The sequence below is a fragment of the Lactobacillus kullabergensis genome, assembly GCF_003151025.1.
GTDB classification, from domain to species: Bacteria; Bacillota; Bacilli; order Lactobacillales; family Lactobacillaceae; genus Lactobacillus; species Lactobacillus kullabergensis.
The window spans coordinates 420,172-535,514 of the sequence record NZ_CP029477.1 but is presented as its reverse complement, the minus strand read 5'-3'; the positions used below and the strand labels follow the sequence as shown (position 1 = coordinate 535,514).

Annotated in this window: 107 protein-coding genes, 30 tRNA genes, 3 rRNA genes, 2 pseudogenes and 1 riboswitch (1 of these 143 running past the window's edge); of the genes and pseudogenes, 20 read left to right on the top strand and 122 right to left on the bottom strand. The window is 36.8% G+C overall.

The genetic code is table 11. The features are described from left to right. Positions 1–43: 43 nt before the first annotated feature. From DKL58_RS02730 to DKL58_RS02705, 6 genes are all read right to left on the bottom strand, one after another. Positions 44–724 (bottom strand): MarR family winged helix-turn-helix transcriptional regulator, encoded by a 681-nt coding sequence (locus DKL58_RS02730; protein ID WP_109586003.1) that lies wholly within the window; start codon positions 722–724, stop codon positions 44–46. A gap of 110 nt (positions 725–834) precedes the next feature. After that, positions 835–1,290, bottom strand: coding sequence for a SprT family protein (locus DKL58_RS02725; protein ID WP_109586991.1), 456 nt, complete (start codon positions 1,288–1,290; stop codon positions 835–837). A 1-nt stretch (position 1,291) separates the two neighbouring features. Then, on the bottom strand, positions 1,292–1,990 hold the full coding sequence (locus DKL58_RS02720) for a glycosyltransferase family 32 protein (RefSeq protein ID WP_109586002.1): 699 nt from the start codon (positions 1,988–1,990) through the stop codon (positions 1,292–1,294). A gap of 3 nt (positions 1,991–1,993) precedes the next feature. Continuing rightward, on the bottom strand, positions 1,994–3,424 hold the full coding sequence (locus DKL58_RS02715) for an oligosaccharide flippase family protein (protein ID WP_109586001.1): 1,431 nt from the start codon (positions 3,422–3,424) through the stop codon (positions 1,994–1,996). Next, the gene (locus DKL58_RS02710; RefSeq protein ID WP_109586000.1) at positions 3,421–4,569 is read right to left on the bottom strand and encodes a CDP-glycerol glycerophosphotransferase family protein; all 1,149 of its coding nucleotides are present in this window, start codon (positions 4,567–4,569) and stop codon (positions 3,421–3,423) included. Before DKL58_RS02710 ends, DKL58_RS02715 begins: the two co-directional genes overlap by 4 nt. 446 nt (positions 4,570–5,015) lie before the next feature. Beyond that, entirely contained in the window at positions 5,016–5,864 is an 849-nt protein-coding gene (locus DKL58_RS02705) for an aldo/keto reductase (protein WP_109585999.1), read from the bottom strand. A gap of 289 nt (positions 5,865–6,153) precedes the next feature. Between DKL58_RS02705 and DKL58_RS02700 the strand changes: the two genes are divergently transcribed. Together DKL58_RS02700 and DKL58_RS02695 are read left to right on the top strand one after the other, a co-directional pair. Then, the gene (locus DKL58_RS02700) at positions 6,154–6,894 is read left to right on the top strand and encodes a CPBP family intramembrane glutamic endopeptidase (RefSeq protein WP_109585998.1); all 741 of its coding nucleotides are present in this window, start codon (positions 6,154–6,156) and stop codon (positions 6,892–6,894) included. A 327-nt stretch (positions 6,895–7,221) separates the two neighbouring features. After that, on the top strand, positions 7,222–7,806 hold the full coding sequence (locus DKL58_RS02695; RefSeq protein WP_109585997.1) for a TetR/AcrR family transcriptional regulator: 585 nt from the start codon (positions 7,222–7,224) through the stop codon (positions 7,804–7,806). Between the two features lie 66 nt (positions 7,807–7,872). Here DKL58_RS02695 and DKL58_RS02690 read toward each other — a convergent pair whose 3' ends face one another. The 13 genes from DKL58_RS02690 to DKL58_RS02630 form a co-directional block, all read right to left on the bottom strand. Beyond that, positions 7,873–8,631, bottom strand: a complete 759-nt coding sequence (locus DKL58_RS02690) for a GntR family transcriptional regulator (RefSeq protein WP_046331781.1) — start codon at positions 8,629–8,631, stop codon at positions 7,873–7,875. Between the two features lie 294 nt (positions 8,632–8,925). Then, a complete protein-coding gene (locus DKL58_RS02685; RefSeq protein ID WP_045927709.1) occupies positions 8,926–9,459 on the bottom strand; it encodes a ClbS/DfsB family four-helix bundle protein in 534 nt (177 codons plus the stop codon). 62 nt (positions 9,460–9,521) lie between these two features. Beyond that, positions 9,522–10,424 (bottom strand): ATP-binding cassette domain-containing protein, encoded by a 903-nt coding sequence (locus DKL58_RS02680; RefSeq protein ID WP_109585996.1) that lies wholly within the window; start codon positions 10,422–10,424, stop codon positions 9,522–9,524. Between the two features lie 3 nt (positions 10,425–10,427). Continuing rightward, positions 10,428–11,495, bottom strand: coding sequence for an ABC transporter ATP-binding protein (locus tag DKL58_RS02675; RefSeq protein ID WP_239386436.1), 1,068 nt, complete (start codon positions 11,493–11,495; stop codon positions 10,428–10,430). 5 nt (positions 11,496–11,500) lie between these two features. Beyond that, positions 11,501–12,409, bottom strand: a complete 909-nt coding sequence (locus DKL58_RS02670; RefSeq protein WP_034977189.1) for an ABC transporter permease — start codon at positions 12,407–12,409, stop codon at positions 11,501–11,503. 2 nt (positions 12,410–12,411) lie between these two features. Next, positions 12,412–13,344 (bottom strand): ABC transporter permease, encoded by a 933-nt coding sequence (locus tag DKL58_RS02665; protein ID WP_109585994.1) that lies wholly within the window; start codon positions 13,342–13,344, stop codon positions 12,412–12,414. 77 nt (positions 13,345–13,421) lie between these two features. Next, a complete protein-coding gene (locus tag DKL58_RS02660) occupies positions 13,422–15,041 on the bottom strand; it encodes a peptide ABC transporter substrate-binding protein (protein WP_109585993.1) in 1,620 nt (539 codons plus the stop codon). A gap of 15 nt (positions 15,042–15,056) precedes the next feature. Further along, on the bottom strand, positions 15,057–15,872 hold the full coding sequence (locus DKL58_RS02655) for a PfkB family carbohydrate kinase (RefSeq protein ID WP_109585992.1): 816 nt from the start codon (positions 15,870–15,872) through the stop codon (positions 15,057–15,059). Positions 15,873–15,886: 14 nt separating this feature from the next. Beyond that, positions 15,887–16,864, bottom strand: a complete 978-nt coding sequence (locus DKL58_RS02650) for an SIS domain-containing protein (protein WP_034977179.1) — start codon at positions 16,862–16,864, stop codon at positions 15,887–15,889. A gap of 234 nt (positions 16,865–17,098) precedes the next feature. Next, positions 17,099–17,752, bottom strand: a complete 654-nt coding sequence (locus DKL58_RS02645; RefSeq protein ID WP_034977176.1) for an amino acid ABC transporter permease — start codon at positions 17,750–17,752, stop codon at positions 17,099–17,101. Positions 17,753–17,767: 15 nt separating this feature from the next. Beyond that, positions 17,768–18,406: an amino acid ABC transporter permease gene (locus DKL58_RS02640; protein ID WP_046331774.1), complete on the bottom strand. Its 639-nt coding sequence runs from the start codon at positions 18,404–18,406 to the stop codon at positions 17,768–17,770. Next, positions 18,403–19,218: a glutamate ABC transporter substrate-binding protein gene (locus DKL58_RS02635; RefSeq protein ID WP_109585991.1), complete on the bottom strand. Its 816-nt coding sequence runs from the start codon at positions 19,216–19,218 to the stop codon at positions 18,403–18,405. Before DKL58_RS02635 ends, DKL58_RS02640 begins: the two co-directional genes overlap by 4 nt. A gap of 11 nt (positions 19,219–19,229) precedes the next feature. Next, on the bottom strand, positions 19,230–19,967 hold the full coding sequence (locus DKL58_RS02630; protein ID WP_109585990.1) for an amino acid ABC transporter ATP-binding protein: 738 nt from the start codon (positions 19,965–19,967) through the stop codon (positions 19,230–19,232). 331 nt (positions 19,968–20,298) lie between these two features. Here DKL58_RS02630 and DKL58_RS02625 point away from each other — a divergent pair, with 331 nt between their 5' ends. Continuing rightward, on the top strand, positions 20,299–20,748 hold the full coding sequence (locus DKL58_RS02625) for a GAF domain-containing protein (RefSeq protein ID WP_109585989.1): 450 nt from the start codon (positions 20,299–20,301) through the stop codon (positions 20,746–20,748). 112 nt (positions 20,749–20,860) lie between these two features. Here the strand turns inward: DKL58_RS02625 and DKL58_RS02620 are convergent, their stop codons facing one another. Both DKL58_RS02620 and DKL58_RS02615 read right to left on the bottom strand, forming a co-directional pair. Next, positions 20,861–23,530, bottom strand: a complete 2,670-nt coding sequence (locus DKL58_RS02620; RefSeq protein ID WP_109585988.1) for a calcium-translocating P-type ATPase, PMCA-type — start codon at positions 23,528–23,530, stop codon at positions 20,861–20,863. 246 nt (positions 23,531–23,776) lie between these two features. Further along, on the bottom strand, positions 23,777–26,179 hold the full coding sequence (locus DKL58_RS02615; protein ID WP_109585987.1) for a phosphoketolase family protein: 2,403 nt from the start codon (positions 26,177–26,179) through the stop codon (positions 23,777–23,779). A 287-nt stretch (positions 26,180–26,466) separates the two neighbouring features. On the opposite strand from DKL58_RS02615, the gene DKL58_RS02610 reads away from it, so the two are divergent. Then, complete coding sequence (locus DKL58_RS02610; RefSeq protein ID WP_109585986.1) at positions 26,467–27,231, top strand: DeoR/GlpR family DNA-binding transcription regulator; 765 nt, start codon at positions 26,467–26,469, stop codon at positions 27,229–27,231. 4 nt (positions 27,232–27,235) lie between these two features. Beyond that, positions 27,236–27,607, top strand: a complete 372-nt coding sequence (locus DKL58_RS02605) for a bacteriocin immunity protein (protein ID WP_109585985.1) — start codon at positions 27,236–27,238, stop codon at positions 27,605–27,607. Between the two features lie 73 nt (positions 27,608–27,680). Here DKL58_RS02605 and DKL58_RS02600 read toward each other — a convergent pair whose 3' ends face one another. The 4 genes and pseudogenes from DKL58_RS02600 to DKL58_RS09510 form a co-directional block, all read right to left on the bottom strand. Further along, positions 27,681–28,556, bottom strand: a complete 876-nt coding sequence (locus DKL58_RS02600) for an IS3 family transposase (RefSeq protein ID WP_239386435.1) — start codon at positions 28,554–28,556, stop codon at positions 27,681–27,683. After that, on the bottom strand, positions 28,544–28,723 hold the full coding sequence (locus DKL58_RS09560) for a hypothetical protein (RefSeq protein WP_204116352.1): 180 nt from the start codon (positions 28,721–28,723) through the stop codon (positions 28,544–28,546). Before DKL58_RS09560 ends, DKL58_RS02600 begins: the two co-directional genes overlap by 13 nt. 15 nt (positions 28,724–28,738) lie before the next feature. Continuing rightward, positions 28,739–28,918: pseudogene (locus DKL58_RS09700) on the bottom strand (helix-turn-helix domain-containing protein); the annotation flags it as partial. Positions 28,919–28,920: 2 nt separating this feature from the next. Next, positions 28,921–29,067, bottom strand: coding sequence for a hypothetical protein (locus DKL58_RS09510; protein WP_162542318.1), 147 nt, complete (start codon positions 29,065–29,067; stop codon positions 28,921–28,923). An 86-nt stretch (positions 29,068–29,153) separates the two neighbouring features. Here DKL58_RS09510 and DKL58_RS02590 point away from each other — a divergent pair. Continuing rightward, a protein-coding gene (locus DKL58_RS02590; RefSeq protein ID WP_369792500.1) for an IS3 family transposase occupies positions 29,154–30,559 on the top strand; the annotation gives its coding sequence in 2 pieces (ribosomal slippage) (positions 29,154–29,637 and positions 29,637–30,559; 1,407 coding nt in all). Between the two features lie 67 nt (positions 30,560–30,626). On the opposite strand, the gene DKL58_RS02585 is transcribed toward DKL58_RS02590, so the two are convergent. The 5 genes and pseudogenes from DKL58_RS02585 to DKL58_RS02565 form a co-directional block, all read right to left on the bottom strand. Next, positions 30,627–31,352 carry a GntR family transcriptional regulator gene (locus DKL58_RS02585; RefSeq protein ID WP_045927696.1) on the bottom strand — a complete coding sequence of 242 codons (726 nt, stop codon included), beginning with the start codon at positions 31,350–31,352 and terminating at the stop codon, positions 30,627–30,629. A gap of 8 nt (positions 31,353–31,360) precedes the next feature. After that, the gene (locus DKL58_RS02580) at positions 31,361–32,284 is read right to left on the bottom strand and encodes a nucleoside hydrolase (protein ID WP_109585983.1); all 924 of its coding nucleotides are present in this window, start codon (positions 32,282–32,284) and stop codon (positions 31,361–31,363) included. A 113-nt stretch (positions 32,285–32,397) separates the two neighbouring features. Then, positions 32,398–33,090 (bottom strand): ribose-5-phosphate isomerase RpiA, encoded by a 693-nt coding sequence (gene rpiA, locus DKL58_RS02575; RefSeq protein WP_109585982.1) that lies wholly within the window; start codon positions 33,088–33,090, stop codon positions 32,398–32,400. Positions 33,091–33,204: 114 nt separating this feature from the next. Next, positions 33,205–33,675 (bottom strand): Dps family protein, encoded by a 471-nt coding sequence (locus DKL58_RS02570; RefSeq protein ID WP_045927693.1) that lies wholly within the window; start codon positions 33,673–33,675, stop codon positions 33,205–33,207. Positions 33,676–33,826: 151 nt separating this feature from the next. Beyond that, a pseudogene (locus DKL58_RS02565) lies at positions 33,827–34,582 on the bottom strand (PTS transporter subunit EIIC); the annotation flags it as partial. Between the two features lie 303 nt (positions 34,583–34,885). Between DKL58_RS02565 and DKL58_RS02560 the strand changes: the two are divergent. After that, positions 34,886–36,331, top strand: a complete 1,446-nt coding sequence (locus DKL58_RS02560) for a 6-phospho-beta-glucosidase (RefSeq protein ID WP_109585980.1) — start codon at positions 34,886–34,888, stop codon at positions 36,329–36,331. A gap of 164 nt (positions 36,332–36,495) precedes the next feature. Here DKL58_RS02560 and DKL58_RS02555 read toward each other — a convergent pair whose 3' ends face one another. From DKL58_RS02555 to DKL58_RS02495, 13 genes are all read right to left on the bottom strand, one after another. Further along, positions 36,496–37,437, bottom strand: a complete 942-nt coding sequence (locus tag DKL58_RS02555; protein ID WP_109585979.1) for an aldo/keto reductase — start codon at positions 37,435–37,437, stop codon at positions 36,496–36,498. A 193-nt stretch (positions 37,438–37,630) separates the two neighbouring features. Next, entirely contained in the window at positions 37,631–38,008 is a 378-nt protein-coding gene (locus DKL58_RS02550; RefSeq protein ID WP_045927689.1) for a PTS lactose/cellobiose transporter subunit IIA, read from the bottom strand. Positions 38,009–38,015: 7 nt separating this feature from the next. Further along, positions 38,016–38,351, bottom strand: coding sequence for a PTS sugar transporter subunit IIB (locus DKL58_RS02545; RefSeq protein WP_034977128.1), 336 nt, complete (start codon positions 38,349–38,351; stop codon positions 38,016–38,018). Between the two features lie 254 nt (positions 38,352–38,605). Further along, positions 38,606–38,833 (bottom strand): hypothetical protein, encoded by a 228-nt coding sequence (locus DKL58_RS02540; protein ID WP_109585978.1) that lies wholly within the window; start codon positions 38,831–38,833, stop codon positions 38,606–38,608. A gap of 102 nt (positions 38,834–38,935) precedes the next feature. Beyond that, the gene (locus tag DKL58_RS02535; RefSeq protein ID WP_109585977.1) at positions 38,936–39,154 is read right to left on the bottom strand and encodes a hypothetical protein; all 219 of its coding nucleotides are present in this window, start codon (positions 39,152–39,154) and stop codon (positions 38,936–38,938) included. Between the two features lie 103 nt (positions 39,155–39,257). Then, positions 39,258–39,671, bottom strand: coding sequence for a PTS sugar transporter subunit IIA (locus DKL58_RS02530; RefSeq protein WP_109585976.1), 414 nt, complete (start codon positions 39,669–39,671; stop codon positions 39,258–39,260). 15 nt (positions 39,672–39,686) lie between these two features. After that, the gene (locus tag DKL58_RS02525) at positions 39,687–40,682 is read right to left on the bottom strand and encodes an SIS domain-containing protein (RefSeq protein WP_109585975.1); all 996 of its coding nucleotides are present in this window, start codon (positions 40,680–40,682) and stop codon (positions 39,687–39,689) included. A 27-nt stretch (positions 40,683–40,709) separates the two neighbouring features. Beyond that, positions 40,710–41,777 carry an SIS domain-containing protein gene (locus DKL58_RS02520; protein WP_109585974.1) on the bottom strand — a complete coding sequence of 356 codons (1,068 nt, stop codon included), beginning with the start codon at positions 41,775–41,777 and terminating at the stop codon, positions 40,710–40,712. A 15-nt stretch (positions 41,778–41,792) separates the two neighbouring features. Next, a complete protein-coding gene (locus tag DKL58_RS02515) occupies positions 41,793–42,617 on the bottom strand; it encodes a PTS system mannose/fructose/sorbose family transporter subunit IID (protein WP_109585973.1) in 825 nt (274 codons plus the stop codon). Next, positions 42,598–43,428: a PTS mannose/fructose/sorbose/N-acetylgalactosamine transporter subunit IIC gene (locus DKL58_RS02510; protein ID WP_109585972.1), complete on the bottom strand. Its 831-nt coding sequence runs from the start codon at positions 43,426–43,428 to the stop codon at positions 42,598–42,600. The genes DKL58_RS02515 and DKL58_RS02510 overlap by 20 nt, the downstream gene beginning before the upstream one ends. Positions 43,429–43,441: 13 nt before the next feature. Next, a complete protein-coding gene (locus tag DKL58_RS02505) occupies positions 43,442–43,912 on the bottom strand; it encodes a PTS sugar transporter subunit IIB (protein WP_109585971.1) in 471 nt (156 codons plus the stop codon). Positions 43,913–43,926: 14 nt separating this feature from the next. Continuing rightward, on the bottom strand, positions 43,927–44,616 hold the full coding sequence (locus tag DKL58_RS02500; protein ID WP_239386416.1) for a GntR family transcriptional regulator: 690 nt from the start codon (positions 44,614–44,616) through the stop codon (positions 43,927–43,929). A 2-nt stretch (positions 44,617–44,618) separates the two neighbouring features. Further along, positions 44,619–45,335, bottom strand: coding sequence for a GntR family transcriptional regulator (locus DKL58_RS02495; protein WP_109585969.1), 717 nt, complete (start codon positions 45,333–45,335; stop codon positions 44,619–44,621). Positions 45,336–45,623: 288 nt separating this feature from the next. On the opposite strand from DKL58_RS02495, the gene udk reads away from it, so the two are divergent. Continuing rightward, on the top strand, positions 45,624–46,265 hold the full coding sequence (udk, locus tag DKL58_RS02490; RefSeq protein ID WP_109585968.1) for a uridine kinase: 642 nt from the start codon (positions 45,624–45,626) through the stop codon (positions 46,263–46,265). Between the two features lie 93 nt (positions 46,266–46,358). Here the strand turns inward: udk and DKL58_RS02485 are convergent, their stop codons facing one another. The 6 genes from DKL58_RS02485 to DKL58_RS02460 form a co-directional block, all read right to left on the bottom strand. Beyond that, positions 46,359–47,174 (bottom strand): BtpA family protein, encoded by an 816-nt coding sequence (locus DKL58_RS02485; RefSeq protein WP_109585967.1) that lies wholly within the window; start codon positions 47,172–47,174, stop codon positions 46,359–46,361. A 22-nt stretch (positions 47,175–47,196) separates the two neighbouring features. Next, positions 47,197–48,033: a PTS system mannose/fructose/sorbose family transporter subunit IID gene (locus tag DKL58_RS02480; RefSeq protein ID WP_109585966.1), complete on the bottom strand. Its 837-nt coding sequence runs from the start codon at positions 48,031–48,033 to the stop codon at positions 47,197–47,199. Next, positions 48,026–48,787 (bottom strand): PTS mannose/fructose/sorbose/N-acetylgalactosamine transporter subunit IIC, encoded by a 762-nt coding sequence (locus DKL58_RS02475; RefSeq protein WP_109585965.1) that lies wholly within the window; start codon positions 48,785–48,787, stop codon positions 48,026–48,028. The genes DKL58_RS02480 and DKL58_RS02475 overlap by 8 nt, the downstream gene beginning before the upstream one ends. Positions 48,788–48,814: 27 nt before the next feature. Beyond that, positions 48,815–49,276, bottom strand: a complete 462-nt coding sequence (locus DKL58_RS02470; protein WP_109585964.1) for a PTS sugar transporter subunit IIB — start codon at positions 49,274–49,276, stop codon at positions 48,815–48,817. A 402-nt stretch (positions 49,277–49,678) separates the two neighbouring features. Beyond that, on the bottom strand, positions 49,679–50,257 hold the full coding sequence (locus DKL58_RS02465; RefSeq protein WP_109585963.1) for an ECF transporter S component: 579 nt from the start codon (positions 50,255–50,257) through the stop codon (positions 49,679–49,681). Between the two features lie 42 nt (positions 50,258–50,299). After that, positions 50,300–50,389: riboswitch (TPP riboswitch) on the bottom strand. A gap of 67 nt (positions 50,390–50,456) precedes the next feature. Next, positions 50,457–51,539, bottom strand: coding sequence for a M42 family metallopeptidase (locus tag DKL58_RS02460; protein ID WP_109585962.1), 1,083 nt, complete (start codon positions 51,537–51,539; stop codon positions 50,457–50,459). Between the two features lie 240 nt (positions 51,540–51,779). Here DKL58_RS02460 and hpt point away from each other — a divergent pair, with 240 nt between their 5' ends. After that, positions 51,780–52,349 carry a hypoxanthine phosphoribosyltransferase gene (gene hpt, locus DKL58_RS02455; RefSeq protein ID WP_034977086.1) on the top strand — a complete coding sequence of 190 codons (570 nt, stop codon included), beginning with the start codon at positions 51,780–51,782 and terminating at the stop codon, positions 52,347–52,349. Positions 52,350–52,385: 36 nt separating this feature from the next. Here hpt and DKL58_RS02450 read toward each other — a convergent pair whose 3' ends face one another. From DKL58_RS02450 to DKL58_RS02260, 39 genes are all read right to left on the bottom strand, one after another. Beyond that, positions 52,386–53,732 carry a hemolysin family protein gene (locus DKL58_RS02450; RefSeq protein WP_109585961.1) on the bottom strand — a complete coding sequence of 449 codons (1,347 nt, stop codon included), beginning with the start codon at positions 53,730–53,732 and terminating at the stop codon, positions 52,386–52,388. A gap of 95 nt (positions 53,733–53,827) precedes the next feature. After that, positions 53,828–54,484, bottom strand: coding sequence for a nitroreductase (locus DKL58_RS02445; protein WP_045927675.1), 657 nt, complete (start codon positions 54,482–54,484; stop codon positions 53,828–53,830). 447 nt (positions 54,485–54,931) lie between these two features. Further along, a complete protein-coding gene (gene smpB / locus DKL58_RS02440) occupies positions 54,932–55,390 on the bottom strand; it encodes an SsrA-binding protein SmpB (RefSeq protein ID WP_109585960.1) in 459 nt (152 codons plus the stop codon). A gap of 9 nt (positions 55,391–55,399) precedes the next feature. Then, positions 55,400–57,724, bottom strand: coding sequence for a ribonuclease R (gene rnr / locus DKL58_RS02435; protein WP_109585959.1), 2,325 nt, complete (start codon positions 57,722–57,724; stop codon positions 55,400–55,402). Positions 57,725–57,796: 72 nt separating this feature from the next. Further along, complete coding sequence (gene secG / locus DKL58_RS02430) at positions 57,797–58,030, bottom strand: preprotein translocase subunit SecG (RefSeq protein ID WP_034977075.1); 234 nt, start codon at positions 58,028–58,030, stop codon at positions 57,797–57,799. Between the two features lie 68 nt (positions 58,031–58,098). Continuing rightward, positions 58,099–60,159 (bottom strand): LTA synthase family protein, encoded by a 2,061-nt coding sequence (locus DKL58_RS02425; RefSeq protein WP_109585958.1) that lies wholly within the window; start codon positions 60,157–60,159, stop codon positions 58,099–58,101. Between the two features lie 69 nt (positions 60,160–60,228). Next, positions 60,229–61,254: a lysylphosphatidylglycerol synthase transmembrane domain-containing protein gene (locus DKL58_RS02420; protein WP_109585957.1), complete on the bottom strand. Its 1,026-nt coding sequence runs from the start codon at positions 61,252–61,254 to the stop codon at positions 60,229–60,231. After that, positions 61,254–62,297, bottom strand: a complete 1,044-nt coding sequence (locus tag DKL58_RS02415; RefSeq protein WP_109585956.1) for a glycosyltransferase family 4 protein — start codon at positions 62,295–62,297, stop codon at positions 61,254–61,256. Before DKL58_RS02415 ends, DKL58_RS02420 begins: the two co-directional genes overlap by 1 nt. Then, a complete protein-coding gene (locus tag DKL58_RS02410; protein ID WP_045927669.1) occupies positions 62,290–63,462 on the bottom strand; it encodes a glycosyltransferase family 4 protein in 1,173 nt (390 codons plus the stop codon). The genes DKL58_RS02415 and DKL58_RS02410 overlap by 8 nt, the downstream gene beginning before the upstream one ends. Before the next feature lie 110 nt (positions 63,463–63,572). Further along, a tRNA-Leu gene (locus tag DKL58_RS02405) sits at positions 63,573–63,657 on the bottom strand. A gap of 44 nt (positions 63,658–63,701) precedes the next feature. Further along, positions 63,702–63,772, bottom strand: a tRNA-Cys gene (locus tag DKL58_RS02400). 23 nt (positions 63,773–63,795) lie between these two features. Continuing rightward, positions 63,796–63,867, bottom strand: a tRNA-Gln gene (locus tag DKL58_RS02395). Positions 63,868–63,874: 7 nt separating this feature from the next. Further along, positions 63,875–63,947 (bottom strand) — tRNA-His (locus DKL58_RS02390). A 12-nt stretch (positions 63,948–63,959) separates the two neighbouring features. Continuing rightward, positions 63,960–64,030, bottom strand: a tRNA-Trp gene (locus DKL58_RS02385). Positions 64,031–64,034: 4 nt separating this feature from the next. Beyond that, positions 64,035–64,116 (bottom strand) — tRNA-Tyr (locus DKL58_RS02380). A gap of 7 nt (positions 64,117–64,123) precedes the next feature. Further along, a tRNA-Phe gene (locus tag DKL58_RS02375) sits at positions 64,124–64,196 on the bottom strand. A gap of 6 nt (positions 64,197–64,202) precedes the next feature. Continuing rightward, positions 64,203–64,276 (bottom strand) — tRNA-Asp (locus tag DKL58_RS02370). A 3-nt stretch (positions 64,277–64,279) separates the two neighbouring features. Further along, positions 64,280–64,353: transfer RNA gene (locus tag DKL58_RS02365), tRNA-Met, on the bottom strand. Between the two features lie 10 nt (positions 64,354–64,363). Continuing rightward, positions 64,364–64,450, bottom strand: a tRNA-Ser gene (locus tag DKL58_RS02360). A 26-nt stretch (positions 64,451–64,476) separates the two neighbouring features. Beyond that, positions 64,477–64,548 (bottom strand) — tRNA-Glu (locus DKL58_RS02355). Positions 64,549–64,904: 356 nt separating this feature from the next. After that, positions 64,905–64,994 (bottom strand) — tRNA-Ser (locus tag DKL58_RS02350). 4 nt (positions 64,995–64,998) lie between these two features. Further along, positions 64,999–65,072 (bottom strand) — tRNA-Ile (locus DKL58_RS02345). Positions 65,073–65,077: 5 nt separating this feature from the next. Next, positions 65,078–65,148: transfer RNA gene (locus DKL58_RS02340), tRNA-Gly, on the bottom strand. An 11-nt stretch (positions 65,149–65,159) separates the two neighbouring features. Next, positions 65,160–65,232 (bottom strand) — tRNA-Phe (locus DKL58_RS02335). Between the two features lie 6 nt (positions 65,233–65,238). Then, positions 65,239–65,312 (bottom strand) — tRNA-Asp (locus DKL58_RS02330). Positions 65,313–65,315: 3 nt separating this feature from the next. Next, positions 65,316–65,389: transfer RNA gene (locus DKL58_RS02325), tRNA-Met, on the bottom strand. A 39-nt stretch (positions 65,390–65,428) separates the two neighbouring features. Beyond that, positions 65,429–65,502: transfer RNA gene (locus DKL58_RS02320), tRNA-Ile, on the bottom strand. Positions 65,503–65,515: 13 nt separating this feature from the next. Further along, positions 65,516–65,589: transfer RNA gene (locus DKL58_RS02315), tRNA-Met, on the bottom strand. Positions 65,590–65,619: 30 nt separating this feature from the next. Continuing rightward, positions 65,620–65,693 (bottom strand) — tRNA-Pro (locus DKL58_RS02310). 6 nt (positions 65,694–65,699) lie between these two features. Next, positions 65,700–65,773: transfer RNA gene (locus DKL58_RS02305), tRNA-Arg, on the bottom strand. Between the two features lie 9 nt (positions 65,774–65,782). Next, positions 65,783–65,868: transfer RNA gene (locus DKL58_RS02300), tRNA-Leu, on the bottom strand. A gap of 10 nt (positions 65,869–65,878) precedes the next feature. Beyond that, positions 65,879–65,950, bottom strand: a tRNA-Gly gene (locus DKL58_RS02295). A gap of 11 nt (positions 65,951–65,961) precedes the next feature. After that, positions 65,962–66,034 (bottom strand) — tRNA-Thr (locus DKL58_RS02290). A 32-nt stretch (positions 66,035–66,066) separates the two neighbouring features. Beyond that, a tRNA-Leu gene (locus tag DKL58_RS02285) sits at positions 66,067–66,148 on the bottom strand. Between the two features lie 12 nt (positions 66,149–66,160). Further along, positions 66,161–66,233, bottom strand: a tRNA-Lys gene (locus DKL58_RS02280). 4 nt (positions 66,234–66,237) lie between these two features. Next, positions 66,238–66,310: transfer RNA gene (locus DKL58_RS02275), tRNA-Val, on the bottom strand. A 4-nt stretch (positions 66,311–66,314) separates the two neighbouring features. Continuing rightward, positions 66,315–66,431, bottom strand: a 5S ribosomal RNA gene (gene rrf / locus DKL58_RS02270). Between the two features lie 78 nt (positions 66,432–66,509). Next, positions 66,510–69,418, bottom strand: a 23S ribosomal RNA gene (locus DKL58_RS02265). Positions 69,419–69,634: 216 nt separating this feature from the next. Continuing rightward, positions 69,635–71,200: ribosomal RNA gene (locus DKL58_RS02260) — 16S ribosomal RNA — on the bottom strand. The 16S, 23S and 5S rRNA genes sit together here with 27 tRNA genes alongside, the layout of an rRNA operon. A gap of 506 nt (positions 71,201–71,706) precedes the next feature. Here DKL58_RS02260 and DKL58_RS02255 point away from each other — a divergent pair. After that, positions 71,707–72,627, top strand: a complete 921-nt coding sequence (locus DKL58_RS02255; RefSeq protein WP_239386414.1) for an NAD(P)/FAD-dependent oxidoreductase — start codon at positions 71,707–71,709, stop codon at positions 72,625–72,627. A 9-nt stretch (positions 72,628–72,636) separates the two neighbouring features. Continuing rightward, entirely contained in the window at positions 72,637–73,287 is a 651-nt protein-coding gene (locus DKL58_RS02250) for a VTT domain-containing protein (RefSeq protein WP_045927667.1), read from the top strand. 10 nt (positions 73,288–73,297) lie between these two features. On the opposite strand, the gene DKL58_RS02245 is transcribed toward DKL58_RS02250, so the two are convergent. From DKL58_RS02245 to DKL58_RS02225, 5 genes are read right to left on the bottom strand one after another with little or no spacing between them, the layout of a single operon-like run. Then, positions 73,298–73,906: a TIGR01906 family membrane protein gene (locus tag DKL58_RS02245; RefSeq protein ID WP_045927666.1), complete on the bottom strand. Its 609-nt coding sequence runs from the start codon at positions 73,904–73,906 to the stop codon at positions 73,298–73,300. Beyond that, entirely contained in the window at positions 73,903–74,679 is a 777-nt protein-coding gene (locus DKL58_RS02240; RefSeq protein WP_109585954.1) for a TIGR01457 family HAD-type hydrolase, read from the bottom strand. Before DKL58_RS02240 ends, DKL58_RS02245 begins: the two co-directional genes overlap by 4 nt. Beyond that, the gene (locus DKL58_RS02235; protein WP_045927664.1) at positions 74,680–75,258 is read right to left on the bottom strand and encodes a YutD family protein; all 579 of its coding nucleotides are present in this window, start codon (positions 75,256–75,258) and stop codon (positions 74,680–74,682) included. Then, complete coding sequence (locus DKL58_RS02230; RefSeq protein WP_109585953.1) at positions 75,242–76,633, bottom strand: bifunctional metallophosphatase/5'-nucleotidase; 1,392 nt, start codon at positions 76,631–76,633, stop codon at positions 75,242–75,244. The genes DKL58_RS02235 and DKL58_RS02230 overlap by 17 nt, the downstream gene beginning before the upstream one ends. An 11-nt stretch (positions 76,634–76,644) precedes the next feature. After that, positions 76,645–76,977 (bottom strand): hypothetical protein, encoded by a 333-nt coding sequence (locus tag DKL58_RS02225; RefSeq protein WP_045927662.1) that lies wholly within the window; start codon positions 76,975–76,977, stop codon positions 76,645–76,647. Positions 76,978–77,062: 85 nt separating this feature from the next. Between DKL58_RS02225 and DKL58_RS02220 the strand changes: the two genes are divergently transcribed. Next, the gene (locus DKL58_RS02220; RefSeq protein ID WP_109585952.1) at positions 77,063–78,451 is read left to right on the top strand and encodes a glycerophosphodiester phosphodiesterase; all 1,389 of its coding nucleotides are present in this window, start codon (positions 77,063–77,065) and stop codon (positions 78,449–78,451) included. 31 nt (positions 78,452–78,482) lie between these two features. Here DKL58_RS02220 and DKL58_RS02215 read toward each other — a convergent pair whose 3' ends face one another. Next, on the bottom strand, positions 78,483–79,484 hold the full coding sequence (locus DKL58_RS02215) for a substrate-binding domain-containing protein (protein ID WP_109585951.1): 1,002 nt from the start codon (positions 79,482–79,484) through the stop codon (positions 78,483–78,485). A gap of 149 nt (positions 79,485–79,633) precedes the next feature. Here DKL58_RS02215 and DKL58_RS02210 point away from each other — a divergent pair, with 149 nt between their 5' ends. Further along, positions 79,634–80,734: an aminopeptidase P family protein gene (locus DKL58_RS02210; RefSeq protein WP_109585950.1), complete on the top strand. Its 1,101-nt coding sequence runs from the start codon at positions 79,634–79,636 to the stop codon at positions 80,732–80,734. 80 nt (positions 80,735–80,814) lie between these two features. On the opposite strand, the gene DKL58_RS02205 is transcribed toward DKL58_RS02210, so the two are convergent. Then, positions 80,815–81,231 (bottom strand): DUF1269 domain-containing protein, encoded by a 417-nt coding sequence (locus DKL58_RS02205; RefSeq protein ID WP_109585949.1) that lies wholly within the window; start codon positions 81,229–81,231, stop codon positions 80,815–80,817. 17 nt (positions 81,232–81,248) lie between these two features. Further along, entirely contained in the window at positions 81,249–81,674 is a 426-nt protein-coding gene (locus DKL58_RS02200) for a DUF948 domain-containing protein (RefSeq protein WP_109585948.1), read from the bottom strand. Positions 81,675–81,785: 111 nt separating this feature from the next. Here DKL58_RS02200 and DKL58_RS02195 point away from each other — a divergent pair, with 111 nt between their 5' ends. Next, positions 81,786–82,601 carry a mechanosensitive ion channel family protein gene (locus tag DKL58_RS02195; protein ID WP_109585947.1) on the top strand — a complete coding sequence of 272 codons (816 nt, stop codon included), beginning with the start codon at positions 81,786–81,788 and terminating at the stop codon, positions 82,599–82,601. 93 nt (positions 82,602–82,694) lie between these two features. Here DKL58_RS02195 and DKL58_RS02190 read toward each other — a convergent pair whose 3' ends face one another. Beyond that, entirely contained in the window at positions 82,695–83,309 is a 615-nt protein-coding gene (locus DKL58_RS02190) for an XTP/dITP diphosphatase (RefSeq protein WP_109585946.1), read from the bottom strand. A 13-nt stretch (positions 83,310–83,322) separates the two neighbouring features. Continuing rightward, positions 83,323–84,111 carry a glutamate racemase gene (gene murI / locus DKL58_RS02185; protein WP_109585945.1) on the bottom strand — a complete coding sequence of 263 codons (789 nt, stop codon included), beginning with the start codon at positions 84,109–84,111 and terminating at the stop codon, positions 83,323–83,325. A gap of 69 nt (positions 84,112–84,180) precedes the next feature. Here murI and DKL58_RS02180 point away from each other — a divergent pair, with 69 nt between their 5' ends. Continuing rightward, complete coding sequence (locus DKL58_RS02180) at positions 84,181–84,600, top strand: YslB family protein (protein ID WP_109585944.1); 420 nt, start codon at positions 84,181–84,183, stop codon at positions 84,598–84,600. Between the two features lie 72 nt (positions 84,601–84,672). Next, entirely contained in the window at positions 84,673–85,044 is a 372-nt protein-coding gene (mscL, locus tag DKL58_RS02175; protein WP_109585943.1) for a large-conductance mechanosensitive channel protein MscL, read from the top strand. A 27-nt stretch (positions 85,045–85,071) separates the two neighbouring features. On the opposite strand, the gene trxA is transcribed toward mscL, so the two are convergent. From trxA to DKL58_RS02125, 10 genes are all read right to left on the bottom strand, one after another. After that, entirely contained in the window at positions 85,072–85,383 is a 312-nt protein-coding gene (trxA, locus tag DKL58_RS02170) for a thioredoxin (RefSeq protein WP_034980713.1), read from the bottom strand. A gap of 85 nt (positions 85,384–85,468) precedes the next feature. After that, positions 85,469–87,823 (bottom strand): endonuclease MutS2, encoded by a 2,355-nt coding sequence (locus DKL58_RS02165; protein ID WP_109585942.1) that lies wholly within the window; start codon positions 87,821–87,823, stop codon positions 85,469–85,471. A gap of 53 nt (positions 87,824–87,876) precedes the next feature. Continuing rightward, on the bottom strand, positions 87,877–88,182 hold the full coding sequence (locus DKL58_RS02160; RefSeq protein WP_045927649.1) for a DUF1292 domain-containing protein: 306 nt from the start codon (positions 88,180–88,182) through the stop codon (positions 87,877–87,879). A 1-nt stretch (position 88,183) separates the two neighbouring features. Next, positions 88,184–88,612 (bottom strand): Holliday junction resolvase RuvX, encoded by a 429-nt coding sequence (ruvX, locus tag DKL58_RS02155; protein ID WP_045927648.1) that lies wholly within the window; start codon positions 88,610–88,612, stop codon positions 88,184–88,186. Continuing rightward, positions 88,612–88,869, bottom strand: coding sequence for an IreB family regulatory phosphoprotein (locus DKL58_RS02150; protein ID WP_038521496.1), 258 nt, complete (start codon positions 88,867–88,869; stop codon positions 88,612–88,614). The genes ruvX and DKL58_RS02150 overlap by 1 nt, the downstream gene beginning before the upstream one ends. Before the next feature lie 52 nt (positions 88,870–88,921). After that, positions 88,922–91,561, bottom strand: a complete 2,640-nt coding sequence (alaS, locus tag DKL58_RS02145; RefSeq protein WP_109585941.1) for an alanine--tRNA ligase — start codon at positions 91,559–91,561, stop codon at positions 88,922–88,924. A 294-nt stretch (positions 91,562–91,855) separates the two neighbouring features. Continuing rightward, complete coding sequence (gene nadE, locus DKL58_RS02140; protein ID WP_109585940.1) at positions 91,856–92,686, bottom strand: ammonia-dependent NAD(+) synthetase; 831 nt, start codon at positions 92,684–92,686, stop codon at positions 91,856–91,858. After that, positions 92,683–94,161, bottom strand: coding sequence for a nicotinate phosphoribosyltransferase (locus tag DKL58_RS02135; RefSeq protein WP_109585939.1), 1,479 nt, complete (start codon positions 94,159–94,161; stop codon positions 92,683–92,685). The genes nadE and DKL58_RS02135 overlap by 4 nt, the downstream gene beginning before the upstream one ends. A gap of 76 nt (positions 94,162–94,237) precedes the next feature. After that, positions 94,238–95,329: a glycosyltransferase gene (locus DKL58_RS02130; protein ID WP_109585938.1), complete on the bottom strand. Its 1,092-nt coding sequence runs from the start codon at positions 95,327–95,329 to the stop codon at positions 94,238–94,240. A 2-nt stretch (positions 95,330–95,331) separates the two neighbouring features. Further along, a complete protein-coding gene (locus tag DKL58_RS02125) occupies positions 95,332–96,063 on the bottom strand; it encodes a WecB/TagA/CpsF family glycosyltransferase (RefSeq protein ID WP_109585937.1) in 732 nt (243 codons plus the stop codon). A 124-nt stretch (positions 96,064–96,187) separates the two neighbouring features. Between DKL58_RS02125 and tagD the strand changes: the two genes are divergently transcribed. Then, entirely contained in the window at positions 96,188–96,574 is a 387-nt protein-coding gene (gene tagD, locus DKL58_RS02120; protein WP_045927642.1) for a glycerol-3-phosphate cytidylyltransferase, read from the top strand. Between the two features lie 41 nt (positions 96,575–96,615). Here the strand turns inward: tagD and DKL58_RS02115 are convergent, their stop codons facing one another. Together DKL58_RS02115 and DKL58_RS02110 are read right to left on the bottom strand one after the other, a co-directional pair. Beyond that, the gene (locus DKL58_RS02115; protein WP_045927641.1) at positions 96,616–97,314 is read right to left on the bottom strand and encodes a GntR family transcriptional regulator; all 699 of its coding nucleotides are present in this window, start codon (positions 97,312–97,314) and stop codon (positions 96,616–96,618) included. Between the two features lie 81 nt (positions 97,315–97,395). After that, positions 97,396–98,511, bottom strand: coding sequence for a hypothetical protein (locus tag DKL58_RS02110; RefSeq protein ID WP_045927640.1), 1,116 nt, complete (start codon positions 98,509–98,511; stop codon positions 97,396–97,398). A 461-nt stretch (positions 98,512–98,972) separates the two neighbouring features. Here DKL58_RS02110 and DKL58_RS02105 point away from each other — a divergent pair, with 461 nt between their 5' ends. Next, on the top strand, positions 98,973–100,727 hold the full coding sequence (locus DKL58_RS02105) for a BspA family leucine-rich repeat surface protein (RefSeq protein ID WP_109585936.1): 1,755 nt from the start codon (positions 98,973–98,975) through the stop codon (positions 100,725–100,727). Between the two features lie 40 nt (positions 100,728–100,767). Here the strand turns inward: DKL58_RS02105 and DKL58_RS02100 are convergent. The 10 genes from DKL58_RS02100 to pfkB form a co-directional block, all read right to left on the bottom strand. Beyond that, positions 100,768–100,839 (bottom strand) — tRNA-Gln (locus DKL58_RS02100). A 7-nt stretch (positions 100,840–100,846) separates the two neighbouring features. Continuing rightward, a tRNA-Tyr gene (locus DKL58_RS02095) sits at positions 100,847–100,928 on the bottom strand. Between the two features lie 63 nt (positions 100,929–100,991). Then, positions 100,992–102,173, bottom strand: a complete 1,182-nt coding sequence (locus tag DKL58_RS02090; protein ID WP_109586989.1) for an aminotransferase class I/II-fold pyridoxal phosphate-dependent enzyme — start codon at positions 102,171–102,173, stop codon at positions 100,992–100,994. 169 nt (positions 102,174–102,342) lie between these two features. Next, a complete protein-coding gene (locus DKL58_RS02085) occupies positions 102,343–103,047 on the bottom strand; it encodes a glycerophosphodiester phosphodiesterase family protein (RefSeq protein ID WP_109585935.1) in 705 nt (234 codons plus the stop codon). A 198-nt stretch (positions 103,048–103,245) separates the two neighbouring features. Continuing rightward, positions 103,246–103,317 (bottom strand) — tRNA-Gln (locus tag DKL58_RS02080). Positions 103,318–103,406: 89 nt separating this feature from the next. Then, a complete protein-coding gene (locus tag DKL58_RS02075; protein WP_109585934.1) occupies positions 103,407–103,922 on the bottom strand; it encodes a GNAT family N-acetyltransferase in 516 nt (171 codons plus the stop codon). An 80-nt stretch (positions 103,923–104,002) separates the two neighbouring features. Beyond that, positions 104,003–105,061, bottom strand: coding sequence for an SEC10/PgrA surface exclusion domain-containing protein (locus DKL58_RS02070; RefSeq protein ID WP_109585933.1), 1,059 nt, complete (start codon positions 105,059–105,061; stop codon positions 104,003–104,005). A gap of 642 nt (positions 105,062–105,703) precedes the next feature. Beyond that, positions 105,704–106,399, bottom strand: a complete 696-nt coding sequence (gene apf, locus DKL58_RS02065; protein WP_109585932.1) for an aggregation-promoting factor — start codon at positions 106,397–106,399, stop codon at positions 105,704–105,706. A 681-nt stretch (positions 106,400–107,080) separates the two neighbouring features. Continuing rightward, positions 107,081–109,000 carry a fructose-specific PTS transporter subunit EIIC gene (locus DKL58_RS02055; RefSeq protein WP_109585930.1) on the bottom strand — a complete coding sequence of 640 codons (1,920 nt, stop codon included), beginning with the start codon at positions 108,998–109,000 and terminating at the stop codon, positions 107,081–107,083. 1 nt (position 109,001) lies between these two features. Beyond that, entirely contained in the window at positions 109,002–109,931 is a 930-nt protein-coding gene (gene pfkB / locus DKL58_RS02050; protein WP_109585929.1) for a 1-phosphofructokinase, read from the bottom strand. Between the two features lie 122 nt (positions 109,932–110,053). On the opposite strand from pfkB, the gene DKL58_RS02045 reads away from it, so the two are divergent. Next, complete coding sequence (locus DKL58_RS02045) at positions 110,054–110,815, top strand: MurR/RpiR family transcriptional regulator (protein WP_109585928.1); 762 nt, start codon at positions 110,054–110,056, stop codon at positions 110,813–110,815. Between the two features lie 53 nt (positions 110,816–110,868). Here DKL58_RS02045 and DKL58_RS02040 read toward each other — a convergent pair whose 3' ends face one another. Both DKL58_RS02040 and DKL58_RS02035 read right to left on the bottom strand, forming a co-directional pair. Beyond that, on the bottom strand, positions 110,869–111,864 hold the full coding sequence (locus DKL58_RS02040; RefSeq protein WP_109585927.1) for a tagatose 1,6-diphosphate aldolase: 996 nt from the start codon (positions 111,862–111,864) through the stop codon (positions 110,869–110,871). A gap of 144 nt (positions 111,865–112,008) precedes the next feature. After that, complete coding sequence (locus tag DKL58_RS02035; protein ID WP_109585926.1) at positions 112,009–114,861, bottom strand: TIM-barrel domain-containing protein; 2,853 nt, start codon at positions 114,859–114,861, stop codon at positions 112,009–112,011. Between the two features lie 201 nt (positions 114,862–115,062). Between DKL58_RS02035 and DKL58_RS02030 the strand changes: the two genes are divergently transcribed. After that, positions 115,063–115,343, top strand: the start of a protein-coding gene (locus DKL58_RS02030; protein WP_109585925.1) for a hypothetical protein. The gene runs 1,738 nt beyond the window's last position; 281 of the gene's 2,019 nt are visible here — the first part of the coding sequence; the start codon lies at positions 115,063–115,065; its stop codon lies beyond the right edge, outside the window.

Below are 115,343 nucleotides of genomic sequence, written 5' to 3'. Positions count from 1 at the left end.
AAGTTTTTCAATAATTGAAAAACTCTTTATCTTATCTTGCTAATTATAATTCTTCATTTTCATTATGCCAGAATTTACGCCAAAAGTCCCGATCATATTTGTGCATTTTATCATAATTGTAACAATTTTTGGTAAAGTCACGTGGTTCAAAGTCATGATTGCAGTGTTGCTTCCTATACATGTGGCGGCACATGTCTCGCATATCAGACCTGGAGAAGTCATGGTCTTCAGCATATTTACGCCATTTTTTAATCCTTTCCATACGGTAGGCAGGATCAACAAAATCAGTGGCTTTTTCCTTAAAATCTTCATCCCAGCCAGCAGCAATTTTTTGCAGATATTGACCAAATTGCTCCTGCTCTTCCGCAGTCAAACCGGCAAAGAAAGGCTCGGTATCTTGCTTGTCTTTTAATTCAGCCAGCTTGGCAGCCTTTTCTTTCCCAGCTGCTGTGAGATAAACACGTTTAACTCGTTTGTCCTGCTCATCAACTTCACGTGAGATATCTCCTTTTAGTTCCATTTTTTTCAATAATTCAGCTAAAGACCCAGGTTTCAAAGCCAAAATTTCAGCTAAATAATTTTGGGTTAAACCGTCTTCAAGTTTTAAAACAGCCAATACCCGTTTTTGTCCCGATATCGGTTCTTTGTTTTGAAACATATAGTAACGACTAGCCCGCAAAATAAAATGAAGTTGTCTCATTAATTGATCACTTGTTTGACTCATAATTAAGTTCCTTTAAATAAAAAGTTAGGTACCTAATATAATTTACAATTAAATTATAGTTTGATACCTAACAGTTTGTCAAACAAAATGTCAAAATAAATTTTATTATTTTATCTATAACTGACTAATCTTAACCTGCCGCCGCATTTGCCACAGCCATAACGACGTACATTAACGCGCCGAACCCGCACAAACTGTTGACCGCATATAGTGCAAACATACAAATATTTTGCTTTTCTTTTGCGTTTAAGACCTATGTCCGGGGCATACCGTGAACCACCTACTCTATCAAGCAAAACCTTGAAATCTTGATCTTTGTGGCGATATCCTTTATGAGTTAAGTGCAAATGATAATGCGTCAGTTCGTGCTTAATTATGCCAATCAATTCTTGATAATATTGCGGCACTAAAAAATGCGCATTAATTTCAATGTGGTGATCATCTAAATGATACCGACCACCAGTTGTTGTCATGCGCTTATTAATTTTTACTTGGTGCTTAAACTGTCTGCCAAAATATTTAAGAGAAACTTCTGCCACCAGGTTCTGTAATTCTTCTTCAGTCAGATTATCTGAAAACTTTGGCATATAGTGCTGCCTCTTTTTTCGTTTTGATCCTGACTTTTAAAGCCGTCACTATTTTTCTTTTCAGTGGCTTAGCTCCTTCCATCCATGTTCCGGTAAAAACATGGATGGTCTTTGACTGCGCAGAAGGATTACAAAGTACGCCATCAGGATAAACATGTATCCCTTCCTGCAATTGCTGCTCCTTGTTATTAGGCTGAGCACCATATTTATTTTTTAAAATATCAGATACAGAAACAGTATTCACTCCTGCTAATTGGTCTTGTTTGTCAAACGTAAAATTACGGTCATCATAATAAGAAAGCATGTCTTTAATCAGTGGATGACCTTTTTCCGCTCCAAATACTGCTGTAAAAGGATTATCCTTATTTTCAAAACCAACAAAAGCTCTATTATTTAATAAATCATGCAAATCATCTAGCACCAAGACGTCAGTATCCATATAAATGCCGCCCATTTCATAAACGGCTTTAGCCCGGATATAATCGGAAACAAATGCCCATTTTTTAGCTTGATAAGCCTGCTCAACATATTTATTTTCGTGAATGTCAAAATTATGCTCGTTCCATTCGATTATTTGGTAGTCTTGCAGATGCTTTGACCAGGTCTTCATGCAACGCTGAATATTTTGTGGTTTAGGGTTACCCCCTACCCACACATAATGAATTATTTTGGGAATCATTTATTAACCTCTGGTAAAAAATTTTTTCAATAACAAAATTATGTCTTGGTTAAAATCAAGTTTTAACAAGAACATTAAAGCGATATACAAAACAAGCATAATGATTGATTTGACTAGCATGTTAAGAAATGCTGATGCAAACATTTGTGGCAAAAGCATCCCTGCTGCCAAAACAATAATGGCAATTATAAAATATTTAGGAATTTCACGAAAAGAATATTTAAAATCATAGCCATCACGAACAATCCATAGTCGTAAAAGCAAAACTATAAACTCAGTTATTAAAATTGCAATCATTGCTCCCGTTGCACCATAAAACCGATCCAAAAAATAGCTCAATGCTACTTCTAAAATGGCTCCCACTATAACGGGAATGGCATAATCACGGTCTCGGTGGTTTGCAAGCGCAAATTGGTTAGCAAAAACTCCACCTGTTGGAATCATTATGATGGTCAAAGTGAAGAAGAACATCAAAGGCGTCATTGGGATAAATTTATGTCCAAAAAAGAAAGGCACAAATTCTTTAGTATTAGCCATAATAATAACTGCAAATAGTGTTCCCAGCATCACTGTCGCTTCCAAGGATTTTTTCAAAATAACCCGTTGTTCTTTTTTTCCTTCACCCGCCATTTTAGGCATAATAACTAAGGAAATACTCGTTACAATTCCCAAAACCATATTGGAAATTCTTTGTGAATTGTCATAAAAAGCAACCTGAGTGGAATTCTGAAAAAGTCCTAAAATAGGCTTGTCAAGTGAAGTGTAAATCTGTGTTGCAATTTGCGGAATCAAGAGAGTAATGATTGCTTTAACAGTTGCACGGTATTGATAAAAGTGTTTGACAGGCCCACCTACATAACGGTGTATATCAAACCAAAAGACAACTGATCCCAACATAGTTGAAACCGACATAATCAACATATACTTCCAAAGATCACCCGGACTTTTAACCCATAATAAAATCAAGATAACAGATACTAGTTTAACGGCAGTATTTTTTAAAACCACCCGGCCAAAATCGGCCAGTCCCTGAAAGAACCAGGAAATATCCACTTGAGCTGAAATAAGATATGGCACCATTAATAACAAATATTGACCGTACTTAATATGGAAAAAACTGGTAACAGCAATCACTATCACTATTGTGACGAATCCAGCTATGGCCTGAAAATACCACAATCCCCAAAACGCTTTGGTTAAATCTTGACCACTGCCAAAAGCTCTAATCTGCGAAATGGTCCTCATACCAATATATGACACAGACAGGGTACAGAATATCATTAAGAACTGAACAATATTATTCACATTACTATAAATACCATATGTTTTAGGGCCCAAAATTCGGGAAAGGTAAGGCACGGTTATTAGTGGTACTAATACCAAAAATATTTGGTAAACCGCATTATATAGAATGTTTAAAAATGTTCTTTTCACAACTTACCCTCTATTTTTAACAACTTAAATACATTTTCACAGTTTGAATCGGTCTGCACTTCATTAGTTAGAGTTAGCCAGTAGTGCCGCTTTTTACTGAATTGATCTGGCATTACAAGTGCCTTAATAAGTTCCTGCTGTGTTTTCACGCACACTCCAGGCACAATTTCTTCATAAGGTCCCATTAAAAGTCCCCGTTTTTTTTCGTATTGCCGCAAATAATTGGTAATAAATATGATTGGTTTGTCAATATTTAAATAATCAAAATAAATCGAAGAATAATCAGTAATTAAAAAGTCTGTATTACCTAAAAGTTCATACAAATCAATATCAAGTTGATATAAGTAGTCGCTATTGAGAAAGGCAATATTTGAAAAGCTACTCTGCAAGTGTTTAAACAGATTCATTTCATAAGGATGCAGTTTCACTATTAAATACTGATGGTTCTTTTTTAAAGAATTATTCAGCTTCACAGCATCAAAATCAGGCAATGCAAAGAAATTACCCTGCTTAACCTGCGTCATAATTTGTCGATCATCCATTTCATAGCGAAAAGTGGGCATGTATATTCCAATTTGAGCATCATTATCCTCAGCTTTGAATAAGTCAGTTAATAGTTTCTTTTTACTAATAGCAGGATTTTTCAAGGCATCAAGACGAGGAAACCCAGTTTTTCGATATTTGTTAGTTTCAATCGCGCAGCAGGCACTCATTAGACTTTCATATAAATCACTGCTTGAGCAAACAACATCAGCATTTTTTTGCCATAAATTAGCATTACGCTGATCAGTTTTGAGACTAGTATTATTAGCCATAAATCCCATGCGCTTGAGGGGAATACCATGCCAGAACTGGATATTGATTTGTCTAGCATGAACTTTAAATGGCTGGTGTGTAGTTAACACAAACTTTGCTGCACCGATTTGTCGCCAAGTTTTTAACGATAAATGTGAAGACGGCCATGGTTCAACGGTAATAACTTCATATTCAGGATGATTTTTCTTCAAATATTTGCCAAATAAATAACCATTTGAACCCGATCTACCTGCGCCATTAAGTATAACCACTTTATTATCTTGCACTGGTGTGAAACGAGCAATTAATTTCATTGCCACCAAATATAAACGAAACAAAAAACTCTTCATTATTCAACTTCCCAATTTCTTACCTAGTATAAGAGTACAGAAAAAGCCTGAGAGAACTCAAGCTTTTTTACTTTATTTTTTAGTTTTTTAATGATTATGACTAACAAATAATTATATTAGCTGCCATTTTTCAGCAATTTACATTACTCACACAATTTGCCACAATTAAAATATATTTATTAGAAACTTTAAGAAAGAGCAAAAATGAACACTGAAAATATAGTACCAAATAAAGTTTTAGCACTTTATCTGGCACTTTTTTACCTTTGGTGGACTGTCGAAGAGCTGCAAATTGGGACTATACAGTAATATTTTGTCATAAGTCCTATTGAGACTATCAGTTAAATTTATTACTCGGAGCATTCCCACATTTTTTTTAGTTAAGAAGTATTCGCCTCAAGTAAAATTCGAATACCCACAACTAGTCAAGAAACATTTCCGTCTTTTTAATATATTGCCAGAGGCTCTTTATGATCTGGCTTCGGATAAGCTTGTTCCAAAACTTGTAAATCTTTCTTTGTTAGCTCAATATCTAACGCCCTAAGATTAGATAATAAGTGCTTTGAACTACTACTTTTTGGTATCGCCAAAACATCTGGTTGTTGCATTACCCAAGCCAATAAAATCTGATAAGGACTTGCCTTGTGTTTTTCAGCTACTTGTATGACCGCCTCATTTTTCATCATTGTGCTACCCATTTTAGGTCCTCGACCCAGAGGACTGTATGCAATCAATGGAATATGATGTTCTCTTTGCCAAGGCAAAAGACTGAATTCAATTCCCCTAGTCTCCAAATTATACAAATCCTCATTAACAACGCAGTTCTGACCATTTGGCACCTGCCAGAGTTCCTCCATATCATCTATGTCGAAGTTTGATACTCCCCAGGCACGAATAAGTCCTTCATCTTGCAGTGACTGCAGTTCTGAAACTGTCTCTAACAGAGGAACCATTCCGCGCCAATGATAAAGGTACAGATCTAAATAATCAGTTTGCAGCCTCTTAAGACTAGCTGCCAAACTTTGCCGCATTTTATGTGCAGAAGCATTTTGAGGCAATACTTTAGATATTAAAAAAATTTGTGATCTTTGATAAGGCTTTATCGCCTCACCAACTAGTTCTTCCGAATGACCATTGCCATACATCTCGGCCGTGTCAATCACTGTTAAGCCAGCATCAAGTCCTGAACGAATAGCTGTTATTTCTTCTTCTCTGACTTCTGGGTCATCCCCCATTTCCCAAGTACCAATACCTAAAGCTGGCAGAACTTGATTATTGATAGTAACATTTTTCATAAGCAACCTCCTTATGATTCTATCTAAACTATTGTGCATATATATATAATTATATAAGCGAAAATAAACAAAATTTTAATAGCATCCACTTATGGATTTTCCAATCTCGATATAATTAATTGTAACACATGTTCCACTAGTCTATATTTGTGTAAATTCACCTTTAAGTTAAGGTATCAAAATCTCATAGAGTAGTTATACAAAAATATCATGTTTTGCTTTTCACAAGCTTGGGGATTGTATTTTTATGATTGGCAATATAAAATCAAAAATAAAAAGGTGAATTTCAATGACAAATAATTTAACAAATTCATTTCATTTATCTGGTAAAAAATGGTTATTAATATTATTATCGAACATAATTGCATACTGCTGTTTGATAATGCCTGGTATACAAGTTCCAGACTATTTAGTCTTTGATGAAAATCATCCCTCTTTAGCAGCTGCATGTTTTCAGCTATTAATTGTAACCATTTTTTTAGTAATTCAAATAATCGGTGTACAAATTGCTACTGGTAAAAAATGGCATCATTTATTTCATGTACCACATGCTAAAGAATGGCTTTGGATTCTTGTTTTCTTTGTCTTTGCCTATTTCATATCTGTGTTATCAGGAACAGTTTCTCAAAAATTATTTGGTTCTGTTTCTGGCAATGCAGCTGCAGGATTGACTATGAAGACGCCACATGTTTGGCCAATTTTTCTCTATCAACGTTTAAGCAGTGCTATCCAAATATTGGGAGAAGAATTTTTAGCAATTATGCCTTTATTAGCTGTTACCCAATTAGCTGATTCTTGCCATATGCCTCACCCACTATTTTGGGGTAATATTGCCTCTGCCCTGATTTTTTCTTTACTTCATCTTTCTACTTATGACTATAATTTAGGCTATGTTATTTTAGGTTTGGCTTTTACACGCCTAGTTTTAAACTGGGCTTTTATAAAAACACATAATATTTGGGTCAGCTTTTTAGTCCACTTCTTATTTGATACATTAGCCTTTTTAATTTTATTATTAGCAACTAAGTAAACAAATATACTCAAATTAATTTAAAGTCATAACTGGAGTTTTTTCTAGTTATGATTTTTATTTTAGGCGTAATCAAATCACTTTATAAACATGAATATTTTATCTGCAGTCCTTAATGTGTTCTATATGACAGTTCAATATTTCTTACCTGTCTACTATGAAATATACAATCATTTTAACTTAACGTCTGCGGTAATTATAAGAACATTAACAAATTGTTGGAATTTACTTATTACTTGTCTTGTTACTTAATATGATAATTGTTACAATTAGACATAAATAGCCATTATTGATATTTAAAGAGTTGAGTTAAGGTGGGTGGCCAAAATGAGTGGTAATGTTGAACAGAGAATCTTAACAGCTTTCTCACAATTATTGATTCACAATGGTTATCAAAGAACCACTACTAAAAGAATTGCTCAAGTCGCTCAAGTTAATGAAAGTACCTTGTTCAGGCATTTTAAAGACAAACGTGGCATTTTACAGCAACTGATATCTAAGTATCGTGATGATATTCAAATGATCAATAAAAATTATCAGTTAGTTGGCGATTTAGATAAGGATATTATGAATTTTTCCATCATCTATCAAAATTTTATAAAGCAACATCTAGCTTTGTTTTTAACTGGTATTCGTGAATCTCAAAATTTGCCAGAACTGCAAGCAGTGATTAAAAATCTTCTCGATTTAATCAGAAAAATTTTAGCTGAAAAGTTTGAACAAATGCAAAAAACAGGAGAAATTGCTCAAGATATTGATAAAAATGTTGAAATTGATAATTTAGTTTTACTCAATTTAGGTCAAGCTATTATGCAGCATTCCTTTCCTAATTGTGTTTTTCAAACTCAGCCACATGCTTTTGTACAAAATAATATTCGTACCTACTCTCAACATTTAAAGCCTAAAAAATAATAAAACGACCAGATGAATTCATTTCAACTGATCGTTTTTAAATATTGAAAAGTTTTTAAAATACAATTACTTTTTGTGGTTAAAATAAATATTGCTGTCATTTTTGGAGTCGATAGTATAAACCATTTTATCTCCTCTTACAACATAATGAGAAAATTCCAGCGGCTGATCAAACTGATTGTAAACAGTCTTGTTTACATCAAAAAGTGGTACTACATTAGTTAATGCCAGTAATCTAGCTTGTTCACTACTGGGTAGGATAGTGCTGATTTCGCGATATGAACTTGCTAAAGTTTCATGGTACTTATCTGCTAGGTATTGGTATAGTGAGGTATCTTCATGAATATTTGTAAGTAATTCCGGAAAGCGTTCAGCTGATAGCCAGGCTTCATCAATTGCCATAGGCTCATTTCCTGTTTGAGAAATTCTTTTAATATAAACTAAATCTGCTGGCTCAGACAGTTGCAAAATCTTAGCAATTTGAGAATTTTGTAAAATTTCTCTTTTTAAAATAATCTTTTTATTTGTTTTAGAGCGAGACTCAGAAAATTCAGAGAATCCTTCAATTTGTTCCAATCTTCCCCTCATTTTTTTGACATTGACATAGGAGCCTTTCCCCTGGATAGTAACTACTAATCCTTCATCAGTCAATAATTTCAGAGCTTTACGCACTGTTATTCTGCTAACCTGATATTGTTGACACAAATATTGTTCACTCGGTAATTTTTCATCAGTTTTCAAAATGTTTTGCTGAATCTTTTGTTTGATATCTAAGTAGATTTTTTTGTAAAGTGGTACGCCAGCTATTGTTTTGACAGAATTCATTATCACACTTCCTTAACTATTCAATATTACTAAATTAAAATAAAAATAACAAACTCAAAGATTAGTATAACAGTCATTTAAAATTATAACTGTATGAAAAGTTTGGTAGATTATACTAACTAAAAAAACTCTAAAAATATTTTAAAGCCTGAAATATTGCTTTAGAGCATTAGCTATAAAAGTTTTTTATCAGAATTTTTTATAAATAAATTGTCAAACTTTTGATTTATTTAAATAAGTGGCTCATTAAAAACAAAAACCGCCAGCTTTTACGCTAACGGTTTTAATAAGCCATTATTTCAAGGATCTTTGATATTTTCGTAACTTCTTTAAAGCCCATTCATAATGACTGCAAGTATTTGCAATGAAATAAGTACCTAATGCATTATTACCAGTCCAAGGAAAAACATTCTTTTGAAAGAGTTGCTCTTCCGTATAGGTATCAAGCAAAGCCATAGTTTGTTTATGACTATTCGCCAGCATTTTTTCTGCTTCTGCAAGTGGCGTAGATTGGTGCTTTTGCCAAAATTCTTGATTCATTTCACCATAATTACGCCAATTATACCCTTCAGGCAAAAATTCTTTGTTTTCACCGGATTGATTGCTTTTAACCCACTCTAGCAACAATTTTTGCCATTCATATAAATGGATCAAAACATCGCGTACATTATGATCTCTCTTCCAATGGGCTTCTTTTAGTTTACTCGTATCAAAATTGAAACTGCCAGTGCGAGCATCCTCTGGCAACTTAGCGATTAAATCAACTATCTTCTGGTATGACGAATTACTTGCATCAACTAATTCTTGCTTGGTTTTAGGACGTGGCATCTATTTTTCCTTTTCTTGATAATATTAAAAATTTATTTATCAATATTTTATCATAAGGAGTTTTACTTAGTCCACGACCCATCGTCTATTGCATAGTGACCATTGCCTAAATCTGCCATTTCTCTATTTTCATATTGTTGTCTAAATGCATGATAATTTGATAACTTTTTATTTTGTTCCGCTATTGGATTAGTAGTGGGGATAGCGGTTAACAAACTTTTTGTATAAGGATGCACAGGATCGTCAAAAATTGCTTCTGTTGGCCCAATCTCGACAATATGTCCCAAATGAATTACTCCTATATGACTTGAAATATGTTTGACCATTGCCAAGTCATGGGCAATAAAGAGCATGGCACTGCCACTTTCTCTTTGTATTCTTTGAAGAAGATTAACAACTTGAGCTTGTACTGAAACATCTAGAGCAGAAATAGCTTCATCTGCAATAATAAGTCTGGGATGCATGATAACTACTCTGGCAATACCAACTCTTTGTCTTTGTCCACCTGAAAGTTCTTGCGGGTAGCGGTTAACAAATGATGAGTCAAGACCAACTATTTTTAACATTTCAATAACTTTTTGCAGTTTTTCATCCTTAGTTAATTTAGGATAATGAATATCAAGACCCAGCTTGACTATGTCACCAACTTTTTTACGAGGATTTAGTGAAGACATAGGATCTTGAAAAATCATCTGCATGTCTTTACGCAACTTAGCAGTCTGCTTTTTACTTAACTGACCTGCTATTTGTTCACCTTCAAAAATCACCTCACCAGCAGTAGGCCAATAAAGACGAATAATAGAGCGGCCAATAGTGGTCTTTCCACTTCCTGACTCACCTACCAGACCAAAAGTTTCACCATTAGTAATGTTAAAGGAAACATCATCTACCGCTTTAACTATTTTTTTATTTGCAACTGGAAAATATTGCTTTAAATGATGAACTTCAAGGATATTTTTAGTCATTGCTTATGATACCCCCTTCATTTTTAAAATTCTCTTTTGCAAAACTGCTGGAATTGGTACTTTGGGAGCTCTTTTATCTAAGAGCCAAGTTGCAGCATAGTGATGGTCATTAATTTTAAACATTGGCGGTTGTTTTTGAAAATCAATGTTTAAGGCATACTTATTTCTGGGAGCAAAAGCATCTCCAACAATCGGTTGTGTTAAGTCTGGAATCGTTCCGGCAATAGTCGGTAATTCGTCAACCTTCTCATTGATATCGGGTACTGATTCAAGCAGACCCCAAGTATATGGGTGACGAGGTTCATAAAAGATATCTTGGCTCGTTCCAGTCTCAACTATTTTTCCAGCATACATGACGTTCACATATGTTGCAATATTGGCAACCACCCCTAAATTATGAGTGATAAAAATAACAGATAATTTTCTGCTCTTTTGTATATCTTTAATCAGGTTCAAAATTTTAGCCTGAATAGTAACATCCAAACCCGTAGTTGGTTCATCACAGATCAGTAAACTGGGATTCCCGGCCAACGCAATGGCGATAACAATTCTCTGTCTCATTCCCCCAGAAAGTTGATGTGGATATTGGTTCTGAACAACCTTCATGTTTTGAATGCCAACGGTTTCAATTAAATTAAGCACCCGTTCGTTGATTTGATCCTTGTTCATCTCAGGATGAGAAGCCTTTACTGCCTCAGCGATTTGCTTATTAATTTTCATGGTTGGATCGAGAGAAGTCATTGGGTCTTGAAAAACCATTGCTATTTCTTTGCCCTTAATACGATTTTGCATAATCTTAGGACTAATTTTTAATAAATTAACTGTTTGTGGACCATTTTCAGTCTGGTAAGTGAAATTGATCTCACCGGATTTAATTATTTGATTGGCTTCTTTTTCGCCCATGATTGGCTTTACACTAGCTGACTTGCCACAACCGGATTCACCAACTAAAGCAACTGTTTCACCCTTTTTTACCTGATAACTTATTCCTCTAACAGCTTGCACTTCTCCGTGATCGGTATGATAGGCTACTTGTAAATTTTTTATTTCTAAAACTGTTTCGGTCATAATCTTACCTAACTTCCTTCAATAGCATCCCGTAAGCCATCCGCAATAATATTAAAACTCAGCATAATTAGTGCTAAAAACAATACGGGGAAAATGACCATGTATGGGTAAACGATAGCCTGGGTATAACCATCATTAATCATTGTTCCTAATGAAGCTAATGGTGCCGGAACACCTAAACCGATAAAGGCTAAGAATGCTTCCAAAAAAATTGCGTTCGGAATAGATAACATAAATGTGGTAATTATTTGTCCTAATGTATTAGGCAAAATTTGAGAGAAAATAATTTTAATATCAGATTCTCCCATTGTCTTTGCTGATAAAACATACTCGCTGGTTTTTAGTTCCAACACCTGTGCGCGAACTATTCTACTCATATTAATCCAGCCGACAATCATCATCGCAGTAATTATGCTTACTAGACCTGGCTTCATGACCAGAACAAGCAAAGTAACAATAATGATCATAGGAATAGTACTAAGAATTTCTGTTATTCTTTGCATGAATAAATCAATTTTGCCACCAAAATATCCTGAAATCAGGCCATAACTAGTACCAATAACCAGATCAATTGCCATTGCCACCAGAGCAACCCTTAGTGAAACTGAAGTACCAGCAGCAACTCTTACAAAAATATCTCTGCCTAAGTTGTCTGTTCCAAACCAATGACCATTAACTCCAGGAGCTAAATTAGACTGGTTAGGATACGGTGTAGTGGGTGAGTATTGACTAAGGTAAGGCGCCAGAATGGCTATTAAAGCAATAATAATTAAAACAACTGCGCTAATCACCGCACCTTTATTTCTTAAAAAGCGATGCCAAACCAACTGCCCATATGAATAAGATTTACCAGAATAATGGTCAACTGTTTCAGATTTATGGGCAAATTCAAAATCATTATTTTCTATATTAGTCATAATTATTTGCCCTCATCTAATCTAATACGCGGATCTATTAACCCGTAAAGAATATCAACTATTAACATAATACCAATAAAAAGCACTGCATAAAAGAAAGTTATACCTAAGACTACATTGTAGTCATTAGCTTGTATAGCACTAATATACAATGTTCCCAAGCCTGGAATAGCAAAAGCTTTTTCAATTACCATACTCCCGGCAATTAGGTCAATCATCAGTGGTGCTAATACAGTAATAACTGAAATTAAAGTGTTTCTGATAACATGGTGTCCGATCAACTGGAACTTTTTAATTCCTTTTGAATCCGCTAAACGATAATAATCAGAATTCATAATATCAATCATGTCATTTCTAACATATCGTTCAATACTTGCCATAGTAAAAGTACTCAATGCTATTGTGGGCAGAATACTTGAAACAAAAGGCTGACTTGGTTGGTACGTTCCTGGAAAGACCATTAGTTTATAAGAAAATATAATTGACACGATCAATGCTACTACAAAGTTAGGAAGACTTATTCCCAAAACAGAAATGCCAGTCATTAAGTTATCCCAAATTGTGCCTTTTTTGATTGCTGCCAAAATTCCCATCAGAAAGCCTAAAACTGAACCTAATACAGTAGCCTGTAAACCTATCTGGAGTGAAATGGTAAAATGCTGCAAAATCATTGTAGTAACCGGCGTATTAACTTGAACGGTATACGAAACACCGAAATCGCCAGATAACATATTTTTCAAGTAATTAAGAAACTGCAATGGCACTGGACCGTCTAAACCATATTTATGGTAAAGTGCCGCTATTTGAGCATGTGACATTTTTTCATCATTAAATGGCGAACCAGGCATTGCCTTTTCCATAATAAAAAGAATAAAAGTAATTAAAAATAATGTAATCACTGCGATTAATATTCTTTTTAAGACATACTTTTTCAAGTTTTTCCCTCCAATCTTCCTAAATAAGCAAACAGAGCTGAGATTGTATCCCAGCTCTATTAATACTTTTAACGAAATTATTTAATTGAAGCATATTTGAAGAAGAATGGTACACCTGCAATATGCATCGGTAAATCTTTAATATTAGATCTTTCCAAAACTGGTGCACCAATCTGATATAGCGGTGGGCAAGAAGCACTGTCAATTAGGATATTGTTTGCCTTAAGAAGCAATTTGTATCTCTTAGCTTGATCAGTTGTTTGATCAGATTGAGCCATTAACTTATCAAATTCTGAATTTGCCCAGCGACCGTAATTGCTGTCGTTCTTAGATTGATACATACTCAAGATCGCTGTTGGATCAGCATAGTCTGGTCCCCAACGAGTTAAAGTAGCATCATAAGTAGCTTTTGACATCTTATCAGTTCTAGTCTTCTTTGCTACTTGCTGCAGTGTCACTTTCATGCCAGGAAGGTGTTTTTCAACTTGAGCCTTGATATACGCAGCTACGTTAGCATATGAAGGATCACTGTCATCATAAAGCAAGGTAAATGAACGCAAGTTAGTTGCTTTTTTTGCCTTATTCCAATACTTTTTAGCTTGAGCTGGTGAATACTCGTAAAGATTAGTAGTTGATTCATCTGCAAAATCTTTGCCTGTTGTCGGATTCTTAACCAAATCTTTCATAACCATAGAATGAGAAGGAATTGAACCATCTTTTAGGATGTGAGTTGTTATTTCTTTACGGTTAATGCTGCAAGAAATTGCCTTACGCAGATCAGCATTATCTAATCCCGTTTTTTTCAGATTAAACATAATGTACTGTGTAAAATTACCAACATCATTGACAAAGTTCTTATCTTTTCGATATTTAGAAACAAGCTGACCACTTAAGTGAACATAGTCTGCACTGCCATTTTCGAATGCAATAGCTGCCTTTTCTGGGTCTGTAATAATATCAAGCTTAACATTCTTAATTTTGACATTTTTGGCATCCCAATATTTAGGATTTTTAACTAACTGGATAGTGTTATCGCCTAATTTCCAATCCTTGATTTGGTATGGACCAGAATAAATTAAATGACTGGAATCTTGTGCAAATTTTTTACCAGTTTTTTGGAAGTATTTCTGATTGACAGGAGCAAAATCACTGAATGCCAGCAACTTGTTCATGTAAGGTACAACATGATCCAATTGCACTACTAGAGTTTTAGGGCCTGTAGCCTTAACGCCCAATGACTTGACCGGCTTCTTGCCAGCTACAATGTCATTAGCATTTTTAATGCCAGCCGCACCTGGTTGGAAGTTAAAGGCTGAAGCAATTTTGGGATCAGACAACCTCCGCCAGGCAAAAACAAAATCATTTGCTGTTACAGGATCACCATTTGACCAATTGGCATTTTTACGAATAGTAAAAGTCTTGGTGAGTCCATGATTACTCGTTTTAACTTTAGAGGCCAATGCCAATTGGGGCTTATCGTGGGCATCAATAGTGTACAAGCCTTCTGTTGTGTTAGCTACAACAGTTGAAGATGTGTTTTGATACGCTAAAATCGGGTCAAGAGAATCAACCGTTGCATTTTGAACAACAGTAATTTTATCTTGATTTTTTGTACCAGAACTGGAATTTTTCTGGCATCCTGTTATTAACAAGCCTACACATGCAATTGCAGTTGCAAACAATGCACTTTTTTTCATAAATATCACTCTTTTCTAAAAAGATTTCTGATGACCAAAACCACCAGATAGTTGGCAAGTAGCTGCAGCATTTTTACTAGCGGCTAAAGCAGCTTCTTGCAGATTGTTTTTATTTAAGTAAGAAACTAGAAAACCAGCAATAAAGCTGTCACCTGCACCCATAGTGTCAACGACTTTTACTTTTTGTGGTTTTTGATAATAGGATTTCTGTGAAGTTAACAAGAATGCAGAATTTGCACCTCTTGTGATGACTATGACTTCCGGTCCCAAAGTTAAATATTTTTTAGCAAATTCTTCCACTTGTTCATCAGACATCTCTGAACCTGAAAAGAAAGCATAATCTACAAACGGTAAAACACGTTTAAAATAACTTTCATTGCGAGAATCTGAAAAATCAAATGATACTTTGGTAATATGATGTAATTCATCAAGATAATTTTCAATTCCCGAATCAATTCCAACATGAACAACATCAAATTTTTTTATTTTCGCAAAATCTGTTGGGGTAAGCCTTAAGGATAACAAATGCATTACTGAATTTTTAGGACCAGGAGCAAAAGTTCTATCACCTTCATCTGTGAGAATAACTCGAGGCTGTGCTGTGGGAGCATAGACCTTACGACAATTAATAAGTTCTACATTTTCTTCTGTTAAAGATTCTTTAATATGCTGTGCTCGATCGTCATCTCCAAACATTCCCAGATAAGCTGAAACATCAGCTCCGGCTTTTTTGGCATCAACTGATACATTGACACAATTTCCGCCTGGAAAAAATATCTTTTGCTTGATGTATGTATCAGCTACATTGTCACCAACTGCAATTATTTTCATGATTTACAGCCTTTTTAATAATCCAGATGTCCCATATAACGACGGACATCTAGTGAGTGTCCTCTTTCATAAGCAAATCCTTCGGCTAATTGACGGAAAGCAACTCCTGAAAGAATCTGAGAATAGTATTCTTTAAAGTCGTCATCTACTTCATGCATATCAAAGTCAGCGTCGTCAATCACGTAAACTTTTTGACTATGCTTTTTAGCAAAATCGATTACACGTTGATCCATTTTTCTGGTAACGCCTAATCCTTTGCAAATGATAAATGGCACATCAAAATCTGTTACTTCAAATGGACCGTGGAAATATTCAGCAGAATTGATATATCCACTATGAATCCATTGCATTTCCTGAAGCCAACAAGCTGAAAATGAATATGTTTCTCCAGTATTAATACCTGATCCTACAGCATAAATTAATTTTTCGCGTTTTAATTCACTGGTCCATTTCTTTGCAGTTTCTCCAAATTGTTTTCTTACCCTGTCAGCCATAGTTTCTAAGCTATCCAAAGCTTTCAGGCCTTTTTCAAATTTGTTATCACCAGTTATGGACTTCAATAGACTAAATATGAAACCATACAAAACCCCATTATTTAAATCAGAAGCATCGGTACCTTTGCCCCAACTGTAGTGCAAAGTGAAATCGGAATTCTTTTCTAAGTCAGAACCTGCTGTATAGGTAATACCTACTGTTAGAGCACCTTTACTCTTGGCAAAATTAACTGCCTCATTTGTTTCTGGCGTACTACCTGAATGTGAACAAGAAACTACTAAACTATGATTGCCCAAATCATGAGGATTACGTGTTGTAAATTCCCGTGCTGGTAAAATTGTGGCTGGAATATCACATTCGCGGTTGAAAATATATTCAGCTGGTTGCATAAAAGCCATCGATCCTCCACAAGCTACAAAATAGACATGATTAATGCCATCAATCTTTTCTGCAGCGGCAAGAGCATTCTTAATTTCTTGTTGATATTCTTTTTTCATTTTTAACCTCTCAATCATTCTTGTTATATGATGTTATATTATAAGATAATAGCTAATTTTTAATATGTCAAGCATTTTTCTTAAAATTATTTAATAAAAATAATTGACTAGTAAAATCAAATAAAAAAGTTTGTGAAATGGTATGAACCAATTGCCTGTGTATCAGAGCAAACAAAAAAAGCAATTCACAAACTCGTGAATTGCTTTTTAATAATTACTAATCAAATTCTTATTTTAAGACAAATGCCTGCCTATTGCACTGCCGATAATTGACAATGTAAAGCACACAGCAAAATACAAAACAGCTAAAGCAGCAAACATCGGCAAAATATAATTTGCATTTTGACCATAAATAACTTGTGCGTGCTGCATCATTTCCGGAACAACTATGATTGTTGCCAAAGATGTGTCCTTAATTAGAGAAACAAACTGACTAATAATTGTTGGAATCATGTTTTTATAAGCTTGAGGCAAAACAACATGCCATAAAGCCTGAACAAACGACATACCAGTTGATCTTGCACCCTCCATCTGACCGATAGAAACAGATTGAATACCTGAACGCACAATTTCAGCAATCATACAGGATTCGAATACTGTCATGGCAATAATCGCTGCCGGTATTGTTTCCGGCCTTAAACCAAAGTTTGGTAGCCCAAAATAAGTAAAGAAGATAATCAGCAGCAGGGGAATATTACGAATAATATCAATAATGAAACCTACAACAGCTGAAACATACTTAATTTTAGAATATCTAATTATTCCTAAAATCGAGCCAATAATAAAACTTAAAATGACCGAAATTACGGAAATGTAAATAGTTACCCAGAGGCCCATTAACAAAAAGCGTACATTAAGCCATGAAAAGGCGTTAACCCAATTTTGCATTTTCTAGTACCTCCTTTAACCTAATTTCTTTTCCAGGTGCCGCATATAATAACTAATCGGCAATGTAACGATCAAATATAAAACACCTACAACCAAATAACTGTTAATAGTGTCAAAAGTTGCTGACGCAATTGAATTTGCCTGATACATTAAATCAAATCCTGCCACAAAGGCTAGAACTGAAGAATTTTTGACCAAGTTAACAAACTGGTTTCCTAAAGGTGGTATTACTATCTTGAATGCTTGAGGCAAAATTATATAACGCATTGCCTGCCAGTAGGTCATACCAGTTGATCTCGCACCTTCCATTTGACCGCCGGAAACAGATTGAATTCCTGAACGAATTGTCTCGGCAATAAAAGCAGAAGTATACAGAGTTAACCCAATTGTACCAGCTGTAAAACCGTTGATTTTGACAACATACATCGGAATTACCAAGTAGAAAAACATAGTGATTACAAGCAAAGGAATGTTACGCATTATTTCCACATAAGCATGTCCAATTACACGCATTACTTTACTTGGAACAACTTCCATAATTGCAAATATTGTTCCAATTATTAAACTGAAAAATAAAGCAATTACACTAGATAGTATTGTCCAGCCCAAGCCTACAAACAGCTGGCTGCTGAATTTTGAAAAAATATTAATCATCGGCGATACAGCTCCTTATACTTAAATCCTGGAACATCGCCAAACCACTTTTTAATTAAGCGATTATATTCACCATTATGCTGCATCTCAAGAACCGCCTTGTCTACAGCTTCAGTAAATGAGGTTTGTCCCTTATTAACCGCAACACCGTATGGTTCAACAGTAAAAGTGCCGCCACGAACTTCGTAGCCCGGATTTTGAACTGCTAACCCAAACAAAATTCCGTTATCAGTAGTTAATGCATCCCCCTGATGTGATTTTAAAGCGTTCATTGCCTGAGCATAGTCTTGCAACTCAATCACTTTTGCTCTTGGAGCAACTTTTTTAATGTTGTCGACGGAGTTTGCACCTACAACACCGATAACTGTCTTACCATTAAGGTCCTTTGTACTCTTAATTGATGAATTTTTAGGAACTAACAGTGATTGACCCGCATCAAAGTATGACTTTGAAAAAGAAATAATCTTTTTACGCTCTGGCGTAATTGACATTGTTGCAATAACGGCATCCACATTCCCGTTCTTTAAAAGTGGGATTCTGGATTGGGACGTTGTAGTGACAAATTCAGCTTTTCCTTGAGGTCCTAATATATGTTTTGTAATATGTTTTGCCATATCAACATCAAAACCCTTTTGCTGACCGTCCTTTACATCAATTAAGCCAAAAAGTTTAACATCACCTTTAACGCCCCAAACAATAGTATTTGCTTGTTTGGCATTATTTAAAACGGATTGGTCACTAAGACTTTTACCACAACCGGTTAGCATTAAAATACATGCTAATAAAGGAAGTAGCCAAAATTTCTTTTTCATAATTGGCCTCCTTAGTGAGAAATAATTTTACTCAAAAATTGTTGTGCCCGCTCCGTCTTAGGCTGCTTAAAGAAGCTTTCGCTATCATCATCCTCAACAATTCGACCTTGATCCATAAAGATAACTCTATTTGCCACCTCTTTAGCAAAGCCCATTTCGTGAGTAACAATTAATGAAGTCATACCACTTTCAGTGGTAACTTTCTTCATAACTTGTAAAACATCATCAATCATTTCCGGATCAAGAGCAGAAGTTGGTTCATCATATAAAATTAGTTTTGGTCTCATTGCCAATGTTCTGGCAATAGCAACACGCTGCTTTTGGCCACCAGAAATTTGTGAAGGCATATTATGTGCCCATTTGCGTAGCCCAACCATATCAAGTAAATCTAACGCCTGTTTTTTATTTTCTTCTTCAGGCATGTGGCTTACTATTCTGGGAGCCAGCATGATATTTTCCAGTACATCTTTATTTTTGTATAAATTAAAGTGCTGGAAAACCATCCCAACATCACTCCGTAAGATGTTGAGGTTGGTCTTTGGATCTGAAAGATCGTGACCGTTAACTACTAACTTACCTTTCTGGATTGATTCAAGCCCGTTTACGGTCCGTACTAAAGTACTCTTACCTGAACCAGATGGTCCAATCAGAACCACCGTTTCGCCTTCATCAATCTCTAAATTAATGTCGTGCAGTGCATGAAAATGGCCATAAAATTTTTGCACGTCATGGAACTCTATCATCGACATTGTCATCGCCCCTTTCATAATCAATGCATGAAATAATAAGTTGTAGAATCTATTTTACTATAACCGTTAAGAATTTTAAAAGTAATACAGTGTTTTTAATAAAAATTTATAGAAAGATCTGCTTAATTCACATTGACTTGAAAGTCACATAGTTAGCGTTACGACGGGAAAGTACAGTAATAAAAAGGGCTTTTGTATGTTCATTAATAATAAATTAATGTCAAAAAATGCCATTTATAATTAAAATTATCTGTGAAAAATATACTCTTATTTGCATTTTTTCTTCCAAAAATAGTTTGACTAGCATACACTCTAATTAAGGAGAAAACTTATGGATAAAGAAAAAACTTATAAATTACTTTTAAAACAGGCTGGCAACCTTCTTCAAGGTGAACACGACTTAATTGCCAACATGAGTAACATCAGTGCACTACTTTTTAATAGTTTAGCTGAAGTAAGTTATGCCGGATTTTATCGTTTTCAGGATCAAGAGCTCATTTTAGGACCTTTTCAAGGGCCAGTCGCTTGCATGCATATTCAATTAGGAAAAGGGGTCTGCGGTGTCGCTGCAAAAACTCAGCAAATTCAAATTGTTCCGAATGTTCATGAGTTTAATGGTCATATTGCCTGTGATGCCAATACCAATTCAGAAATCGTTGTTCCCATTATCCACAATAAAAAACTTGTTGCTGTTCTTGACCTTGACAGCAATGACTTTGACAGATTTGATCAAATTGATGCTCAATATTTAGCAAAAATAGCAGAACTGCTATTTAATTAAATGTAAGAAATAAAATAAAAGACCAATAAATCATCTATTGAATGACTTATTGGTCTTTGTAACTTATAAACGACTTTAGATCTCTGGCGAAAATGTATTTCGTTTCACTTTTTTATTTTTTACCGGAGAGACGCTGAAATCCCTTCACAATTTCTACTATTAAAATCATACAAATTCCAGCTCCCAAAACTATTAACCATTGTGTTGAATTTAATTCCGTGACATCAAAGAACTTTGTCATAAATGGTAATTCAACTGCTGCCATGACAATAGCTGAAATCAAGATTGCCCAATTAAACCACTTATTAGCAAATGTCCTCTTAGAAAAAATTGATTGGTGAATATACTTAGAATTAAAGGCATGAAACAGTTGAATGAGTCCTAATGTAAGAAAGGCCATTGTCAGAGCATCAGCATGTTGCAGGTTGGCGTTACCCATGTGAGGGCCAAAATTTAGGCCTAGTTGATAAGTGGTTAAAACAATGACACCTTCTAGTATTCCTTGATAAACAATTGAACTGGCAACGCCACCACTGAAGAAGTTTGATTTTTTACCCCGTGGTGTCCGTTTCATAATGCCCTTTTCAACAGGTTCAAGTCCCAGAGCAATAGCTGGTAAGGTATCTGTCACCAAGTTAATCCACAGCAATTGCACTGGAGCTAAAATATCCCAACCCAGCATGGTCATCATAAATACTGTTAAAACTTCACCGACATTACAACTCATGAGGTAAAGAATGGCTTTTTGAATATTGCTAAAGACCTTACGTCCTTGTTTAACAGCTTCAACGATAGTAGCAAAGTTGTCGTCTGCTAAAACCATATCACTGGCACCTTTTGACACTTCTGTACCAGTGATGCCCATACCAATTCCAATATCAGCTTGCTTTAAACTAGGTGCGTCGTTAACTCCGTCCCCTGTCATAGCCACAATTTTGCCTTGGGCTTGCCAGGCCTTAACGATACGAACTTTGTGTTCTGGAGAAACCCTGGCATAAACATCAAAATCAGCTACATGCTTTTCCAGATATTCATCACTAAATTCATCCAGCTGTGCACCGGTAACTACCCGCTCATCTTGGCCAGGCTTCAAAATGCCCAGTCTTTCTGCAATTGCCTGAGCAGTGACTTGAAAGTCACCTGTAATCATAACTGTTCTAATACCGGCACTGTGAGCTTCTTTAATAGCCTCTTTTGCTTCAGGACGCTCTGGGTCTATCATCCCCACCAAGCCAGCAAAAATCAAGTCCTGCTCAACGTTATCAGTTGCAGGATCATCATATAATTGCTCAACTGGTTTATAGGCTAACCCCAAAACTCGCAAAGCATTTTTAGCCATATTCTGATTTGAAAGCATAATTTCATTTTTTTGCTTCTCAGTAATCTCACTGACTTTACCATCAAGTTCAATCCGTGTTACCCGTTTGAGCAGTTGATCCGGTGCCCCTTTAACCGCTACAAAATATTGTCCGTTATCTTCATTGACAGTGCTCATTAATTTACGGCCCGAATCAAATGGCACTTCCTGTAGCCTCTTATGATTTACAAGTAAATTATGCACATCAATTTTTTGGTCAAGAGCATACTGAATTAAAGCAGTTTCAGTTGGGTCGCCCAACAATTGATTGTTATCATCAAGTTTTGAATCATTAGCTAAAACCATTGCCATTAAAGCATGATTATCATGATTAATGCTATTTGAAGATTGATGAATCTTATTATCATAATAAACCTGTTCAACTGTCATTTTATTTTGGGTTAAAGTACCGGTTTTATCAGAACAGATGATATCCGTTGCTCCCAACGTTTCCACTGCTGGTAACTTACGCACAATCGAATTGTGCTTAGCCATTACCTGAGTACCAAGAGCCAAAATAATAGTCACAATTGCAGGCAACCCTTCCGGAATTGCAGCAACAGCAAGTGAAACTGCCACCAAGAACATATCGATTGCTAATTTATCCGTAGGTTCTGTTCCCTTTTTAGTAAAAAAGCCTACAACAAAGACCACAGCACAGATCAGCAGGATCATAATAGTTAGCGTTTTACCAAGCTGATTTAGATTACGCTTTAATGGCGTATCCGTTTCATCAGTGTTGTTAAGCATTGTTGCAATCTTTCCGACTTCAGTATTCATACCTGTTTCAGTGACAATGCCTTCACCGCGACCATAAGTAACATTAGTATTAGCAAATGCCATGTTATCCTGGTCGGCTAATGCTACTTTTTCTTCATTAACAGGATCACTAGTTTTATCAACTGGAACGGACTCACCAGTCAAAGCTGATTCTTCGATTTTGAGACTTTTAGTAAGAGTCAACCGCAAATCAGCTGGTACAACATCGCCTGCTTCAAGCAAGACCACATCCCCAGGTACTAGTTCTGTACTCGGTATTTCCACAATTTGACCGTCACGACGAACATGGGCGTTAGGAGTAGCCATTTTCTTTAAAGCATTAATTGCTTCTTCAGAGCGTGTTTCTTGAAAAACGCCTAATACTGCGTTCAAAATGACCACAATCATAATAATAGCCGCATCTGTCCATTCTTGAGCCACAAAGCCTGAAAGCAATGCTGCAACTATCAAAACAATGATCATAAAATCCTTAAACTGGGCTAAAAAACGTTGCCAAATGCTAACTTTCTTTTTACTGGTCAAACTATTAGAGCCATATTTTGCTCGTAACCCATCTATTTGACTTGCTTTTAAACCACTGGCTACAGATGTCGCAAAGTCCTTTGCAACATCCTCAATTTTTTGATTGTAAAAATTCTGGGGCATCTTTACCTCCTAATAACAAAAAAGAGACTTATATGTACAACACACACAAGTCTCACTATTTAAGATAAGTCCAGAAGTATTTCTTCGGGTGTTGGGCTTATCGCAAGTAATTGCTGTTACTCCCTTATGATGCTTCTTATTATAAATAAATTTATTACTTTTAACAAGAATAAGGCTATTAAATTAATTAAATAAAAAACATGACTTCATATTTCGAGAGGTCATGTTTTTAATAAATACTAATATTTACTTAAGACCGGTCCACTTCCATTCAGTAACTTCAGGCATATCTTTACCATTGTCACGAATGTATTGGTGGTGTTTTGCAAGTAATCTATCCATTTCCGCTACAAAGCCTGCACTCTTTTCAGCGTAACGAGGAACACTTAAAATGGCATCTTTTGCCAAATGGAAACGATCAAGTTTATTAACTACACGCATGTCAAATGGCGTTGTGATATCTCCTTCTTCTTCATAACAATGAATATGAACATTGCCGCGCTTGCGACCAAACCAAATGGATTGCATCATTGCCTTATAACCATGCCATGCAAAGATTACTGGCACATCGCTTGGGAATAATTCAGCAAATTCTTCATCAGAAATTGCTTCTGGGTTATCCTTAGTATTCATCAATTTCATAACGTCAATTACGTTAATATAACGAATCTTGAGATCAGGGAAATTCTTATGCAAAATGTCAATTGCAGCAAGAGATTCCATTGTCGGCTCCGTTTCAGTTGAGGCAAATACAACATCAGGCTTAGCATTTTGGTCAGTTGATGCCCAATCAATGTACGATAAGCCGTGGTTGGCAATACGAGTTGCTTCGTCAATTGAGAACCATTGTGGTCTTTCCTGCTTAGAAGTTACCAAAATATTAATACATTCACGATCGGTGAAAGCTTTTTGTGAAACTGCCAACAGTGAATTGGTATCAGCTGGTAAATATTCGTGAACTAAATCCGGACGATTCTTTTCATACATGTGAGTCAAGACACCTGGGTCTTGGTGAGTATAACCATTATGGTCTTGTTGGAAAACTGTAGAAGTTGCAACAAAGTTTAATGACGGATAGTCCTTACGCCAATACTGTTCCTTAGCCTTTCTTAACCATTTCATGTGCTGAGTCAGCATTGAATCTACAACACGACCAAACGATTCATAAGTAGCAAAGAAACCGTGACGACCAGACAAAACATAGCCCTCAAGCCAGCCTTCGTCTTGGTGCTCAGACAATTGTGAATCGATCAAACGACCACTTGGTGCCAGGTTTTCATCATTAGGTGTATGAACGGAGCTTTCCCATTGCCGTTTTTGCTCATCAATAAACTTGAATAAACGGTTTGACTTAGTTTCATCAGGGCCAAAGCCACGGAAGTTATTGGGATTGAGTTCTGCAATTTCGTTTAAATATTTAGCCCATTCCGTCATGTCTTCAGCTTCAATAGAACCTGGTTGATTAAATTTTAAGGCATATTTACGGTAATCCGGCAAACTAAGACGCTTAGCTTTTTCTCCACCCGCATTAGTGATTGGATTCATAGCCATCCTGCTATCACCAGTAACATTATCAGCTGTCACGATTTCAGTTGGAACGCCATTTTCATCGAATAACTCTTCTGGTTTATAACTCTTAAGCCAGTCCACCAGCATATCTTTATGTTCCATATCATCTTGAGCAACAGGAATTGGAATCTGGTGAGCTCTAAATGAATTTTCAATTGGGTTACCATCAAGATCCTTCTTTGGACCAGTCCAGCCCTTTGGCACACGGAAAATAATCATTGGCCAGTGGGGCAAGGTTTCATCATTATTTTCACGAGCATTCTTTTGAATAGACTTAATTTCTTCAATGACAGTATCCATCAATTTAGTCATTTCTTCATGAACCTGCATGTGCTCTTTATAGCCATCAAATTCACCGCCATTATATGCAGAAATAATATAAGGATGCCAGCCCATGCCTTCAAAGTACTTGGTCAATTCTTCGTCCGACATTCTGGAAACAATCGTTGGATTTGAAATCTTGAAACCATTAATTTGCAAGATTGGTAAAACTGCCCCGTCCTTAATAGGATTGATAAATTTATCGCTAAACCAGCTAGCTGCAAGTGGTCCTGTTTCTGCCTCACCATCACCAATTTCAACCGCTGCAATTACGTCAGGATTGTCTAAGATTGCACCTGTACCATGGGAAAGTGAGTAACCTAGTTCTCCACCTTCGTGCATTGAACCAGGAGTTTCAGGTGCAGCGTGTGAAGCAGAACCACCTGGGAAACTGAAACGCTTAAAGAGCTTAGCCATTCCTTTTTCATCTTGTTGAATTTCAGGGTAAAGCTCACTATATGAACCATCAAGGTATGAATTAGATACCATAACCTGACCACCATGACCTGAGCCTTCAATATAGAACATGTTCAAACCATACTTTTTGATAACTCTGTTTAAATGAGCATAAATAAAGTTTTGCGGTGAAATAGTGCCCCAGTGACCAATTGGCTTAGGTTTAACTTCACTTGCTTTGAGATCATGTTTTAATAACGGATTACTCATTAAGAAAAGTTGACCTACAGATAGATAATTTGCTGCACGCCAGTGAGCATCAACACTTTTGAGAAATTCTTTTGAGTCGTAATCAGCTGCCATTTTTATTCTCCCTTTTTAATATTTGCTAAAATTCATTTGATAAACATATTATAGCAAGTTTTTGGTAAAGTTCAACCATTTTGAAAATTGGTTCGTTCCAATTTATAAAAAATAAGCGTTTAATTATTGCCAAGTAGATAAGTAATACTATTATTATGCCATTTTCTATTTACAGATCAGCATATTTATGTTCAAATACTGATAAACACTTATTTTTCAAATTAAACACTGAAAAAGTGATTAAACAATATTTATTCTAGTGCTAAATTAGGCATAGGAGAGGTAAAATGACACAAGAAGAACGACTGCGACAAATTAAGCAAATGCTTAATAAAGAAAATCATTTGAGTACTCGCAAGTTAGCTGATTATTTCAAAATTTCTTTTGATACAGCTAGACGAGATGTAGTTCGCTTAACTGCAACTGGACAAGCAATTCGCGTTCATGGTGGATTAGTTGCGATAGACCGTAGTGATGTACCCAATTTCCTCATGAGAAGTCAAATAGATTCACCAGTTAAAACTAAAATGGCAAAAATGGCTCAGAGATTTATCCATCCTAACCAGTGTGACTTTATCGGTCCATCAACCACTTTAAAGAAATTATGTGAATTAATTTGTGGTGCTGATTTACAAATCGTTACTAATTCAATCGACAACTCTTTAGCCTTGATGCAATCTAAATTACCCAGTGTGAGACTTCTCGGAGGCACCATGGACAAGGAAGACAGGTTTAATTACTCTGTTGATTCACTTGAACTTTTGCATCGTCTAAGTTTTAACACAGCTTTTGTTGGCACGTCTAATATTAGAAGCGATGGTATTTATTCAGCAAAAATGAGTGATTCAGAATTAATCAAAGTAGCCTGTTCCAGAGCAAAACAAGTGGTTGTGGTCGCAGAAAAATACAAATTTGATAATCAGAATACTTCTCCTTACATGTCAATTCCATTAACAAAGGTTGACGTTCTAATTACCGATTTGCCTTTGTCCGAAAAATTTCAGAATAGTTTTTCGCCCAAAACGCAAATTATTTCAGTACTAAGGAAGTGAGGCTATGTGGAACTTTTTTGGTAGTTTGTTTTTAACAAAACGGCAACAACTAATCGAAGAAGTTTATAAAGATTTAGATCAGTTTTATAGGAGTTTCTACTCTAATATATATAATGAATTGAATATTAATAAATATAAGCAAATTCGTGATGCTATTGGTATGGTAATGCGTAAGTTTGACAGTCAAGATCACCCATTAGATTATACTGGTAAATTAGTATTGTATATTGAAGCTTGTGTCGCACTTCAGCATTTGCATTTAACGACCTCGCAGCAAAAACTTTTACATGATTTAAGTGAAAAAACTAAAAACATTAACTTAAATTTTGTTTATACTGGACGGATCACTGATATGCAACAATTCAAAAATGTTTGATTTTCTTTTTTAAATAGAATGTATCCCAAAAAAGCAGGCTTATGAAGTTAACCCCTAGAATTGGACGTTAACATTAATTCATGTTTGCTAAGGCCGTATTCCGATATTCAATCGGGGTGTGGCCTTTTAGCGTGTGCCTGATTCTAGCTTGATTGTAGTATTTGATCCATTTTTCCATGGCCTCCTGCAGCGCCTTCTTAGTAGGATAGGTATAGGTGTAGTAGTCTAGTTCAACCTTCATGATGTGAAAGAAACTCTCGCAGGCCGCATTGTCGTGGCAGGTCGCCCGTCGCGACATGCTTTGAAAAACGTGGTGCTGCTTTAGGGTCTGACAATATGCTTTGGACTGGTATTGAATGCCCTGGTCGCTGTGAATCGTCATGCGGTAAGGCAGTTTGGGCCGGATCGCCAAAACCTGCTTGAGTCCCTCTAGAACATATTTGGTCTGCGGCCGCTGACTGATGGTGTAGCTGATGATTTCACCGCTGTAAAGATCTTTAAAGGGCGAGAAATATACCCGTTCGCTCATGCTCTTATTGCCATAGCGAAACTCGCTGATATCGGTGACTACCTTTTGGTAGGGCCGATCGGTCTTAAACTTCTGGTGGAAGCGATTCTTCGCCTTCTTGCCTTGCGGACCTTTTGATGAATCATACTTGCCCGCACGCAAGTTGTATTTGCGGGCCAGCAGCTTGTGCTCCTTCATCAGGCGGTAAATGCGTTTATGGTTCACCTGCAAGCCGTACTTGATTTTTAGCGTGTCGGTCATGGGCAGGTAGCCGAAGCTGGGATTATGCCTTTTAACCACTTTAATCAGCGACAGTAAAGCCAGATCGCTGTATTTTTTCCGCCTGTTGCGCGGGTGATACTCGTAGGTGCTCTTGGCTAAAAAGCTATAGTGCAATAGTTCTTGCAGTTGATAGTTGTGCTCATGCCTTAACTCTTGGATGATGGTCCGTTCTTCTTGCGTTGAGCGTCTTTGCGCCGAGCTAAGGCTTCGACTTTTTTTAGGTAGTCGTTCTCAATGTGGAGCTGACGGTTTTCTAAGCGCAGCCGCTCTAATTCAGATAACTCGCTGCTGGTATACTTAACTGGTTTTTTAGGCGATTTGTTCATTGTTGGTCGGCCTCGTTTGGTAAAGAGCGCATCAAGCCCGCTTTCGTCAAAACGTTTTTGCCAAGTACAAATTAAGCTGGGTGTGGCAATTTTGAAGTGAATGGCGGTATTTTGATAGGTCTCGTCATGTTCTTTTCTCCAGTTTAAGACTTGAAGCTTGAATTGACCACGATAATTTTGCGAGGTGTGCCGAATTTCTAGGCCCTTAACGCCAAAGTGCTGGTATTGTGCAGCCCAGGTATCTGTGATCCGGTGCCAATCATTTGCGCCACAGAATGGCTGCTGTAGCCTTCTTTGAGCAAGTTAAGCGCTTGTAATTTTTGTTTGACGGTAAATTTAACCATAGTAAAACCCTCCAGTTGGATTTTTGTCCAATTGAAGTGCTCCATAATAGTTAGACATTAATCTGACTATTAGGAGCACTTTTTTCATGACTAAATATTCAACTACTTTGAAAATGGAAATTTGCAGTAAATACTTATCCCACCAAACCTCTTTAGCTAAACTAGAACGCGAATACGGCATTGATCATACCGAGATTAGGGCCTGGGCAGAACGTGCCCGTAAACATGGCTTAGCCGCTTTAAAGGTTACTCACACCCGACAAACTTATTTGCCTGAATTCAAGCTAAATGTGGTACGCTTCTATCATGAACATCACATGGGAGTACTCCAGGTAGCTGCAGTTTTTAATCTTTCGCGGTCAGTAGTAAGACAATGGCTGGCGGCTTATCAGGCTGCAGGCTACTCTGGGCTGCTCCCAAAATCCAAGGGGAGACCACCAACCATGACTAAAAAGAAGCGTCAGAAGAAGCTTAAACCCACTAAGAAGCTAACCGAAGTAGAACAATTGCGTCGTCAGGTTGCTGAGCTAGAGGCACAAAAAGCCGACTTAGAATTGGATAACTTAATCCTAAAAAAAGTGGCTGCCCGATATCCACGCTCACCAACCGGCAAAAAACCAGAATAGTCGTGGAGATTCGGGCTGAGCGACCTGAGGTGCCGTTAAAGCTTTTGCTTGCCAAGCTGCACCTTAACCGCAAAACTTATTACGACAACCGCAGTCACCGATTGAACCGATTAGATAAATACGCTGCTGTTAAAGGCGTAATCAAGTCTATCTTCTACCAAGAAAGTGATGAGACTTACGGTTATCGACGTATGCATGGTGCACTCTTAGATCAAGGCTTTAGCTATGCGCCCAATACCGTGCGCAAGCTGATGCGGCAGCTGGGACTAAAGACCAGAGTCTACAGTAGGCGCACTGCACGCTACAGTTCTTATGCGGGCCCTGCAGGCGTAATCAAGGAAAACATTTTAAAGCAGCGGTTTAATGAAACCAGACCCTACCACGTCTTACACACGGATATTACCGAATACAAGCTGACCACAGGCAAAAAGGTTTATATTTCACCGGTCATTGATGAGGCCTCACTGGAAATACTGGCTTGTCAAGTCAGCTATTCGCCTAACATGAAGCTGGTTTATGATATGCTGGCAGAGCTTAAGCACAAGCTGCCTAAAACAGCCCAGCCTATTTTGCATTCAGATCAGGGTTTTCAATACCGCCACAGCGGCTATCAGACCAAACTAAGACAGATGAAGATTAAGCAAAGCATGTCGCGCAAGGGTAATTGCCACGATAATGCACCGGGAGAAACCATCTTCAACCTAATGAAACGGGAGAAGCTCAACCGCATTAAGATCAGTTCACTAGCAGAAATGCGGGAAGTACTGCATGATTACGTTTACTGGTTCAATCATATTAGAAGATCAAACAAACTAAAATACACGACCCCGATCAAATATCGAAATCGTGCATTGAGTCTTGCGTAATATTAAAATGTCTAACTTTTTAGTTGCACTTCAAATCTAGAGGGTTAACTTCAGCAAGCCTGCTTTTTCATTTGTTCAAATTAACAAATGTATTGAATTTCATATATTGATAATGAATTCGCATCGTAGAAACTTCAAATGGAGTTCCATCATCCAAAAAGAAGATACCTTCCATCACTCCCACTGGTTCAATCTTTTTTAAATTGAGTCGAGATTGGTCTTCATCATTTGAAGGCTCAACCGTAATATTCAAAAACGCTTTGGTAACGACTTTATTTTGCGAATCTTCTAGGTAATTAAAAAGTGATTTTTTCAAGTGTTCTGGTTTGAGTTCAGGAACAATTTTAATAGGCACATACCCAGTTTCTATTAAAAAAGGTTGTTCATCTAAAAAACGCAGCCTTTTAAACTCATAAACAAAGTCATTCTCTTTAAGGAATAAATCTTGTGCTATCCCTTTCGGAGTCTTTATCACGTTAAAAGAAAGCAATTTGATTCCCTGCTTTTTACCAGGAACCTTCAAACTATCAGTCAAACCTAAGTTAGACCCTTCATACCGAAACAAAGATTGATTTTTTAAATACAAAGGGTTAATAAATGTTCCGCTGCCTCTTTTTTTAAAGACAATACCTTGTTGAGAAAGCAGCTCCATCGCCCTTTTCATTGAGGAACGACTTACTTGATAGTGTTCAGCTAGACTACGCTCGTCTGGAAGGCGCATCCCCTCATATTTGTTATCTAGAATATTTTGTTTGATATCACGCATCACAGTACGATAAACGAAATCTGCCATTATCTACCTCAACTATTTATATTCCTGATGGAAGAAACTAACCACTCTGAAAATTGATCTCGGTCAACTTTTACACCAACTTGAACATTTGCCTGTTTATTAAAAAAGTTATTAAAATCAATCAAAGAAGCACCATAGGCACTTGGACTTTTGGTATCTACTATGACATAAGCTGGCTTAAAAGCAAACATTTCAGGCTTTACCAACATACCAGCCGCCAGTGCATCGTAAACTTCACGGCCATTGGTTTCAGTATGATCATGTAAATTGCTCATAATATGATAGAGCATATCTCCCGTTCTGCCCGATTGCTTAATTTGATCCAAAACATCTGGAGTCACATATGCTTGATGTCCTAATTCAAGTGGTGCTAATAAAATCTTTATGCCACTTGAAAAAACAATCTGTGCTGCTTCAGGATCGCCCGCAACATTATATTCTGCATAAGGTCCCCAATTGCCACGACCGATTGCACCACCCATAATTACCAGTTGCTCAATTTTAGGCAAATCTTCTGGAAATTGTCTAAAGTAAAGTGCAAAATCTGTTGCTGGTCCAATTTGCATTAACGTTACTTTTTCAGCACTGCCAGCAACAACTTCATGAATTGCCTCTGCAGCAATACCTGGTTTTAATAAGTTGTAGTCAGGTGCTGGAAAGTCAAAACCAGCCAGTCCACTCTTTCCGTGAACATCTGAGGCATCAATTTGATCCCGCAGTAAAGGTCTGTCAGCACCACTTACAACGGGGACATTGGTTTTTAAAAATGTTTCCAATTTTAAAGCATTGTCCAAAGTATTTTTCAATGGTACATTGCCCCAAGTCGCTGCTATCAATTTAACATCAAATTCTGGAGCAAAAAGAGCAACGGTGATTGCTACAACATCGTCAATTCCGGGATCTGTACTAATTATCAATGGTTTTTTCAACATAAGTATCCTCTTTTTAAAAATGGTTATAAAACAATAATACCAAATTTAGCTGCTCGTTGCTGTAAAAATAAAAAGAGTTAACCGCATAGACAAACTTGGGTCAACTCATAAATTTACTTTTTACGATCTTCTATCTCACCATTTGAATGAGCGATAATGGCTTCATCGCACATTCCCAGAAAAAGCCCATGTTCGACCACCCCTACGGTATGATCCAAATAATCGGCCAAACCACTAGGAACAGGAATAGGATCAATATTCAAATCGATAATATAATTACCATAATGAGTTACAAAGCGTTCATTACCTGCCATGCGCCACTGTGGCTGCAACCCTTCAGCTTGAAAAAGTTTAAAATTTTGTTCACACGAAATAGGTAAAACTTCAACAGGCAAAGCGAAGCCACTCAGTCGGTCAACCACTTTAGATTCGTCTACAATCCAAATTATTTTGCGAGAATTAACTGCAACGTTTTTTTCCATGGTCAAAGCGCCACCGCCACCTTTAATACCATCAAAATTAGCTGCTAATCTGTCTGCACCATCGATGGTCAAATCCAGTTGGTCTACTGCATTCAAGTCATCAACATGAAAACCGTAGCTTTCCATTTGCTTCTTGCTTCTGCTCGAAGTCGTTACCACAGCATCAAGGTCAAGTCCTTCTTCTTTTTTTCTTCTGCCTAATTCATCAATTAAAAATGCTACTGTCGAACCAGTGCCTACTCCCAGTTTCATTCCTGATTTGACTAATTCAGCAGCTTCTACGGCAGCCTGTTTTTTTAACTTATCCTGCTCTTCTTTATCCATAATTCATGCTTTCTAAAACTATATTATTATTGTCAATTTAAATTAATTATAGCAAAAGTAAGATAAAAAGAAGATACAAAAAAGCAGTCAAGACTGCTTTTACACTTCAATTAATTATTCCGGATCAATTTCAGGAGCTTTGTTAATTTCGCCTGACATCATCCAAATTCTCTTTTCTACATCAGTGTGAAAACCGGTCAACAAATCATTGGTTGAGTAATCTCCTTCTTCATCACTGACTTTAATGCCTTCTTCATAGAGCTGATCAAGGTAATGGTAATCAGCAATAATTTTTGCATAGCGCTCATCAATTGTTTCATCCCAATTGCCCTTTTCATCAGGAATCTTAGTTTTAGCTGCTATTTCACTTAACGTTGAAACTGGAGAACCATCAAGGGTAATTAAACGTTCAGACACTTCATCCAGTTGGTCAGCTAGTTCATCCATTACCTTGTCTAAGTATGGGTGTAATTTCAAAAAGCGATTACCGCGCATGTACCAGTGATGTTGGTGAACTACCATATGTAATTGGGTCAAATCAGCGACCAATTGATTTAAAACTTCTTTAGTCTTTGGATATTTCATATAAAAGTGCCTCCAAAATTAAATAATATTGTTACACTTTTATTATAGCGAGTAAGCGCTATTAATACTAAAATATTGTTTAGCATTTTTTAGTCCTACTATAATAAAAAATCTGCCTTTACCAGACAGATTTTGTTAAAGCAATTATCTTTTATGCAGTTTCTGATTTTTGATGCTTCTTTTCTTGTTTTAAAAGTTTGTTGTCATAGTGCTTAATAAACGGATACCAAACTAGAAAAGCTACTATTGCACAAGTTATTGAAAGTACTGCTCCCTGCCAGCTTACAGTGGCAATAAAACCACTCAATCCAACCGGTGTGGGCCAAGGTTGCTGAAATCTGATCACAGGAACCAAACGAGATTCTATTCCTACATATGCGACAATACCAGCTGCAAGCGGTGCACAAACAAAAGGAATAAAAAGATCAATGTTATAAACAATAGGCAAACCAAATATTAAGGGCTCGTTGATATTAAAAAAGGCTGGTACGATTTCAACTTTCCCCAACTCCTTGAGCTGAGCAGAGCGAGCACGTAAAACCAGCCAAATAGCTACACCAAGCATTGCACCAGAACCACCAACATTTATGAATGCATCAGTTGGATCACCGGCAAAGAACCGATGAGCACCATTCACGTTAGCAGCCATATTAGCTAAAACGATTGGATAATAAAATGAACTCAAGATTGTTGCTCCGTGAATGCCAAACCACCAAAGAAGGTGCAGTAAAAACATTATTACCAAAAAGCCCCACCAAGTATCAGCAATTTTACTAATAAACGAGAAAGGAACATATAACAAATTGAACATGTCGGTTCCCGCTAAAACCAAAGCACCATTAATAGCTGCTACAACCAGAGCGACACAAAAAGCAGGTATCAAAGCACTAAACGAATTGGCAACTCCAGTTTGAGCTAGTGCAGACATTAATTGTTTGGTAGAATTATCCATGAGGGAATCTCTCTTTCGTTGATTTTATGTTTTACAAGACAATCATACGAGGAAGAGATTTTTTTTAATAGACATTTACACAAAATTATCTAAACACCCCTTTCTATCTCAAAAATATACTATATAATACTGACAATTATATATTAGCTATTATTTATTAAAAATAATAATAGCTTTTTAGAGAAGCTTGCTGGTAAAGTAACAATAAGTATAAAATATATTTGTTAATGCAATCATCAGAGAAAAAAGGAGATAAAAATGTATTCAGCAAAAATGCCAGATGGATTTTTATGGGGAGGGGCAGTTGCTGCTCATCAGTTAGAAGGTGCTTGGAACGAAGATGGCAAAGGAATGTCAGTTGCTGACGTCATGACAGTAGGTTCTGCTTCTAAGCCACGCGAAATTACTGACGGAATTGTTGCAGGCAAAAATTACCCTAACCATAGTGCAATAGACTTTTATCATCACTATAAAGAAGATATAAAATTAATGGCAGAAATGGGTTTTAAAGCCTTCAGGACTTCCATAGCCTGGACTAGAATTTTTCCCAACGGTGATGATGAACAGCCAAACGAAGCCGGTTTAAAATTTTATGATGACTTGTTCGATACTTGCCATCACTACGGCATTGAGCCAGTAATTACTTTATCTCACTTTGAAATACCATTTAATTTAGTTAAGAAATACCACGGCTTTACTAACCGCAAATTAATTGATTTCTTTGTTCGCTTTGCCACAGTTTGTTTTAAACGTTATCAAAGTAAAGTAAAATATTGGATGACATTTAATGAAATCGATAATCAATCTGCATACAATGATGACTTTTTAATGGCTACAAATTCGGGAATTATTCTCAAGAAAATGACTGACAAAGAAAAAGAAGCTGCAATGTATCAAGCAGCTCATTATGAACTGGTTGCCTCTGCCTTAGCTGTTAAAGTTGGACATAAGATTAATCCAGATTTTCAAATTGGCTGTATGATTAACTATTCTCCAGTAAGGCCTTTGACTCCTTCATCTGCTGATATGCTTTTAGCGGACAAGTTTGAGCAACGGCGCGACTGGTTTTCAGACGTTCATGTCTTTGGTGAATATCCGAAAGAAGTTGAAGCATATATTGAACGAAACGGCTATCGTCCTGATATTACTGATGAAGACAGAATTGTACTCAAGGAAGGTACAGTGGACTATGTCGGCTTTAGTTACTATCAAACAACAACAGTGTCAGCCCGAAATGTAAAAGCTGATGAATTAAGTGACTTATCTAAAGCAAAAGCTGCTAATCCAACTTTGGAAAAAAGTGATTGGGGCTGGGAAATTGATCCAGCTGGCTTAAGAATTGCTTTAAACCACTTAACTGATCGTTATCATAAACCTTTATTCATCGTTGAAAATGGCCTGGGTGCTTACGACAAAGTTGAAAAAGATGGTTCTATTCACGATGATTACAGAGTAGATTACTTAAGAAAGCACATTTCTGAAATGGAAAAAGCAGTTGAAATTGACGGAGTTGACTTAATGGGTTACCTGCCATGGGGGCCAATTGACCTGGTATCTGCTGGAACAGGGCAAATGGATAAAAGGTATGGCTTTATCTATGTTGACAAAAATGATGCTGGTAAAGGTACTTTGAAAAGATCACGCAAAGATTCATTTGATTGGTATAAAAAAGTTATTAGTTCAAATGGTCTTGATTTAGATTAAAATAATATTTAAAAAAATCATAAAATAAGCGATTCAGCCAATTAGCAGGAATCGCTTATTTTTTAAGTATTCAAATTTTTATCATAGACCCTGAAAAGCCCTTAAAAGTAACAAATAGTAATAAAAGCATAACTATACTGTTAAATTAACTTCGTTACTATTTTTTAGAAGTTACTAAATAATTGATCTATTTGCTGATATTCATCTGTTGTCAAATTAACATGCAAAGCAGCTGCATTGCTTTTAACTTGATCAGCGTTACGAGCACCAGGAATTACAACACTAATTGCTGGATTTGCCATATACCAAGCTAACACGGTTTGTGTAACCGTTGCTTGATGATCAGCAGCAATTTTTCGTATTCCGTCAATCCCTTTCATAGCATCTTCATACTGCTTTTCACTGAAATCTCCCAATAATTGTCCACCATCACTATTCTTAAATTTATCCCAGTCTTTCAGATAATATTTACCAGTTAAAAGTCCAGATGCTAATGGGAAGAAAGGTACAAAGGAAATATTATTTTCCTGTAAGTACTTTAATTCCTCTTTAACTGGAGCTTGGTGAACTAGGCTGAACTGGTCTTCAACAATATCAACTTTGCCATTTTTATTTGCTTCTTTAATCTGATCTAAAGAAAAATTGGAAACGCCGATTGCTCTTATTTTGCCTGCTTTTCGTATTTCATCTAAAGTTTCAATTACTTCATCTTTTGGCGTATCCTTGTCTGGAAAATGAATATAAAAAATATCAATATAATCAGTTTTCAACCTTAACAAGGCTTCATCGACTGCTTTTTTAATAAACTCAGGACTATTATTGATAGCCATATCATGAGACTTATCTTGGGCAGCCTTAGTAGCAATTATTACTTTTGAACGATCATAGTCTTGCACTACATCACCAATAATTTCTTCAGATCTTCCAAGACCATATACATAAGCTGTATCGAAAAAATTAATTCCTTGTTTTAAAGCTTCTCTTAAAAGATCATAGCCATCTTGTTCATCTAAATTCTGAAATAAGTTATGTCCACCAACTTTGTTAGTTCCTAAACCTAACGGAGTAGTATAAACGTCACTTTTACCAATTTTTATTTGTTTCATGTTGATTCTCTCCTAAATAAATGACTTGAGAGGCTCAAGGCAATAGTTTTGTAATTTATACATGTAAGAAAAAAGCAGACCATATTTCAAGTAAAGCTAAATCAATTATGTTAATTCAGTGTTTTTACCTATGGAATTTATAAAAAATCCCCAATATTAAACTGATTGAGATACCACAGTCATTAGTTTTTAATTACTTATTCTCAGTTTCTTTCTTTAACGCACCTGCTTTGAAAAGTTTTTCATATAGATCTACCATTTCTCCAGCCAAATCCCTAAAGGTTATTGCATTCATCAAATGATCTTGTGAATGAACTACCAGAAGGGTAACCTTCGTGTGATCTCCTTGAGCCTCTTTTGTCAGCATCCCTGTTTGAGAATTATGTGCTTCGTTCAAAGATTGATCCGATTCTTTCAATTTGGCACGTGCACCTGCAATGTCACCCTTTTTCGCAAGGCGAATAGCTTCAAATGCAAGACTTTTAGCGTTACCACCATTGGCAATAAGTCCCATGGCTGCTTCTAAAGTTTCTTGTTCTTTTTGTTCAGGTGTTTCTTTTTCAGACATCATAATCCCCTTATCCGTTAATCAAGTCTTCAGCTTGTTGTAAAACCTTTTTACCATCCATCATGCCATAAGCACGCATATCAATAACTCCAAGAGGAATATCCTTACCTTCTTTTCCTTGACCTTGGACTTTATTCTTGAAGTCGTCTTCCATATAACGAATTTGAGGTCCAAGCAATACACAGTCGGGATGATCTTGTTCAATGTGTTGTGAAGCTTCTGAAGCTGGACATGCAAAAATATGTGCGTCAATACCCTGATCCTTCGCAGCTTGCTGCATCTTAGTAACTAACAAAGATGTACTCATTCCAGCACTGCAGTTAAGCATAATAGTTTGTTCTGCCATAATAATACTTTCCTCCTAAAATGTATCCTAATATTAATATCTTCTATTATAGCACGTTTAAAATAGCGCTTACTAATATATCCATTAATTTTTATATTATTCGAAATTTATGATTACATCTAATTTTTTCTAATTAAAAATAAATATTCGTGGTTATACACTACTTTGCTTACCACGAATATTAATATAATATAGTCTAAATGTATCTTTTAAAAATTTACATAATAATTGCCTATGGTCTTTTAAAAAATCAATTAAAATCCTCTAAAAGTCATAACAATTCCAGCAATACCAATAATTAGCAAAGCCAAACCAATAATTAAAGATGTCCACATTGCAAGTGGCATAAATCCATTATTGGTACCTTTATGCAAAATTCCACGGATATAAACGACACTATTAACTATTTGATAAGACCCTAAGGCCATCATAATCACAGCAACGATCATTAAAAAAGCTGCACTTGTTAAAAAGTTTGTCATTTTAACACCCTCTTTTAAATTAACTTACTATATTATAAATTAATTTTACCACCTTTTTAAATTAAGGTGGGGAAATTTTATCATATTTTTTTAACTTTAAATTTAAAAATGATAAAACACACAAATAAATCCGCCAACTAATAGTATTATCCCAAAAATAAAAGCAAAAATAATTGCAAAAAGCGAGAACCCGTTATTTGTACCATTCTGCAAAATTTTCTTAGCATATTTGTAACTGCTAATTATTTCAAAGACAGCCAATACAATTAAAACTATGCCTATTATTTTCTGAAATACTATACCATTGAAAAAGCTTCTCATTTCAACCGCCTTCTTCGATATTAAAAAAGCCCTTTCATTTTAGTTTTTCCTATTATAAGTCTTTTAATAAAAAAAGTATAGCATCTCTGCTATACTCTTTTATTTAGAATTCTTCATCTGCTGTCCCAGAATCAATATCTTGGTAGTGATAAACTCCAGTTTTACCTGCCTCTAAAGTAGCAGAAAGCAACTCCTCTGTTTCTAACTGACTGCGATTGATGAATAGTTCCAGCAGCATTGGAATATTAACACCTGTAATAATTTCTATTTCCGGATTACTCTTAAGCAGGCTGACCAGCGTATTAAAAGGAGTTCCTCCCTTTAGATCTGTTAAACAAAAAACTGTTCCTTTAAGATCGCTAATTTTCCCACTTATTTCTGCCTTTAATTGTTCTAAAGATTCGCCTTCTGTGAAACTCACGGTATGACAGTTTTCTTGTTTACCACAAATCATTTCTGCTGACTTTAATAATTCAGGTGCTGAATTACCATGTGTACAAATAATTACTCCAACCATATAATCACACTAAAACTAATAATCTAAGCAGCGGTAATAACGGCGTATATCCATCGGGTGACGGTTAATATGCTCAATATGAACATCAATTCTGTTATTAATCGCATGGAAGACAAACGGCGACAAGGTGCCACGATATTTTTCAGAAAAACCTGGCAGATCATAATCTTTAGAGTCTATAATTGTATAATTACCGCAGATTTCAGGTAAAAATTTGGCAACACGTTCACTTAATGGCCGTTGACTGTCTTCACCAACATAAACGGTAACTGGAGTATCACGGTCAACAATTTCAAACATCCCATGGAAAAATTCTGCAGCCTCCACTGCGCGAGTCCTAATCCAGTGTTGTTCTTCCCAATAGCACATTGCATATGAATAAGTTGCACCCCATTGATTGCCGGCACCGACAAAATAATGAATTTCATCGTCATGGTGCTTTTCAGCAAACTCTTGAGCAAATTTATCTGCATTTTCTTCAATGTCAGCAATGTCTTTTGCAAAATGTTGATCCATTTCTTGATAAAATTCGTCATAATCTGGAAATTCGCCATTCAAATACATTAAGCGGTCTCCAACCATAAAGAATTTTAACTGTTCATTTTCAGGATAAGAAATACAATATGTTAGCATTGAAGCTAATTTAGCTTTCGGATCGTCCATAAAACCTAAAATTATTGCACCAACTTGGTTTAATTTTTTTACTGCATCAACCATTTCTTTAGTATTTCCAGTAACTGAGGAAATCACCACTAACGTCTTATCGGTAATACGTTTATTTCCAGTTACATTATATTCAGCAGCATTTTGATAAAAAGTTTCTAAACCACTTTTTTCCTTCATGTGGATATTAGCTTGCATCCCCGAAGCGTAGGTACCACCGATTCCTAACCAGCAAATATTGGTTATGCCTTTTTTAAATAGTGGATCAATCATATCGTTAATTTGGCTCCGCAGTTTAAGAGCACCAGTCATACTATCAATTAATTTTTGTTTATTAAACTTACGCATTTTTCTTCCTCTTTTTTTAAAATTATTCTATATTTTTGAAGCTGTTATCTGATCAAAATCTGGGTATGCAGAATGTTGCAAATCTATCTTCTTCACTTGTGATAACTTATAGGCCAGCAAGTGAATCGGTACAGTCATAAATAAAGAAGTTAAAAGCTCGTTTGTTGTAATACCTAGACTAAGGTCGACAGCTGTTTCACTTTCATCTTTACCTGCACATATTGTGTAGACATTTTTAACATGCTTATTTAAGAATCGCTTTAAAAGCGCCAATCTGTCATGCAATTTTCCCATCGGGTCTAAACAAATGATAAAATCGTCCGCATTCAGCCCCAGATAAGGACCGTGCATGTATTCTTCCAGTTCTTTTCCCCAAGCACTAATACGAACTGCTTCAGTCGTCTTGGTTTCACCTTCGCGGCTGACACCATAAGCTGCACCGTAACCGATAAAAACTAATCTCTTCGCGGTGGCAAATTTACTAATGTTATTTTCAACCCAACTACTTGCACGCTTAATTACTTCAGGCATTTGGCGAGCTATATTTTTTATTTCAGCTAAGATTGGTGTAAATTCTACAGACGAAAGCTTGCCTGTTTTTTGTGCAATTAACATTGCTAATAACATTAAATCTAAAATTTCTACGCTATAGCCAGCACTGACATAAGGCATTTCTTCAACTGGCATTCCCATATCCAAAACGTGATGACAAACCTGGCCAACTGGACTATCAAGTTCACTGGTTAAAGCAAAGACTGTATTACCGGCATCTTGTAATCGCTGAATAATTTTTACTACAGAATAGCTGTGACCGCCTTGAGATATTGCAATGCATAAAGAATTTTGCTCAACATGAAGCAAATAGTTTTCCGCTATAGACGGCTCTTCAATTTTTACAGGCATTTTTAAAATATTACTCATAAACGGCAATGCACCATATGCGGCATTAGAGCTTGAACCAGTGGCATAAATAACAACATTAGTAATATTATTATTTATTTGACCTATCTGCTTAGCAAACAAGTCCTCATAATTTTGCAAAACTGCTTCATAATATTTTGGTTCTAAGTGGACATAATCTTCTATACTTTTCACAAGAGTCTCCTTAAATTATTGACCCAACAGTCCTGACCAGGCACCAAATATTCCGATTGCTGCTATCAGCAACAAAATATATTGTGATTTCCAGCCTTTTTTATCAAGCCAGAAAATAAAGAATGTGAACAATAGAGGTAAAATACCGGGAACAATGCCATCACAAATTTTTTGAACGGTAGTCGCTTCAGCACCACTACCAATTTTCAAAGGCATTTTCAAAGTTACCATGGTCGCAACCATAGCCCCGACAACAGCAAGTCCTAAAACAGAAGCACCATAGGTTAACTTGTCCATTAACCCAGTCTTTTGCACTTTATCAATAAATGATGAACCGATATTGTAGCCAATAAACAAGCCATAGTATCTAGTAATAATGGCCGGAATATTAAAGATCAATAAGAACAAAATTGGTCCTAAAATATTTCCTTGCATTGCCAAAGAAGTACCAATTCCTGTGGCAATAACCCTTAACGTACCCCAAAAGAATGAATCACCGATACCACTCAAAGGACCCATTAGAGCAACTTTAATGTTATTGATTGAAGCTGCATCAAAATCAGGATCAAGTTCGTTTTGTTCCTCCATCGCAATTGAGATACCTAAAGGAAAAGTACTGAGCCATGGAGTAACATTATAAAACTCCAGATGACGTTTATAGGCTTCTTTTAATTTTTCCTTGTTTTTACCATAGATCTTTCGCAAAGCAGGAACCATGGAGTAAGCATAGCCAAGATTCATTTGGCGCTCATAATTCCAAGCCCATTCCATTGTGAACGACCGCCAGAATGTTTTCATTAAATCTTTTCTGGTGAGTAACTTAGAATTCTTCATCTTCATAATCTATGCCTCCATCATCTGAATCTTTTTCATTTGTATTATTAGAATTAGCAGCAGTATTTACTAACGGTTGACCTTTAAATGCGGAATAGCCAGTTAGAATAAGTGCCAAACATGCACCGAAAATGGCTACGCCAGTTACTGATACTTTGAGATAGACTGCCAGGGCAAAACCAATAATAAAGAAAGTGACATTATTTTTGTTGACCATCATCTTAAGCAGAAGAGCGAAACCATATGCTGGCAGAAGACCAGTGGCAATTCCCAAGCCATTGATAATGAACTGAGGAATAACGGCTAAAATCGCCTTAATTACGGGGCTACCTAAGACATAAGAAATGCCAACTACTAACCCTATTGGCAAGTTAACCGAGAAAAAGCCTCCCAGAACGTTCATTCTACTTACACCACTGCCGTCAGCTTCTTCGGCATATTTATCAGCGCGGTGAACGAAGAACGGTAATATGAAAATAAAGCACAAATTTTTGATTACCAAAACCAGTGATGCGATGGGAATACCCAGTGTTAAGGCAACAGCAGTGCTTTTACCCGCTCCAATTGCAAAAGCGGTTCCCAAAACACTACCGGAAATTATTTCTGGGGGAATTGCCGCACCAATAGAAAATGAACCAACAAAGGCTAACTCTAAAGTTGCCCCCATAATAATTCCCTGATGCAGGTTACCCAACACCAAGCCAGTTAACGTACAGGTTACAAGTGGCCTTGACAGCATTGATGAACCTACAAAATATTCGCCATTACCCATCATCGCAATTAAAGCCAAAATAATTGCGGTTAAATATACATTCATTATTTACCTCCAATCATTTTTTACGAAATTCTTGTCTTTCATCATTTGGCACCTGTTGAATCCAGACATCCACTCCCTTTTGTTGCAGTTGATCTAATTCACTAGCTTCTTCTGCAGTTAAATTAATTGTTTTAGAGTAGTTTTCTGTTCCTTCTCTGGGCTTAGTGCCACCAAGATTAAGGCCCGTTATTTTATCACCAGTTCCCTTAATAAGTTCAACAGCGTCAGCAACTGATTCAACTACGATCAACATTTTATATTTGTCCGTTATGCCCGAATTAATTGCTTTTATGCTGTCTGCAACAGACTTCATTACCAACTTAGACTTTTCTGGCTTGGCCAGCCTGATAGCCGACTTACGGAAATCATCATGGGCAACATCATCGTTTACAACAAATATCGTGTTAACGTCTAAACTATTGAACCAAGAAACAGCTACTTGTCCATGCACCAACCGATGGTCAACTCGCACTAGTTTAATCACTTTTCATTCCTCCATTAACTAAAATCTATTGAGTACCTTGTTTTTAAAGCATCTTGCAGTCTGTACTCCACGGCTACAATTTTGCCTTCTCTAGTTGAGAATAGGTTCATAATTTTAAATACTGGATCTTTTTCCTGAATATGAAATTGTTTACTAATTTCTTCGGTTGCTTTAATTAATTGAAAGTCTTGATATACATCATCCGGTTTATGAATACCAGTATTGACTGCTTCAATTATTGACATTACTTTTAGACAATTAGGATCAAAACCCGGAAAGTTATCGAGGAGCAGAAGTAAATGCTCACATGTAATTTCATTCTTAATTTCAGCTGTAAAGGAAATATCATATAGCAATTCGTTTGAACTTACATTAAAAACCGCAGCATAATATGAACCAACCAGTCTTAAATAAGTTTCTTTAAATTTTATTTTGTCTGCTGACTCCAAGTATAAAGGCTTGATAATACCAGTCATTTCCAAAATATTTTGTTTAGAAATTATTGGAGCAACAAATAAACCACTTCCTTTTTTACGGACAACCTTATTTTCAGCTACTAATTGATTAACAGCCTTTCTAATTGTTGTTCTACTGACATCATATCTTTTTTGTAATTCAACCTCATTGGGTAAAGTGCTACCTGGTGGATACCCACCATTAATAATTCTTTTATCCAAATCGGCATATACTTCTTTAAAAAGCAAAACTATTCCTCTTGATAATCATAAATATTATTAGCATTAAAATGATATTTAAATTTATTTCCTACTAAATATTGAATTGTACTCTCAATTGGTAAGTCATCGTCTTGATAATTGAAACTGTTTACTTGATAAAGAGGAGTACCTTGTTTGACTTTCAACAGACTGCTTATTTTCTTATCGGCCAAAAAACAAGAGATACTTTCTTTACCATAACTTGGCCTCACATGATACTCCTTCTCTAGAACCTCATAAAGTGATTTATTAGTAAAATCAATCTTTGCCATTTTGCTAAAATTCTTCTGACTAAAATACGTTATTTCGTATGTTAGGGCGATATCTTTAACAAACCGAACCCGCTCAATTTTGATAACTGACCCTTTTGAATTAAAAAAATGATCTAACCTCTTGGGCATTGTTTCGATAGTTGTTGCCAGATGCTTGATGCTAACTGTCTTATTTTTAAATTCAGTAGTCATTGACTCCATTCCCAGCATATTAATGTCAATTTTATTGTTAGAAATTATTCCAGTCCGTTCTTTTACCAGTACTTGTCCCTCATTTTTGAGCCCATCCAATGCATGTTTCACTGCATTGCGACTAACTTGCAATTTCTCCGAAATTTCGCGTTGTGAGGGTAATTCTTTCACTTTTTTAAAGTGAATTAAAAATTCTAAATACTCTTGAACTTGAACCGCAGCAGTTCTTTCTTTGAATTCCATGATGTCTTCTTCAATCTGGTATCATTATTTTATTTAATTGCTTCTTTTTTTGCAAATCACCTTTTGTTTAAGACATTTAATACCTTAAATTTTTGCTTTAAAAATATATCTTTTAAATATTTGATACCAGATTTATAGTAATCGCTTCCACAGCTCTTGTCAATATTTTTTTGTTTAGTTTTAGTTTCCAACTTTTTCAGAGCATTTTTAAAGTGAAATATACCCTAACCGTTGGTAATTAAAGGCAAAGTAAAGTAAAATATTTAAGGATTAAAAGGGAGTGGCACAATGTCGAGACTTGAAAAGCCTGTCGTGATTGGTATTACTGGTGGTTCAGGCAGTGGAAAAACTACTATTGCACAAAAAATAGTTGCTCAAATGCAGGAAGATGAACATGTCCTGATTATGACACAGGATTCTTATTATAAAGATAATACTGGCATCCCTATGGATATACGAATGAAGATCAATTATGATCATCCCGATGCCTTTGATGTACCCTTACTAGAAAAGCAACTGCGCGATTTGTTAGCATATAAAGCTATTGAGATGCCTGTTTATGATTTCAAGGAGCATACTCGCAGCAAAAAAACCATTCATAAAGAACCTGCTGATATCATTATTCTCGAAGGAATTTTAGTTTTAGCTAATAAAGAAATTCGTGATTTAATGGATATTAAAGTATATGTTGATACGGACGATGATATTCGCTTTATTAGACGTTTAGAGCGTGATTTAAGTGAACGAGGGCGCTCAATTGACTCTGTAATTGATCAGTATCTGAGCACGGTTAAGCCAATGTATCATCAATTTATAGAACCTACTAAGCGTTATGCCGACATTATTGTTCCGGAAGGTGGCAAAAATGATGTGGCAATTGATATGTTGACTACTAAGGTTCATTCTATTTTAAGTAGAAAAGAAAAATAATCAACAATAAAAAAATCAAGCTTGAATCAGCTTGATTTTTTTACTATTAGATCAATCTATATTTTAATAATAAGATCAAACACAAATATTTTACTAATTTTTACTTCTGAAGTCTTTTAATTTATCCATAAATGATTTTACTCTATTTTCATCTACTGGATTTTCAAATATTCCATCTTTTTTGAAATACGTCGCTACAAAAGCACCGTCAACTTTACTGTAAATTTCTTCAATTGAATCTAAAGTCAAACCTGTAGTGGCAAACACCACTTGATTAGGTGCCGTATTTTTGATTTCTTTTAACACATTCATATCAATCTTTTGACCAGCAATAGAACCAGATACGCCAAAAGCATCAACCATATTTTCAAAATTAGCTGTTTTAACAGTCTCTTGGATCGTTCTTCCGCCAAGATCACGACTAGACTCAGGACGAACATAGTGAATAATTTTAAAATTGTCCATTCGCAAATTTGCTTTATGACGCTGATGAGCACCAACGTCTTGATTTACAATTCCAGAATTACTGGAAAAACAGCCAGCAAATTGACCTCGTGTATATTGTCCTCCTACAGCAGCATTTAGAGCAATTGATGCGCTTGGATCACTTATTACGTTACTACCAAAAGGCACTTTAATAATAGGCTTCACGACTCCAATAACATATGCCATTGCTGCTAAAACTTCTTGAGAAACCTTATTTTGATACGGGAAACTAAATTCATTAGAGAACATTAGTCCATCTATGCCACCATTTTGAAGAGCAACTATATCATGCTTAGCACTATCAATTACTTTTTCCATGCCACCTTCGAAATCATACATAGGGTCCGAAGGTAAGGCCTTTAAATGTACTAAACCAATTGCTACTTTTTCAGTACCAAAAATATCTGTTAACCATGTTGTCATTTTATATTATCCCCTTAAAAACTTATAAAACTCCAATAAATGAGCATAACATTGCCACTACAAACAACCCAATCATAATTTTAAAAACACTAACATTTTTTCTGAGCAATACAAAGCAGATTACTACAGCAAGCACGCTAAGCATTCCTGGTAAAATTGAATTAAGCAGATCTTGAACAACAATCTTTGAACTGCCAGCAACTATTTTTAGTGGGGTAGTTATCTTGACATTGTTTACAGTCATTGCGCCCGCTATGACCAAACCCAAAATGGATAAACTATTGGTCAATTTTTTCATTACTGACTTATCAGTAATTTTAGTTAAAACTTTTTGTCCTAAATTATAGCCTTGAGTAAACGTAGTAAATCCTAATACTATTAAATAGATCCCATAGATTAGAGCATAAACAATTGGTCCAGCTAATTTGCCTCCTGTTGCCAAATCTACACCAACAGCTAGCGCAATAGTTTTTACTAATCCTTGGGTAATGGTATCGCCAATTCCTGCTAATGGACCCATTAATCCAATTTTAATAGCATTAATAGCTTCGCCAGATACAGCTCCTCCATTAGCATGATCTTCTTCCATAGAACAAATCATTCCTGGAATAAAAGCACCCCAATTATTTTCAGTGTTAAAAAAAACTAGATGACGTTTTAAAGCTTCAGCTCGTTCCTCTTTAGTATCATAAAGTCGATTTATCACTGGAACCATTGCATGGCAAAAACCAAGTGACATCAATCGTTCATAACTCAAACAACTCTCTGAAGTTGTTTCCCATAACAGGAAAACTCTCATTAAGTCTCGTTTAGTTAATTTCTTTTTCTTCACTACTTCACCTTTTGTCGAATCACTCATCGTCAGCGTCTCCCTCAACTAATTTATTTAATCCTAGTGCCCAGAATAATAGTGCACAAGCTCCTCCAACTAAAGTAACTGCAATTATATTGAATTTTAAGTATGCCACACAAACATAACCAATAATTGCAAAACCAACGAATTTGCCATTATATACTTGTTTCAGCAGCATTGCTATTCCTAGTGCAGGTAAAACAGTACCGACTGCATTCAAAGCATTCAAAATAAATTTCGGCAAAGAATTCATTATTCCTTCAAAATAAGTTGCGCCAAAATAAACTGAAAGGAAAGCAGGAATGCCATACCAAATAATAGAAGTTAGAACCGGAAGCAACCAGTTATAAATCCAAATTAGTTTGGTTTCACCTTTTTCTGCATATTTATCAGCCATATGTACAAAAATTGCATCAAAAGTCATTTTTGCATTACTTGCAATTAAGCCAAGAGTTCCTAAAGAAACTGCAATCGTTAAACCTACTTTTGGTGATTGATGAGACACAATAGTGACAGCTGTTCCAATAATTCCGGCATAACATTTATCATAGGAACTAATCCCACCAACAGTGACTTGTCCCATGTATAACAATTGAATAGTTGCACCAACTATAATTCCAGACTTTATGTCTCCCAAAAGTAAACCAGTGATCGTGCCACTTAAAATAGGTGCACCATTTACAAACCAGCCAAGGTACTCTACCCATTGACCACCATTAAACCAAGCCCAAAGGCCAACTAACAAAGCCTTTATAAGCATATCTTCTCCTCCATAATTAAATCTCTTTTATAAAAGAACCTGCTTTTCACTAGGTGTAACCTGAAAGTACACTTTGACACCAGAATCACGCATGTTCTCTAACTCCACTTTTTCCTCTTCGCTGGCAGAGATATTCTTAAATAATTTTTGCCGTCCTGGGCCGGCACCCATACCGCCAACATTTAATTCACGCAAAGCTACACCTGAATCAAAAATTTTTTTCGCAACTTTGGGAAGTTTCATTAAAACTAATGTATTTACTTCATCATTATCAAACTCTGAAACAAGATTTTCGATTTGATCTTCACCAGTTATTTTTAAATCGGTACCAGCTGGTGAAACCATTTTCATCACGTTTTTTATAAAATCATCTTGTGCTACGCCGTTATCAACCACCCAGATACGCTTTATTTGTAATGTTTTTGCCCAAGCAGCAACAATTTGACCATGAATTAACCTGTCATCAATACGTATCATTTTTATTGCCATTTTCTATCTCCTTTTCATTTTTTCGCGAAATATTTAGATTAATCTTTTAATTTTTGAATAAAAAATCAATTATAAATATATACTCGACAAAAAGTATTCTTTATAACCATTTTTTCCTATATAGTTATCACTAAAATTCTGCAAATTTTGTTTTGTTTATTATTTACAAAAATGTGCCATTGCAGCACATAAAATAATTTAGTCAAGAACTAACATAAGATTTTTTTCTTTTTTTATTATCAAAAATTAACGTAAACGCCTACAGATTTAATATTAGCTTAATTTAATAAAAAGTCAACAACTTTATTGATTGGTAGGTTCTTTTATAAAAATAAATAGAGGCCTTTCGACCTCCTTATTAATTCATATATTTTAAAAATAAACTATTAATTTAGAAAATGACTAATCAACTTTTGGCTTTAACGCATTATCGAACAAATTTGTGATCAGTTTAACTAAAACGCCATCGAAAACTAGCGAAGAAATGATGTTAGTAATGAACATCACTATTTGAACCTGCATACTGAATTTACTCCAACCATATAAAATATATGATGGAATAAAACAGCCAAATGATGCAAAGAATGCACCGGTTAATACGCTTTTCCAGGTAAACTTTTGGTAACGCTCTTTTTTAGGAAAAAAGCCAATTTCATTAGTCGCACCCTGAATGACACCTGAAAGAATAGTAGTGGCTCCCCACTGCCCACCAATAGCCATTTCAACAATTGATGCCAGCAGTTCACCTATTGTCCCAGAACCAAGCGTAGGAACAAAATACATTGCCAGTGGTCCCGCCATAAGCCATAAACCAGAAAACACAGTGTCTGTTACTGGCGCAAAACCTGTGGGTACCAAAAGCATCTTAACTAAATTAAAAGCCCAGTTAAAACCATAGGTATAAATAACACCCATAATGATACCAATCAGTGCAATTAAAATAATTGACTTCACATTCCATTTTGAAGACCTTGTAAACATAAAAATACTCCTAACTTTATATGTCATTAGGAGTATCTTTAGTAACTAAATTTAACACTTCCCTAACGCAGGTATTGTCCCGTTCAGGTTCAGAGGGTATTTCTCAGCTATTTGGCACCCCTAGTGACTGATATTCATTTTTTACTAGTATATCACATTTTAACTAGTTTTTCTGCTCTATTCAAAAGAACAAGTATTTTTAAAACTGACTAAAACTTGCTAATTTCTCTTTTGTAAGATCACGAATAATAGCTAGCGTCAGATCTACGGAAGCTTTAAAATCGGAATAAGCACTAAAACAATATGGCGAATGTTCATAGCGTACTGGAATGCCAATTACAATAGTTGGTGCTCCGTTTTCATAATAAATTGCAGCTCCATCCTGTCCGCCACCGGTACGAACCGACCGAGTATACGGAATATGATTTTTATCTGCTAAACCACAGGCATATTGCTGAAATTTAGGATTAGGTAAAAAGGATGTATCCATGTCACGCAGCATTGGTCCTCGTTTTAACCCTGTCTGCGATAACCACTCTGGGGTAAAAGTATCATCCGCTGGACAAGATTCCAAGACTATAGCTAAATCCGGCTTTACAGCTCTAGCTGTGACATATGCACCTCGCAAACCCACTTCTTCCTGGCTTGAAAGTGCAGCAACAACGTTAAAATCGCATTGTTCGCCCTTTAAATTGTCAAGAACATCTGCCATAGCAGCTGCGCCAAAACGGTCATCAAAGTCCTTACCGAAGAATAGACCGCTTTTTTCATTGTATTCACATTTGACATCAACAAAAATTGGACAACCAGTATCAATTTGATAATCATTTATAGTTTCAGCTCGAGAACTGGAACCAACGTCAATTGACATATCGGCTACGTCCGGTACATTATTTTTTTCGGCTGCAGTCATAAAGTGCGGGGGTTTGGTTGCAACTACTCCAGGCACATACTCACCTGCACGATTTTTTATTTTGACGCGTAAAGCAGGAATATTGTATTTGACCCAGCCACCCAATGGTACAAATTTAATCATTCCATTAGGCCGAACAGCCTGCGTAATAAAACCAACAGAGTCGGAATGAGCATCTAATTGAATTACCGGTTGATCTTTTTCATTTTCTTTCTTAGCTGCATAAACGTTGAGCATGCCATCAACTTTGACATTAGCAAAGTCATGCACAGTTTCAGTAAACAATTTAACAAATTCTTCTTCAAAACCTGAAGTAGAATTAGCATCGGAAAAAGCTTTGAGCATTTTAATTTCTTGTTGTTTATCCATCTTTTTACCTTCCACTTAAAATATCTTATCTATTAATTCTACCAAAAACTTGAGTTACAGGCTTTAAAAAATAAATAAGATGATAAATAATCCTACTGCTTTTACTAATATATATGCTTTTTGTACGTAATTTAGTCCCTAAATACTTAAATTGCTTCAAAATAATCTGTTTTTCTAGCCAAAAAATGATATAATCGAAAATATTAGAAATTTTAATTGTTTTAAATGAAGGGTAGATAAATGCCAAAAAACGACAATATTAATAATATTATTGATCATAAATTGTTTAGTGAAGATGACATTCATCAGATGTGTGTCAAGTTAGGAAAGCAGCTTACTACAGATTATGCTGGTAAAAAGCCTTTAATTGTGGGGGCTCTTAAAGGTGCCATCTTCTTTTTAACCGATTTAGTAAGAGAAATGGATGTTAAAGCAGAAATTGATTTCCTGGACGTTTCCAGTTATGGTAACGAAATGGAGTCTTCCGGCAAAGTTAAGCTTGTTTCTGATTTAGCCACAGATGTTAAAGATCGTGATGTGTTAATTGTTGAAGATATCGTTGATACTGGATTGACTCTGGATTTTATGAAAGAATTGCTTAAAAAACGTGGTGCTAAAAGCGTTAAATGCTGCGTTTTACTTAACAAAGAGGCAAATCGCAAAGTAGATGTTGATATTGAGTATTATGGTTCAAAAGTCGGAAATGAGTTTGTAGTTGGCTACGGACTTGATTTTATGAATTTTTACCGTAATTTAAAATATATTGGTGTATTAAAACCTGAAATTATTAAATTAGTTAATAATAAATAAAAAGGAGTTGTCTAACTGACAACTCCTTTTAACTGTCTACTCTGATTTAGGTGATTCTTTTTCATGGTCGACAGCTTTAACAATAAACCAGCGCATAAATCCCTGCTCTATATCGTCAAGTTTGAATTCAAATCCTTCTAACTCAACTTTTTCACCTTTTTTCAAATCTGGATAATGTTCCATCATGTAGCCACCAATTGTAATAATGTCACTGTCTTGGAAGCTTTTTAAATCCTTTTTAAAGTAACGGGCAAAATCATATAAAGTGGTTTTGCCGGATACATGAATATTACCTTGCTCGTCTCTAATTATATAATCATCAGAAACATCATCAATTTCATCTTTGACAGTACCAAATAATTCTTCGTAAATATCCTTATCTGTAACTATTCCGCTGGTACCACCATATTCATCCACAACAAGGACAATTGGGGTATGCTTTTTAATCATTAATTGGAGAATATCTTGAATTGGCATCGATTCAGGTACAGTAATCATCGTTCGAATAATACGCGTAACTGGCACATTTTCGTCAATCTGACTCTGTTGAATAACATCAAAAGCATAGATATAGCCAACAACATCATCTTTATTGTTATCGCGCACAACTGGAATTCGGCTTGAACCTTCATCTAAATACATTTTAAGAGCTTGCTTAATTGTTTCAGTTGAATTAATAACTACTAGCCGTGTTCTATCAGTCATAATGTCTTTAGCTATTTTGTCATTCAGTTCAAAAGCACGTTTCATATAGGTTAGATCGTTTTTATCAAGTGAACCCCCATGAACAGCTTTACGTGATAATTTAATGATTTCTGATTGAGAATAAACCTGATTTTCCTCATCAGCTGGCTCAAAACCTAACATTTTCAGTAAACCATTTGAACTAGCATTAAGTAACCAAACAAAAGGGTAAACCAAAGTATGAAATAACTGTAAAGGTGTTACAATTTTTAGCAAAATCTTTACGGGCATGTCAATTGCAATATTTTTGGGCACAATTTCTGTAACCACAACTTCTAAATAAGTTAAAAGAATAACGCCTAATATTGCACTGATAGAGCGAATGACAGAATGGTTAAGCTCAACTAAATTAAACATTCTTTCAAATATTGCAGCTAAAGTATCAGCTGAAAACCAACCCAAGACTACACCAACTAAGGTAGTCCCGACCTGTGTCGTGGAAAGGTACTCATTTAAATTATGAGTCATATGCAGAGCGCGCTTAACTTTGCGATGGTTGCCAATTTTATTAGACAGCATATCTTCAAGCTGGCTTGGTCTAGTTTGAACCAAAGCAAATTCTGCTGCCACAAAGAAAGCTGCAAAAACAAAAATAACTAAAGTTGCTATTAAATTAGTAACTATTTGGGCCGTACTCAAAATTTATATCACCTTTATTAGTTTATCGTTTAAATTAAATTTCCTCATTTAACATTTTATCATTAATAGCGCTTTTATTTAATTAAATTACTTGTCTATTTAACCAATTTATAAATTTTTTTAAACGGTAAACGATCAGGATAAAATTTGGGATCATTAACTTCTGCCGCATTATCCTGGTATCCTAACCCAATTGCCATACCCACAAGTTCATCTTCTGGGATTTTACAATACTTACGTACCAGCTCAGGATAAGATACCATTGAGTGCGCTGGCATAATTGATAATCCCTCATTGAGCGCAAGCAGCATAATACTTTGTGAAAAAATCCCTAAGTCGTAAACTGACCAAGCTGGAGAGGTTCTGGGAATCGTCAAGAACGCGATATCCTGGGCGTTGAACATTTCATTGTTTGATTCCGAGAAAAGTTCCATTTTGTTCTTAAAAAAATACGGTTGGGAAGCCCCAACAGCAGCCATATTTTGACTAGGATATGAATCCCAATTAAGTGACAACATTTTGACAAAATCTTCGTGAGGCTCAACATTATTATCTATTTGAGTTTTCACTTCTTTTTTTAGACCAGCAAGCGCATCACCAGTTAACATATAAACCTTCCAAGGCTGTGAGTTAAGTAATGATGGGGATAACTGTGCCCTTTGAATAATCTTAGCAAGTAATTTTTCGTTAACTTTTCTACTAGTAAACTTGCGAGTTACTCGTTCATGGTTATAAACTTTATTAAATTCCATTCCGATTCAAATCCTTACATATAAAGAGAGCATAATGAAACACTCTACTTTTTAAAAACAAATTTCTCTAGAATTTCAAATACAGGCAGAAATAATCAAAAATATTCTATTCTTTCAATACTCACTTGTTTACACTTCTATTAAAGTTACAAATTTAAGCATTACTATCTAATAAAATCAGTCATATACACATTAATAATATTAATAAATTCTACGCAATATTGCAAAGGTATTTGGCAAAGATAACAAAAAAATTTATAAAAAAAGATTAATTTATTTAAAACTTTGTGTATAATTCACAAACTTATTTTTTTTGCTTTTACTGTTAAATCAAGTTTAGTAATTTATATACAGAGATTTTTACAATAGTTATTTGCAATTTGTTAAGCTTTAAACAAATACAAAATTAAAAAACAGTTTAACTATAAAACAAATTAAACCGTCCATTTATATTTTATATTGTCTGCGTATTTCTCGTTCTTGATCCCGTTTCTTAATTGCCTCACGCTTGTCATATTTTTTCTTTCCTTGACCTACACCAATAAGAACTTTAGCAAAACCATGTTTAAGATAAACTTTCAAAGGTATAATTGCAATCCCGCGTGCAGACTGGTCCTTAACAAGCCGTGCCAGTTCCTTTTTATGTAAAAGCAACCTCCTTGAACGAAGTGGTTCATGGTTATACCGGTTGCCTTGCTTATATTCACTGATGTGGACATTTTCTAAAAAAGCAGAACCATTAATAATTTGTACATAACCATCACGTAAATTAATACGTCGTGCTCTCACTGATTTAATCTCGGTACCTGTTAAAGCAATACCTGCTTCATATGTTTCTTTAATAAAGTAATCATGATGTGCTTTTTTATTTTGAGCAATTAAATTTTCATTTTTTTCTTTTTTCAATTTTCTAACCTAATGTTTATATCTACTTAAATGTGGATGATTACCATTTTTTTGAAAATTGTTACGATAGTGACCCTTATGTGCGTGATCGTTGCGAAATCCCCGATTACCATGTCTTTCGTTTTTAGCACCGCGATTGTTATGAGACTTCTTAGGAGCATTAGGATCATAGATTTCAAAATCAAGCTGATGTTGTTCAACGCTGGCATTCGTAAGGGTTACTTTAAGGGGCATCCCAACATGATATTGTTTATGAGTACCGCGTCCAGTCAGTGTCATGCTTTTTTCATTATAACTGTAGAAATCATCCGTCAAATTTGAAATATGAATTAACCCTTCAACTGTATTGGGCAACTGGATAAACATGCCAAAACTAGTCACAGAAGAAACAACAGCATCAAAGTGTTCTCCAACTTTATCCGCCATATATTCTGTCATCTTTAAGTCGTTTACTTCTCTTTCAGTATCAACAGATACACGTTCCTGTGTTGAAGTTTGATCTGCAACTTCAGGTAGATAGCTGGCAAAATGATCCTGTACTTTTTGGTTAATACCATTTTCACTATATGCATGAATCATTCTATGCACCATTAAATCGGAATACCGTCTAATTGGTGAAGTAAAATGAGTGTAGTATTTAGCAGCAAGACCAAAATGCCCTAGTGGTTCTTCTGAATAATGTGCCTGCTTTAAGCTACGAAGCATCATCATTTGAACTACTGCTTCTTCAGGTGTATCAGTTGTTTTAGCCACGACTTTTTGCAAGTCAATTGGTTTAACGTGATTGGGATCAGCAGTAATATGCAATCCAAAAGCACTGCAAAATTCAAAGAAGCCTTTAATACGCTCACCATCTGGAGTTTCATGTACACGATACAGAAATGGAACGTGTTTGCGATAAAAGTCTTCGGCAACAGTTTCATTTGCTATAAGCATGAATGATTCGATCATTTTTTCAGCTATACCACGATCGTGTAACACGATATCTGTGGGTTTACCTTGATCATCAACAATAATTTTTGCTTCAGGTTCCTCAAAATCTATTGCACCACGCTGATGCCTTTGCTGGTATAACACATTATGCAGTTCGGCCATATCTTGCAACATGGGTGCCAGTTTAACGTATTTTTCCTCTAGTTCTTCATGATTATCTTGATCTAAGGCCTTGTTGACATTGTTATAAGTCATTCTGCCGTGTGATCGCATAACAGAGGGATGAATACGATAATTAACTCTTTTTCCTTCTGGAGAAATTTCCATTTCGCAAGACAAAACAAGACGATCTTGCCCCTCATTTAAAGAGCAGATGCCATTAGATAATCTAAACGGCAACATTGGAATAACACGGTCAACAAGATATGTACTATTACCCCTGGTAAAAGCTTCTTTGTCCAAAGGAGAATTTTCCGTCACATAATGCGCTACATCAGCAATATGAACCCCTAAATGATAGTTACCGTTAGGAAGTTTCCATAAAACCACGGCATCATCGAAGTCTTTAGAATCATCCCCATCAATGGTAACTGCGGGCTGGTCCCTAATGTCCTCTCTATCCGCCATTTCTGCCTCAGTCACGTGATCAGGAATGGCATTAGACTGCTCAAGAGCATCTTCAGACCATTCTGTACGAACATCATGCTCAGAAACAATGGCCATAATATCGACGCCTGGTAAATTTTTGTTACCAATAATATTGGTAACAACACCAGTCATCGAATCTGGATTATCTTTGTCAGGATAGTTAGCAAGCGATACTTTGACAATATCTTGTTTTTGTGGACGCAAACTGTCCTGACTAATATAAACGCGATAGTTTGCCAGTTTTTTATTTGAGCTGAGAACATAACCAATAAAATGACTGGTTTTTATTTGAGCATCAGTCATTGAATGAAATTCACCGACAAGTGTTTTCGTGCCACGTTCGAGAATTTCTTCTATTTGTCCTTCAGGCCCTTTACCATTCCATGGATTACCACCAGCAGTGATTTTGACCTTAACACGATCACCGTCCACGGCATATGCTGTATAATCACGAGCAATAAAAATATCATCAGAATCTTCGTCCTCGAGTTTGACGAAACCAAAGCCTTTGCTATTTGCCTTAAAAATGCCTTCCACTTCGGTATTTTCCTCAGCTAATTGATATCGGCCATTGCCATCGGTAATTATTTTCTTTTCCTGTTCCAAATAGGATAATGCTTTGACCATATCTGAAAAACTGCCAAGTCTGTCTCGGCGCAACATACGGTCAATTTGTTCAACTTGATATTGTTTTTTAGGATTGTGACGAAAAATCTCTAAAACATTGGCTAAGATATTCTCGTTTTGTGCCATGCACTTAACTCCATTTCGTTAGTAAAAAGATAAAAAAAGTCCTCCCATCACTTGATCGGGAGGAACCATTAGTTATTTTGAAGACAAATAAGCTAATACAATAGCAAAAGCGAAAAAGAGCACCAGTAAAACGGATGTTACTTTTTCCATAAATGCTTCAAAACCACGTTTCTTCGTTTGACCACTAAAAACTGCACCGCCAGAGAGTGCATTCAATGCATCTTGCTGCTTTTGCGGCTGCATCATTGTCGCAATAACGATTAAGATTGAAACAATAATTAGTAGCGTCATAAATAAATTGTACAATGCGCTGCCTCCAATATACAGATACGTTACTGGTAAATTTTAGCACAAAATAGATTTAATTTCGAGTATTATTTTTCGAGTTCAGGTGCATCGGTTTTAAATTTATTTTGCGTTGTTTTTTGGTGATTTTTATACCATAAAGAAGTTTTATTCTTTGCATACAAATTCTTTAATGCTTTTTGTTCATTATAATCATAATCTTGCGGTTTAACCTTTTTAAACCATTTTGGATGATAAAAACGTAAAAGGTTACCTGCTATAACACGATCAGACAATGAAAGCTGTGTTGTTACCTTGTTTGAAATTGCTACTAACTCAGTCTTTAATTTTTTGTCTGGCTGAATTATTTCCTCACCAGTTCTAGTATCATAATATGTACTGCCTACTTTTGCATATAGCGGTGTTATAAAGTCACCATTACGCTGTGCAACAATTTGTGGTGCTTTTTTACTTAATAAATCATGACCAAATTGTATAGTGCCCCTGTTCCTAATTCCAAGCAAATTTAACAATGTTGGCAACACGTCAATTTCTCCACCATAAGTTTTTTTTATGCCGCCTTTTAACCCCTTCATATGAAACATTAAGGGAACACGTTGAAATTTCAGGTTATCAAAATTAGTAAATTCATCCTGATCCAGAAGCTCTGCACTTGCCTTATGGTGGTTGCCAGAAATACCATAATGATCACCATAAAAAACGAGTAATGTATTTTTATCTAAACCAGTTTTTTTCATCCACCGCATTAATTGCCCTACGGCTTGATCTAAATAATGAGCCGTTTGGACATAGCCATCGACCGTTTCATCACCAGTGTCAGTTTTGTCAATTGATTGATTTTTCTTATCCAAATCATAGGGATAATGATTAGTTACAGTAATTAATTTAAGATAAAAAGGTTGCGGCAAGCGTTCAATATACTTAATTGATTGCGAGAAGAAAATTTTGTCTTTTAAGCCATAACCTATGTAATACTTAGGTTTATTTTGATAATAAGAAAGCGGCATAAAGTACTCATAGCCAAATTGCTTGTAGGCATTATTACGATTCCAAAAAGACCCGGCTCCACCATGCATAACGGCAGTAGTATATCCACCCTGCTGTTTTAATATTGCAGGAGCGCTTTCAAACGTATTTGAAGTGCCATAACTAGACATGGCTGAACCTGATTGTAAACCAAAAAGAGAATTTTCCAGCATCATTTCAGCATCCGAAGTTTTGCCTTGACCTACTTGATTATAAAAATTGGCAAAACTAAGAGTATTTTTAGAATGATAAAGCTTATTTAGATTAGGAGTGACTTCCTTGCCGTGCCATTTATACCCTATTAGAAACTGCTGAAAGCTCTCAAGATGTATAACCAACACATTTTTGCCTTTTGCAACACCTGTATATGTGCTATTCGGTTTAACGTAGTTAACCTTTAAGTACTTTTTAACAGATTGCAAGTCAGATACGTTAGCCTTTGCCATTTGTTCGCTTGTTTGAGCTGTTTTAAAAGCATCATATACCGCATATTCATTCATACCCAAATATTTTACAATATAACTGTTGTCAAAAGTTCTAGTTAACAGACCTGAGCGGTCTTTTTGAGCCATCAACAAATTAACGCCAATGAGAAGAACTGCAATACCTTCAAGCAAAAGATTAAATCTTAACTTTAATGGACGTAAATCATATTTAACGACTTTGGCAACCATTAAAAGAATGACAAGAACAATGTCAATAAAGGCTAAAAAATCCGTAACTCGAGTTATTCCTACAATACTTTTGCCTAAATTATCAGCAGTTGAGCCGGAAGTTTTAATTATAGACAAAGATAAAAAATTTGAAAACTCGCGATAATAAAGGATATTGGCAAATAACCACAAACTGAGCACAAAATCAATTGCAATCACAATCCAATAGGACTTTCTGCCCTTAAAGAAAAGACCAATTCCCAGCAAAAGTAGTCCTGAAGGCAAAGGATTTAAAAATAACAGAAAATTCTGCATTGCACCTTCAGCACCTAGATTAAATTTTGTTAGATAAATTACGTATGTTTTCAACCAGAAAGTCACTAAAACAATAGTAAAAAAGCCTAGTTTGGTTTGGGTTAGCCATTGTAGAAAAGACTTAATACGTGTCATCCTATTCTCCTCTCACTAAGCCTATATCTTACCCTTAAGTGCAATTATGCGCAGGTATTTTAATAAAAATTAATCATTTTGTGGGCTTAGCAATTTTTGCGGTTTAAAAATCCAACCAAAGATTCCTAAAATCATGCCGAAAAAATACGTGACAAAACGCCACAAGAACATCCCTACGATTAAGGTGCCATTAGATGAAATAAAGGTGGAAAATAAAGTTTGAAAACTATATTCTGCCCCACCTGATGCTCCCGGAATAGGTATGATTGCCATGAACATGATAATCATAATGTTCATTTGAGTTACGCTTGTCCAATCAGCAGAAACATTTAATGCTACCAGCGTCATATAGGGAATTGAATAAAAACATAACAGTTGTAATACAGTGAGTACTACACACACTAGCAATTTCTTTTTTTCTCTTTTTAGCTTTTGGCTTTCTTCATAAAATGTTTCAATTTTGTCAAGCGTGTTTTTGCGCCATATAGCGACCCGCTCTTGATTAATAAATTTCGCCAGTAAGTTCATTATCCAATTGGCAGCATTTTTAGTCCAATTATAGGCAAACAAAATTGCCAGCAAAAAAGCAATAGAACTAACATGAATTAAAAAGCCGATTGCAATGAAAACAGCTAAACCCGCAAACTTGGTTGCAACCATATGAAAGCCAGTAATAATTGTAGTGACGTAAGCTAAAAAAACTACAATTTGATAAATAATAAACTTCATTAGTAGTAAGGATGTTGCCCGACCGCCTTCTATTCCCATTTGAACCATAGCAGCCAATTGCGAAGGCTGTCCACCAGTTGACATAGGAGTGATGGCATTGAAAAGCGCTTGAATCAAAGGAATTCTAAAAAAAGACCATTTTGAACGTTTAGGTTCATTTTTGCGTTTGGTAAGAACTGCCAAAATGCTAGCTTCAAAAACATAAGAAAGAAGCATCAAACTAAAAACAGCAACTAATCCAATCAAATTAATATTGCGAGCTGCTTGCTCCAATTGCGCAATTGGAGTTGATCTTAAGTCAACATATAAGACTATGCCACTTATTACTAGAACTATGGCAACACCCCACAAGTGTTTTTTATTCATTAGCGAATTTGTCCCAGCTCACGACCAATTTCATACTGTTCGTGATAAAAATCATCCCATATATGGGCTAAATTATCTTCAGAATATTTTTCACTGGCTTCATCAGATAACTTGCTATATTTATTTAAAATTGCAGTATCGTGAGCAGCTGCTTGTAATTGCTGATTCATTTCAGTAAAATTGCTGCCCTTCAGGTAGTAACCACTAATTATTGCCTGATATAAATCGAGATCGCGCAATAAAACTGGCGTACCACAGCTAAAGGCCTCTAAAACAGACATAGGAAACAGCTCATCATAAGACGGCAAAACAAAAAGATCTGCAATATTGAGGTAGTCAACTAATTTCTGTCGATCAATGATTCCCGTAAATTTAAGATTATGTGGCGGATTTTCGACCAATTTTTTAAAATGATCATAACCATCAGTTATTTTGCCAAAAGAAAAGCCTCCAGCCCAAATAAATTGCATCTCAGGATTTGCTTCGGCCAATTTGGCAAAGTCATCAACACCTTTACGAGCTTGTACTTGACCATCACCGAAAACCACAAATTTATTAAGTGGTATACCTAATTGATGCCTAAATGAATTCTTTTTTTCCTGACTTTCTGAATAAAACTCATTCTTCGATACAAAGTTGGGAATATACTTCACATTTTCACGCTTAATACCATATTTAACTAACTTATCAATAAAAATCGGATTAACAACTACGATCTCATCCATCCGTTTATAAAAATCAATTACATACTTATAAAAAATATTTTTTGCAAATGATGGCAATTTAACTGATCCTTCAAGCGTTTCCGGCAAAAAGTGAACATAACCAATTTTGCGTCCACGTGCTGGTGAAAAGCTGTTAGCAAAATAAGTTGGATTTACCGTATGATAATGTGTCAGATCACTTTTGCCATACTTGTTGTCAGTGACATAAAACTTATCGACCAAGTGTGTTCTAAGTAATCTTATCAGCTCCGTATAAGCAGAACCGACTCCCTGTCCTTTTACTGAGGCAGCTTGTGAAAACATATTAATTCTAATCATTTGTCTCCTCTTTGAGATCCTTTTGATAATTTGAAATTGTGTCTTGATAAAATTGATAAACTGAACTGGCAAATTTTTGAGCAGAGATTTGATCCATTTTTGCAGCTAATTTATCATGTGGGATTTGTTTTCTCCCTTTTCTTAAGTAGAATAATATTTCATTTAACATTTCGCCAGGACCATTAAAGACTTTGCCAAATTCTTCATCATCAAAAACATGCTCAGTATAGTCTGTATCATAAACGACGCATCTTGTGCCTGAAGCCAGGGCTTCAATATATGTCAGACCTTGAGTTTCCGTATCACTGGCCGAAACAAACAAATCAGCCATTTTATAGTATGAACCAACATCATCATGAGGTATATCCCCAGTAAATATTACACTATCTTCCAATGTTAATCTTTCAACCTGTTCTTGCAAAACTTCCATATCTGGTCCATCGCCAGCAATTACTAGACGTGTTTTTGGAAACTCATCAATAATTTCTGGCATTGCATTCAGAATGCGGTCAATTTTCTTTTCTTCCGCAACTCTGCTCAAAGTTAACAATACTGGTACATCGTCTGGTATATCTAACTCTTTGCGAACGTCAACTGTCTCAAGCTTATTTAAGCTATTTATGTCCACTCCAGTTGGAATAACTCTCATAGGTATGTTTACTCTATAACGCTTTAAAAGTGCTTCTACACGCTTACTGGGAGCTATAACGCCATCCATATTTTTTAAGTAGGCATTAGTAAATTGCTTAACATGATATGGTCTAAGCAAATGTCCATTTAAAACGTAGTGTAGGTAATCTTCATACATAGTATGGTAAGTATGAATTGCCGGAATTTTCAATTGGTGGGCAACGTACTTCCCTATCATACCCAAAGCAAATTCGGTTTGGGTATGAACAATATCCAATTTAACTTCACGAGCAACTTTTGTAGCTTCAAAAAAACCTCTAAACGCAACACGTCTATCAGTAAACGAAATAAAGGGAACGCTGCTGAAACGGAATATGTTAGCCTCAACTGTCCCTTTTTTTATATGAGGATCGGTAGTAGTAAAAATAAAAACATTATGACCCTGCTCCTCAAGAGCATCCTTTAAGGTTTTAATTGATGTTGCAACACCACTTAATTGTGGAAAATATGAATCGGTAAAGATACCTATATTCATCTTAAATACCTCCATAAAAGGTATTATAAAGATTACACATAACTTGTGCAATTTTTATAGAAAAAATTAACAATACAAAAGCAGCTCTCGTGCAAGAGCTGCTCAGTAAATAGCGGTGATCGGGGTCGAACCGATACGTCCTAAACGGACACCAGATTTTGAGTCTGGCGCGTCTGCCAATTCCGCCACACCGCCATAATAATATGTTTTAATTAACAGTTCAATGAGTGAACCGATAAAGGCGGGGATCGGATTTGAACCGACGATTAAGGTTTTGCAGACCTCTGCCTTACCACTTGGCTACACCGCCATCGAATTTTATTAATAAATAGATTGGGATAGCTGGATTCGAACCAGCGCATAATAGAGTCAAAGTCTAGTGCCTTACCGCTTGGCTATATCCCAATGCTAGGGCGGAATATGGGATTCGAACCCATGTATGCCGGATCCACAAACCGGTGTGTTAACCCCTTCACCAATTCCGCCATGAATGTAAACAGGGATAGTAGGAATTGAACCCACACTAGCGGTTTTGGAGACCGATGTACTACCTTTATACGATATCCCTATTATGGAGGAGGGTGGATTCGAACCGCCGAACTCAGAGAGAGCGGTTTTACAGACCGCCGCGTTTAGCCACTTCGCTACTCCTCCAGGCTGATGGCGCGGGACGGAATCGAACCGCCGACACAAGGAGCTTCAATCCTTTGCTCTACCGACTGAGCTACCGAGCCATCCTACGGTCCATATCAGATTTGAACTGATGATCTTCTCCGTGACAGGGAGACGAGATAAACCACTGCTCCAATGGACCATATTGCGGGAGGTGGATTTGAACCACCGGCCTTCGGGTTATGAGCCCGACGAGCTACCAGACTGCTCCATCCCGCGATTTTATTAAAGGAGGATGTGGGATTTGAACCCACGCACGGCAAGACCGTCTAACGGTTTTCAAAACCGTCCCCTTAAGCCACTTGGGTAATCCTCCAAATGTAAATATACCAAGAATGGTAATGACCCGTACGGGATTTGAACCCATGTTACCGCCGTGAAAGGGCGATGTCTTAACCACTTGACCAACGGGTCATATTTATCGTTCTTACGCCATAAGACGCTTAATTATAATACCGAACTTATTGCCAAAAGTCAACCATTTTTTATTTAGTTGATTCGATAAATCCTTTTAAGTTGCTGAATCACAACGTTATTAATAATACAGGATTATGATTCATCATGCAAGAGTTTTGTGTAAAAAGTTAAACTTTTTTTCGTAGGATCGCCAATTAAAATTTTTACTTATGGCAATACCAATATTGTTATAACATATTGTCAAAAAAGGCTGAATTACAACTCCTTTAAAGATTTAACAACTGATTAAAGCCCATATCTAGTAATTAAAAAGACCGTTAGAACAAAATCTACGGTCTTCTTAATTATATCAGCGGAGACTGAGAGATTCGAACTCTCGCACCAGAATAACCCGATCTACACCCTTAGCAAGGGCGCCTCTTCAGCCACTTGAGTAAGTCTCCACAATGGGCCTAAATGGACTTGAACCATCGACCTCACGCTTATCAGGCGTGCGCTCTAACCAGCTGAGCTATAGGCCCCAAAAAGCGGGTAACGAGAATCGGACTCGCGACTAAAGCTTGGAAGGCTTTCGTTTTACCACTAAACCATACCCGCACTAATATAAATGGCGCGGGACGGAATCGAACCGCCGACACAAGGAGCTTCAATCCTTTGCTCTACCGACTGAGCTACCGAGCCATCCTACGGTCCATATCAGATTTGAACTGATGATCTTCTCCGTGACAGGGAGACGAGATAAACCACTGCTCCAATGGACCATATTGCGGGAGGTGGATTTGAACCACCGGCCTTCGGGTTATGAGCCCGACGAGCTACCAGACTGCTCCATCCCGCGATTTTAAAATATAAAAGTACAAACAAACTCCATACTTTATGGACCTTGTAGGACTCGAACCTACGACAGGACGGTTATGAGCCGTCTGCTCTAACCAACTGAGCTAAAGGTCCAAGCTCTGGGAAATAGCGGCGGGGGGGATCGAACCCTCGACCTCCCGGGTATGAACCGGACGCTCTAGCCAGCTGAGCTACACCGCCAACAATGCAATCATTTTATAAAGATTACAATCGGGAAGACAGGATTCGAACCTGCGACCCCCTGGTCCCAAACCAGGTGCTCTACCAAACTGAGCCACTTCCCGTAATTATGCGCCCTGAAGGATTTGAACCTTCAACCTTCTGATTCGTAGTCAGACACTCTATCCAGTTGCGCTAAGGGCGCATCACTAAATGCCGAGGACCGGAGTCGAACCGGTACGGTTGAAACCAACCGCGGGATTTTAAGTCCCGTGCGTCTGCCAATTCCGCCACCCCGGCAAGTAATGAAAGCGGAAGACGGGATTCGAACCCGCGACCCCCACCATGGCAAGGTGATGTTCTACCACTGAACTACTTCCGCACGATATGTGATGCCGATTATACGATTTGAACGTACGACCCCCTGTTTACAAGACAGATGCTCTACCAACTGAGCTAAATCGGCAAAATGTAAATATGGTATATATTACTGGCGAATACGGGTGGTGGGACTTGAACCCACACGTCCGAAAACACTAGAACCTAAATCTAGCGCGTCTGCCAATTCCGCCACACCCGCAAAATGGGGCCATGAGTCGTGACGGGCTTGAACCGTCGACCCTCTGATTAAAAGTCAGATGCTCTACCAACTGAGCTAACGACTCGAGATGGAGGATACAGGGCTCGAACCTGTGACCTCCTGCTTGTAAGGCAGATGCTCTCCCAGCTGAGCTAATCCTCCATAAGCACGGCAGCGTCCTACCCTCGCAGGCAGTCTCCCACCAACTACTCTCGGCGTGAAGAAGCTTAACTGCTGTGTTCGGCATGGTTACAGGTGTTTCCTTCTTGCTCTTGCCACCGTACTTTTTCTCTCTCTTTGAGCTTCTACGCTCAAAACTAAATATAATCCTCTTTTCAAAAACCTTGATTGCCTTCAAGCTCTGGTCAAGTCCTCGACTGATTAGTACTGGTCCGCTCCAAGCCTCGCGGCTCTTCCACTCCCAGCCTATCTACCTCTTAGTCTTTGAGGTGTCTTACTACTTGCGTATGGGAAATCTCATCTTGAGGGGGGCTTCGCACTTAGATGCTTTCAGCGCTTATCCCGGCCATACTTAGCTACCCAGCGATGCCTTTGGCAAGACAACTGGTACACCAGCGGTATGTCCATCCCGGTCCTCTCGTACTAAGGACAGCTCCTCGCAAATTTCCTACGCCCACGACGGATAGGGACCGAACTGTCTCACGACGTTCTGAACCCAGCTCGCGTGCCGCTTTAATGGGCGAACAGCCCAACCCTTGGGACCGACTTCAGCCCCAGGATGCGACGAGCCGACATCGAGGTGCCAAACCTCCCCGTCGATGTGAACTCTTGGGGGAGATAAGCCTGTTATCCCCAGGGTAGCTTTTATCCGTTGAGTGATGGCCCTTCCATGCGGTGCCACCAGATCACTAAGCCCGACTTTCGTCCCTGCTCGAGTTGTCGCTCTCGCAGTCAAGCTCCCTTATACCTTTGCACTCTGTGAATGATTTCCAACCATTCTGAGGGAACCTTTGGGCGCCTCCGTTACGCTTTAGGAGGCGACCGCCCCAGTCAAACTGCCCGTCTGACACTGTCCCATGCCTCGCTTAGAGGCCCTGGTTAGAGCAGCCATCAAACAAGGGTAGTATCCCAACATTGCCTCCGATAACACTGGCGTGCTATCTTCTCCGGCTCCTACCTATCCTGTACATGTTTAACAGCTGCCCAATATCAAATTGCAGTAAAGCTCCATGGGGTCTTTCCGTCCTGTCGCGGGTAACCCGCATCTTCACGGGTATTATAATTTCACCGAGTCTCTCGTTGAGACAGTGCCCAAATCATTACACCTTTCGTGCAGGTCGGAACTTACCCGACAAGGAATTTCGCTACCTTAGGACCGTTATAGTTACGGCCGCCGTTTACTGGGGCTTCAGTTCGCTGCTTCGCTTGCGCTAACAGCTCTCCTTAACCTTCCAGCACCGGGCAGGTGTCAGCCCCTATACGTCGTCTTACGACTTGGCAGAGACCTGTGTTTTTGATAAACAGTTGTTTGGGCCTATTCACTGCGGCTGGCTGTTGCACCAGCACCCCTTCTCCCGAAGTTACGGGGCGATTTTGCCGAGTTCCTTAACGAGAGTTCTCTCGCTCACCTGAGTGTTCTCCACTCGACTACCTGTGTCGGTTTGCGGTACGGGTACGCAGCTTCTCGCTAGAAGCTTTTCTTGGCAGTGTGACGCTTGAACCTTCGCTACTTTGATTTCGCTCCTCATCACGCCTTGTGCTTTTCGGCAACAAGCATTTGACTCATTACCACACTTAACGCTTGAACATGGCTTCCAGCGCCATGCGTTCTTTGCCTCCTGCGTCCCTCCTTCGCTGTTAACGAAGCTGCGCAGTACAGGAATTTCTACCTGTTGTCCATCGACTACGCCTTTCGGCCTTGCCTTAGGTCCCGACTTACCCTGGGCGGACGAGCCTGCCCCAGGAAACCTTAGTCTTTCGGCGGACAGGATTCTCACCTGTCTTGCGCTACTCATACCGGCATTCTCACTTCTAAACGCTCCACTTATCTTCTCAGTTAAGCTTCGCCGCATTTAGAACGCTCTCCTACCACGTGCATTCCTGCACATCCACAGTTTCGGTACTATGCTTAGCCCCGGTAAATTTTCGGCGCAGCGTCACTCGACTAGTGAGCTATTACGCACTCTTTTAATGATGGCTGCTTCTGAGCCAACATCCTAGTTGTCTACGCAACTCCACATCCTTTTCCACTTAGCATAGATTTGGGGACCTTAACTGGTGATCTGGGCTGTTTCCCTTTCGACTACGGATCTTATCACTCGCAGTCTGACTCCAGTGCCCCGATCTCTGGAATTCGCAGTTTATCTGAATTCAGTAACCCCTGACGGGCCCTTCGTCCAAACAGTGCTCTACCTCCATGATCGTCCTGGCACCAGGCTAGCCCTAAAGCTATTTCGGAGAGAACCAGCTATCTCCAAGTTCGTTTGGAATTTCACCGCTACCCGCAACTCATCCCCGCAATTTTTAACTTACGTGGGTTCGGTCCTCCAGTGCGCTTTACCGCACCTTCAACCTGGTCATGGGTAGGTCACTTGGTTTCGGGTCTACGTCAGCTAACTGCTGCGCCCTCTTCAGACTCGCTTTCGCTCCGGCTCCGTCTTTTCTGACTTAACCTCGCTAGCTAACGTAACTCGCCGGTTCATTCTACAAAAGGCACGCCATCACCCTTTAATGGGCTTTGACTATTTGTAGGCACACGGTTTCAGGTTCTCTTTCACTCCCCTCCCGGGGTTCTTTTCACCTTTCCCTCACGGTACTGGTTCACTATCGGTCACAATGTAGTATTTAGCCTTGCGAGATGGTCCTCGCTGCTTCAATCGGGATTCCTCGTGTCCCGACCTACTCAGGATCCTGCTCGGCGCGCTCCGGATTTCGCTTACGGGGCTCTCACCCTCTCTGGCTTACCTTCCCAGATAATTCTGCTATCCTTTGCGCTGCCTTATTGCAGTCCTACAACCCCAAATGATAAATCATCTGGTTTGGGCTCTTTCCTCTTCGCTCGCCGCTACTAAGGAAATCGATTTTTCTTTCTCTTCCTGCAGCTACTTAGATGTTTCAGTTCGCTGCGTCTTGCCCCATACGGCTATTTGTTCACCGCCTGGTAATGCATCTGCATGCATTGGGTTCCCCCATTCGGATGTCTCCGGATCGCTGCGTACTTACCGCTCCCCGAAGCCTTTCGTGGTTCGTCACGTCCTTCTTCGCCTCATTGTGCCTAGGCATTCACCGTGCGCCCTTCTTTACTTGACCTTACTCAAGATACTCTCTCGGTCGCTCTTTGGCAATCTCTTCTCTTTTGATTGTTTCTCGGTTTTTTCTTGGATTATATTCAGTTTTCAATGTACTAACTCGTTTGAGGTATTACCCTCAAAACTAAACAATGTCTTCCCTACTCATGTGCTTCCGTGCGCTCGCCGGACTTCTCTTAGCATTCCTGCTCTCCGTCTCGGCTTGCTCTTTCCTTAGAAAGGAGGTGATCCAGCCGCAGGTTCTCCTACGGCTACCTTGTTACGACTTCACCCTAATCATCTGTCCTGCCTTAGACGGCTGACTCCTTTGCAGGTTATCCTACCGGCTTTGGGCATTACAGACTCTCATGGTGTGACGGGCGGTGTGTACAAGGCCCGGGAACGTATTCACCGCGGCGTGCTGATCCGCGATTACTAGCGATTCCAGCTTCATGCACTCGAGTTGCAGAGTGCAATCCGAACTGAGATTAGCTTTCAGAGATTCGCTTGCCTTTGCAGGTTCGCTGCTCGTTGTACTAACCATTGTAGCACGTGTGTAGCCCAGGTCATAAGGGGCATGATGACTTGACGTCGTCCCCACCTTCCTCCGGTTTGTCACCGGCAGTCTCATTAGAGTGCCCAACTTAATGCTGGCAACTAATAATAAGGGTTGCGCTCGTTGCGGGACTTAACCCAACATCTCACGACACGAGCTGACGACAGCCATGCACCACCTGTCTTAGCGTTCCCGAAGGAAACATCCTATCTCTAGGACTGGCACTAGATGTCAAGACCTGGTAAGGTTCTTCGCGTTGCTTCGAATTAAACCACATGCTCCACCGCTTGTGCGGGCCCCCGTCAATTCCTTTGAGTTTTAACCTTGCGGTCGTACTCCCCAGGCGGAGTGCTTAATGCGTTAGCTGCAGCACTGAGAGGCGGAAACCTCCCAACACTTAGCACTCATCGTTTACGGCATGGACTACCAGGGTATCTAATCCTGTTCGCTACCCATGCTTTCGAACCTCAGCGTCAGTTACAGACCAGAGAGCCGCCTTCGCCACTGGTGTTCTTCCATATATCTACGCATTCCACCGCTACACATGGAGTTCCACTCTCCTCTTCTGCACTCAAGAAAAATAGTTTCAGCTGCAGTTCCCCAGTTAAGCTGAGGGCTTTCACAGCTGACTTATTCTCCCGCCTGCGTTCGCTTTACGCCCAATAAATCCGGACAACGCTTGCCACCTACGTATTACCGCGGCTGCTGGCACGTAGTTAGCCGTGACTTTCTGGTTGATTACCGTCAAACAGAGACCAGTTGCTTTCCCTGTCCTTCTTCACCAACAACAGAGCTTTACGATCCGAAAACCTTCTTCACTCACGCGGCGTTGCTCCATCAGACTTGCGTCCATTGTGGAAGATTCCCTACTGCTGCCTCCCGTAGGAGTTTGGGCCGTGTCTCAGTCCCAATGTGGCCGGTCAGTCTCTCAACTCGGCTATGCATCATCGCCTTGGTAGGCCGTTACCTTGCCAACTAGCTAATGCACCGCGGGCCCATCCTGTAGTGACAGCTTTAAAGCCGCCTTTCCCAGCTTGAGCATGCGCTCTTGCTGCTTATTTGGTATTAGCACCTGTTTCCAAGTGGTATCCCAAGCTATAGGGCAGGTTGCCCACGTGTTACTCACCCATCCGCCGCTCGCGCTCTTGACTTCCTACCGAAGTATTCCGTTAAGATTGCTCGCTCGACTTGCATGTATTAGGCACGCCGCCAGCGTTCGTCCTGAGCCAGGATCAAACTCTCATTTTTTAATGTTTGTTTGAATGTTTGCTCATTCGTTCCAAGATTCGCATCTCGGATTTATTTGCTTGCGAAATTGACTTCGCTCTTTTGTTTTGGGTTCTGTTAAACCCGCACATTTTTGCGAAAACATTGTTCAGTTTTCAAGGTACTACCTGCTGCCTTCTTTAAAACAGCTTTTTTATTCTCCCAGATTCAGCCGCTTTTGTCAAGCACTTTTTTCTGGGAGCTTTTTGCCGTCTTCCCCGACAGCGTTTATTATCTTACTAAAGCAGCTCGCTTTTGTCAACTGCTTTTGCTCGATTTTTTGTGCTGCCTCTTAGGCCTCTTGCCTTGCGGCTCATTGCCCGACGACAGTTATTAATACTAGCAATTATTTTTGCCTTTTGCAAGTCTTTTTTACAATTTATTGAAGAGACTTACTTCTTTTTTTATGATAAAGTTGTTATATCAAGGTTTAGAGGGGAGTTTTTAAAATAAAAAATTTTGATTTAGCAATTATTGGGGCAGGTCCAGTGGGATTATTCTGTGCTAATTTTGCTCATCTTCATGGTCTGAAAACTGTAGTTTTTGACTCACTTGCAGAAGTTGGGGGACAGCCAAAACTACTTTATCCATTTAAAAAGATTTTGGACATACCAGCTTTTAGCTCTATTTCTGCTTGCGAATTAATCGAAAAATTACAAACTGAAGACAAACAAAATGCAACTTTTATCTTAAATCATCCTGTGGTAGATCTTAAAAAAATAGACAGAAAATTTATTATTGATAATAATTTTTCTGTAAAAAGCGTAATTATTGCCACCGGAACTGGATCATTTACTCCTAAAAAATTTCCGTTAAAAATGGACGATGAAATCGAAAAAAGAGTTCACTACTATGTTAGAGATCCTCAAAAATTTAAAAATCAAAAAATAGGAGTCTTTGGTGGAGGTGATTCTGCTCTTGATTGGGCAGCTGAACTAGCAGATCAGCCAGGAACGAAAATCAATTTAATTCATAGAAGAAATGAATTTCGTGGCTTAGAATCCAGTGTTCAAAAACTCAAAAGTTTAAAAAATGTTGAAGTACAAACGCCCTATCTTCCTAAATCAATTCAAATCAGAGATAATCTACTTAATATTGGTTTAAAAGAGATGGGAACCAGCAACATTATTCATGAACGATTTGATCAAATAATCGTCGGCTATGGCTTCCGTGCTAATAACCAATTTGTAAAAAAGTGGGGTGTCAACTTAAATAATAACCAAATTGAAGTATCACGCTCTATGGAAACAAATATACCAGGCATCTATGCAATTGGTGATGTATCAACGTATCCCGGACGTGTGCCTCTTATTGGACTTGGATTTGGAGAAGCACAAATTGCAATCACTACAATTATGCGTGCGCTTTTTCCCGAAAAAACCTTAACAATTCATTCAACCAGTATTTAGGAGATGTTTATGACAATAATCAATTTTATTCTGCATATCGACCATCATCTGATTGAAATAGTTAATCAGTTTGGCAATTGGACATACTTGATTATCTTTGCCATTATTTTTATTGAAACTGGATTAGTTATTTTCCCTTTTTTACCCGGTGATTCACTAATTTTTGCTGCGAGTTCTTTAGCAGTTAACCCAGAATATAATTTGAACATTTGGTGGATTTATTTTTCAGTATTGCTGGCGGCTATCTTAGGCGATGCTTGCAATTATGAAATAGGGGCCTGGTCTGTAAAGCAAGGTACAAAACATACTTGGTTTAACAGGCTAATTAACCAAAAAAATCGCCTGGCCGCTGAAAACTTTTTTAACAGGCACGGACCAATTACCATTGTTATCGGCAGATTCATTCCCTTTATTAGGACATTTGTTCCTTTTATCTCCGGTGGCAGCAATATGCACTATGGCAAATTTGCTCTTTATAACGTAATTGGTGGAATAATCTGGAGTGGCCTATTTACGATATTGGGTGCATTCTTTGGTAACATACCATTTGTGAAAGAGCATTTCTCAATGTTGCTAATCGCAATTATCCTAATTTCTGTTTTGCCGATTTTAATAGTTGCATTAAAAAAACGAATTAAAAACAAAAAGGAGTTCCATTAAGAACTCCTTTTTATTTTTGCAATAATTTATCAGCGAAATACAGTTCATAAACAATACCAGCAATTGCAAAACAAGACGCAAAAAAACCTTCAGTGAGGACATTAATAATTGGATCTGTTACTGGATCAAATAGCCAGGTATTGCTGCCTGCAAAAAACAAATGATGAAAAGTAATAAAAAAATTATCAAAATTAGTCAGAGCAAACGGCAAAATGGCAACTGGTAACAATAAGAACAACAACGCCCATACTTTATTTAAACGCAAAAATTTTTTATTTCGCTTTTTGCACCAAAAAAGTATTATTAAACAACATAAAAAAGCAATAATTGCCAAAACAAATAATTTTTTGACATCTGCAAAATGACCTGCGGCCATAGATGAAGTATGTAAATTACTCATTCGCAATTTACGTTTAAAGGGCCAAATTAAATACCACATTAATTGATTATAGTTGCTCATTACTTGGCCAACTGATAAATTCACCGTTTTATTTGTTTTTTGCACCAAAACAAAGACAAATAATAAGGGCCAACTAGCAACTAGTGCCGTTACAACACTAGTAGAAACAGCAAAAATAAAATTATAAATAATAGTTAGAATATTATTTTTTTTGTTCATAATTTAACCTGATCTAAGCTGTCAACCAAAATTGTAGGTTGCTTTTTACCTTCAATATCCGCAACTTGTGTAATACCAGTAGTTACCAGCAATTGGTCAACATGACTGTTAAACCCTGCCTTGATATCAGTGTCGTAATTGTCACCTACCAAAAGCGCATCTTTTTTAGCAAAATGCAGCTTGGCTAACAACATATCAATAATCACAGAAGAAGGCTTTCCAATAAAAAACGGCTCTTTTCCACTCGAAGCTGCAATCATTGCACACTGAGAACCGTTGCCAGGCATTAAACCTTTTTCACTAGGCAAATTTAAATCCGCATTAGTACCAATAAAGTCAGCTCCTCTTCTTATTGCACTCACGGCCACTTGAATTTTGTGATAAGTCAAATCTGTATCCATTCCGACCACAACGTATTCAGGATTAGTATCGTTAAGTTCAAAAGCTGGATTTTGCATGAATTCACGCCATAAGCCAATTTGACCAATTATATAAACACCAATTTTGTCTGTTCGCTCTTTTTCATTTTTCAGAATATAACTTACAGTTGCCATACACGGCGTATAAATGTGCGCAACATCAGTTTGTACCCCATGAACTTTAAGCTTGTTTACAACCATTTGGGGAGTGCGTGTTGTGTTATTAGTCAGAAAAATATAGTCCTTATGCGCTTTTTCAAGGCGCTTAACAAAACGAACCCCAGAAGCAATAGTTTCCTTACCGCGATAAATTGTGCCATCAAGATCAATTAAAAATAAACGGTAATCTTTCACTTATTTGCTGCCCTTTCTTTTTTTTATTACAAAAGAATGTTGGTTTGTCCGTTCTTTTTTTACAGTAACTGTTTCAGGTTTTTTTATTCTGGTCGGTCGTATATGATAACTTTTAAAAGCTTTATTCAGTTTTCTCCGATTTGAACTCTGCGTCCTATTCTTGAACGAATTTTTACGCCTTTTTCTTTTATTATAATGATAATGATGAACCGGGCTTAAAAGTTGTAAAACAAAATATGGGCCTCCCGGATTGCAGTATTCCAATAAATAGTCGGCAATAGTCTGCTTTTTTCGATCTATTGCTGTTTGTGCATTATCCTGGTAAAAGCCTTTTAAACGCAAATGTTCACTTGACACATCACCAACAATAAAATCATATTGATCTAAATAAGGATCATATTTTTGGCGCAAAAGTTCAAGATCAAGAGCCTCATTCTTATTAACCACAACTTGATAAAGCTGTTTGTTTATTTTTAGTTGATCATCATCCAAGCTAACAGCAGCCAGAGGATGCCGCAATGGCTGATCTTGTTCAAATTTATTATCTTTTCTTTTTTTACTGCTAGTTTGTTCTACCATTATTTTCACTTCCCGTTAATGGATACTTTTTTGCTAAATAATCCCCTATTACTTCACGTAAAAATTTGGGGAACAAAAATTCATTATCACCAACAATTGCCAGGGTGGGGAAAAATGGTACCAAGACATAATGATCCAAAACAGCAATTTGATATTCCCGATATGGATCAACTTCCTTGCCATTTACAAAAACCACTCTGCTTATAGGATCAAATTTGATCCCTTTGTAGTACATTTGACCAAAAATTTTCCCTCGAAAACTCATGCCCTGCAAAGGAAACTGATCCAAAAAATGTCGGTTTTTTTCGATTTCCATAACTAGGCGCCACAAATCACTGCCTTTTAAAGTAGAACGTACAACATGCATTGAATGTGGCAATGCTTTTTGCAAATCATATTTAGTCAAAATGCCCTTTTTAAATGGTGTTAAAAAAAGACCTGAACTGAGCATAGCTAAATCTGTTCCTGCAAAATTTGCAATGGCATTCATGGAAACCTGAAGAGCAGCTTCACGGTCATTATCATATTTCTCAGGCAAATCAGCCACAAGTTCGCGACTTAAGATTTCTTTTCCCTTTTGCCTGTAGCCTAAAATAGTTTCCTCATCATCTAAATTGGGCTTCATCAAACTGGTGGGCACAACATGTGGAATGATTTTTTGCACATGATGATTATCATCGATTTCCATATAAGTGTTCCCCACATAATTACCCCATTTACCTGTTTGAGTAATCCAGACATTTTCCACCTTTTTACCATGTGGCAACAGGTCATGACTGTGTCCGCCCACAATCAAGTCAATTTGAGGATAATTTCTAGCTAAAAAAGTATCCATATTTAAGCCAATATGAGTTATTAAAATTAACACATCATACTGACCCTTCATTTTTGGCAAAACACCGTCCATTGTTTCTTTCAACATTTTAACGTGCCAGTGATTAGGTTCATAAGAAAGAGGATAAGCTGCAGTCAGACCAATTAGACCAATTCGAGTGCCCTTTTTGGTAAGTAAAATTTTATCTTGAACAGCCCAATGAGGCATTGAACCGTCTTCCTCGCGCAAATTCGCTAAAATAACGGGAAAATTAGCATGGTCAAATAATTTTTCCACTACGCAATGTGAATTGGAAATCCCTTCATTGTTGCCAATAGTAATTGCATCATAATGAAAAGAGTTCATTAACTTAATATTAGCTTGACCATATGTCGCATCAGTCAAAGGGTGAGAACGATCCATGAAGTCTCCGGCATCAAAAGTAAAAATTTGATCGACAGATTTATCTTTTTGAGCTTCCCGCAAATACCGGCCAATTTTGGGGAAATGTTCGAAATGTGAATGTAAATCATTAGTGTGTAAAATGCGAATTTTTTCCATTATCATGCTCTCTATCCAATTTGATTAGATTTCAAAACCATATTATATGCATCTAGGACTTTTCCCTTTGGCTTTTTCCATTCCACCCAATCAGGATTTTTCCAGTCATCTTCATTAGTCAAAGTTTCAAGTTTGTAGTTTTCATTAATATATTTTTCATAGGTAATAAGGGCCTTAGTACGTGGAATATTCAATTGCAAAATTCGCACGCTTTTAATTTTTCCACGATCTGCGGCAAGTTCAGCTATTCCATTTTGATCAATATTGGAAATTTCAAAATACTTACTGCCATCGTTGCGCACAATTTCTTCAATTAAATCCAACTCTTCATATTGTTCATTCATCAATATCCCCCGCATAAATTAAATCTGTGACATGTAGCAAAAAATGTGCAACCATGCTATTGTAATTAACAATAGAGGTGTACACATGAAATATCAAAGCCAATTAATCAGGGCTCTCATTTTTAGCATCATTTTTATTACAACCTGTGGTTTCACTGTGGTCGGCCATCGGGGCGACCCCAGCAAATATCCTGAAGAAACTATTCAAAGTGACAACTCTGCTTTTAATTCGGGTGCTGATTACGTTGAACTTGACCTCCATCTTTCTGCAGATGGAGAGTTAGTTGTTTCACACGATGATGACTTGTTTCGCGTGACCCATACACATGCAATTGTATCACAAAATAATTGGCGGGCACTTAGCGAGTTAACCTATGACAACGGTGAACATGTCATGAGTTTACCACAATTATTTGAATACTATCAAAAAAGACCAAATACAAAATTTATTCTTGAAACTAAAATAGATCATTCGATTGATCCGTCTTATGAATTAGAAGACCAAATTGCAGCAACTATCAAAAAGTATCATATGGAGAAACGGGTTATGATCCATTCTTTTTCAGTTGCCAGCTTGTTTCACTTCCGTAAGATTATGCCCGATGCCTACCTAATTTTAATTGTCGGCAGCCTTAAAAGAATGAATTTTAGTAATTTACCGCAAGTAAATGCCGTTAATGTTTCCTCTGATTTGATTTTAAATCATGCTTGGCTGATACATTGGCTGCACCAGTTAAATAAGCAGGTTTTTGTATGGACTGAAATGAATGAGTCCCCTGATTTGTGGCAATGGCTAATTAATAAAAATGTTGATGGTGTCGTAACCAATTTCCCTAATACTGGTTTTAAATACAAACTGGCAAAAGAAGGTACTAAGAAATATGACATTCACCGTAGTGGCAGTTATTTTGGCAAAAAAAAGACTAAAACAATGATGAATCCTTATGTGCGGGATAAACAAGATAAGTTTGTTTATCCGGGGCAAAAATTTGAGGTAATGTATGGGGTCAGAGCCCATAATCAGCTTTATTATCAAATTGCTAACCAGACCTTTATCTCGGCAGAATTTGTTAATATGGATTTAAAGCCTGAAGATATCGCACCTTATCAAAATAAGCAAGTATTAGCCAAGCCTCAAAAAGATGTGCATGTTTACCGCTTTCCTGATAATCAATCAAAAACTAATAAAGTTTTACCTGCCAATACTTTGTTTAAAATAGAGAATTTCAATGGCAGTCCCAAAAGTTTATGGCTATATACATCCTTGGGGTGGGTCAAAGCACGTGACATTCTATTTTATGGCTTTTTTGACGAAGCTAGTTGGCAAAATTATCGTCATTTACCACGGATGAGTCGTTATTCTAATATTGCGTTAACTCCTTACCTACCATTGAAATCTGCCGAGCCTCTCAATACATGGGAACAAATAAAACAAATTCAAAAATTAACAACTAAAAAAGTGTTGCATGACTAGCTTGCAACACTTTTTATATAATAAACGATTTTTACTCATTTGTTGTACTTTGTTTTTTCAATATTTCATAAGGCAGTTCAATCTGGGTTTCTGGTACTTCTTCATTATTCATTAGCTTAGTGAGCATTCTCATTGCTACTGCACCAATATCATAAAGTGGTTGCCGAATAGCTGTCAAAGCGGGACGGACAACTGAGGCAATTTGCGTAGCACTTGCAGTAATTATTTCTAATTCTTCAGGCACCTTTTTACCAGCATCAATTGCGGAATTCAAAATGCCAACAGCAGTAACATCATTGGTTACAATTACGCCATCGACACCATCCTGATCTAATTGTGACAATAAATTATATCCGTCAGAATGATCCTTAACATTAGAATAAATATGACCTTCACCTAAGTTATGATCTGACATAAATTTCTTGTAAGCTGGAATTCTGTTTTGTACATTAACTACAGTATCAGGATTGCCTAATACCAAAGCCAAATTCTTTCTGCCATCATTATAAAGTAGATTTAAGGCTTCTGTATCTGCCTTTTTATAATCTATGGCAACTGACGGAAATTCACTGTGACTATCTTTAGTCCCTGCCAGAACCACTGGAGTATCAGTACGCTTAAAAGCTTCAACCGCTTCTTCAGGCAGTGTATCTGACATGTAAATTACCCCATCAACCTGTTTATTAAGCAACCCTTGAATCGCCTGGTCTTCTCTCATCAAACGGTTTTCAATACTGGTAATGATGATATTGTATTTGTACAAAAGAGCAATATCATCAATACCTTTTGACAATTCTGCAAAATAAAGGTTGGTTAAATCCGGTACAATTAACCCAACCGTAGTAGTTCTTTTGGACGCAAGGCCTTGAGCTACGGCATTAGGTTGGTAGTGCAACCGGTTGATTACTTTCATTACTCGATCGCGCGTATCTTTACGCACATTTGTATTGCCATTAACTACTCGTGAAACTGTGGCCATTGATACTTTAGCCTCACGAGCTACATCATAAATTGTAATATCTTGTTTACGCATTCTTGGTTCCCCCATCTTAATTTTACTAGTATAAAATTTATCATTTTTTTTAGGAAAGTGCAAACGTTTACAACTATTCTTTCATTTTTTCAAGTCGAGAACATGATATACTTTCTTTAACTATGAATTCAAAATGGAAGGAAGAAGCTATGAATTTAACAAAATTACAAGAATGGCTGCAAAGTTCTGACAACGATGTTGCCTATATTTCTAACCCAACTACAATTGCCTACTTTACCGGATATGATATGGAGCCTCACGAACGAATTTTTGCCCTTTTAGCATTCAAGGACCAAGATCCATTTGTGTTCGTGCCAGCTTTAAACGTTGAAGAAGCAAAAAACTCAGCGTGGAACGGTGATGTATACGGCTATCTGGATTCAGAAAATCCGTGGGAAATTATTGCTGACAAGGTAAGAAGCAGAACAAAAGAATATCAAAAATGGGCTTTAGAGAAAAACAACCTTTCTGTTTCTCACTACCAACTCATTCACGAACAATTTCCAGATGCAAATTTTGATGGTGATCTTTCAAATTTCGTTAATAAAATTCGCCTTTATAAAACTCCTGAGGAAATCAAACAATTGCAGGCCGCAGGACGTGAAGCAGATTTTGCATTTCAAATTGGCTTCGACGCTATTAAAGAAGGCGTAACTGAGAGATACATAGCAGGACAAATTGAGTATCAGCTCAAAGTGCAAAAAGGAGTAATGCATGAAAGTTTTGAAACTATTGTGCAGGCTGGTGCCAATGCTGCCAATCCTCATCTAGGTCCTACTATGAATAAAGTTAAGCCTAATGAATTAGTTCTTTTTGATCTGGGTACTATGCACAATGGTTATGCTTCAGATTCCAGTCGCACCGTTGCTTATGGCGAGCCAACGGCTAAGGAAAGAGAAATTTATGAAATTGATCGTGAAGCTCAACAAGCTGCTATCGATGCGGTCAGACCAGGTATGACTGCTTCTGAACTCGACAGCGTTGCCCGGGATATCATTACTAAAGCCGGCTATGGAGAATATTTTATCCACCGTTTAGGTCATGGAATCGGAAAAGAAGTTCACGAATACCCGTCAATTGTACAAGGTAATGATCTCATAATTGAAGAGGGAATGTGTTTTTCAATTGAACCCGGAATTTACATTCCAAATGTTGCGGGTGTCAGAATTGAGGATTGTGGAGTCGTTACTAAAGATGGTTATAAGCCATTTACTCACACCAGTAAGGAACTCAAAGTTCTGCCTCTTTAAACAAGAACTTAAATTGTTTGACTAAACAAAAATGGCACTAGCAGCAATATCTTTTCTGCTAGCGCCATTTTTAATTAATTTTATGGTCTGGAATATGGGTCGACAGGTGCATCAGACGGATCAGATGGACCTTCAGGCTTTGGAGGTTCCGGATGATTAAAATCATCATTTGTTTCTGCATGATGCAGATCATTCGCTACATCTTGAGCATGATCTTTTTGCTGCGCGTCATCATCTTTTGAATTATCAATAACGATATCATCAAAATCCTTTAGTTCTGAATCATCTTCTACATTCTTAGGGAATGAAGCCAGTTGATTCTTTACTATTTCAGTACCGTTATCATATTTTTTCTTTAAATCTTGAACAGTTTCATTGTTCTTAACTTTTTTCTTCAATTCATCGATTTGGTCATCACTTACTAATAGAGAACCAGCAAGAAACCCTGCCGCAGTCCCAACAATAGTACCTAAAACAAAACTTACAAACTTTTTCATAAAAGTAACTCCTTTTACTAATCTTCACCTTTACGTCGCTTATGCCGTGCAAACACCGATGCTAAAGCAGATGACATCAATCCGTTACGTTTCCAATGAAAATTATTGAAACGTTTTGCCATTTTTCTGGTAGAGGTATTAACATCTGAAACGCTTTCGCCTAGATCAGCTGCTGCCTGAACAACAGGATCAATAGTTTTCATTTTAACATTAACATCTGCTAACAAGACATTGGTTTTATCCAGCAAATCTCCAGTTTGATGTAGTAAATCATCGACATCTTCAGAAATTTGTTGAATCGACTCATTAGCACTTCGGATCGTTTTTTCTGCTTCTCTAGTAGCTTTTGCGGCTCGAATAAGCACTGGAATTGTGAAAAGTACTAAAATTAATAATGCAATTGCAGCAATCAACCCTGCTAATGCACCATAAGAAAATTTCATCTTTTACCTCCAATTCTATACCTAAAAAAAGTCTAGCATGAAAATGCTTTAATCTCAATCTATATGTCATATTTTGTTATAGTTAATATGCATATACGAAAGGTAATTACAATGAATAAAATATTTCAAATCAACAAAAATGTCCTCAAATTCAACTGGGACAGACTGGGTGAACAAGTTTTGGCAATTGTCTGGCAGTTAGCAATTTCATCTATAGTTTTTTACTTAATTGATCATTTTGGCAAAAAAATTATCAGCCATTATTTAAAGCGCAGTAAAAAAAAGCAAAATAAGAGAACACAAACTGTTACGGCATTAATTAACAGTATCTTTGAATATACAGTAATCTTCTTTTACTTATTTGCGGTATTATCTATTTTAGGCATTCCAATTGGAACTCTGCTTGCAAGTGCCGGTATTTTTTCATTAGCTTTAGGTATGGGAGCGCAAGGATTTGTCAGTGATTTGGTCAACGGCTTTTTCATCTTAAGCGAAGATCAGTTTGATGTGGGTGACATTGTTTCCATCAACAATCAAACAGGAGTTGTAGTTCAGTTGGGTCTACGAACTACCAGACTTAAAGGATCCGATGGTTCCATTATCTACATTCCCAATCGCAACATTTCAATAGTCCAAAATCTGGCCCATGGCGGCATTGGTTTGGATATAACAATGCAGCTTAAAGCCAATAATGACTTTGCAAAAGTTCACGATATTATTAACCAAATTAATAATAAATTGAGTACTAATTTTGATTTTCTAGTGCAAGAACCTAAAATAGTTGGTATCACAGAACAAACAGCACAAACTGTCAATTATGTTGTTCATTTTCAAGTCAAACCTGGCCATGAAAAAGAAGTTCAAGATGAGTACCTGACACAATATTTAAAAATTTTACCCGAAAATAAAATTTTATTGGCAGAATAAAAATAAAAACTGATAAAAACAAATATGGTAAATTCAACAAACTTATTATTATTTTTGTTGAGATATTACTATAGATTTTCATCAGTTTTTCATTTATTCAAACTGAGCCAGCCAGTTAGGTAACTCTTTAAGCAATTGAGATATCGCTTTTCCCCGATGAGAAAGACTATTTTTTTCAGCAACTGTCATCTCTGCAAAAGTTTTTTGCTTTTCAGGCACATAAAAAAGTGGATCATAGCCAAATCCATCATCGCCCTGAGGCGCGGGTAAAATTAAGCCTTCACACTGACCTGAAACAACTAAATCCTGGTCAAAATGACCTGGCTTAGAAACTACGATTGTAGTATTAAACCTGGCTGTCCGTTTTTTTAAAGGTACTCCGCCAAGTTCTGCCAGCAATTTGGCATTATTCTTTTGGTCATTATGCTCGGGACCGGCAAAACGTGCAGAATGAACTCCAGGAGCACCATCAAGTGCATCAACGATTAATCCAGAATCATCAGCTATTGTCAACATATGACTGTAATCTGCTAATTCGTGGGCCTTCAACTTAGCGTTTTGCTCAAAAGTTATTCCATACTCATCAACTAAAGGTGGTCTATCTAAATCAGCATTGGTTTTGAGGCTAACATTAATTGCAGACGTTTTAAATGCTGATTTTAGCTCTTTGACTTTTCCTTTATTGGTAGTAGCAAATAATACTTCCATTTTTTCTCCTTTACTAAAGGTGCTGTGCACTAAATTTCTGATCCTGTAATACTTTTTTACCAAGCTCATCAAACATTTTAATATCACCTGTAGTATAATACTCGTGCTTTCCTTTAACTGAACTATCCGTGAACATCTGATCACGTTTCATAATATTATATGTATAGTTGGCAACTTGATCTGCCGGATCTATTATTTGTATACCGGGTTTCAAGCATTGGACAAATTCATTGCGGATAATTGGATAATGAGTACATCCTAAGACTAGAGTATCAATATTTAAATTATTTATTGGCAATAAAATCTTTTTAAGAGCAGAAACATAAGCTTGATGTCCCGCATTGGCTTCAATTAGAGGTACAATTTGTGGAGTAGCTAGTTCGTTCACCGTTATCTCGGGATCACGTGTCTGAATTTCCTTTTGATATGCATGTAAGCCGACAGTCATCTTGGTAGCCACGACTGCAACATTTTTGTTTTTTGTTGCATTTGCAGCTGCAACGGCACCTGACTGAATTACGCCAATAATTTGCGGTTCAATTTCTTTTTGAATAGCTTTCATAGCCACTGCCGTGGCCGTGTTACAAGCAAAAATAATCAATTTGACGTTTTTGCTCAGCAAAAAGTTAACACTCTGCTTAGTAAGCGCGATAATTTCCGCTTTAGACTTATCACCATAAGGAATATGAGCATTATCTCCAATAAAAACGGTCGCCTCATGTGGCATTTTGCCAATAATTTTTTTGACTACTGTCAACCCGCCAACACCAGAATCTAGCAAGCCAATTGGTCGGTTATCCATTATAAAAGACTCCCCTAAATAATTTATACTTCAGTCAATTTTACGGTAAAATAAAAGAAAATAAAAGGGATGAATTTCTTTATGCAAAACAATAACGAGCGACACGAACATGTTTATTTTGTGAATCAACTTTATCGTGATTTCTTACTGCCAACAATTTTAGGTAAAGACAATGAAGCGATTCTTTATTGGGGTGGCAAACGAATTGCCCGTAAATATGATTTGTTGTCATTTGAAGATGTGGTTAGTTTCTTTGCAACCACTGAATTTGGCAATTTAGAAAAAGCAAGAAGCCATCACAGCGAAGAAGTATTTAAGCTCAAGGGGCAAAATGTGACCGATCGGATTAGCAGTGGCAGCCAAGAGTTTTCGCTTGAGGCCGGCATCATTGCAGAAGCAATTGAAAAGGAAACTGGTCGCACAACTGAGTGCGAAATCAAAGTTGATGAACGAAAAAAAGAAGTTAAATTAATCGCTAAGTTTGATTAAACTTCCAGAAACAAATAATTTAGTCTTTTGCTATTTTTGCAATATGATTAAAGTAAGAATGGAGGAAATAAAATGCTTAGAGAATTTAAAGAATTTATTCAACGTGGTAATGTTATTGATCTGGCTGTAGGTGTAATTATTGGTGGAGCTTTTACCAACATTGTTAATTCATTGGTAAACAATTTAATTAATCCCCTTTTGGGTTTATTTATCGGACGAATCGATCTATCCAATTTGGTATTTAAAGCCGGTGGTGCCACATTTAAATACGGTGAGTTTATCAATACTGTAATTAATTTCCTGATTATAGCATTCATAGTTTTCTTACTAGTCAAAGCTGTCAATAAAGTAATGAGACACAATGAGAAGCAACAACCTGCTGGTCCATCTGCTGAAGACTATCTCAAGGAAATACGCGATTTATTAAAAGAAAAAAGCAATTAAAAAAATTCCTGCAAATGCAGGAATTTTTTATTTTGTATATTGATCCAAAATCTGACTAAGTTTTGCTTTTGGAGTATAACCGGTAATACGATCGACAATTTCACCATTCTTTTTAATCAATAAAGTTGGAATTGCCATTACTCCTAAGGAACTAGGTACTTCTTTATTTTGGTCAACATCCATCTTAGTAAATTTAACGTCTTGTCGCTCTTCAGCCAGTTCATCAACAACTGGTGATTGCATTTTACAAGGACCACACCAGGTTGCCCAAAAATCTGTTAAAACGACACCGTCTTTTGTTTCTTCTTCAAAGTTTTGATCTGTAAGCTCATCAACCATGAAAAACCCTCCTTTAAGGAAAAAATAGTTATCTATTGATATTTTCATTATAGCAAGCAGACTTACTTTTTACAAGTAAAGCATTTTATTGCAAATGAACGATTGTAGCTCCGTTACCACCCTCATTTGCCGGAGCGTAGTTATAACTTTTCACATGCTTGCTTGATTTTAGATACTGCCAAACTCCTTTTCTAATTGCGCCAGTACCAATGCCATGAATAATCGTGACAACATCAAGGCCTGCCAGTAGTACAGAATCTATATAACGATCGAGGTTAGTCATCGCTTCATCATAACGCTGACCGCGCAAGTCAAGCTCACTTCTCACATTGCTCCGCCTGCTTGCACTAATAGCGCGAACTTGCTTAGTAGATCGCGATTCTTTTTGTGACCCGATTTTTTCTATGTCTCGATCACTAACTTTTACTTTAATGATGCCCATTTGAACTTCATATTCATGTTCAGATAATTTTTTGGTAATAGTGCCAGTTTGTCCGTAAGACAATACTTTTACCTTATCACCTACATTGACATGATGACGTCTTTTTTCGCGTTGCAAAACGCGATTATGAGCCAAATTTTCATTTTGCCGTTCAAGCTGATTAAATTGACCTTTAGCAGCAATGATTTCATTTTGTTTAACTTCGCCCTTTTGCTGTTCAAGCTGCTCTATGATCTTATCAGCCTTTTTACGACTTTTTGTGACTACTTCATTAGCTCTTTCCTGGGCAAATTCCAGCTGCTTTTGCACACGCTGATTATACCAATCCAATGCCTGTTGCAATTTTATTTCAAGCTTTTTAGCTCGATCAAGACTAGTTGTTAGATGACTGCGAGCATCTGAAGCAGCTTTGGTTTGTTTAGTCAACTCGGTAATCATTTGGTTAATATCAACGTTTTCGTCACTTATCAACCCTTGAGCGTTTTTAACCACATCCTCACGCATCCCCAGCCTGCGAGCAATGGCAAAAGCATTACTGTGACCCGGAATACCAATTTGTAAACGATAGGTTGGAGATAGTGTTTTAAGATCAAATTCCATAGAGGCATTAGTCGTTCTTTTACGATTATAACCATAAAGTTTAAGTTCTGGGTAGTGTGTTGTAACGATTATTTTAGCCTTTTTTTGCCGTAAAAAGTCCAAAATGCTGATTGCAAGACTGGCTCCTTCTTCTGGATCAGTTCCAGCTCCAATTTCATCAATCAAAACCAGTGTCTTGGCATCAACATTTTTCATTATTTTAACAATATCGTTAATATGTGAAGAAAATGTACTGAGTGATTGCTCAATAGACTGTTCATCTCCAATATCAGCGCAAATGTCCCTAAAGACGCCCGCTTTACTGCCTTCTGCTGCCGGGATAAATAACCCTGACTGGGCCATCAATTGTAAAATTCCTGCAGTTTTTAAGGTAATAGTTTTCCCACCAGTGTTGGGACCAGTTATCAGCATCGTATCGTAATCTTCACCAAGGCGAATGTCGTTGGCAACGACTTTTTTGGGGTCAATTAAAGGATGTCGCGCTTGCAAAAATAAAAGTGACTGATCATGAGTCAATTGCGGTTCAGTTGCTTTCATGAAATGAGCCAGCTTTGCTTTAGCCTGGATAAAATCAAGTTCAACCAAGGAGCTTGCAATGGCATCTATACTATCAACTTCTGGGCGCACTATATCAGACAGATTACGTAAAATTCGATTTACTTCTCGTCTTTCTTGTGCCAAAAGGGTTTGCTGGTGGTTGTTAAGATTTAAAACTGCACTCGGCTCAATAAATAAAGTTTGACCACTCGCACTCTGATCGTGAACAACGCCACCAAATTTATTACGATACTCTTGTTTAACCGGAATAACATAGCGTTCATCACGAATAGTCACTATCTGTTCAGATAAATATTTGCCGCTATTACCTTTTGTGTAGCTATCCATTTTATCTTTAATTTCTGCATCATTATTTTTGATTTCGCGACGTAGATGGGATAATTCAGCAGATGCAGTATCAAGAACTTCCCCATCAAAATCCAGCGAACGCTTAAGTTGCTTAAACAATGACTGAGGCACGTCCAATTGCATTAAAATCGAATTTATTGCCGTTAAATCCAATTTTTCCTCATCAACATCGCTAAAAAAGTCGTTGATTTCATTAGCAAGTGCTAAAACCAGCAATAAGTTGCCTAATTCCTTTGCATTCAAATTTGCTTTGATTCGCAAACGCTTAATACTCGGCTCAACATCAGCAAAATCCGTTAAAGGCAGTTGCCCTTTAACACGTAAAATATCAGCACCTGCCAAAGTCTGCTTCAGTGCCAGTTCTACTTGAGCAAAGTCATCACTTGGTACAAGACTCTCAGCTGCCATTTTAGCTGGTGTAGTAATCGCCATTTGTTGCAGTTGTTCAGTAATTTTTGCAAATTCTAAAGTTTCTAATATCTTATCATTCATTAGTTTCTAAATAATTAATCTTGAATAAAAAAGGCTGGCCCAGCCAGTCTTTTTTATTCACCACTTAATCGGTCGTCGTCCAAAAATGTGTTCAAAACTCCTTGGACCATATTCCATTCATCATCTGCTTCAATCTCGTGTAAATCACTGCTAGTGACATCACCTGCGGCATCGGAGTCATAACTAAAAGCCAAAACTTCAATTTCCTCATCATCACTGGCAGCTGCCGGATAAAGCAGAACATATGATTTATCATAGTCATCAGAATGAAATGTAAATAAAATTTCATATAATTCTTCATTGCCTTGATCATCAATCAAGGTAATTTGACGGTCATCACCGTTAACTTCTTGTGTCATATTAATCCTTTCGGTTTAGATCCAAATAATTTTGTAAAATCAAGACAGCGGCCATTTGGTCAATCACTTTTTTACGTTGGTGGCGGTTGTGCATATTTGCTTGCTCAACTAAAACACGTTCAGATTCAACTGTAGTTAGTCTCTCATCAGAATAGTGCACTGGCAAACCAAACTTCTTTTCAAGCCTTTCACCGTATGACTTACTTCGCGCAACCGCAGCGCCAGAAGATCCATCCATATTTTTGGGCAAACCTAAAACAAAACCCGCTGGTTCATATTGGCGCACAATCTTTTTAATTGCACGCATACCAAAATTATAACGCGTTTCATCAATAGGGATAGTTTCAAGCATTTGTGCAGTAATGCCTAATTCATCACTGACTGCAACACCTACTGTCTTTGATCCAACATCTAAACCAACTAATCGCATTATTTATCTTTTCCAAGATAATTTTTGACAAGCTCTTCAATAATTTCATCACGTTCGTGTTTTAAAATTAAATTACGAGCATCATTATGCCGTGGAATATAGGCTGGATCGCCAGACAACAAATACCCGACAATCTGATTAACTGGATTATAGCCCTTCTCTTCCAGAGCATTATAAACATCTTGCAGAGTGTCATGAACGTTTTTGCCTTTATTTTCATTAAAGTCAAAGTGCATTGTCTTATCTAGCGAACTCATAATCAATCCTCCTAGCACAATTTTACTTGAAAAACAGTATAAACTCAATCAATTAATTTTTTGAAATCGCTGTGATCACTGTCTGAATAGCCTTTTCAAGACCTTCAGGTTTTTTGCCTCCGGCTTGAGCCATATCTGGTCGACCGCCGCCACCGCCGCCAAAGATTGGAGCAGCTTGCTTAATTAAATCACCTGCTTTAAGGCCTTTCGCTAAGGCTTTATCACCTAAACTAATGATCATATTTGCCTTGCCGTCACTAGCAGTCGCCAAAACCAACACGTCTGACTTTTTGCCACTCTTCCAAGTATCGGCAAATTCACGCAAATCATTCATTCCGTTAACATCAACTTTTTGTGCAATAACAGACAAATCACCTGCTTGCTCTACATTATCAAAAATAGAGTTGGCCTTGCTTTGATTAATTTGCAAGTTTAAGTCCTCAACCTGCTTTTGACTGTCATGCAGATCTTTTTCAAGCGAATCAACCTTATCAATAATATCTTCTGGTTTAGTTGATTTTACTTCTGCCTGGATTTCATCTAACAATTCTGATCTGCTGGCCAAGTACTCATAAGCTTTCTTGGAAACTACTGCTTCAATTCTTCTCATACCTGCACCAATAGCAGATTCAGAAACAATCTTAAAAATACCTATTTGGTTAGTATTGGCACAATGAGTACCACCACAGAATTCAATAGAGAAATCTGCTATTTGGACAACCCGGACTTTATCACCGTATTTACCGTCAAATAAAGCTAGAGCACCCATCTTTCTACCAGTATCAGGGTCAGTAATAGTAGTTTTGACATCAATTGCCGCCCAGATTTTTTGGTTTACCAAGTTCTCAACTGACTTAAGTTCCTTTTCGGTCATTGGCTCAAGCGCAGTAAAGTCAAAACGTAAATAATCAGGGTCAACCAAACTGCCTGCTTGATGAGTATGTTCACCAAGTACGCTTCTCAAAGCTGCATGTAATAAGTGCGTGGCAGTATGAGAATGGCGCAGACCTTCGCGACGAACTCTGTCGATCTTTAGAGTATATTCCTCACCTTTTGTCAGAGGTAAAATCACATCGACAAAGTGCATATTTTGATCATTAGGCGCATGTTGTACGTCGGTTACCTGAGCAACAAGTTCCCCTTCCTGATTATAGATATTACCATGATCGGCTACCTGGCCACCACGTTCACCATAAAAAGGAGTTTTATCAAAAATCAAAACGGCATTATCGCCATCTGCTTTATCAACTAACTGATCATCAACTATAATATCAACTAATTTTGCGTGTTTTTCTTCATAAACGCCATATTCAAATTCTGACTTATCCTTTAAGTTCATCAGAGTTTCATCTTGAGAGCTCATTGATTGCAAATTACCACGAGCTTTACGGGCACGTTCTTTTTGAGCTGCCATTTCGGCATCAAAACCCTTTTGGTCAACCTTTAAACCTGCATCCTGTGCAGTTTCAAAAGTCAGTTCATAAGGAAACCCATAAGTATCAAATAATTTGAATGCATCTTTACCAGTAATTGTTTTATCTTCTGACTTTTGTGCACTTGCAATCAAGTCATCAAGTAAAGTTAATCCCGACTCAAGAGTTAACTGGAATCTTTCTTCCTCGTTCTTAATTACTTTGGCAATAAAGTCCTTTTGCTCTGTCACTTCTGGGTAATGACTCTCCATAATTTTGCCGACTACTGGAACCAACTTGTAAAGAAACGCACCCTTGATACCTAAACGCTGGCCATTTAAATCTGCCCGTCTGATCAAACGCCGTAAAACATAGCCGCGCCCTGTATTTGATGGCAGTGCACCATCTGCAATGGCAAAACTGACAGTCCGCACATGATCTGCAATAATCTTAAAAGCAGTGGTATCTGCCTTATTTGTGCCATATTTTTTAGCAGCAGTCATTTTTTCTGTTTCATGGATAATCGGCAAAAAGAGGTCAGTTTCAAAGTTAGTTGGCGCATCTTGCAAAATAGACAAAACGCGCTCTAAGCCCATACCGGTATCAATATTCTTATGCGGTTGATCAACATACTTGCCATTTGCTAAGTGATTATATTGTGAAAAGACTATATTCCAAATTTCCAAATAACGGGCGTTTTCACCACCGGGGAAGTTTTCTGGATCATCTTCCGCCACATCGTTATTTTCTTGACCACGATCATAAAAGATCTCGGAATCAGGACCACAAGGGCCTTCGCCAATATCCCAGAAATTTTCTTCCAGTTTAACGATATGATCTTCAGGCATCCCAACTTCTAACCATATTTTTTGGGCTTCTGTATCTTTAGGATAAACCGTGCAATAAAGCTTTTCCTGATCTAAATCAAGCCAGTCTGGACTCGTTAAAAATTCCCAAGCCCAGGTAATTGCCTCTTTTTTAAAATAATCACCAACAGAAAAGTTGCCCAGCATTTCAAAAAAAGTTTGGTGTCTGGCCGTTTTACCAACATTTTCAATATCATTTGTTCTAATGGATTTTTGCGAACTGGTAATCCGATGATTTTTAGGGACTACAGAACCGTCAAAATATTTCTTCATCGTTGCCACACCGGAATTAATCCACAGCAATGTTGGATCATCTTGTGGAATTAATGATTGACTGGGCAATACCATGTGTCCGTGCTGCTTGAAGAAATCCAAAAACATCTGTCTAAATTCTGAACTTGTCAGTTTCTTCATCAAATATATCTCCCTTTTGCCAAAATAAAAACACCGTTGCTTATCATAAGGACGCCTTTAAACGCGGTACCACCTTAATTGCAACAGTGCTTGTTACCTCTTAATTAATTTTATTTGTTAAACCATAAGGAGCATTTTTTAAATAGCAGTAAATCATTTTCACCGGACGATTCTCTCTTTGAACTGCTAATCTTAAAAAACATATCTTAAGTTATCAGTAATTGTACTACTTGCACAGTTTTTGTCAATAATTGGTTAACTTGAAAAAATTTATAAACAAAGAATTCAATATCTCTATTTACGGTAAAAATTATCAAAAACAGTTACCGGTAAATGCCGCTTATGCTCACTTTTACGCCAGAGCGACTCGATTTTCTGTGCAGCCAGTTCAGAAACTGTCCGACCTTCTAGGTAGTCATCAACATCCTTGTAGCTAACTCCCAGTGCAGTTTCATCCGGTAAGCCTGGCTTATTTTCTTCTAAGTCTGCTGTTGGCGCCTTTTGGTACAAATGCTCTGGGCAATTTAAAAGTTTAAGCATCTGCTTACCTTGTCGTTTATCTAAACGGAAAAGCGGGGTCAGATCCGCTGCACCATCTCCATATTTAGTATAAAAACCGCTAAAATTTTCAGCCGCATGATCTGTACCAACTACCGCACCATTGTGAGCACCAGCAATAGCATATTGTACAATCATACGTTCACGGGCTTTAATATTACCCTTGTTAAAATCTGTGATCTGCTGTCCAGCTTCATTCAAACTGGCTACCAAAGCATCAACAGCCGGTTTAATATTGACTGTTAAATCCTGATCGGGTTTTTGAAAAGCTACTGCATCAGCTGCATCTTGAGCATCTGCTTGAACGCCATAAGGTAAACGAACGGCAATAAATTGATATGAATTGTCCCCCGTTTCCTCACGCATTTCGGAAATTGCCATTTGGCACAGTTTCCCTGCCAGCGTAGAATCTTGACCCCCTGAAATTCCAAGTACATATGATTTTAAAAATGTATTTTCTTTAAGATAATCTTTCAAAAAATCAACTGAACGTCGAATTTCTTTTTGCGGATCGATTTGGGGTAAAACATGTTCATATTTTATAATTTCTTTTTGCAATGGCCTCATTGTACGGTATCTCCTTTGTTAATATTCGTACGAATATCCTGAATGATATTCATTTTACTGTCATACAAATCTTGAGAAAGATCAACAGGGTATTCTTGCGGATTCAAACTTCTTTTATATTCATCCCAAAGACCATCTAAATTAGCTGCACAAAAGTTTTTGATATCTGTTAATTTAGGCTTGTGATATTTCAATTGGCCATTTACAAAAATATCTTTTAAAAGCGGCTCAGCAGTATAATCCGTTACCACTTTATTGATATAAGTATACTGGGGATGAAACATATAAAGTGAATCAAATTCTCGCGGATCTACACCCGCCCGTGCAATCCAGTCACCCTCATTTTTCTTTTCAGTATTAGCTGAAATACGCCAAACCTGCTTTTTACCAGGAGTTGAAACTTTTTCCACATTAGAAGAAATTTTTAAAGTATCACGCATATGGTGCTGATCATCTTCAATTGAAACTAATTTATAAACGGCTCCTAAAGCTGGTTGGTCATAAGCCGTAATATATTTCGTGCCAATGCCCCAAACATCAATTTTGGCTCCCTGCATTTTCAAGCTGGTAATCGTAGTTTCATCCAAATCATTTGAAGCAAAAATTTTGGCGTTGGTATAACCAGCATTATCTAGTTCGCGACGAACTTGCTTGGAAATATAAGCCATGTCACCAGAATCTATGCGCACGCCTTGAAAGTTTATCCTATCACCCATTTCATTGGCAACACGGATAGCATTTGGTACACCACTTCTGACAGTATCATATGTATCTACAAGAAAAACGCAGTCTTTATGCGTTTCTGCATAAGCTTTAAATGCTTCATATTCACTGCCAAATGCTTCAACTAATGAATGAGCGTGCGTACCAGAAACAGGAATACCAAACAACTTACCAGCACGAACATTGCTGGTTGAGTCAAAACCACCGATATAAGCTGCACGAGTACCCCAGATAGCAGCATCTGCTTCCTGTGCCCGTCTTGTACCAAATTCCATGACACCGTCGCCTTGCACGGCCAGCTTGACACGAGCAGCTTTAGTTGCCAGCAACGTTTGATAATTAATAATGTTTAAAATGGCAGTCTCAACTAATTGACATTGAGCTAATGGTCCTTCAACTTGAAGCAAAGGTTCATTGGCAAAAGCTATTTCTCCTTCGGGCATCGACCGTACCGTAAGTTTCAGTTTCAGTTGACGCAGATAATCAATAAAATCATCATTATAGCCAATTTCTTCTTTTAAATACTTCAAATCGCTTTCTTTAAATTTCAGGTTTTGTAAATATAAAATTACGTGTTCTAATCCTGCATAAACAGAATAACCATTGCCAAACGGCTCTTTACGGTAGTAAACCTCAAAAACCGCATTGCGTTCTGAAATTCCCTTTTTAAAATAGGTATACATCATGTTAATTTCATACAAATCTGTATGAAGAGTTAACGAGTCATCTTTATCCAATTCTTGGTAAAACATTCTGTCCTCTTATAAATTCACTAATATTTTTTGTCTTATTATAAACATTTGTGGATTTTTTAACAATCTTACCAATCTATGCAATCTTTTTGTAGACCCGTAAAATACTTTCTAATTGTTGTCTTAATGAAAAATGTCGTTCAACATAATTTTTTTCACGCTGAGCCATTTCCTTAAGCTGATCTTTAGGGGTGTCTATAGCTAGTTTTAACTGGGTACAAATCGAATCTACATCACCAATATTAGCTACAAAGCCATGTTTTTGATCTGGTATCATTACTTTAATATCACCAACTGCAGTTGACAGCAATGGCAAAAGATTATCGCTTGCTTCTAGTAAAACTAAGGGAAAACTCTCAGAATATGAGGTTAAAACCGCTAGGTCCATACGCCGATATAAATTTTTTAATTGTTTATGCGTCATAAAGCCTTGAAAAGTTACTTGTGGACCCAATTTTAATTGTTGTGCCAGATTTTTTAGGGAGTTTAACTCCGTACCATCCCCAACAATAAATAAATGAACATTGGCATTATTTAGTTTTTTTAATGCTTGCAGCAGCAACGCCTGACCCTTAACTTTTTCGGCTCTGGCAACATTTACTATATTAAAATTGGGATGTTCATATTTAGCAGGGATCTGGCTGTTTTCATGAAAAAAAGTACCATTATATATTACATGTACTTTTTCCGGGTTAATTTTTACTTTTTTAATTAATAAATTAGCAAATCTTTTCGTAACAGCAAAAATACAATCTGCCTGGCTAATTGCATGCAAATTAACTTTGGTGAATATTTTGCCCTTTAAACCGCGACCAACAAAATCAAGATAGGGGTCGGAGTGAATAGTTATGCACCATTTAGCTGTAATTTTTCGCCTAATTAAAGACAGGAAAAGATTTGCTCTTGCTCCATGAGTATGAACTATATTAAAGTTTCCCTGATTAATGAAATTAGCCAGCTTATTCAAGCCACCTAAATCATAACGACTTTTTATCCCCAAAACTTGTACATCCAGCTTTGCTGTGCGGGCGGCTTGAGCAACAGGACCATCGGCTAAACATAATAAAGTAAAGTTTTGTTGTTCATTTTTAGCTTCTTTTAGCAAATTAATGATGTGGGTCAGGCCGCCGCCATTTTCGAGTCCAGCATTAACGTGCAAAACTTTCATAATTATTCTTTCCCTTTTTTCGACTGGTAAACTTCGTGAACAAAATGTGGTAAAACCATCATTCGCTTTAACCGCGAAGGATTTTTAAGAAGACGATAAAACCACTCTAAATGAACAGTCTGCCAAATTTGAGGAGCTCGTTTGACTTTGCCTGAAAAGACATCAAAACTGCCTCCCACTCCCATCATAAGCGCAGGTAGCAGATTTCTCCGCAAAACAGACAGGAGCTGTTCTTGACGAGGAGAACCCAATGCAGCAAAAACCAGGTCAGGTTCTGTACGCTCTATTTGGTAAGCAACAAGTTCCAAATCTTCCTTAAAATAGCCGTCCTCAGCTCCCACCAGCTGAATATCAGAATAGTCCCTGGCAATTTTTCCTTGAATAGCATGAATTACCTCTGGTCGAGCTCCGATAAGAAATACTCTTAAGCTGCGGTCATTTGCCAACTTCATTAACCATGAAAACAGATCATAACCTGTTACCCTTTCCTTAAGCGGCTCTCCTAATATGTGACTTGCTTTTACAATTCCAATGCCATCAGCGGTGATATAGTCAGCATCATAAGTTAAAATCTTCATAAATTCAGGATTTTCATTAGCTGACATAACAATTTCAGGATTGGCAGTAACTATAAAGGTTGATTGATGTGCATTAATTCTGCCGACAAATTCATTTTGAAACTGGTTAAAACTTTTATTATCGAAACTAACTCCTAAAACATTTACTTTAGTCATAACTATATCTCCTAATCCTCAATTTACTTTATTTTATCAAAATAATATCCAATTGAGGATACGCTTTACCTTTTTTAAAAATATGATACTATTAACTCGTCAAATTGATAGGAGTACTGAAACTATGAAAAAAATAATTACTTATGGTACATTTGATTTACTGCATTATGGTCACGTCCGCCTGCTGAAACGCGCCCGTGAATTAGGCGATTATCTTATAGTTGGATTATCTACTGACGAATTCAATCAACTCCAAAAACACAAGGAATCATATAATAGCTACGCTGAACGAAAATATATTCTTGAAGCCATTCGTTACGTGGACCAGGTTATTCCCGAAAAGAACTGGGAACAAAAGACAAATGATATCCAAAAATATGATATTGATACCTTTGTAATGGGTAATGACTGGGATGGTAAATTTGATTTTTTAAAACCATACTGCAATGTAGTCTATCTGCCTCGTACCCCAGGAATTTCCACTACTAAAATTAAAGATGATTTAAAATAAAAAAGAACTCTGAACTAACTAACAAAGTTAATTCAGAGTTTTTATTTTGCAAAAGTAAATTCAAAACGGTCTGCAACATAGCTGGCCCTAGTATACTCAAAGGGTATGCCATTAGAAAGCTCTGTTACTTGCAAACGAGTAATTAATGCTTCACCTTTTTTTGCATCAAGCAATCTAGCTGCATTTTCGTTTGCTACAGCTGCAGAAATATATTCAGTTACACGTCCTATTGTATAACCATTTTTTTCTAAAGTTTGATATAAATGTGAAGAAATATCGGCTTTTGACATATTTAAAATCAAACTATGCGGAATAGATACGACTTCATAGCAAATTGGAACGTCATCTGCATAACGGATACGCTCCATACGCAAAACTTCCTGCATATCATCTAAATTCAGCCGCTCCATTTCCGATAAGGAAGGCTTACCAAAACGATAAGAAATCAACTTACTTGAAGGCGTTTGGCCATTAGCATGTGTAATATCGGTAAAAGACATAATTCCCGACATTTTTTCCTGCACTTTTTGGTTAGCTACATATGTTCCGCTACCAACACGCTGTTCTAAAATGCCTTCATCTTCCAAAGTTTTAATTGCTTGTCGCAACGTCATCCGAGAAACACCAAACTTTTGGGCTAGCTGCCTTTCAGCTGGAATTTTACTACCAACTTTGTAATTATGCTTTTCTATTTCACGTTTTATTTGATTGTGAATTTTGATGTACATTGGTTCTTCCATGAATGCACCCCCATTACACATCTTATTATAATTCAAATTGGTCTACTCTGCATGATACGTTACAAATTATAATTTAGCAACCTAATTTTTCTTAGTGGTCCATTTCATGCCCCATAAACGAAATTCAGCATTTTGCCCACATTCTACTGTTATCGAATCATCACTTGTAGCAATCACGCTGGCATGCAAATGTGCCTGATTTTCCACCGCCAGATTTGCACCATTAGAATTAAAGATAAGATCATGTCCTTCAAACTGAGCCTGATCGCTTAGAGCTAAGAAATACTCATACTCATTGCCACCATTGAACGTTACACGTCTTGAATTGCACTCAACCTCATTCTGAAAATCAGCATGATTGACAATGACAGAATTGTTAAGTGTAATCTTCGCTTTACCTGTGGCAATTAAACGGTTTATTCTGCTGTTCTGGATTATTATATGTGGGTTTTTCTCGCAGTAAAAGCCACCCTTAAACTCACTGCCAATGATATTAATCCAGGTCTCATCGGTTATAAACATTCCAGTATCCTCTTGTGATAAAAGCTTGCTGTTAAGCATGTTCAACCAAGCCTGTCCCTGAATAAGAAGTGAGTAAACAACAGTGTTATTTATATCTAATTCAACATTTGATTTTTTAAAAGTATCAATACTGCCATGGATACGAGAGTTATTGATAATAGCAGTGCCATGCCCTTCCAGTGCCAAAGCTCCAATATCTTGAACAACATTCTTGATAGTCGAATCATTCATTTCCAAGCGAAAATTGGAATCAGCAAATAAAGAAACAGAACCATTCATAATTACTGTCGAAAATAGCTCCAGTGTCACTTTACCGTTAGCAGCTATTGTAGCAGTATCACCACCAAAACCTTTGACAATACAGTTGCGTAACGACAAAAAAGTATTAGCTTCAGCAGGTATAAACAAGCTGTTGGCATCATTTACAGTATTAACACACAAATTTTCTAAATTAACAAATTGACTGCCGGCATCTACATTCAGATAACCAAGTATTGTTGTGTCTTCAGGAAGATTGCCAGTTCCTTTAATAGTGATATCAGATAAAAAAATTCCCGCAGGTATTTCATAAAATCCTGGTTCCAAAAGCAGTACATCATCAGCACGCAAATCATTTAAGGCATTATGCCAGCTAATTTCTTTACCTCCGGCACCAACTCGCACAAGTCTTGACATATATTTCCCTTCTTAATCAAAGTTAGCTCCTCTATTTTACTATTAATGACCCGAAAATAGGCAAACTTTAGCAACTGAATTTACTACACTATAAAGAAATTTATAACAAATCATAAAAAAAGTGCATTTTAAATAACAACGATTATTAAAAAGGCAAAAACTTACTCGATTTATATTTTTAGTAATTGGATTTTTATTATATTCAAATATATGTTAATTATATAAAATTATTTTAATAATACTAATTTACACCAAATATATACGATTTTTTATAAATAACACTTTTTATATTTTTTAAATTTAATAGTTATTAATTTATCGTACATAGGAATGGATTTTTAGCAAATTTAAGATAACGTCAGACAAATATTTGGTCAGCTAAAAAGTTTGACCGCCAAAAACTAATGCTGTATAACCTTAAAGTAAAGGTAAATGTATAAATTACACAAGAGGCTTTTGGTATGCTAAGTAAAAATAATAGAAAGCGAAAAAATAACAGCTGTTGTTATTTAAAAAATAACAAAACTAGATTTTTTTCTTATAGTCTAATTGCAACTACATTGATAGGAACTGCATTGGGAACTTGCAATAAACCTATTTATGCTCAGGCTGATTCAACCTCAGCTTTAATAAAAAATTCTGCTACTACAAAAAATCCAGTATTAAAAAATAACAGTAATATTATTTCACAAAATAATAATAGTACTATTCAAGGTAAAGATAATGAATGTGCGTGGTCTTTTAGTGAAGAGACTAAAACACTTACAATAACGGGAGGAACTTTATCCTCTACACCAATCAGCCAGTTGGTAAAGACCCAACAAAGCGATCAGGGAAAAGTCATCAATCCAAATGAGATTCAGTATATTGCTTTCCAGATCGGAACTGCTGACTATGGCGGTAAGTTGAAAGTTCGACTAGCACATAATTCAACTAGTAAATTTGCTAACTTACCAAATTTAGTTGGTTTTATTAATCTCAACAATGTAGATGCCAGTGATGCCAGTGATTTAAGCAGCTTGTTCGAAAACGACACTAGCTTAAAGGAACTTGACTTGACTTCTTGGGATACTATTTCTAATCGAGATATGAACAGTATGTTTAAAAACGATACTGAACTGACCAGCATCGATTTAAATAGTTTCAGAACAGATAGTGTTTTTGATTTCAGTCATATGTTTGAAGGTGATGAAGCTTTAACAACCTTAAATTTAGCCAACTGGCAAACCGGTAACGTTAAAAATATGAGTTATATGTTTAATGGTATTGCAGCTACAGAACTAGCAGATATTACCAGCTGGCAAACTTATAACGTTACTAATATGAGTTATATGTTCAAAGACTCAAAGTTGAAGCAATTAAACTTAAGCCGCTGGGATACAGGAAACATATTTGAAATGACTAACATGCTTGATGGTTTGGGAAATAATTCCGATGGCTTTATACTTAGTCTAGGCAAACATAGACTAAAACCGACAGCATTTACCAACTTTAAAATGCCTAAAGTTATTGCAGTAGGCAACGGTAGTGCTGCTAAACCTGCAGGAAAAATTCTTTCTGTCACCGATTTGGCTAATTTGTATGACAAAGAAGATAAAGATTGTCCGGCCGAAACATATGTTAGCCAACCAATTACCTGGAATGTTGGCTCAGTTGACTTAGATGATTCAGTTAATGACATACATGTTCCAGCAGATAAAAATAATAGCAGCAATTATGATAGTGAATCAAGCGGTTTCACAAACTCAGTTTCAACCGAAAGTTCAAATATTCAAAAACCTGCAAAAGATTCAACTATTAAATCTAATACAGTAAACACTCAAGCAGAAGATAGTGATAGTGATTCTGATACTGTTAAATTACCTCGTAAAGTTCTATGTTCAGTCCAAGTTTATGATCAAAATGGCAGTCCTATTAAAGGCTTTGTGCTTGAACCAGGTTTGACTATTGAAACATTCGGTACACAAACTATTAATAACCAAAAGTTTTATAAGCTTGGTAAAAATATTTTTGCAAACTCCCAAGACATTGAGGGCAAAAAAGCAAAAATTAAGCATAATTCATTCGTTTATAACAAAAAAGGCAAAAGAATCCGCAAATTGCTGGTAAAGAAAGGCAAATCAGTTCGGGTTTATGGCAATCCGATCAAAATTAAAAAGAAGCTTTACTACGTAATTGCTAAAAATAAGTATATTAAAGTTAATAACATAGCTTAAACTGACGCAAAAAGACGACTCTAACGAGTCGCCTTTTTTATTGGGTTAGCTGGATTCGAACCAGCGCATACCAGTACCAAAAACTAGTGCCTTACCGCTTGGCTATAACCCAGTGACAATGGAGGAGGGTGGATTCGAACCGCCGAACTCAGAGAGAGCGGTTTTACAGACCGCCGCGTTTAGCCACTTCGCTACTCCTCCGTCACGCACGTTAATTATAATACCGAAAAACGTACGTGATTGCAAGCAAAATTTGCTTAAATATTACTTCTTATTTTCTTTAACAAACTTTTCTAGTCGCTTCAGTCCTTCTTCAATTTGATCCATTGAAACAGCGTAAGAAAATCTAATATAACCTTCTCCGCCTTCACTAAAACTGGAACCTGCTGTAACAGCAACTTTTGCCTTGTCAACCAGCTCATAAATAAATTTAGTATCATCTTGTTCAAAACCCTCTGGGATTTTAGCAAAAATGTAGAATGCGCCTTGGGGTTTAGCACATTCAAAACCTATTTTGGTAAGGCCTGAATACAAAGCATCACGGCGCTTTTGAAATTCTTCTTTCATTGGCAGTGCGTCATCCATACCGTTTTTAAAGGCCTCTTCAGCTGCATCTTGCATAGGTGTTGGCTCAGTAGTAACTATTGCTTGGTGAACTTTTGCAATTTGTTGCAAAATATTTTCTGGCGCACAAACAATACCAATTCGGTAACCGGTCATGGCCCATGATTTGGAAACGCCGTTCATTAAAATAACTTGGTCATGCAATGATTTCTCCATTGACGCGTGTGGTTGATCATAGTTCAACTCACTGTAAATTTCGTCACACAATGCGAAAATTGGCTTATCACGAATAACATCCGCTAAAGCATCCAATTCGTCTTGACTATACATTACCCCAGTTGGATTGGTAGGATAATTCATAACCAACATCCGTACCCGGTCGCCATACTTGTCAATTACCTTTTGCAATTTTTCTGGTGTCAGCTTAAAGCCGTCGTCTACTGTATTTACTTTTACTATTTCAACGCCTTCATTAATAACGCCCTCGTCAGTCATATAAAGTGGAAACAATGGAGTTGGCACAACCATAATATCGCCAGGATTCAAAGTAGCCAACACAGAATCAAAAATTGATTCAGTTACGCCATTGGTAACCAAAACCTCAGTTTCTGGATCATAGTTTTGCCCATATTTTTTACTCAAAAACTGGCTGGCTGCCTTGCGTAAGCCAATAGTCCCATTTGAAGGAGCATAGTGGGAGTGATTTTCATCAACTCCTCTTTTGGCTGCCTCTTTGATATGATCAGGAGTGTTGAAATCAGGCTCACCAAGAGTGAATTTTACAACATCCGGAATCTTGCCGGCATAATCTGAAAACTTCAAAATCGGATTAGAGGGAGCATCAGCTAAACCTTTTCGTACGTATTTAATTAAATCTACCATATTTTTCACCAAACTTTCTTTTCAATTATATAGATTATACCTTTAATAAAATTATTTTTCTACAATATTTTTCTAATTATTAACTAATTTTACATATAAAAACACCTTTAAACTGTATAAGTTAAAGGTGTTTTAAAATTAACTATTTTAATACTCCGTATAGGTTAGCTTATCCCTGAATTTGATCACGTAATTTAATCATCATAGGGTAGTTATTAGTAAAAATTCCTGCAACATGTTTTTGAAAATATTGTTTAGCAATTTGCGGGTCATCAACAGTCCAAATTCGTTCAGTAACTGCTTGCTCTCCTGGTAAAAGCTTGCCTGGATGAATGCCAGCAAAGTGGTTATCTTTAACTAATTTAGCTGAATTAACTACTTCTTCGTCAGTCAGGTAGCAATAGATCTGGTTAGGATCAATTTCCTGGCAATTTTTTAGTGTGACATAATCAAATGAAGAATAAATGATCGGATAAACGAAGTGATAAAGCTGAGCCAAGCTTAACACAGTATTTTCAATACCTCGATAATGAATTACTCCAGTTTTAAATTCCAAATTTATTTGAATATTTTTATTTTCCAGTAGTTCAAATAATTCTTTCAGCGTCGGTACCGACTCACCATTTGACAAGTGCAGCTGCCTTAAGTTACTAAGAGTAAAGTCCTTAATATAACCGGTGCCATCAGTTGTTCGGTCAACTTTTTCATCATGCATTACTACTGGTATGCCGTCCTTTGTTAAGTGAACGTCAAATTCAATCCCTTCTGCCCCATTTTGAACAGCATTGCGGAAGCCTTCCATTGAATTTTCTGCAAACTTCACGGGATATCCTCTATGACCAAATACTATTGTTTTATTTTTGCCACTATTCATATTTTTGTGTTGGTTAAACCTCGTTAAAAAGAAAAACATTACAAACCAAACATAGAGGATATAATAAACCCTTTTGCCTAATTTTTAAATAGTAAAATCTAAAAAATAAAAAAATTTTTTGTGCATTTTCTAAACAAAAAAAGAGATAGTTCTTATTTCAGAACTATCATCTTTCGGGTTGGGTGTTCGTAAGAACAATTGGGTTAGCTGGATTCGAACCAGCGCATACTAGTACCAAAAACTAGTGCCTTACCGCTTGGCTATAACCCAATACCATCTGAGCTTTTACTTGTATGCTCAACATTTAATAGTATAGGAAATTGTGCTTTGCAAGTCAAGAGAAAACAGCTTTTTTCTTACTATAAATTTAGTTCATATGCCTTTCTAGCACCATTTTTAGTTTGATTAACTTGAACAATTCCCCGATATTCAAATCCTAAACTTCTAATCAGACCCTGCATGCGCTTATTGACCTCATGTGTATCAATGCGGAAATTATGAATGCCAAGCATCAATCCTCTCGATATCAAGTTTGACATCATAAACTGACTGAGGTGCTGACCGCGAAATTTTGTGCTAATTGCAATTCTGTGAATAGTGGCATATTGTTCGTCATTATTTTTCCAAGCACCATCTATTTCAGTATAATTAGGATCAGGTGTAGTTAGTAAAACAGCAACACCGGCAATTTCTTTATTAGCTACAAGGCAATATGTGCGCTTTAAAGCAATGTCTTCTGCAAGCATTTTACGGTTAGGAGAGCCATTTTGCCACTGAGGATTGCCGTCTTCTTTCAGCAATTTTTTTGCTTCAGCAATAATTTTCATAATTTGGTCTAAATCTTGTTTTTCTGCCAAGCGAATATAAATCAACATTTTGTTTTCCTCATTACTTTCAATATTTTATTTTAAAGTTAATTATACAATAAAAAGCAGCCTTTCAAATAGGCTGCTTTTTATGGCTGAAAACCGCTATTATACTTTTTACTTTTAACTACATATGTAGGAACGCTAATAAAATGCATAGAACAAATATTATCATTATGAGAAATACTAAATCCATAATAGTTGTAATCACCATCATGAAGTGTACCTTGGGTGTTAAACAAGTCCCCAGCATGTTCCCATTCCTGATAATAACTTCGGTCAGATCTTTCTTCTTCACCACTGCCAACGTAACCAAAAATCATTTGTTTCAAGCCAAAATAAACACTTTTCTTTAATTCAGTCATGGTCATTGTAGGACTAATATTATAAAAACCGGCCATGTCTTCAACAAAATTATCGTCAAGGTTAAGTCCATTAGCATGACAAGCACGAACAATTCCAGGAACATAGTGACTGTCTTTAATTGTTTTATTATTTTTGCTATATTCCAAAGCAATATCAGCTGCTAATTTACCAGTTCCATTGCTTTCAACCCAGGGAGATAAATTCAAATCATTCCTTGCTTCATTAATAAGGCGAAGAGAAAAAGCAGTTAAATCTCCAATTTGCTTAGGTGTAAGCTGATTTAGGTCAACCTGAGTTGCATCATCAGCTTTACTTTCAGATACTTTGAGACGACTAAAATCATTAGTTTTCATCCCTTGCATTGAAGCATTAATAAAATTCTTGCTGGGTTTACCCTGATAAGCGAGTAGCAACTCAGTTTTAGTGTAACCTTTGGGCAATTTCATTCTTGCCTGGGTATATACTCTTTTGGTGCTCTTTTTAACTACTTTAACATCTTTAGCTAAAATCCAATGCGAATTGTTACCAATTTTATAGGCCGTTCTTTTTTTCTTACCAATTTTTTTCTTGGCACTATATGGATACTTGTATTTAGATTCAGCATAAAAATTAGAATGTTTTCCGGAAATTTTATACAAGCGAACTTTTTTCTTCTTTTTTACTTTAACATAGCCCTTGATAGTGGCTGCCGTTACTTGTTCAGCTTCGCCTATAGTTATTCCTGGAATAGTGATTAAAAAAATAATATTAACTACGGCAATAGCAAATTTGCTTTTCTTCATATTCTTCCTCGAGAGTTATTCTAAATTGGCTCTTTGTGGTACAAATTTAATTCTAAACTTATTATGAGAGATTGCCAATTAAATTATTTTTTCAATTAAGAAACATTTTGTAATATTTTTAGCTTATTTTAAATAATATCAGTTCTCAGTAAAGTTAGGATACCAGTCATACCAATATTTAAAATAATTTTTGCAAATTAGTCTACATTTATTAATAAAAGTATTGACCAACTACAAAACTTTGAATTAAATATTAAGCTGCAAACTTTCTTAAAATTAATCTCTTTTATGTCTTACACATGAAATTCATGCCTGTCAGAAATGACGGACTGCTTCCCTGTATCTACAATGTTATTATTAAACAGCTACTGGTAAGGGTAAGAAAACTTTTAAAATTGCGTTTGCAAACAGGGAAGAATTTTTTTGCTTAATGTTGACACAAAAACATCATTAATGCGAATTAAGGATCTAGTCTATGATGATCACAACCATCCCCTACATATTATGCAAGAAATTATTCGCAGTGATAAATTTACATACGCGGTTAATCATTAATTTTTAAAATAAAAAAGCAGGCGCTAGTTTTTTCAACCAGTGTCTGCTTACTTTTTTAAATATTCTGTTTTTAAACTGACTAACTAATTAGTACCAGCCATTAGCTTGCCAGAATTGTTTAGCAGCTGCCCATGAGCCGTAGCGATTAGTAACATAGTTGTTAGCAACACGCTCTTGGTTAGCAGCTGAATAGTCTCCATTAAGGTATGCAGCAGAAAGCTGATATTTACCAATATATTGACCATTTTGTGCACTGTATGAGCCACCAGATTCACGACTGGCAATCCACGCCTTTGCTCCAGCCTCTGAATCAGATGAAGCAGTTGTGTAATTAATATTTGTAGCTGCAGTATTATTAGTATAATTCGTAGTTTCTACATTGCCAGCATTAGAAACTGTACTGTTTTCTGTTTGACTGCCAGTTGCAGCTGCAGTGTTTTGGGATTCATTTGCTGGATGATAGCCTTTATTAACGTATTTGGCCTTAACCCATTGGTTCTTGCCTAAGTCATACCACTTGTGACCCTTTTTGTCGTAAGCAGTTTTAATGACTTTCCAAGAAGAATTACTTGGTAAAATTTGCCCAGTAGCTTCAGGATGTTTGTAACTGTCCCATACGCGAATTGAATTGCCATCAACGTAGTTAACAGTTACAACTGCTGCATCATTTTCTACTGTAGCTGCTTGAACATCATTTGCTTTAACACTGCTCATAACTGCAACTCCGGAAGCAGATAACGCTGCTACTGCTGCTGATTTAACTAAGATAGATTTTACCTTCAAAAAAATTCTCTCCTTAAATAAAAATCCATAATATGTTTTTCAAATTGAGCATAATAAATTATTATTCAATTTGATGTTACATATACTACTACCTAAAAATTGCAGAATCATAACAAGAATATCACTCAACTTTTAAGAATTAATTACCTAATTTAGTAAAAATGACACAGTTGTAACACAACGTTAACTGTTATTTAATTTGACAAAATCTTATTAGAACAAGGTTATACGGTTAATTGCTACTAGCAAGAACATGCGTTTGTATAGTGCAATTTAAAGAAAAATAAGTCATCTTTGCAACATAAATGAAAAACATTAGCTAGCTTTGCATATTTATGCTATAAAAGTGATATAGTTAATTTAAAATTTGGTAGAAAGGAAATGACAGAATGAGTAAGTTTGAAGTCACACTTGACGAAAAAGATTTGCAAATGCTTGAAGATTGCCATTCAAAAAATCCTTCAATTATGAAGGCATTAAATGAAGCAAAAAAGGTTGAAGACTAATTGTTTAAACCAGGAAGCATTAATATGCTTTCTTTTTTGTACTTTTAGAATAGCAGCTACTTGTAAATTAATTTGAATAGGTCCGATTATAAAATTTAAAAGTGCAAACGAAATGAGGTTCGTAAGTTATAAAACTTGCGGACCTCACTTCATTTAGCCTTCTGTTTTTTATATATTAATTATTTTTAAACAAATTTTGAATTTCTGCAGGCGTATTGGCTGCTTTTAACTTTGCAATAAAGTCTGCGTGAGTCAAAAGCTTGGCAGTATTGGATAAGTATTGCAGATGAGCATTACTATCGACTTGTGGTATCAGAAAAGAAATGACCGTATCAATCTTTTTGCCATCCAATGATTGCCAATCAATCGGTTGTTTGAGTTTTAAAACGATCATTGAAGACTTGGTAATTGCTGCTGACTGGGCGTGGGGAATGGCAAAACCGTCCGTCATCCCCGTAGAGCCTTCTTTTTCACGCTTAACGTAACTATTGTAAACAGCTTCGCTGTCATTAGCCAAGTTGTTTTTGACGGCAAAATCTGCTAAATACTTTAGTGCATCTTCACGACTCGCAACATCAACACCAACTTTAATATTTTGTAAATCAAGAATATCACTTGGATCAAAAGTTTCTTCTTTGCTTTCTGCTTGCTGGTCAGATGTGTCGTCAACACTAGGTGCAATTGCAGAGTCAGTTGCAGTTGCTAAAGCATCTTTTTTAGCAAATCTGCCGGCGATTAGAGCTAGCAATGCACCGGAAATAGCCGATCCAATCAGAATCCACAATACCCACAAGAATGGTTTATTAACTAATGGTAAAACAATAAAGCCACCATGAGGAGCAGGCACACTAATCTTGGTTATATAAGTTAAAACTGACGCAACTGAAGAACCAATCATAAAAGCTGGGATATTCCATAACGGGTGTTTAGCGGCAAATGGAATTGCACCTTCGGTAATGTGAGTAGAACCCAGTAAAAAGTTGACATAACCTGCTGCTTTTTCACTTTTAGAATATGCTTTGGGATTCATTAATACTGCAAAACCTGTTGCAAGTGGTGGAGCAATACAAGCAGCAGAAACTCCTGCCATAAAGTAGTAGTTTCCTTGAGCCAGTAATACCGTCCCTGTAACATAGGCAGCCTTATTAATAGGACCACCAAAGTCTGCTGCACACATTATGCCAACAATAATTCCAAGCAACGCAGGATTAGTATTTTCAAAACCTCTAAGCCAGGACATTAGACCTACATTAAGTGCTTTGATTGGGGTATTTAACAGGTACATAATTGATCCTGTAATTAATACTCCAATAACTGGTAAAAGAAAGATTGACTTCAATCCTCTAAACTTATCATCAGGCAATGGCTGGAACAGTTTCTGCAGTCCTAAAACAACAATTGCTGCCAGATAACCGCCAACGATGGCTCCTAAAAAGCCACCGCCACCGTTGAAGGTGATAAAACCGGCAGCCAAGCCGACTACAAAACCCGTCCGTTGCGCCAAAGCTTCAGCAATATAAGCTCCTAAGACTGGAGCCATCAAGTTCATAGTCGTACTACCAACAGTGTTTAACATTGCTGCAAATTGATTGTATTCGCTACTTTTTGGATTTGCCGAATCAATTCCCCAGAAGAAGGAAATAGCCATTAGCACACCACCTGCAACAACAAATGGCAACATATGAGAGACGCCATTCATTAAAGAGGTATAAATTTTGTTGCCTAGCTTTTGCTTTCCTACACTTTCATGAGTGGAATCTTCAGCTGCCTGTCCTTCTTTATAAATAGGAGCTGCTAATGCTTTCTTAATTAAATCATCTGGTTCTTTGACACCTCTTGCAACTGGAACTACAACTAGGCGTTTGCCTGCAAAACGATCCAAGCCAACATCAATATCAGAAGCAATAATTACGGCTTGCGCGTCTGCAATTTCTGCACTTGTTAAATTATTTTCGATACCAGTTTGACCGTGTGTTTCAATTTTGATGGTATAGCCAAGCTTTTCTGCAGCTTTTTCCAGCGCCTCTTGCGCCATAAATGTATGAGCAACGCCAGTTGCACAACCAGTTGCACCAACTAAATCATATTTAGCCACTTTAATTCATCCTTTCTGTTACTGAAATTTGTGGTAATAAATTATCTAAAGAAAAATCTGTCAGTCCAGTGCGACTAGCCGTATCGCTTCCTGCAGCTACAGCTATTTTGAGAGCCTCACTAATAGGTTTTTTCTTTTCCAAAAAGGCAATGAAGGTACCAAGCATTGTATCCCCTGCACAAGCTGAATTAACCACTTGTATTTTAGGAGCATTGGCAAACAGGATATGCCGTTCATTAATAAAAGCTGCTCCATTAGCACCTAAAGAAACCAACACATTTTGGCAACCCAGTTTAACTAGCTTTTGAGCAAAAGCGACTGTTTTCTCGTCTGTCATTTCACCCTCATAATTAAAAAAAGCTGCCAGTTCTGCGTCATTGGGTTTAAGTAAAAACGGTTGATATTTTAAAGTATCGATTACTTCAAGGTAACTACTGTCAACTACGAATTTTGCCCCCTGTTTTTGAACTAATTGAGCCAGTTGTACTAAATAGTGAGGTTTAATTCCCCGAGAAAAACTTCCGGAAACAACTACCATATCATCCTTAGTTAGCGTGCTTTCAAGATAATCCAAAAATTGGTTTTGTTTTTCCAAGCTGACTTCTGGACCCGGGTTAACTTGTTTGTACTCTGTTTTTTCATCTAAAACATCCGTAAAAACATTAACTCTGGTTGGATCTTTTACCTTCAAGAAATTGGTTTGAATCCCCTTTTCCTTTAAACCTGAAATGACATAATCTAATGTAAAGCCGCCACCAATACCAGTAGCTACACTATCAATGCCTAATTTCTTTAAAACGAACGAAACATTGACCCCTTTACCATTAGGTTGCAATTCAAATTTTTCAGTTCTATTAACTACCTTTGGTTCCAGCTTTTTGGTTACAATTACCAAATCAATCGCTGGATTCAACGTTATTGTGTAAATCAAAGATTTCTCCCCTTTTTTTGCCTTTTGCATTATTATTATAGAAGTTAAAAGGTGTAACGTTTTTCCAAATTGATAGCGTTTACTATAATTAATGGGAAAATATTTACAAAAGGAGCACATATATGCCAAATAAAGAACTTTCCTCAGCAGAATTACATCTCTGGAATATCGTAGAAAATAATCCCCAAAAGATTGCTAATATGTCGATAGTAAAACTAAGTCAATTTGCAAATGTCTCGACTGCAACAATTGTGCGCACCATGCAAAAAATGGGTTACAGTGGTTACACCTCTTACCGCGAATCTTTGAAACTAAAAAGCAATTCAAATTCTACTTTTAGTGTGTTAAATGATGCTGACGATAAAATTAAAAGCGTGATTACTAAAAACGAAATTGAAATGAACAATACGCTGCATAACCTAAGTTACAGCACAATTGAAGACAGCATATCGCTGACTAAACAAGCTAAAATCGTTTTTATCTTTGCTCGCGGCCTATCTGAATCAATTGCTCACGAAATGATGGTTAAATTGCAATTAACTGGAAAATATTGCGAATTTCATTCAGACCCGAATATTATTAAGACGATTGCCTGTAAGATCAAGAAAGATTCATTAGTAATTTTTATTACTCTTAACGGAGAAACTGAGGAATTGGTTACTGCAGCCAAAGCCCTAAATAAAAATGAAGTCCCAATTTTGACTTTTACTACTAATTCTTCAGGCAGCATTTTGCCTTTTTCAACTTTATCCTTTATAGGCTACAAATCTAAAACCAATTATTTTCCCGAGTATGAGGTTAGATCACGACTACCACTACAAATAATAACCCGCATCTTTTGTGATGCTTATTCAGTTAGAACCGATTTTTACAAGAGCAAATAAAAAGCCTTCTATACTAATCAAAGTATAGAAAGCTTTTTAGTTAATAGGTAAAATTATTCAGCAACTTCTAGCTTATCGCGCCAAGATTTAGCTCCCTTTAGAGCCTCATTTAAGTTTTCAATATTTTCTTTGCCGTGAGTAGCTAACCATTTTCTACCGGCTGTTTCACTTTCAGCAGCAAATGGCTTGATAGCCGGTTTCCAGGTAGCACGACCACAGAGAACACCGTTAAAGTCTGCACCTGCTTCTTCTGCCATTTTAATTTCAGCAATAAATTCTTCACTGGTTACACCAGCAGATAAGAAAATATAAGGCAAATCAGTTATCTCAGACTGCTTTTTAAGCAGATCCTTAGCTTCTTCTTGAGTGTGAACAACGTTGTTGTCACCATTAAAACCTTCAACAAATTTAATGTTAAACGGAATTTCAACTTTAAGTACAGTTACATCATATTCAGGCTTTGAAAATTCTTTCATTGTCTTCAAAACCTTATCAGCTTTAACTTTCGCAAATTCTTCACTCTTAGCGTCAGCGATATTTGCGTCATAAGTCAAAACTTCCAAAAAGAATGGCAATTCATTAGCTTTAGCTTCTGCACCAACTCTTTCAACGAAAGCGTGCTTTTTATCATTAATTTCTTGACCTTCATCAGGATCATAGTAAACCAAAAACTTAATGGCATCTCCGCCTTCATTTTTAATCCTTAATCCAGACTGATTAGCAATTAAGTCAGGCATTCTGCCAGGTTCTGTGGTATCATACCCGGTTTTTTCATAAGAAAGTAATAATCCGCAATTTTTATCTCTCACTTTTGTTGCTGGCAAACCATATTCTGGGTCAGTCAAAATCGATGAAGCATAAGGAGTCAACTCACTGGAAACTGCTTTTTTAAAATCAACGATAGTTGTTTCATCAGCAGGTTTATTAGCAGCCTCTGCTAACATCTTTTTCAAAGAGCCACGTTGATCGATTGCCAAAGCACTGATTATACCATCAGTTGTTGACAAGTTTGCCATATGTTTGGCAACTGCTGCAGAAATTGTTTTCATTATATATCTCCTTTAACATTTTCTTTAATCGCACAACTATTATTATATACTGATAAAGTTGCCTTTTAAAGAAAAGCAAGAATTTTAGTAAACTTTTTCACAATTATAAATAATCCAGAAAACATTTACTTGGTTTTACGAAAATTACTTTTGCTCAACTTTGGCAGCTTTATTAGTTTTACAGCTAACACATGCTCCCCAAGGAGATGCCTTTAATTTCTTAACTGCTCTTGCCATAAAAGTATGTTCAGTCTCAGGCTTCAGGCTGCTTAAAGTATAACTTGCTTTTTTAATATTGGTATATAAAGCATTGTCAACTTTAAGTTGATAACTATCGCAATCAGATACAGGTTGCCATGATACCGTAATAGAATCTGCAGTAGTTTTTTCATCATCTTGTGCTAAATTAGTCGGAGTAGTCAAAGAATCATCTTCTGTTGGCAATTGATTAATAAGTTTTGCGGCTGCATCAATGCCAGCTACTTTAACAGTTATTTCGTTTTGGCTAGTATTAGTCTGACCTAGTTTTATTCTCAAAAATGTTTGCTTTAAATCAGTGCTAAATTCTTTTAGATAAGGGTTAACCAAGTAATTTTGATCAAAGAAATAGCAATTTTCTTGGTTGCGGAATTCAGCTACACTATTTACTTCGGTCAAAGTAATTTCTTCGCTACCAACCAAAACTTTGATCGCTTCTGGTGCCTTTTTAGTTCTGATATCAATTTCTGTTACTTTTTCCGGATCAAAACCAGCATATGTACCTCTGGTTTTAGCAATTTTGATAGTCAGGTCATTATCCAGCAAATGACTGCTTACTTTGGTTTGAGCATAATCGCCCTGCTGGTACTTAGCAGAAAAGCCATCATCTTCATAAACTGAAAAGCTGCTGTTTCCACTTGGATAAACTATAAATTGTCGCTGCTTTTTCAGATCAAAGTATTCCTTAGGTGTGTTTGTGGCTGGTGCCAGCGGAACAATAGCTCCTGCTTTAACAAATACCGGTAACTTCCATAACGGTGCATCAAAGTTATTAATTACTTGACCCCCTCGATATTCTTGACCAGTAAAGAAATCTATCCAGATTTGCTTTTCATCAGGCAAATAAATTTCGTTTCTGATATCATTCCCCGCTTCATCACTGGCAGTATCTTGATAAATCGGAGCAACTAAGAAATTTTCTCCCCATAAATATTGGTATCTGACCAAATTAGTATAAAATTCAGGCACATCAGGATATTCCAAGAACATTGCTCGCACCATGGGTTTACTGGTAAAAGTTGCTTGTGCCGCGATACTATAAATGTACGGCATCATCATTGATTTTTGTTTGAGGTAAGCGCGGTTAAGTTTATTTGTAATACCACCAAATACAAATGGGTTTTTAGGATTCTTACCCCAGCCATCCATATTTAATTGAATTGGGGTGAAAGCTTTCCACTGATAATCTCTAGTGTTAATAATTGGCTTTTGACCTCCAAAAATGCCGTCCATGTCTGACGCAACATTAGGTTGTCCTGAGAGCCCTTCGCCAATATAAGTTGGTATTTGGAAACGAATATATTCCCATTCGCCACCTACTTCATCCCCAGTCCAAACTGTACTGGTATTTTGAGTTCCTGCCCAGCCATCAACAGTAATAATAAATGGTCGCAGTTGGTCACCTTTAATTTTGGCAATCATCTTGGCAGTACTTTGAGTAGCATTTAAGCCGAATGAATAACCGTGGCCAACCCATGCCTCATCAGTCTTAAGCGCAGTGACGCCGGCTACCAATTCTTTTTCAAAATCACGGTCATCTGGTTTAGGATTTTCAGGATCTACTGGAGCAAGATTTTGCTGTGTCCAAAGTCCTACTTGCACACCTTTACTATTAGCATATTTAACAAACTCAGCTAAATTTTTGAGGTTACCTGCTAATGTATCAGTTTGACCATATCCGGCTCCATAACCATCATTAGGCAAGAACCAACCTATAGGCATATCATTTTGCAAATATTGTTCTAGCATAGCTCGTGCACTAAACTGATATGAAACTCCACCATGCTCGCCATTTAACGTTTCTCTGATCGACTTTGGTTTTAATTCTGCCGGTAAATCTTTGGGCTGATATTCTCGATAATACTTGCCATCAGGATATTTGATAGCTCCCTTTTCATCAGATTTTACCTCAACCCAATAGTCACGGTTATATGCATTTAGATGAGCTTCATAAAAGCCGAAAACTGGTGTCAGGGCAGGCCTGCCAGTTAGCTTATGATATGCATTAATTAATTCATATGCTGAGTCGGCAAAGAAATAAATGGCATCAAAACGATTTTCTTCATGATCAGTCGTAATCTCGTCGTTCAAATTGCTATTAAAGTCATAGTGTCCGGGCTTAAAAGTATTGCGAATTACACCGTAACCAGCAGTTGACCAGTAAAAAGGATTAGGTGAAGCTACACCTTGATCAACCCAGTTATTGGTATTAACAATTTCGATTTTTTCTCCTGCTAGTGTGAAACGGCCGTTTTGGGTACCTCCACCAAAGTAATTGCTATTATGATCAACCAAAGTTTGAACAGTTGCCGAATTTGTCAGTTCAATCGGCCGTGCCTCTTTTAATACTACCTTACCGTTTTTAGTAACACTCATTGTAGCGTCATTTTTAACTAAATTGATTTCAATTGCACCCGTATCAATTTGCCAGCCGTTTTTGGTTACATGGAGACTGGCATCGTTCATCCCTTTAGCACCATAAATATCTGTCAAGAAAATTTGCGCATGCAATCCTTTTTCAGATTGTTCTGGTTCTTGAAATTTCTGGCTGGGATCAATATAGAACCTGAATGTTTTTGAATCTAGTATATAGAGACGGCCAGTTAGTCCATGTGCATAATGAATCTCAAAATAACCAGTTTGTCTAGTTACTTCAGTGATATGTTGCAATTCTAAATTACTAGTTTCTGTTTTTTGATTTGAGTTAGTTGCCTTATTAATTGTTCTCTCCTCCTTCATATTAGAAGAACATTAATCTTTCTTAAAATATTTGATAAAGCTGATTATATGCTAAATTTGCGAAAGGATAAATAGCTAATAACGAAATTATTGTCCAACCACTTATTTGCTTTTCTTCCTAAATCTCAGGATAAGCAGTAACATATTATGCTAAAATTAAGACAAAATGAATAATGATTTTTACACAGGAGCAACTACAATATGACTTTTATTTACACTTTAAGATACATGCTTGATCCCAGAGCAAACACTCCAACTAAAGACGAAAAACTAATTGAATTTGTTAAAAAAGGCAAAATTGACGATGTTGCTTTTTTTATAAATGGTGAAGAATTAAACCATAGTCACTTAACTAAAGCTGAGACTCAATTATGGTTAGATGCAATTAAGCCGTTACAAAAAAAGTTATTTGAGATAGGCGTAACAACTAGTTTAAACCCCTGGACGACCATTATGCATTCAGATCGAGGCTACCAAGTTAA

Bases quoted from the DNA above. Each gene is read 5' to 3' on its own strand.
- DKL58_RS02730 (WP_109586003.1), bottom strand. From the start codon at position 724: ATGAGTCAAACAAGTGATCAATTAATGAGACAACTTCATTTTATTTTG.
- DKL58_RS02720 (WP_109586002.1), bottom strand. From the start codon at position 1,990: ATGATTCCCAAAATAATTCATTATGTGTGGGTAGGGGGTAACCCTAAA.
- DKL58_RS02710 (WP_109586000.1), bottom strand. From the start codon at position 4,569: ATGAAGAGTTTTTTGTTTCGTTTATATTTGGTGGCAATGAAATTAATT.
- DKL58_RS02705 (WP_109585999.1), bottom strand. From the start codon at position 5,864: ATGAAAAATGTTACTATCAATAATCAAGTTCTGCCAGCTTTAGGTATT.
- DKL58_RS02700 (WP_109585998.1), top strand. From the start codon at position 6,154: ATGACAAATAATTTAACAAATTCATTTCATTTATCTGGTAAAAAATGG.
- DKL58_RS02695 (WP_109585997.1), top strand. From the start codon at position 7,222: ATGAGTGGTAATGTTGAACAGAGAATCTTAACAGCTTTCTCACAATTA.
- DKL58_RS02690 (WP_046331781.1), bottom strand. From the start codon at position 8,631: ATGAATTCTGTCAAAACAATAGCTGGCGTACCACTTTACAAAAAAATC.
- DKL58_RS02685 (WP_045927709.1), bottom strand. From the start codon at position 9,459: ATGCCACGTCCTAAAACCAAGCAAGAATTAGTTGATGCAAGTAATTCG.
- DKL58_RS02680 (WP_109585996.1), bottom strand. From the start codon at position 10,424: ATGACTAAAAATATCCTTGAAGTTCATCATTTAAAGCAATATTTTCCA.
- DKL58_RS02670 (WP_034977189.1), bottom strand. From the start codon at position 12,409: ATGACTAATATAGAAAATAATGATTTTGAATTTGCCCATAAATCTGAA.
- DKL58_RS02660 (WP_109585993.1), bottom strand. From the start codon at position 15,041: ATGAAAAAAAGTGCATTGTTTGCAACTGCAATTGCATGTGTAGGCTTG.
- DKL58_RS02655 (WP_109585992.1), bottom strand. From the start codon at position 15,872: ATGAAAATAATTGCAGTTGGTGACAATGTAGCTGATACATACATCAAG.
- DKL58_RS02650 (WP_034977179.1), bottom strand. From the start codon at position 16,864: ATGAAAAAAGAATATCAACAAGAAATTAAGAATGCTCTTGCCGCTGCA.
- DKL58_RS02645 (WP_034977176.1), bottom strand. From the start codon at position 17,752: ATGCAAAATTGGGTTAACGCCTTTTCATGGCTTAATGTACGCTTTTTG.
- DKL58_RS02640 (WP_046331774.1), bottom strand. From the start codon at position 18,406: ATGATTAATATTTTTTCAAAATTCAGCAGCCAGCTGTTTGTAGGCTTG.
- DKL58_RS02635 (WP_109585991.1), bottom strand. From the start codon at position 19,218: ATGAAAAAGAAATTTTGGCTACTTCCTTTATTAGCATGTATTTTAATG.
- DKL58_RS02630 (WP_109585990.1), bottom strand. From the start codon at position 19,967: ATGTCGATGATAGAGTTCCATGACGTGCAAAAATTTTATGGCCATTTT.
- DKL58_RS02625 (WP_109585989.1), top strand. From the start codon at position 20,299: ATGGATAAAGAAAAAACTTATAAATTACTTTTAAAACAGGCTGGCAAC.
- DKL58_RS02620 (WP_109585988.1), bottom strand. From the start codon at position 23,530: ATGCCCCAGAATTTTTACAATCAAAAAATTGAGGATGTTGCAAAGGAC.
- DKL58_RS02615 (WP_109585987.1), bottom strand. From the start codon at position 26,179: ATGGCAGCTGATTACGACTCAAAAGAATTTCTCAAAAGTGTTGATGCT.
- DKL58_RS02610 (WP_109585986.1), top strand. From the start codon at position 26,467: ATGACACAAGAAGAACGACTGCGACAAATTAAGCAAATGCTTAATAAA.
- DKL58_RS02605 (WP_109585985.1), top strand. From the start codon at position 27,236: ATGTGGAACTTTTTTGGTAGTTTGTTTTTAACAAAACGGCAACAACTA.
- DKL58_RS09560 (WP_204116352.1), bottom strand. From the start codon at position 28,723: ATGAACAAATCGCCTAAAAAACCAGTTAAGTATACCAGCAGCGAGTTA.
- DKL58_RS09510 (WP_162542318.1), bottom strand. From the start codon at position 29,067: ATGGTTAAATTTACCGTCAAACAAAAATTACAAGCGCTTAACTTGCTC.
- DKL58_RS02585 (WP_045927696.1), bottom strand. From the start codon at position 31,352: ATGGCAGATTTCGTTTATCGTACTGTGATGCGTGATATCAAACAAAAT.
- DKL58_RS02580 (WP_109585983.1), bottom strand. From the start codon at position 32,284: ATGTTGAAAAAACCATTGATAATTAGTACAGATCCCGGAATTGACGAT.
- rpiA (WP_109585982.1), bottom strand. From the start codon at position 33,090: ATGGATAAAGAAGAGCAGGATAAGTTAAAAAAACAGGCTGCCGTAGAA.
- DKL58_RS02570 (WP_045927693.1), bottom strand. From the start codon at position 33,675: ATGAAATATCCAAAGACTAAAGAAGTTTTAAATCAATTGGTCGCTGAT.
- DKL58_RS02560 (WP_109585980.1), top strand. From the start codon at position 34,886: ATGTATTCAGCAAAAATGCCAGATGGATTTTTATGGGGAGGGGCAGTT.
- DKL58_RS02555 (WP_109585979.1), bottom strand. From the start codon at position 37,437: ATGAAACAAATAAAAATTGGTAAAAGTGACGTTTATACTACTCCGTTA.
- DKL58_RS02550 (WP_045927689.1), bottom strand. From the start codon at position 38,008: ATGATGTCTGAAAAAGAAACACCTGAACAAAAAGAACAAGAAACTTTA.
- DKL58_RS02545 (WP_034977128.1), bottom strand. From the start codon at position 38,351: ATGGCAGAACAAACTATTATGCTTAACTGCAGTGCTGGAATGAGTACA.
- DKL58_RS02540 (WP_109585978.1), bottom strand. From the start codon at position 38,833: ATGACAAACTTTTTAACAAGTGCAGCTTTTTTAATGATCGTTGCTGTG.
- DKL58_RS02535 (WP_109585977.1), bottom strand. From the start codon at position 39,154: ATGAGAAGCTTTTTCAATGGTATAGTATTTCAGAAAATAATAGGCATA.
- DKL58_RS02530 (WP_109585976.1), bottom strand. From the start codon at position 39,671: ATGGTTGGAGTAATTATTTGTACACATGGTAATTCAGCACCTGAATTA.
- DKL58_RS02525 (WP_109585975.1), bottom strand. From the start codon at position 40,682: ATGCGTAAGTTTAATAAACAAAAATTAATTGATAGTATGACTGGTGCT.
- DKL58_RS02515 (WP_109585973.1), bottom strand. From the start codon at position 42,617: ATGAAGATGAAGAATTCTAAGTTACTCACCAGAAAAGATTTAATGAAA.
- DKL58_RS02510 (WP_109585972.1), bottom strand. From the start codon at position 43,428: ATGAATGTATATTTAACCGCAATTATTTTGGCTTTAATTGCGATGATG.
- DKL58_RS02495 (WP_109585969.1), bottom strand. From the start codon at position 45,335: ATGGAATTCAAAGAAAGAACTGCTGCGGTTCAAGTTCAAGAGTATTTA.
- udk (WP_109585968.1), top strand. From the start codon at position 45,624: ATGTCGAGACTTGAAAAGCCTGTCGTGATTGGTATTACTGGTGGTTCA.
- DKL58_RS02485 (WP_109585967.1), bottom strand. From the start codon at position 47,174: ATGACAACATGGTTAACAGATATTTTTGGTACTGAAAAAGTAGCAATT.
- DKL58_RS02480 (WP_109585966.1), bottom strand. From the start codon at position 48,033: ATGAGTGATTCGACAAAAGGTGAAGTAGTGAAGAAAAAGAAATTAACT.
- DKL58_RS02475 (WP_109585965.1), bottom strand. From the start codon at position 48,787: ATGCTTATAAAGGCTTTGTTAGTTGGCCTTTGGGCTTGGTTTAATGGT.
- DKL58_RS02470 (WP_109585964.1), bottom strand. From the start codon at position 49,276: ATGGCAATAAAAATGATACGTATTGATGACAGGTTAATTCATGGTCAA.
- DKL58_RS02465 (WP_109585963.1), bottom strand. From the start codon at position 50,257: ATGTTTACAAGGTCTTCAAAATGGAATGTGAAGTCAATTATTTTAATT.
- DKL58_RS02460 (WP_109585962.1), bottom strand. From the start codon at position 51,539: ATGGATAAACAACAAGAAATTAAAATGCTCAAAGCTTTTTCCGATGCT.
- hpt (WP_034977086.1), top strand. From the start codon at position 51,780: ATGCCAAAAAACGACAATATTAATAATATTATTGATCATAAATTGTTT.
- DKL58_RS02445 (WP_045927675.1), bottom strand. From the start codon at position 54,484: ATGGAATTTAATAAAGTTTATAACCATGAACGAGTAACTCGCAAGTTT.
- rnr (WP_109585959.1), bottom strand. From the start codon at position 57,724: ATGGCACAAAACGAGAATATCTTAGCCAATGTTTTAGAGATTTTTCGT.
- DKL58_RS02425 (WP_109585958.1), bottom strand. From the start codon at position 60,159: ATGACACGTATTAAGTCTTTTCTACAATGGCTAACCCAAACCAAACTA.
- DKL58_RS02420 (WP_109585957.1), bottom strand. From the start codon at position 61,254: ATGAATAAAAAACACTTGTGGGGTGTTGCCATAGTTCTAGTAATAAGT.
- DKL58_RS02415 (WP_109585956.1), bottom strand. From the start codon at position 62,297: ATGATTAGAATTAATATGTTTTCACAAGCTGCCTCAGTAAAAGGACAG.
- DKL58_RS02410 (WP_045927669.1), bottom strand. From the start codon at position 63,462: ATGAATATAGGTATCTTTACCGATTCATATTTTCCACAATTAAGTGGT.
- DKL58_RS02250 (WP_045927667.1), top strand. From the start codon at position 72,637: ATGACAATAATCAATTTTATTCTGCATATCGACCATCATCTGATTGAA.
- DKL58_RS02245 (WP_045927666.1), bottom strand. From the start codon at position 73,906: ATGAACAAAAAAAATAATATTCTAACTATTATTTATAATTTTATTTTT.
- DKL58_RS02235 (WP_045927664.1), bottom strand. From the start codon at position 75,258: ATGGTAGAACAAACTAGCAGTAAAAAAAGAAAAGATAATAAATTTGAA.
- DKL58_RS02230 (WP_109585953.1), bottom strand. From the start codon at position 76,633: ATGGAAAAAATTCGCATTTTACACACTAATGATTTACATTCACATTTC.
- DKL58_RS02225 (WP_045927662.1), bottom strand. From the start codon at position 76,977: ATGAATGAACAATATGAAGAGTTGGATTTAATTGAAGAAATTGTGCGC.
- DKL58_RS02220 (WP_109585952.1), top strand. From the start codon at position 77,063: ATGAAATATCAAAGCCAATTAATCAGGGCTCTCATTTTTAGCATCATT.
- DKL58_RS02215 (WP_109585951.1), bottom strand. From the start codon at position 79,484: ATGCGTAAACAAGATATTACAATTTATGATGTAGCTCGTGAGGCTAAA.
- DKL58_RS02210 (WP_109585950.1), top strand. From the start codon at position 79,634: ATGAATTTAACAAAATTACAAGAATGGCTGCAAAGTTCTGACAACGAT.
- DKL58_RS02205 (WP_109585949.1), bottom strand. From the start codon at position 81,231: ATGAAAAAGTTTGTAAGTTTTGTTTTAGGTACTATTGTTGGGACTGCG.
- DKL58_RS02200 (WP_109585948.1), bottom strand. From the start codon at position 81,674: ATGAAATTTTCTTATGGTGCATTAGCAGGGTTGATTGCTGCAATTGCA.
- DKL58_RS02195 (WP_109585947.1), top strand. From the start codon at position 81,786: ATGAATAAAATATTTCAAATCAACAAAAATGTCCTCAAATTCAACTGG.
- DKL58_RS02190 (WP_109585946.1), bottom strand. From the start codon at position 83,309: ATGGAAGTATTATTTGCTACTACCAATAAAGGAAAAGTCAAAGAGCTA.
- murI (WP_109585945.1), bottom strand. From the start codon at position 84,111: ATGGATAACCGACCAATTGGCTTGCTAGATTCTGGTGTTGGCGGGTTG.
- DKL58_RS02180 (WP_109585944.1), top strand. From the start codon at position 84,181: ATGAATTTCTTTATGCAAAACAATAACGAGCGACACGAACATGTTTAT.
- mscL (WP_109585943.1), top strand. From the start codon at position 84,673: ATGCTTAGAGAATTTAAAGAATTTATTCAACGTGGTAATGTTATTGAT.
- trxA (WP_034980713.1), bottom strand. From the start codon at position 85,383: ATGGTTGATGAGCTTACAGATCAAAACTTTGAAGAAGAAACAAAAGAC.
- DKL58_RS02165 (WP_109585942.1), bottom strand. From the start codon at position 87,823: ATGAATGATAAGATATTAGAAACTTTAGAATTTGCAAAAATTACTGAA.
- DKL58_RS02160 (WP_045927649.1), bottom strand. From the start codon at position 88,182: ATGACACAAGAAGTTAACGGTGATGACCGTCAAATTACCTTGATTGAT.
- ruvX (WP_045927648.1), bottom strand. From the start codon at position 88,612: ATGCGATTAGTTGGTTTAGATGTTGGATCAAAGACAGTAGGTGTTGCA.
- DKL58_RS02150 (WP_038521496.1), bottom strand. From the start codon at position 88,869: ATGAGTTCGCTAGATAAGACAATGCACTTTGACTTTAATGAAAATAAA.
- alaS (WP_109585941.1), bottom strand. From the start codon at position 91,561: ATGAAGAAACTGACAAGTTCAGAATTTAGACAGATGTTTTTGGATTTC.
- nadE (WP_109585940.1), bottom strand. From the start codon at position 92,686: ATGAGGCCATTGCAAAAAGAAATTATAAAATATGAACATGTTTTACCC.
- DKL58_RS02135 (WP_109585939.1), bottom strand. From the start codon at position 94,161: ATGTTTTACCAAGAATTGGATAAAGATGACTCGTTAACTCTTCATACA.
- DKL58_RS02130 (WP_109585938.1), bottom strand. From the start codon at position 95,329: ATGAAAGTTTTGCACGTTAATGCTGGACTCGAAAATGGCGGCGGCCTG.
- DKL58_RS02125 (WP_109585937.1), bottom strand. From the start codon at position 96,063: ATGACTAAAGTAAATGTTTTAGGAGTTAGTTTCGATAATAAAAGTTTT.
- tagD (WP_045927642.1), top strand. From the start codon at position 96,188: ATGAAAAAAATAATTACTTATGGTACATTTGATTTACTGCATTATGGT.
- DKL58_RS02115 (WP_045927641.1), bottom strand. From the start codon at position 97,314: ATGGAAGAACCAATGTACATCAAAATTCACAATCAAATAAAACGTGAA.
- DKL58_RS02110 (WP_045927640.1), bottom strand. From the start codon at position 98,511: ATGTCAAGACTTGTGCGAGTTGGTGCCGGAGGTAAAGAAATTAGCTGG.
- DKL58_RS02105 (WP_109585936.1), top strand. From the start codon at position 98,973: ATGCTAAGTAAAAATAATAGAAAGCGAAAAAATAACAGCTGTTGTTAT.
- DKL58_RS02090 (WP_109586989.1), bottom strand. From the start codon at position 102,173: ATGGTAGATTTAATTAAATACGTACGAAAAGGTTTAGCTGATGCTCCC.
- DKL58_RS02085 (WP_109585935.1), bottom strand. From the start codon at position 103,047: ATGAATAGTGGCAAAAATAAAACAATAGTATTTGGTCATAGAGGATAT.
- DKL58_RS02075 (WP_109585934.1), bottom strand. From the start codon at position 103,922: ATGTTGATTTATATTCGCTTGGCAGAAAAACAAGATTTAGACCAAATT.
- DKL58_RS02070 (WP_109585933.1), bottom strand. From the start codon at position 105,061: ATGAAGAAAAGCAAATTTGCTATTGCCGTAGTTAATATTATTTTTTTA.
- DKL58_RS02045 (WP_109585928.1), top strand. From the start codon at position 110,054: ATGCCAAATAAAGAACTTTCCTCAGCAGAATTACATCTCTGGAATATC.
- DKL58_RS02040 (WP_109585927.1), bottom strand. From the start codon at position 111,864: ATGAAAACAATTTCTGCAGCAGTTGCCAAACATATGGCAAACTTGTCA.
- DKL58_RS02035 (WP_109585926.1), bottom strand. From the start codon at position 114,861: ATGAAGGAGGAGAGAACAATTAATAAGGCAACTAACTCAAATCAAAAA.